This is a genomic window from Mammaliicoccus sp. P-M58 (genome assembly GCF_022386165.1).
GTDB classification, from domain to species: Bacteria; Bacillota; Bacilli; order Staphylococcales; family Staphylococcaceae; genus Mammaliicoccus; species Mammaliicoccus sciuri.
Window position 1 is genome coordinate 288,358 of record NZ_JAJNJI010000001.1, and the last position, 115,343, is coordinate 403,700.

General features: G+C 31.9%; 114 protein-coding genes, 9 tRNA genes, 2 riboswitches and 1 other annotated feature (2 of these 126 only partly in view). Of the genes, 41 read left to right on the forward strand and 82 right to left on the reverse strand.

The window, feature by feature from the left end; genetic code table 11:
- Positions 1–474, reverse strand: the 5' portion of a protein-coding gene (gene sppA / locus LQ694_RS01425) for a signal peptide peptidase SppA (protein ID WP_058612274.1). The gene continues 522 nt to the left of window position 1, outside the view; only the first 474 of its 996 coding nucleotides appear in the window; it begins with the start codon at positions 472–474; the stop codon falls past the left edge of the window.
- Positions 475–559: 85 nt separating this feature from the next.
- On the opposite strand from sppA, the gene LQ694_RS01430 reads away from it, so the two are divergent.
- Positions 560–1,363, forward strand: a complete 804-nt coding sequence (locus tag LQ694_RS01430) for an NAD kinase (protein WP_058612273.1) — start codon at positions 560–562, stop codon at positions 1,361–1,363.
- 58 nt (positions 1,364–1,421) lie between these two features.
- Here LQ694_RS01430 and LQ694_RS01435 read toward each other — a convergent pair whose 3' ends face one another.
- The 4 genes from LQ694_RS01435 to ezrA form a co-directional block, all read right to left on the reverse strand.
- Positions 1,422–2,195 (reverse strand): sulfite exporter TauE/SafE family protein, encoded by a 774-nt coding sequence (locus tag LQ694_RS01435; protein ID WP_096791818.1) that lies wholly within the window; start codon positions 2,193–2,195, stop codon positions 1,422–1,424.
- Between the two features lie 47 nt (positions 2,196–2,242).
- Positions 2,243–3,460 (reverse strand): tRNA uracil 4-sulfurtransferase ThiI, encoded by a 1,218-nt coding sequence (gene thiI / locus LQ694_RS01440; protein WP_218697404.1) that lies wholly within the window; start codon positions 3,458–3,460, stop codon positions 2,243–2,245.
- Positions 3,450–4,595: a cysteine desulfurase family protein gene (locus LQ694_RS01445; protein WP_058612270.1), complete on the reverse strand. Its 1,146-nt coding sequence runs from the start codon at positions 4,593–4,595 to the stop codon at positions 3,450–3,452. Before LQ694_RS01445 ends, thiI begins: the two co-directional genes overlap by 11 nt.
- 142 nt (positions 4,596–4,737) lie before the next feature.
- A complete protein-coding gene (gene ezrA, locus LQ694_RS01450) occupies positions 4,738–6,432 on the reverse strand; it encodes a septation ring formation regulator EzrA (protein WP_049318648.1) in 1,695 nt (564 codons plus the stop codon).
- A gap of 136 nt (positions 6,433–6,568) precedes the next feature.
- Here ezrA and LQ694_RS01455 point away from each other — a divergent pair, with 136 nt between their 5' ends.
- Positions 6,569–7,033: a GAF domain-containing protein gene (locus tag LQ694_RS01455; RefSeq protein WP_096791817.1), complete on the forward strand. Its 465-nt coding sequence runs from the start codon at positions 6,569–6,571 to the stop codon at positions 7,031–7,033.
- A gap of 225 nt (positions 7,034–7,258) precedes the next feature.
- Entirely contained in the window at positions 7,259–7,861 is a 603-nt protein-coding gene (rpsD, locus tag LQ694_RS01460) for a 30S ribosomal protein S4 (RefSeq protein WP_025905513.1), read from the forward strand.
- Between the two features lie 55 nt (positions 7,862–7,916).
- Here the strand turns inward: rpsD and LQ694_RS01465 are convergent, their stop codons facing one another.
- Positions 7,917–8,669: a glycerophosphodiester phosphodiesterase gene (locus LQ694_RS01465; RefSeq protein ID WP_096791816.1), complete on the reverse strand. Its 753-nt coding sequence runs from the start codon at positions 8,667–8,669 to the stop codon at positions 7,917–7,919.
- A gap of 73 nt (positions 8,670–8,742) precedes the next feature.
- Here LQ694_RS01465 and LQ694_RS01470 point away from each other — a divergent pair, with 73 nt between their 5' ends.
- The 3 genes from LQ694_RS01470 to serA all read left to right on the forward strand — a co-directional run bounded on the left by LQ694_RS01470 (position 8,743) and on the right by serA (position 12,033).
- Positions 8,743–9,186, forward strand: a complete 444-nt coding sequence (locus LQ694_RS01470; protein WP_058612268.1) for an SACOL1771 family peroxiredoxin — start codon at positions 8,743–8,745, stop codon at positions 9,184–9,186.
- 101 nt (positions 9,187–9,287) lie between these two features.
- Complete coding sequence (locus LQ694_RS01475) at positions 9,288–10,445, forward strand: pyridoxal-phosphate-dependent aminotransferase family protein (RefSeq protein WP_218697401.1); 1,158 nt, start codon at positions 9,288–9,290, stop codon at positions 10,443–10,445.
- Positions 10,438–12,033, forward strand: a complete 1,596-nt coding sequence (gene serA, locus LQ694_RS01480) for a phosphoglycerate dehydrogenase (protein WP_025905517.1) — start codon at positions 10,438–10,440, stop codon at positions 12,031–12,033. Before LQ694_RS01475 ends, serA begins: the two co-directional genes overlap by 8 nt.
- Before the next feature lie 52 nt (positions 12,034–12,085).
- Here serA and LQ694_RS01485 read toward each other — a convergent pair whose 3' ends face one another.
- The 3 genes from LQ694_RS01485 to LQ694_RS01495 all read right to left on the reverse strand — a co-directional run bounded on the left by LQ694_RS01485 (position 12,086) and on the right by LQ694_RS01495 (position 14,663).
- On the reverse strand, positions 12,086–12,619 hold the full coding sequence (locus LQ694_RS01485) for a hypothetical protein (protein WP_096791814.1): 534 nt from the start codon (positions 12,617–12,619) through the stop codon (positions 12,086–12,088).
- A gap of 144 nt (positions 12,620–12,763) precedes the next feature.
- A complete protein-coding gene (locus LQ694_RS01490; RefSeq protein ID WP_096791813.1) occupies positions 12,764–13,879 on the reverse strand; it encodes an HAD family hydrolase in 1,116 nt (371 codons plus the stop codon).
- 154 nt (positions 13,880–14,033) lie between these two features.
- A complete protein-coding gene (locus LQ694_RS01495) occupies positions 14,034–14,663 on the reverse strand; it encodes a lysophospholipid acyltransferase family protein (protein ID WP_096791812.1) in 630 nt (209 codons plus the stop codon).
- 167 nt (positions 14,664–14,830) lie between these two features.
- Here LQ694_RS01495 and LQ694_RS01500 point away from each other — a divergent pair, with 167 nt between their 5' ends.
- Positions 14,831–16,087, forward strand: coding sequence for a S1C family serine protease (locus LQ694_RS01500; RefSeq protein WP_081047005.1), 1,257 nt, complete (start codon positions 14,831–14,833; stop codon positions 16,085–16,087).
- A 376-nt stretch (positions 16,088–16,463) separates the two neighbouring features.
- Here LQ694_RS01500 and LQ694_RS01505 read toward each other — a convergent pair whose 3' ends face one another.
- The 3 genes from LQ694_RS01505 to tyrS all read right to left on the reverse strand — a co-directional run bounded on the left by LQ694_RS01505 (position 16,464) and on the right by tyrS (position 19,264).
- The gene (locus LQ694_RS01505) at positions 16,464–17,303 is read right to left on the reverse strand and encodes a TPM domain-containing protein (protein ID WP_058612008.1); all 840 of its coding nucleotides are present in this window, start codon (positions 17,301–17,303) and stop codon (positions 16,464–16,466) included.
- A complete protein-coding gene (locus LQ694_RS01510; RefSeq protein WP_049318639.1) occupies positions 17,303–17,881 on the reverse strand; it encodes a LemA family protein in 579 nt (192 codons plus the stop codon). Before LQ694_RS01510 ends, LQ694_RS01505 begins: the two co-directional genes overlap by 1 nt.
- Positions 17,882–18,001: 120 nt before the next feature.
- The gene (tyrS, locus tag LQ694_RS01515) at positions 18,002–19,264 is read right to left on the reverse strand and encodes a tyrosine--tRNA ligase (protein ID WP_058612007.1); all 1,263 of its coding nucleotides are present in this window, start codon (positions 19,262–19,264) and stop codon (positions 18,002–18,004) included.
- A gap of 50 nt (positions 19,265–19,314) precedes the next feature.
- Positions 19,315–19,508 (reverse strand) — a binding site (T-box leader).
- Between the two features lie 100 nt (positions 19,509–19,608).
- Here tyrS and LQ694_RS01520 point away from each other — a divergent pair.
- Complete coding sequence (locus LQ694_RS01520; RefSeq protein WP_096791811.1) at positions 19,609–22,068, forward strand: transglycosylase domain-containing protein; 2,460 nt, start codon at positions 19,609–19,611, stop codon at positions 22,066–22,068.
- A gap of 223 nt (positions 22,069–22,291) precedes the next feature.
- Here LQ694_RS01520 and LQ694_RS01525 read toward each other — a convergent pair whose 3' ends face one another.
- Both LQ694_RS01525 and acsA read right to left on the reverse strand, forming a co-directional pair.
- Positions 22,292–23,959, reverse strand: coding sequence for a formate--tetrahydrofolate ligase (locus LQ694_RS01525; protein WP_231493089.1), 1,668 nt, complete (start codon positions 23,957–23,959; stop codon positions 22,292–22,294).
- Positions 23,960–24,124: 165 nt separating this feature from the next.
- On the reverse strand, positions 24,125–25,837 hold the full coding sequence (gene acsA, locus LQ694_RS01530; RefSeq protein WP_065381254.1) for an acetate--CoA ligase: 1,713 nt from the start codon (positions 25,835–25,837) through the stop codon (positions 24,125–24,127).
- 149 nt (positions 25,838–25,986) lie between these two features.
- Between acsA and LQ694_RS01535 the strand changes: the two genes are divergently transcribed.
- The 3 genes from LQ694_RS01535 to LQ694_RS01545 are packed head-to-tail and all read left to right on the forward strand — an operon-like array spanning position 25,987 to position 28,420.
- Complete coding sequence (locus LQ694_RS01535; RefSeq protein WP_096791810.1) at positions 25,987–26,622, forward strand: GNAT family N-acetyltransferase; 636 nt, start codon at positions 25,987–25,989, stop codon at positions 26,620–26,622.
- Between the two features lie 15 nt (positions 26,623–26,637).
- A complete protein-coding gene (locus LQ694_RS01540; protein ID WP_049318635.1) occupies positions 26,638–27,282 on the forward strand; it encodes a CBS and ACT domain-containing protein in 645 nt (214 codons plus the stop codon).
- Complete coding sequence (locus tag LQ694_RS01545; protein WP_196968329.1) at positions 27,275–28,420, forward strand: acetoin utilization protein AcuC; 1,146 nt, start codon at positions 27,275–27,277, stop codon at positions 28,418–28,420. Before LQ694_RS01540 ends, LQ694_RS01545 begins: the two co-directional genes overlap by 8 nt.
- 52 nt (positions 28,421–28,472) lie before the next feature.
- Here the strand turns inward: LQ694_RS01545 and ccpA are convergent, their stop codons facing one another.
- The 14 genes from ccpA to LQ694_RS01615 form a co-directional block, all read right to left on the reverse strand.
- On the reverse strand, positions 28,473–29,462 hold the full coding sequence (gene ccpA / locus LQ694_RS01550; protein WP_058612002.1) for a catabolite control protein A: 990 nt from the start codon (positions 29,460–29,462) through the stop codon (positions 28,473–28,475).
- A gap of 260 nt (positions 29,463–29,722) precedes the next feature.
- Entirely contained in the window at positions 29,723–30,802 is a 1,080-nt protein-coding gene (locus LQ694_RS01555) for a bifunctional 3-deoxy-7-phosphoheptulonate synthase/chorismate mutase (protein WP_239771792.1), read from the reverse strand.
- A 258-nt stretch (positions 30,803–31,060) separates the two neighbouring features.
- On the reverse strand, positions 31,061–31,723 hold the full coding sequence (locus tag LQ694_RS01560; protein ID WP_096791809.1) for a YtxH domain-containing protein: 663 nt from the start codon (positions 31,721–31,723) through the stop codon (positions 31,061–31,063).
- Positions 31,724–31,815: 92 nt separating this feature from the next.
- Positions 31,816–32,367 carry a DUF948 domain-containing protein gene (locus LQ694_RS01565; protein WP_048539566.1) on the reverse strand — a complete coding sequence of 184 codons (552 nt, stop codon included), beginning with the start codon at positions 32,365–32,367 and terminating at the stop codon, positions 31,816–31,818.
- A gap of 90 nt (positions 32,368–32,457) precedes the next feature.
- Entirely contained in the window at positions 32,458–33,765 is a 1,308-nt protein-coding gene (murC, locus tag LQ694_RS01570; RefSeq protein ID WP_070373266.1) for a UDP-N-acetylmuramate--L-alanine ligase, read from the reverse strand.
- Between the two features lie 22 nt (positions 33,766–33,787).
- A complete protein-coding gene (locus tag LQ694_RS01575) occupies positions 33,788–37,030 on the reverse strand; it encodes a DNA translocase FtsK (RefSeq protein WP_306427568.1) in 3,243 nt (1,080 codons plus the stop codon).
- Positions 37,014–37,619: a YtpR family tRNA-binding protein gene (gene ytpR / locus LQ694_RS01580; protein ID WP_065381256.1), complete on the reverse strand. Its 606-nt coding sequence runs from the start codon at positions 37,617–37,619 to the stop codon at positions 37,014–37,016. The genes LQ694_RS01575 and ytpR overlap by 17 nt, the downstream gene beginning before the upstream one ends.
- Before the next feature lie 12 nt (positions 37,620–37,631).
- Complete coding sequence (locus tag LQ694_RS01585) at positions 37,632–38,510, reverse strand: DUF1444 domain-containing protein (RefSeq protein ID WP_025905281.1); 879 nt, start codon at positions 38,508–38,510, stop codon at positions 37,632–37,634.
- A gap of 155 nt (positions 38,511–38,665) precedes the next feature.
- Positions 38,666–38,980, reverse strand: a complete 315-nt coding sequence (locus LQ694_RS01590) for a thioredoxin family protein (RefSeq protein ID WP_037588574.1) — start codon at positions 38,978–38,980, stop codon at positions 38,666–38,668.
- Positions 38,977–39,993, reverse strand: a complete 1,017-nt coding sequence (locus LQ694_RS01595) for a PTS sugar transporter subunit IIC (protein WP_058611996.1) — start codon at positions 39,991–39,993, stop codon at positions 38,977–38,979. The genes LQ694_RS01590 and LQ694_RS01595 overlap by 4 nt, the downstream gene beginning before the upstream one ends.
- A gap of 87 nt (positions 39,994–40,080) precedes the next feature.
- The gene (locus LQ694_RS01600; protein ID WP_048539561.1) at positions 40,081–40,809 is read right to left on the reverse strand and encodes an amino acid ABC transporter ATP-binding protein; all 729 of its coding nucleotides are present in this window, start codon (positions 40,807–40,809) and stop codon (positions 40,081–40,083) included.
- Positions 40,806–41,525 carry an amino acid ABC transporter permease gene (locus LQ694_RS01605; RefSeq protein ID WP_048539560.1) on the reverse strand — a complete coding sequence of 240 codons (720 nt, stop codon included), beginning with the start codon at positions 41,523–41,525 and terminating at the stop codon, positions 40,806–40,808. The genes LQ694_RS01600 and LQ694_RS01605 overlap by 4 nt, the downstream gene beginning before the upstream one ends.
- The gene (locus LQ694_RS01610) at positions 41,506–42,285 is read right to left on the reverse strand and encodes an amino acid ABC transporter substrate-binding protein (protein WP_058611995.1); all 780 of its coding nucleotides are present in this window, start codon (positions 42,283–42,285) and stop codon (positions 41,506–41,508) included. Before LQ694_RS01610 ends, LQ694_RS01605 begins: the two co-directional genes overlap by 20 nt.
- An 87-nt stretch (positions 42,286–42,372) precedes the next feature.
- The gene (locus LQ694_RS01615) at positions 42,373–43,449 is read right to left on the reverse strand and encodes a M42 family metallopeptidase (RefSeq protein ID WP_037588580.1); all 1,077 of its coding nucleotides are present in this window, start codon (positions 43,447–43,449) and stop codon (positions 42,373–42,375) included.
- Between the two features lie 79 nt (positions 43,450–43,528).
- Between LQ694_RS01615 and LQ694_RS01620 the strand changes: the two genes are divergently transcribed.
- Positions 43,529–43,843 carry a hypothetical protein gene (locus tag LQ694_RS01620; protein ID WP_058611994.1) on the forward strand — a complete coding sequence of 105 codons (315 nt, stop codon included), beginning with the start codon at positions 43,529–43,531 and terminating at the stop codon, positions 43,841–43,843.
- 63 nt (positions 43,844–43,906) lie between these two features.
- Here LQ694_RS01620 and LQ694_RS01625 read toward each other — a convergent pair whose 3' ends face one another.
- From LQ694_RS01625 to LQ694_RS01665, 9 genes are all read right to left on the reverse strand, one after another.
- A complete protein-coding gene (locus tag LQ694_RS01625; RefSeq protein ID WP_196968330.1) occupies positions 43,907–45,106 on the reverse strand; it encodes a MalY/PatB family protein in 1,200 nt (399 codons plus the stop codon).
- Entirely contained in the window at positions 45,096–45,938 is an 843-nt protein-coding gene (locus tag LQ694_RS01630; protein ID WP_228065235.1) for a YtnP family quorum-quenching lactonase, read from the reverse strand. Before LQ694_RS01630 ends, LQ694_RS01625 begins: the two co-directional genes overlap by 11 nt.
- Before the next feature lie 133 nt (positions 45,939–46,071).
- Positions 46,072–46,707: a tRNA (guanosine(46)-N7)-methyltransferase TrmB gene (gene trmB / locus LQ694_RS01635; RefSeq protein WP_096791804.1), complete on the reverse strand. Its 636-nt coding sequence runs from the start codon at positions 46,705–46,707 to the stop codon at positions 46,072–46,074.
- Positions 46,708–46,720: 13 nt separating this feature from the next.
- Entirely contained in the window at positions 46,721–47,512 is a 792-nt protein-coding gene (locus LQ694_RS01640; protein ID WP_025905270.1) for a phosphotransferase family protein, read from the reverse strand.
- Between the two features lie 263 nt (positions 47,513–47,775).
- A complete protein-coding gene (dat, locus tag LQ694_RS01645; RefSeq protein WP_196968331.1) occupies positions 47,776–48,624 on the reverse strand; it encodes a D-amino-acid transaminase in 849 nt (282 codons plus the stop codon).
- Positions 48,621–50,039, reverse strand: a complete 1,419-nt coding sequence (pepV, locus tag LQ694_RS01650) for a dipeptidase PepV (RefSeq protein WP_218697395.1) — start codon at positions 50,037–50,039, stop codon at positions 48,621–48,623. The genes dat and pepV overlap by 4 nt, the downstream gene beginning before the upstream one ends.
- A 253-nt stretch (positions 50,040–50,292) precedes the next feature.
- Positions 50,293–50,718 carry a YtxH domain-containing protein gene (locus LQ694_RS01655; RefSeq protein WP_048539552.1) on the reverse strand — a complete coding sequence of 142 codons (426 nt, stop codon included), beginning with the start codon at positions 50,716–50,718 and terminating at the stop codon, positions 50,293–50,295.
- A gap of 63 nt (positions 50,719–50,781) precedes the next feature.
- A complete protein-coding gene (locus LQ694_RS01660) occupies positions 50,782–51,489 on the reverse strand; it encodes a pseudouridine synthase (RefSeq protein ID WP_096791928.1) in 708 nt (235 codons plus the stop codon).
- Positions 51,490–51,492: 3 nt separating this feature from the next.
- Entirely contained in the window at positions 51,493–53,127 is a 1,635-nt protein-coding gene (locus LQ694_RS01665) for a putative polysaccharide biosynthesis protein (protein WP_196968332.1), read from the reverse strand.
- Positions 53,128–53,249: 122 nt separating this feature from the next.
- Here LQ694_RS01665 and LQ694_RS01670 point away from each other — a divergent pair, with 122 nt between their 5' ends.
- Positions 53,250–54,509 (forward strand): BaiN/RdsA family NAD(P)/FAD-dependent oxidoreductase, encoded by a 1,260-nt coding sequence (locus LQ694_RS01670; RefSeq protein ID WP_196968333.1) that lies wholly within the window; start codon positions 53,250–53,252, stop codon positions 54,507–54,509.
- Between the two features lie 152 nt (positions 54,510–54,661).
- On the opposite strand, the gene LQ694_RS01675 is transcribed toward LQ694_RS01670, so the two are convergent.
- The 3 genes from LQ694_RS01675 to LQ694_RS01685 all read right to left on the reverse strand — a co-directional run bounded on the left by LQ694_RS01675 (position 54,662) and on the right by LQ694_RS01685 (position 58,845).
- Positions 54,662–54,973 (reverse strand): rhodanese-like domain-containing protein, encoded by a 312-nt coding sequence (locus tag LQ694_RS01675; protein ID WP_048539549.1) that lies wholly within the window; start codon positions 54,971–54,973, stop codon positions 54,662–54,664.
- A gap of 21 nt (positions 54,974–54,994) precedes the next feature.
- Positions 54,995–57,379 carry a leucine--tRNA ligase gene (gene leuS, locus LQ694_RS01680; RefSeq protein ID WP_196968334.1) on the reverse strand — a complete coding sequence of 795 codons (2,385 nt, stop codon included), beginning with the start codon at positions 57,377–57,379 and terminating at the stop codon, positions 54,995–54,997.
- Between the two features lie 290 nt (positions 57,380–57,669).
- Positions 57,670–58,845, reverse strand: a complete 1,176-nt coding sequence (locus LQ694_RS01685; protein ID WP_058611987.1) for an MDR family MFS transporter — start codon at positions 58,843–58,845, stop codon at positions 57,670–57,672.
- Positions 58,846–58,964: 119 nt separating this feature from the next.
- Here LQ694_RS01685 and mnmL point away from each other — a divergent pair, with 119 nt between their 5' ends.
- Entirely contained in the window at positions 58,965–59,924 is a 960-nt protein-coding gene (mnmL, locus tag LQ694_RS01690) for a tRNA modification radical SAM protein MnmL/YtqA (protein ID WP_025905260.1), read from the forward strand.
- Positions 59,921–60,478 carry a tRNA 5-(aminomethyl)-2-thiouridylate-methyltransferase MnmM gene (gene mnmM / locus LQ694_RS01695; protein WP_058611986.1) on the forward strand — a complete coding sequence of 186 codons (558 nt, stop codon included), beginning with the start codon at positions 59,921–59,923 and terminating at the stop codon, positions 60,476–60,478. Before mnmL ends, mnmM begins: the two co-directional genes overlap by 4 nt.
- 304 nt (positions 60,479–60,782) lie before the next feature.
- Here mnmM and LQ694_RS01700 read toward each other — a convergent pair whose 3' ends face one another.
- Positions 60,783–61,190 carry a transcriptional regulator, SarA/Rot family gene (locus LQ694_RS01700; RefSeq protein ID WP_218697391.1) on the reverse strand — a complete coding sequence of 136 codons (408 nt, stop codon included), beginning with the start codon at positions 61,188–61,190 and terminating at the stop codon, positions 60,783–60,785.
- A gap of 81 nt (positions 61,191–61,271) precedes the next feature.
- On the reverse strand, positions 61,272–62,090 hold the full coding sequence (locus LQ694_RS01705; RefSeq protein WP_065381259.1) for an alpha/beta fold hydrolase: 819 nt from the start codon (positions 62,088–62,090) through the stop codon (positions 61,272–61,274).
- Positions 62,091–62,174: 84 nt separating this feature from the next.
- Here LQ694_RS01705 and LQ694_RS01710 point away from each other — a divergent pair, with 84 nt between their 5' ends.
- The gene (locus LQ694_RS01710) at positions 62,175–62,684 is read left to right on the forward strand and encodes a gamma carbonic anhydrase (RefSeq protein ID WP_058611984.1); all 510 of its coding nucleotides are present in this window, start codon (positions 62,175–62,177) and stop codon (positions 62,682–62,684) included.
- A gap of 42 nt (positions 62,685–62,726) precedes the next feature.
- On the opposite strand, the gene LQ694_RS01715 is transcribed toward LQ694_RS01710, so the two are convergent.
- Entirely contained in the window at positions 62,727–63,062 is a 336-nt protein-coding gene (locus LQ694_RS01715; RefSeq protein ID WP_058611983.1) for a hypothetical protein, read from the reverse strand.
- A 507-nt stretch (positions 63,063–63,569) separates the two neighbouring features.
- Here LQ694_RS01715 and LQ694_RS01720 point away from each other — a divergent pair.
- Together LQ694_RS01720 and LQ694_RS01725 are read left to right on the forward strand one after the other, a co-directional pair.
- Positions 63,570–64,025, forward strand: a complete 456-nt coding sequence (locus LQ694_RS01720; protein ID WP_049318609.1) for a DUF805 domain-containing protein — start codon at positions 63,570–63,572, stop codon at positions 64,023–64,025.
- A gap of 246 nt (positions 64,026–64,271) precedes the next feature.
- Complete coding sequence (locus tag LQ694_RS01725; RefSeq protein WP_058611982.1) at positions 64,272–65,276, forward strand: proline dehydrogenase family protein; 1,005 nt, start codon at positions 64,272–64,274, stop codon at positions 65,274–65,276.
- A 40-nt stretch (positions 65,277–65,316) separates the two neighbouring features.
- Here LQ694_RS01725 and ribH read toward each other — a convergent pair whose 3' ends face one another.
- The 5 genes from ribH to LQ694_RS01750 form a co-directional block, all read right to left on the reverse strand.
- Complete coding sequence (gene ribH / locus LQ694_RS01730; protein WP_058611981.1) at positions 65,317–65,787, reverse strand: 6,7-dimethyl-8-ribityllumazine synthase; 471 nt, start codon at positions 65,785–65,787, stop codon at positions 65,317–65,319.
- Positions 65,788–65,808: 21 nt separating this feature from the next.
- Positions 65,809–66,981: a 3,4-dihydroxy-2-butanone-4-phosphate synthase gene (gene ribB / locus LQ694_RS01735; protein ID WP_196968336.1), complete on the reverse strand. Its 1,173-nt coding sequence runs from the start codon at positions 66,979–66,981 to the stop codon at positions 65,809–65,811.
- An 11-nt stretch (positions 66,982–66,992) separates the two neighbouring features.
- Positions 66,993–67,625, reverse strand: coding sequence for a riboflavin synthase (locus tag LQ694_RS01740; RefSeq protein ID WP_058611979.1), 633 nt, complete (start codon positions 67,623–67,625; stop codon positions 66,993–66,995).
- 4 nt (positions 67,626–67,629) lie between these two features.
- Positions 67,630–68,676, reverse strand: a complete 1,047-nt coding sequence (gene ribD / locus LQ694_RS01745; protein WP_196968337.1) for a bifunctional diaminohydroxyphosphoribosylaminopyrimidine deaminase/5-amino-6-(5-phosphoribosylamino)uracil reductase RibD — start codon at positions 68,674–68,676, stop codon at positions 67,630–67,632.
- A gap of 143 nt (positions 68,677–68,819) precedes the next feature.
- Positions 68,820–68,952: riboswitch (FMN riboswitch) on the reverse strand.
- Positions 68,953–69,397: 445 nt separating this feature from the next.
- Entirely contained in the window at positions 69,398–70,912 is a 1,515-nt protein-coding gene (locus LQ694_RS01750) for an FAD/NAD(P)-binding protein (protein WP_096791797.1), read from the reverse strand.
- Between the two features lie 252 nt (positions 70,913–71,164).
- Here LQ694_RS01750 and LQ694_RS01755 point away from each other — a divergent pair, with 252 nt between their 5' ends.
- The 5 genes from LQ694_RS01755 (at position 71,165) to LQ694_RS01775 (ending at position 75,629) form a co-directional block, all read left to right on the forward strand.
- Positions 71,165–72,319, forward strand: a complete 1,155-nt coding sequence (locus tag LQ694_RS01755) for a betaine/proline/choline family ABC transporter ATP-binding protein (protein WP_164960876.1) — start codon at positions 71,165–71,167, stop codon at positions 72,317–72,319.
- Between the two features lie 13 nt (positions 72,320–72,332).
- Positions 72,333–72,968, forward strand: a complete 636-nt coding sequence (locus tag LQ694_RS01760; RefSeq protein WP_025905237.1) for an ABC transporter permease — start codon at positions 72,333–72,335, stop codon at positions 72,966–72,968.
- A gap of 15 nt (positions 72,969–72,983) precedes the next feature.
- Positions 72,984–73,934 (forward strand): osmoprotectant ABC transporter substrate-binding protein, encoded by a 951-nt coding sequence (locus tag LQ694_RS01765; protein ID WP_058611975.1) that lies wholly within the window; start codon positions 72,984–72,986, stop codon positions 73,932–73,934.
- Between the two features lie 2 nt (positions 73,935–73,936).
- Positions 73,937–74,626, forward strand: coding sequence for an ABC transporter permease (locus LQ694_RS01770; protein ID WP_025905235.1), 690 nt, complete (start codon positions 73,937–73,939; stop codon positions 74,624–74,626).
- Positions 74,627–74,795: 169 nt separating this feature from the next.
- On the forward strand, positions 74,796–75,629 hold the full coding sequence (locus LQ694_RS01775; protein WP_048539531.1) for a DUF6612 family protein: 834 nt from the start codon (positions 74,796–74,798) through the stop codon (positions 75,627–75,629).
- A gap of 364 nt (positions 75,630–75,993) precedes the next feature.
- On the opposite strand, the gene sagB is transcribed toward LQ694_RS01775, so the two are convergent.
- Positions 75,994–76,923: a peptidoglycan release complex glucosaminidase SagB gene (sagB, locus tag LQ694_RS01780; RefSeq protein WP_049318596.1), complete on the reverse strand. Its 930-nt coding sequence runs from the start codon at positions 76,921–76,923 to the stop codon at positions 75,994–75,996.
- Positions 76,924–77,109: 186 nt separating this feature from the next.
- Entirely contained in the window at positions 77,110–77,331 is a 222-nt protein-coding gene (locus tag LQ694_RS01785; RefSeq protein ID WP_025905232.1) for a hypothetical protein, read from the reverse strand.
- A gap of 278 nt (positions 77,332–77,609) precedes the next feature.
- On the opposite strand from LQ694_RS01785, the gene LQ694_RS01790 reads away from it, so the two are divergent.
- Both LQ694_RS01790 and LQ694_RS01795 read left to right on the forward strand, forming a co-directional pair.
- On the forward strand, positions 77,610–78,086 hold the full coding sequence (locus LQ694_RS01790) for a sigma-70 family RNA polymerase sigma factor (protein ID WP_058591999.1): 477 nt from the start codon (positions 77,610–77,612) through the stop codon (positions 78,084–78,086).
- Positions 78,087–78,161: 75 nt separating this feature from the next.
- The gene (locus LQ694_RS01795; RefSeq protein ID WP_227532082.1) at positions 78,162–78,650 is read left to right on the forward strand and encodes a competence protein ComK; all 489 of its coding nucleotides are present in this window, start codon (positions 78,162–78,164) and stop codon (positions 78,648–78,650) included.
- Positions 78,651–78,664: 14 nt separating this feature from the next.
- Here LQ694_RS01795 and LQ694_RS01800 read toward each other — a convergent pair whose 3' ends face one another.
- Entirely contained in the window at positions 78,665–79,498 is an 834-nt protein-coding gene (locus LQ694_RS01800; RefSeq protein ID WP_096791795.1) for a DUF5996 family protein, read from the reverse strand.
- A gap of 24 nt (positions 79,499–79,522) precedes the next feature.
- Positions 79,523–79,978 (reverse strand): hypothetical protein, encoded by a 456-nt coding sequence (locus LQ694_RS01805; RefSeq protein WP_058611972.1) that lies wholly within the window; start codon positions 79,976–79,978, stop codon positions 79,523–79,525.
- 97 nt (positions 79,979–80,075) lie between these two features.
- Here LQ694_RS01805 and LQ694_RS01810 point away from each other — a divergent pair, with 97 nt between their 5' ends.
- A complete protein-coding gene (locus LQ694_RS01810; RefSeq protein ID WP_196968338.1) occupies positions 80,076–80,747 on the forward strand; it encodes a helix-turn-helix domain-containing protein in 672 nt (223 codons plus the stop codon).
- Here LQ694_RS01810 and LQ694_RS01815 read toward each other — a convergent pair.
- Together LQ694_RS01815 and LQ694_RS01820 are read right to left on the reverse strand one after the other, a co-directional pair.
- Positions 80,738–81,370 (reverse strand): HAD family hydrolase, encoded by a 633-nt coding sequence (locus LQ694_RS01815; RefSeq protein WP_065381265.1) that lies wholly within the window; start codon positions 81,368–81,370, stop codon positions 80,738–80,740. The two genes, LQ694_RS01810 and LQ694_RS01815, sit on opposite strands and share 10 nt — an antisense overlap.
- A 66-nt stretch (positions 81,371–81,436) precedes the next feature.
- Positions 81,437–81,826 (reverse strand): hypothetical protein, encoded by a 390-nt coding sequence (locus LQ694_RS01820; protein ID WP_058591994.1) that lies wholly within the window; start codon positions 81,824–81,826, stop codon positions 81,437–81,439.
- Between the two features lie 211 nt (positions 81,827–82,037).
- Here LQ694_RS01820 and LQ694_RS01825 point away from each other — a divergent pair, with 211 nt between their 5' ends.
- On the forward strand, positions 82,038–83,387 hold the full coding sequence (locus tag LQ694_RS01825) for a PepSY-associated TM helix domain-containing protein (protein ID WP_065381266.1): 1,350 nt from the start codon (positions 82,038–82,040) through the stop codon (positions 83,385–83,387).
- 97 nt (positions 83,388–83,484) lie between these two features.
- Here the strand turns inward: LQ694_RS01825 and LQ694_RS01830 are convergent, their stop codons facing one another.
- The 3 genes from LQ694_RS01830 to LQ694_RS01840 all read right to left on the reverse strand — a co-directional run bounded on the left by LQ694_RS01830 (position 83,485) and on the right by LQ694_RS01840 (position 85,765).
- The gene (locus LQ694_RS01830) at positions 83,485–83,649 is read right to left on the reverse strand and encodes a hypothetical protein (protein WP_162841912.1); all 165 of its coding nucleotides are present in this window, start codon (positions 83,647–83,649) and stop codon (positions 83,485–83,487) included.
- Between the two features lie 96 nt (positions 83,650–83,745).
- Positions 83,746–84,609 (reverse strand): cation diffusion facilitator family transporter, encoded by an 864-nt coding sequence (locus LQ694_RS01835; protein ID WP_164960879.1) that lies wholly within the window; start codon positions 84,607–84,609, stop codon positions 83,746–83,748.
- Between the two features lie 445 nt (positions 84,610–85,054).
- A complete protein-coding gene (locus LQ694_RS01840; protein WP_239771794.1) occupies positions 85,055–85,765 on the reverse strand; it encodes a transaldolase in 711 nt (236 codons plus the stop codon).
- Between the two features lie 198 nt (positions 85,766–85,963).
- Here LQ694_RS01840 and LQ694_RS01845 point away from each other — a divergent pair, with 198 nt between their 5' ends.
- Genes LQ694_RS01845 through LQ694_RS01860 form a run of 4 tightly spaced genes read left to right on the forward strand, consistent with a single transcriptional unit; the run spans position 85,964 to position 87,914 of the window.
- Complete coding sequence (locus LQ694_RS01845; RefSeq protein ID WP_048539520.1) at positions 85,964–86,812, forward strand: MBL fold metallo-hydrolase; 849 nt, start codon at positions 85,964–85,966, stop codon at positions 86,810–86,812.
- A 46-nt stretch (positions 86,813–86,858) separates the two neighbouring features.
- Complete coding sequence (locus LQ694_RS01850; protein WP_058611967.1) at positions 86,859–87,161, forward strand: hypothetical protein; 303 nt, start codon at positions 86,859–86,861, stop codon at positions 87,159–87,161.
- 43 nt (positions 87,162–87,204) lie between these two features.
- Positions 87,205–87,570: a fluoride efflux transporter CrcB gene (crcB, locus tag LQ694_RS01855; protein WP_048539518.1), complete on the forward strand. Its 366-nt coding sequence runs from the start codon at positions 87,205–87,207 to the stop codon at positions 87,568–87,570.
- On the forward strand, positions 87,567–87,914 hold the full coding sequence (locus LQ694_RS01860) for a fluoride efflux transporter FluC (protein ID WP_058591988.1): 348 nt from the start codon (positions 87,567–87,569) through the stop codon (positions 87,912–87,914). Before crcB ends, LQ694_RS01860 begins: the two co-directional genes overlap by 4 nt.
- An 89-nt stretch (positions 87,915–88,003) precedes the next feature.
- Here LQ694_RS01860 and LQ694_RS01865 read toward each other — a convergent pair whose 3' ends face one another.
- The 4 genes from LQ694_RS01865 to metK all read right to left on the reverse strand — a co-directional run bounded on the left by LQ694_RS01865 (position 88,004) and on the right by metK (position 92,901).
- Positions 88,004–88,846 (reverse strand): aldo/keto reductase, encoded by an 843-nt coding sequence (locus tag LQ694_RS01865; protein WP_196968339.1) that lies wholly within the window; start codon positions 88,844–88,846, stop codon positions 88,004–88,006.
- A gap of 28 nt (positions 88,847–88,874) precedes the next feature.
- Positions 88,875–90,257: an NAD-dependent succinate-semialdehyde dehydrogenase gene (locus tag LQ694_RS01870; protein ID WP_196968340.1), complete on the reverse strand. Its 1,383-nt coding sequence runs from the start codon at positions 90,255–90,257 to the stop codon at positions 88,875–88,877.
- Between the two features lie 58 nt (positions 90,258–90,315).
- Positions 90,316–91,227, reverse strand: a complete 912-nt coding sequence (locus tag LQ694_RS01875; RefSeq protein ID WP_058611963.1) for a nuclease-related domain-containing protein — start codon at positions 91,225–91,227, stop codon at positions 90,316–90,318.
- A gap of 480 nt (positions 91,228–91,707) precedes the next feature.
- Positions 91,708–92,901: a methionine adenosyltransferase gene (metK, locus tag LQ694_RS01880; protein WP_049318581.1), complete on the reverse strand. Its 1,194-nt coding sequence runs from the start codon at positions 92,899–92,901 to the stop codon at positions 91,708–91,710.
- A 103-nt stretch (positions 92,902–93,004) separates the two neighbouring features.
- A riboswitch (SAM riboswitch) is annotated at positions 93,005–93,116 on the reverse strand.
- A 181-nt stretch (positions 93,117–93,297) separates the two neighbouring features.
- Between metK and pckA the strand changes: the two genes are divergently transcribed.
- A complete protein-coding gene (gene pckA / locus LQ694_RS01885) occupies positions 93,298–94,899 on the forward strand; it encodes a phosphoenolpyruvate carboxykinase (ATP) (protein WP_231493090.1) in 1,602 nt (533 codons plus the stop codon).
- Positions 94,900–94,920: 21 nt separating this feature from the next.
- On the opposite strand, the gene LQ694_RS01890 is transcribed toward pckA, so the two are convergent.
- Positions 94,921–95,697, reverse strand: a complete 777-nt coding sequence (locus LQ694_RS01890; RefSeq protein ID WP_176698806.1) for an alpha/beta hydrolase family protein — start codon at positions 95,695–95,697, stop codon at positions 94,921–94,923.
- Positions 95,681–96,145, reverse strand: a complete 465-nt coding sequence (gene ytkD, locus LQ694_RS01895; protein ID WP_058611961.1) for an RNA deprotection pyrophosphohydrolase — start codon at positions 96,143–96,145, stop codon at positions 95,681–95,683. Before ytkD ends, LQ694_RS01890 begins: the two co-directional genes overlap by 17 nt.
- Positions 96,146–96,211: 66 nt before the next feature.
- Between ytkD and LQ694_RS01900 the strand changes: the two genes are divergently transcribed.
- Both LQ694_RS01900 and yidD read left to right on the forward strand, forming a co-directional pair.
- Positions 96,212–96,997, forward strand: coding sequence for a hypothetical protein (locus tag LQ694_RS01900; RefSeq protein WP_058611960.1), 786 nt, complete (start codon positions 96,212–96,214; stop codon positions 96,995–96,997).
- Between the two features lie 10 nt (positions 96,998–97,007).
- Positions 97,008–97,232 carry a membrane protein insertion efficiency factor YidD gene (yidD, locus tag LQ694_RS01905; protein ID WP_025905546.1) on the forward strand — a complete coding sequence of 75 codons (225 nt, stop codon included), beginning with the start codon at positions 97,008–97,010 and terminating at the stop codon, positions 97,230–97,232.
- A gap of 46 nt (positions 97,233–97,278) precedes the next feature.
- On the opposite strand, the gene menC is transcribed toward yidD, so the two are convergent.
- The 4 genes from menC to LQ694_RS01925 form a co-directional block, all read right to left on the reverse strand.
- A complete protein-coding gene (gene menC, locus LQ694_RS01910; protein WP_065381272.1) occupies positions 97,279–98,277 on the reverse strand; it encodes an o-succinylbenzoate synthase in 999 nt (332 codons plus the stop codon).
- Positions 98,264–99,673 carry an o-succinylbenzoate--CoA ligase gene (gene menE / locus LQ694_RS01915; protein ID WP_065381273.1) on the reverse strand — a complete coding sequence of 470 codons (1,410 nt, stop codon included), beginning with the start codon at positions 99,671–99,673 and terminating at the stop codon, positions 98,264–98,266. The genes menC and menE overlap by 14 nt, the downstream gene beginning before the upstream one ends.
- A 116-nt stretch (positions 99,674–99,789) precedes the next feature.
- Positions 99,790–100,956 (reverse strand): MFS transporter, encoded by a 1,167-nt coding sequence (locus LQ694_RS01920; RefSeq protein WP_065381274.1) that lies wholly within the window; start codon positions 100,954–100,956, stop codon positions 99,790–99,792.
- 141 nt (positions 100,957–101,097) lie between these two features.
- Entirely contained in the window at positions 101,098–101,937 is an 840-nt protein-coding gene (locus LQ694_RS01925) for a DegV family protein (protein ID WP_049318574.1), read from the reverse strand.
- A 362-nt stretch (positions 101,938–102,299) separates the two neighbouring features.
- Between LQ694_RS01925 and LQ694_RS01930 the strand changes: the two genes are divergently transcribed.
- The 4 genes from LQ694_RS01930 to LQ694_RS01945 all read left to right on the forward strand — a co-directional run bounded on the left by LQ694_RS01930 (position 102,300) and on the right by LQ694_RS01945 (position 105,735).
- Complete coding sequence (locus LQ694_RS01930; RefSeq protein ID WP_058611955.1) at positions 102,300–102,731, forward strand: GNAT family N-acetyltransferase; 432 nt, start codon at positions 102,300–102,302, stop codon at positions 102,729–102,731.
- A gap of 20 nt (positions 102,732–102,751) precedes the next feature.
- Positions 102,752–103,621, forward strand: coding sequence for a DMT family transporter (locus LQ694_RS01935; RefSeq protein WP_196968342.1), 870 nt, complete (start codon positions 102,752–102,754; stop codon positions 103,619–103,621).
- Between the two features lie 300 nt (positions 103,622–103,921).
- On the forward strand, positions 103,922–104,362 hold the full coding sequence (locus LQ694_RS01940; protein WP_196968343.1) for an NUDIX domain-containing protein: 441 nt from the start codon (positions 103,922–103,924) through the stop codon (positions 104,360–104,362).
- Positions 104,363–104,655: 293 nt separating this feature from the next.
- Positions 104,656–105,735 (forward strand): 3'-5' exonuclease, encoded by a 1,080-nt coding sequence (locus LQ694_RS01945; RefSeq protein WP_065381277.1) that lies wholly within the window; start codon positions 104,656–104,658, stop codon positions 105,733–105,735.
- Positions 105,736–105,771: 36 nt separating this feature from the next.
- Here the strand turns inward: LQ694_RS01945 and LQ694_RS01950 are convergent, their stop codons facing one another.
- Positions 105,772–106,179 (reverse strand): hypothetical protein, encoded by a 408-nt coding sequence (locus tag LQ694_RS01950; RefSeq protein ID WP_065381278.1) that lies wholly within the window; start codon positions 106,177–106,179, stop codon positions 105,772–105,774.
- Positions 106,166–106,600 (reverse strand): Panacea domain-containing protein, encoded by a 435-nt coding sequence (locus tag LQ694_RS01955; protein ID WP_231493092.1) that lies wholly within the window; start codon positions 106,598–106,600, stop codon positions 106,166–106,168. Before LQ694_RS01955 ends, LQ694_RS01950 begins: the two co-directional genes overlap by 14 nt.
- 295 nt (positions 106,601–106,895) lie before the next feature.
- Between LQ694_RS01955 and LQ694_RS01960 the strand changes: the two genes are divergently transcribed.
- Entirely contained in the window at positions 106,896–107,489 is a 594-nt protein-coding gene (locus LQ694_RS01960; protein WP_049318568.1) for an NUDIX hydrolase, read from the forward strand.
- A gap of 148 nt (positions 107,490–107,637) precedes the next feature.
- Here LQ694_RS01960 and LQ694_RS01965 read toward each other — a convergent pair.
- The 9 genes from LQ694_RS01965 to LQ694_RS02005 form a co-directional block, all read right to left on the reverse strand.
- Positions 107,638–107,726, reverse strand: a tRNA-Ser gene (locus LQ694_RS01965).
- Between the two features lie 42 nt (positions 107,727–107,768).
- Positions 107,769–107,840: transfer RNA gene (locus tag LQ694_RS01970), tRNA-Glu, on the reverse strand.
- A gap of 3 nt (positions 107,841–107,843) precedes the next feature.
- A tRNA-Asn gene (locus tag LQ694_RS01975) sits at positions 107,844–107,918 on the reverse strand.
- Between the two features lie 7 nt (positions 107,919–107,925).
- Positions 107,926–107,999: transfer RNA gene (locus LQ694_RS01980), tRNA-Gly, on the reverse strand.
- A gap of 20 nt (positions 108,000–108,019) precedes the next feature.
- A tRNA-His gene (locus LQ694_RS01985) sits at positions 108,020–108,095 on the reverse strand.
- A gap of 21 nt (positions 108,096–108,116) precedes the next feature.
- Positions 108,117–108,189 (reverse strand) — tRNA-Phe (locus LQ694_RS01990).
- A 10-nt stretch (positions 108,190–108,199) separates the two neighbouring features.
- Positions 108,200–108,275: transfer RNA gene (locus LQ694_RS01995), tRNA-Asp, on the reverse strand.
- Positions 108,276–108,289: 14 nt separating this feature from the next.
- Positions 108,290–108,363, reverse strand: a tRNA-Met gene (locus LQ694_RS02000).
- 88 nt (positions 108,364–108,451) lie between these two features.
- Positions 108,452–108,526: transfer RNA gene (locus tag LQ694_RS02005), tRNA-Glu, on the reverse strand.
- A 543-nt stretch (positions 108,527–109,069) separates the two neighbouring features.
- Between LQ694_RS02005 and LQ694_RS02010 the strand changes: the two genes are divergently transcribed.
- Complete coding sequence (locus LQ694_RS02010) at positions 109,070–109,582, forward strand: GNAT family N-acetyltransferase (RefSeq protein ID WP_218697384.1); 513 nt, start codon at positions 109,070–109,072, stop codon at positions 109,580–109,582.
- An 818-nt stretch (positions 109,583–110,400) separates the two neighbouring features.
- On the opposite strand, the gene hemY is transcribed toward LQ694_RS02010, so the two are convergent.
- From hemY to hemE, 3 genes are read right to left on the reverse strand one after another with little or no spacing between them, the layout of a single operon-like run.
- Complete coding sequence (gene hemY / locus LQ694_RS02015) at positions 110,401–111,795, reverse strand: protoporphyrinogen oxidase (RefSeq protein WP_196968345.1); 1,395 nt, start codon at positions 111,793–111,795, stop codon at positions 110,401–110,403.
- Between the two features lie 32 nt (positions 111,796–111,827).
- Complete coding sequence (gene hemH / locus LQ694_RS02020) at positions 111,828–112,748, reverse strand: ferrochelatase (RefSeq protein WP_025904824.1); 921 nt, start codon at positions 112,746–112,748, stop codon at positions 111,828–111,830.
- 40 nt (positions 112,749–112,788) lie between these two features.
- Positions 112,789–113,841 (reverse strand): uroporphyrinogen decarboxylase, encoded by a 1,053-nt coding sequence (gene hemE / locus LQ694_RS02025; RefSeq protein ID WP_058612713.1) that lies wholly within the window; start codon positions 113,839–113,841, stop codon positions 112,789–112,791.
- Positions 113,842–114,007: 166 nt separating this feature from the next.
- On the opposite strand from hemE, the gene LQ694_RS02030 reads away from it, so the two are divergent.
- A complete protein-coding gene (locus LQ694_RS02030) occupies positions 114,008–114,535 on the forward strand; it encodes an antibiotic biosynthesis monooxygenase family protein (RefSeq protein WP_025904822.1) in 528 nt (175 codons plus the stop codon).
- Positions 114,536–114,595: 60 nt separating this feature from the next.
- On the opposite strand, the gene ecsB is transcribed toward LQ694_RS02030, so the two are convergent.
- Positions 114,596–115,343 carry the 3' portion of an ABC transporter permease EcsB gene (ecsB, locus tag LQ694_RS02035; protein ID WP_058612720.1) on the reverse strand. It continues 473 nt past the right edge of the window, so 748 of the gene's 1,221 nt are visible here — the last part of the coding sequence; the start codon falls outside the window, past its right edge; the stop codon is at positions 114,596–114,598.

The window sequence follows — 115,343 nt, forward strand, 5'->3', positions numbered from 1 at the left end:
TGATCCTGCATAAATTTTGTCTGCAGGTGTTGAAATATAATATCCACCTGATGCTGCCATATTTTTCATTTGTACATAAACTTTTTTATCTTTAGCTTTAATTTCTTCTAATTTTTTATGTATTTCATCACTTTCATATGTTCCACCACCTGGTGAATTCACAACTAGAAGTACACCTTTAACTTGGTTGTCTTTTTTAATTTTATCAAGTTGTTTTAAGAAGGATTGATGATTATACCCTCCTCCATTAAATAACGACTCTTGGACACCTGTATCTTGAATGGTACCATCTACTGATAATTTAACAATTTTACTACTACTATCACTACCAGATACTACAGACTCACTTACTCCATCTGAATCTGTTACTGATTTTTTCCACGAATCATCTAAAAATATCCCAACTGTGCTGACAACTATACCGCCTACAACTAGAACAGCTGCGATGATTATCGCTATAATTCGTTTAGACATAGTATCATCCTTTCTATTTTAAATATTTACATTTATAATAATAACAGACTTTAATAATAACTGTAACTTTTAGGAGGAACAAATTATGACTTCGTATAAACGTATTTATTTATTTAGTTCAAAAGACCGTGACGTATTGGAAACACGCGAAAAGATTCAGAATGAAATGGAACCACACGGATTTGAATTTGTTTCAAATTACGATGATGCAGATATTATTGCTTCAGTCGGAGGAGATGGGAGTTTCTTACAAGCTTGTAGAAAAACGAACTTTAATAAAGACAAAGTATATATTGGTATCAAAACACGACTAGACCAAAATTATTTATATGTTGATTTTAGTATTGATGACATTCCACATTTATTAGAATCTATTGACTCTCATGAAGTAAGTGTCAGAAAATATCCTGTCCTAGAAGTAAACTTGAATAATCAAATGTCTTATATGTGTTTAAATGATTTTTACATTAAATCAAGTGTTATCAAACCGATGAAGATGGAAATATACATTGATGACGAATACTTCGAGGCATTCAATGGAGATGGTTTGTTAATATCAACACCAACAGGATCAACAGGATATAATAAATCATTAGACGGCGCAATTATTGACCCTAAAATTAGAAGCATGCAACTAACTGAAATAGCATCACTGAATAACAATAATTTTAGAACAGTGAGTAGTTCAGTAGTATTAGGTGATACAAGAACCCTTAAAATCATACTCGATAAAGAAGGAAACTACTATCCAATTATGGGACTAGATAATGAAGCATTAAGCATTCAAGAAACAGACTTTATATCACTTAGAATACAAGATAAATATATTCGAACACTGAAATTACCTCAAAATTCATTCTGGAGTAAAGTACAAAGAAAATTCTTATAAAAATAAATAACAACCTCATAAATCAAAACACCTTAGCGCATAGATGCTAAGGTGTTTTTTACATAAAGTGACTACTAATATAGTCATATAGATTTTTGAGAATTAATGTTATCGTTACAATAATAAATAATACTTTAACGTAAGATACGCCTTTTTTGATAGCAAATGTAACCCCTAAATACGAACCAATTACCATAGATACTGCCATACTTAATCCATAGATATAGTTGACATGTCCTAAAACCATAAATAACAGTAATGCACCTATGTTAGAAGCAAAGTTTAAAAATTTAGCATTTCCGGCTGCGTGTAAATAATCAAGACCAATCATTAAGAAAGCAAAAAGGAAAAATGATCCTGTTCCGCCTCCAAGAAATCCATCATAATAGCCAATTACCGTTACACCAATAATAAACAAGATTGCTTTTTTAAGTGACAATTTCTTGTATCGATTAATGTCTCCCCAATCTTTTTTTACTATTGAATATATGGTTACTAGTGCCAATATAATAATTGCTAATGGCTTTAAATATTCTGGTGGTAAATATGTAGCTGTAATCGCACCGAATATCGATCCTACAAAGGATAATGGAAATAACTTACCTACGATATCGAAATCGACTTTCTTCGCTCTTATAAATTTCATCGTACTCGTAAATGAACCGAATGAACTCGCTAATTTATTTGTACCTAGAGCTGTAGCTGGATCCATTCCGACTGCTAGTAATGCAGGTAAAGAAATTAATCCTCCTCCACCTACAACTGAATCTATAAATGATGCAATTAAACCAAATAAAATAATGATTAATAATATATTTAAATCAAACTCCATATGGATATCTCCTCTACTTTAATGATAACGACATCCCAACGTTCGTATTAAAGTAGATCATCCATCCATTCGTCTTTTTGTTGATTCAAATCATCGTGCTTAGAAATTGTGAGTGTTTCTACATTTTTAACCGCTTCATCAATTAGTGGACCAAAATCAAATTTTGATTCAAAATATTCCACTTTTTCTAGTTTAGGATTTGTCTTTGGATTTTTTGGTGTAAAAATCGTACAACAATCCTCAAAAGGTTGAATTGATAAATCAAATGTATTAATGGCTTTCGCCTTTTTAACGATATCTTCTTTATCAAATGTAAGTAACGGACGTAAAATCGGCATTGATGTTACACTATTAATGGCATACATACTGCCTAAAGTTTGGCTCGCTACTTGTCCTAAGTTCTCACCATTCACAATTGCATGTGCCCCAATTTCATGTGCTACTTTCTCAGTAACTCTTAACATCATTCTTCTTGTACTTGTCATTGTAAAGCTTTCTTCAACGACCTTATGAATTTGTTTTTGAAGTTCTGTAAAGGGTACAATATGCAATTTGATATCGCCTGTTAAGTGTGCAAGTTGTTTTGTTAAATCGATTACTTTTTGTTTAGCTTGTTCACTTGTATACGGCGGACTATGAAAATGAATAGCTTCAATCGTCACGCCTCGTTTCATCACTTCCATACCTGCTACTGGTGAATCTATTCCACCTGAAAGCATAAGTAATGTTTTACCACCAGTTCCTACAGGTAGTCCTCCAGCGCCTTCAAGTACGCGATTGTACATATAAATAGCGTCTTTACGAACTTCTACTTTAATTTTATGATCTGGTTGTTTAACATTTACTGTAATGTGATCAGTATTTTGAAGTACATGACCACCTAACTCTTGTTGCAATTGAAAAGTATCAAGTTCAAACGTTTTATCTGCACGTTTGACATCTATTTTGAATGTATCTCCATCTTTAAAATCATACGCAAACTTTAAGGCAACTTCTTTTATTAAATCTAAATCTTTTTCAATTCGAACTACTGGACTTACTGAGTGTACACCAAACACAGTTTGAATTCTGCTCATCATTTCTTCAATGTCAGAACCTTCGTGTACATCTATATACATTCGGTCACGATTTGCACGTACTTTATAACCTTGAAGCGGCATTAATCGACTTTTGATATTTGCTTTTAATTTATTCACAAACATATTTCTATTACCTGTTTTTAAAGTCAGCTCTCCGTATCTCACTAATATGTGATCATAATTCATATTTTATTAACTCCTTTACCTCTTTATATACTTTATCAAAGGCATCTTTAAAACGTTCTATTTGTTCATTCGTTAAATCTGGTGCAATACTTATTCTAATACTTCCTTCAATAACAAGGTTACTTAAGCTCATAGCTTTTAACGTTTCATTATGAGAACTTTTCTTTGAAGAACATGCACTCGTTGTAGACAAATAAATTTCATATTTCGAAAATGCATTGACTAATACTTCACCTTTAACGCCTGGAAAAGAAATATTTAAGATATATGGTGCTGCATCGATTGGTGAATTAATCATGACACCTTTATATTGTTCTACAAATGCTCTAATCTCTTTACCTCTTTGACTTAATGCTTGAGCATTATTTTCCATATTATCGTTCATTATTCTCATCGCTTTTGCTAATGCAATATTGACTGGTGCATTAACTGTACCGCTTCTTAAACCTTGCTCTTGTCCGCCACCAAATATAATCTGTTTAATCGATTTAATTTGTTTAATCGCCAATATACCTGAACCTTTTAATCCGTGGAATTTATGCGCGCTTAAACTATAACTATCCGCTAAATTAATATCTAATGGTACTTTCCCATAACCTTGTACACCATCTACATGAAAATGTGCTTTAGGATATTCTTCTAAAATTCGGCTAATTTCTTCAATCGGTTGAATTTGCCCCATTACATTATTGACATGCATACATGTAACAAGTACAACATCATCGTTAAGTAATTCTTGTAAAGATGATATATCTAATTTCCCATCCTTCGTCGTTTTAATATATTTCAAATTAAAACCTTCGTCCTCTAATCCTCTCATCGTTTCAAGAACTGACGGATGTTCCATTTTAGTTGTTAGGATTGTATTACCAAATCTCTTTTTCGCTTTGGCCATCCCTTGAAGTGCTATATTATTCGATTCAGTAGCACCACTTGTAAATATAATATTGAATGGGTCTTTTAAATTTAAATATTGTTTAATATTTTCTCTTGCTTTATCAAGTAAATGAGCAATCTTTATACCTGCAGAATGAGGACTATTTGGATTGAAAAAGTATTGTTGATTCATTTGTGTATAAGTTTGAATAACATCCTCATTAGGCTTTGTCGTTGCAGCATTATCAAGATATATCATACTGTCACCTCTTTTTTTCATTATATAATGATACCACAAGTCATTTCGTATAGATATACTAATTGACTTAGAAAAAACATCCACTAACTCAGAAAAAAATAAAGGCAAAGACATTTGCCATGTCTTTGCCTTTATAACGTTCTTATCGTTTATTTACATCTTCTTCTATTTTTTCACTGATACCAGGCTCAACTTTTTCAAGCGCTGCTTCTGCGATTTCAATAGCACGTTTGTATCTATTGTTAGCAAAAAGTCTTTCTGCTTCATTAAGACTCTTATTCAGTTCATTATTTTCTTTTCTATATCTATTACCATACTGAATTAATGTTTCAGCATGAACTGCATTGATAAGCACATCTGTTGTTTCATCTTCAAATTTATTCATTTGAAGTACAATGTTACTTACTTTATCTTTCACATATTGTACATTAATTGGTCTTTGACTAAAGATTTTATTCACTTCGCGAATTTCGTGATCAATTTCATTTTTCATAATGATAAATCTTTCAGGTACACTTGGTAAATTAGATGCTAATAAATTTCTATATATTTCTTCTTTCTTAGATTGAACACGTAATGTATTTTGTTGAGCTGTAGCTTCGTCTTCTCTAAGAGAAACTAAATGATTTTGTATTTTTTGTTGGTTATCATTAATAACTTTAACATGTTCTTCTATATATAGAAGATTGTCTTCGACTTCACTATAGCGTACATTTGTTTTAGCCATTTCACCTAAAATTTCATCGTACACACTGATTAGGTTTTGAATTTCATTCTCATACTGTCTTACTTTATGTACATCTTCTTCTGAAATATAATAGTTTTCTTTAACATATTCGATTTCAGTTTGAAGTGTGTAGTTCATATCTTTAGCATGGAATAATTCATCTGTAATAATTTCTTTAGATTGTTCAACAGTATTTTTAGATTTCACTTCATGTTCGATTAAATCATACATATCATCTAAAGCATCATTAATTTCATTAATAATGCTTTCAGCTTTCGTTAATTCTAGTCTTCCAATTAATGGTTCAACTAAATTTAATTTACCACGTAAAGTTTGTAACGTACCTTCAACTTTAACATGTTCAAGGTTGTAACCTTCAACTTTCAAATCTCTACATCCAAATTTCAAGTCTTGGAATTGACCTGGTAATTCTTTTTGTACATCTTTGATTAATAATGGAATTTCCTCCATATCTTCTTGCATACGTTTCATATCTGTATTCAGTTGATCGATATGACCACTTGCTTTAATGTAGTGTCCATCTTCAACAAGTTCTTCATATTGTTCAATTCTAGGTAGAAAAGCTTCGATGTTTTTTTCGATTAGTTCAGCAGCATCCCCAAACTGGTGTCTATTCGCTAATACTTCTCTCTTCGTTTCTCTATAAATCTGTTTAGATTCATCGTATAGTTTGTCGCTTGTTTCCACTGTTGTCATTAATTCTGTAACACTCTGAGTTAAGCGCGTATATTTCTTTTCTATACCATCCATTATTTTGTTAGCATCTGCAATACTTTCTTCAGATTGTGAGAACTTAAATTTATCAAGTTCTGCATCAGCATCGTGAATTTTTGCATCTACAACTTTTAAATCTTCTTGTAAAACAGTTTGCCATTCTCTCTTAAATTGGTCATACTTATCTTTAGCTTCACCATGGATATTTAATTTTTTAAGCTTAGCTAATTCATCTTGAAAAGGTAATTGCTTAATTTTTTGCTTACGCTGCTCAGTCTCAGTAATCAAATTTCGCTTTGATGTACGCAACCATAACATTATACCAATACCAATTAATATAATGATTATAACTGCAAGTGTTATATAAATTGCCATTATGTATTCTCCTCCTAAATCGTTCTCTTTATTATAACGTAAAATATATATCCAACAAACCTTTTTCTATGCAAAACATATTCAAAATCATAAAATAGTAATATAATTCAAATAAATATTGAAATGAGGAATAAAAATGTCAGAACAACAACTAGATTATTCATTACTCAACCGCCAATTAGATGGTTTATTATCAGGAGAACAAGATTTAATTGCTAATTTAAGTAATGCATCTGCGTTCATCAACCAATTCTTACCAAACATCAACTGGGTTGGGTTTTATCTTATTAAAAATAATGCCTTAAAACTTGGTCCATTTCAAGGATTACCTGCTTGTGTAGACATTCAAATTGGTAAAGGTGTTTGTGGAACAGCTGTTGCCGAAAAGCAATCACAACTTGTTGAAGATGTTAATCAATTCCCTGGGCATATTGCATGTGATGCTAATAGCCAATCAGAAATCGTTATACCTATATACTATAACAAAGAAATCATCGGTGTGTTAGATATAGATGCACCTGTTAAATCAAGATTTAATCAAACTGATCTTGAAGGGTTAGAATTACTTGTCAAAACACTAGAAAAGCATATCCATCTTTAAAATATAAATTGACATGAACTAAACAAAAATGTATAATAGCTTTTGTGTGAATTAACGAAAGTAGCAGTTAAATATTGTAAGGCTCTATGTTATTCCCAAAGAAGGCGTGTTGTGTAACCGCGGCTGCAAGGTGAAGGCACACAAATATAACATATCCCTATGAGCATTTAGCATTCTTTCTTGTTTCTTCATAACAATCAAACAAGAAAAAGGAGGAACTTCAAAATGGCAAGATTTAGAGGTTCAAACTGGAAAAAATCACGTCGTTTAGGTATTTCATTAAGCGGCACAGGTAAAGAATTAGAAAAACGTCCTTACGTACCAGGACAACATGGTCCAACTCAACGTAAAAAATTATCTGAGTATGGTCTTCAATTACAAGAGAAACAAAAATTACGTTACATGTACGGAATCAACGAACGTCAATTTCGCACTATTTTCGATAAAGCTGGTAACATGAAAGGTATCCACGGTGATAACTTCATGGCACTATTAGCTTCACGTTTAGACGCAGTTGTTTACCAATTAGGTTTAGCTCGTACTCGTCGTCAAGCACGTCAATTAGTTAACCATGGTCACATTACTGTAGATGGCGCTCGTGTTGATATCCCATCTTACACTTTAAAACCTGGTCAAACTATCAGTGTTCGTGAAAAATCACAAAAATTAAACATCGTATTAGAATCAGTTGAATTAAGTCATCACGTTCCTGATTACTTATCATTCGATGCTGACAAATTAGAAGGTACTTTCGTACGCGTTCCAGAACGCAGCGAATTATCTGCTGAAATCAATGAACAATTAATCGTTGAGTACTACTCTCGTTAATCTTTGTTCAAACAAAACCACTTTCATTTCGAAAGTGGTTTTGTTATTTTATAATTTATGACTTCATCCATTCATCTAATAAATGTGCATAATCCGAAATTAAACCATCAACACCCATAGCTAACATTTTTTGAGCCGTATGTTTATCATTAACGGTATATGGTAGTATCTTAAGATGTGATGCATGTGCTACCTTTACAAATCTTATCGTGACAATTTTATAATTTGGATTGATATAGTTTGCATACTCCCCAATTTTCTTAATTGCCCTTTTACTTATAAAACGATCTTTCTTCTTAATTAAGACACCTAATTCTATTTCAGGCCATAAAATATTTATTTTTTGAATTGATTTTCTATTGAATGACTGAATCATAATTTGATTATGCGGAATATCATGTTGTTTGATCATAGTGATAATATCCACTTCAATATTTGGATAGTTTTCAGGTTGCTTTATTTCTATTAGAAGCTTAATATGAGTATCTTTTATTAATTTAAGAACATCTTGAAATAGCGGAATTTGCTCACCAATATATGCTTGCCCTTTCCATTTACCGACATCATATTTTTTTAATGCTTCGTAAGTTAATTTACTGATGACCCCTTTTTCCAATGAAGTTCGGTTCATCGTTGGATCATGAATAACAACGAGTTCGCCATCAATTGTTCTATGTATATCTATTTCAAGAACGTCTATATTGAATTCTATTGCACGTTTAAAAGAAATCATTGTATTTTCTGGTGCTAATGATGGAACACCTCTATGTGCAACTTTTAATTTGCAATTTTGATTATACACATTCATTGTCTACTCCTTTAAAATCAGTCATACTATAGATTATACCCAAATATTTTTATTTATAGAAAGGAACATGATTATGACAACACATATTTTTAATTTAAAAGGAACATGGACTAAAGGTAGAAATACTTCTGGCCATATCACTACTGATAACTTATCTACACGCGTATCAATTCCAAAAGTAATGGACGGACCTGAAATCGGTACAAATCCAGACGAAATGCTACTTGGTGCAGCATCAACTTGCTATATGATTACATTGGCGGCAATGATCGAACGTTCTGAAATCGATATTGAAAGAATTGAAGTAGATTCTAACGGTCATGTTGATTTCGAAAATGGCGTGATCACTTATAAAAAAATCGAACATTTCCCAATTATATATTTATCAGAAGAACCAGACGAAAATTTACAAAAAAGATTAAATAGACTTGTTCAAAAAGCAGAAGAATCTTGTATGATAACTCGTGCTTTAGCTGGTAATGTTCAAGTTGTAGCAACAGGTGAAATAAGATTTTAGTAATGAAAGCGTTTTAATCAGAATTTTCTATAAATTCTCTATTATTTTACTATTTTCTTTGCTACAATATAGAACATAAATTCAGTAAGGAGTGTATATATATGTATCATCATGATTCTTTATTACTCGCACCAGGTCCTACAACTGTTCCAAGGGAGATTTTAGAAAGTATGAATCAACCTATGACAGGACATAGAACAAAGGAATTTAGTCAAATTATTCATCAAGCATCAAGAGATTTACAAACAATTTTTGGGGCTAAACACCCTGTTGCTATTCTAACTTCATCAGGAACAAGTGCTCTTGAAGCAGCTATGATTAATGTAGCGAATCCTGAAGATGATATTGTCATTATTGTTTCAGGCGCTTTTGGGGATAGGTTTAGAAAAATCGCATCCTCATATCCATTTAAGGCACATATTTTTGAAGTTGAATGGGGAAAAGGTGTCGATTTAAAAGAATTTGAAACATATTTAAACTCACTTAATGTTGATGTTAAAGCCGTATTCACACAATTTTGTGAAACTTCTACTTCTGTTAAACACCCTATTAATGCTTTAGGTAAGTTAGTTAAACAATTTAATCCTGACATCTATTTTGTAGTGGATGGCGTTAGTATTATTGGGGCTGTTGAGGTAGATATGGAACAAGACAACATTGATGTTCTCGTTTCAGGTAGTCAAAAAGCAATCATGTTACCACCTGGCGCAGCATTTGTAGCATATAATGATAGAGCTATCGAAAGGTTTAAAGAAGTGACAACTTCAAGATTTTATTTAGATTTAAATAAATACATAACTTCTTTAAACGATGATTCAACACCTTTCACACCAGCTGTATCACTTATTAGAGGTGTACAAACTTATTGTGATTTAATTCAAGAAGAAAAATTTGAAAATACAATCAAAAGACACGAAGTATGTAAAACAGCCGTTCGAGAAAGTTTAAAAGCTTTAGGTATGGAACTATTAGTTGAAGATGAATTTGCTTCACCTACTGTAACAGCTTTTGTGCCAAAGAAAGATGAAGTTAAGACGATTAAAGATGAATTACTTAATAGATTCAACATTACAATTGCAGGTGGTCAACAGCATCTTAAAGGAACAATATTAAGAGTTGGTCACATGGGTAAAGTCTCTCCAAATGACATGTTGCAATTTATTAGCGCATTAGAAATTATACTTTCAGAAATACGTGAACAATCAGTACTTGGTAAAGGTGTTTCAAAATTCCAGGAGGTAGTTAATCAATATGTTTAAAGTAATTGTAGTCGATCCAATATCAGAAGAAGGTTTAAAAAGTTTAACAGATCATGAAAAATTCGAAATAGACATCAAAACTGGCTTGAGTGAATCAGAAATCGTTAACATTATCGGTGACTATGATGCTTTAATCGTAAGAAGCCAAACTCAAATCACACCCCCTATTCTAGATGCAGCGAAAAATCTTCGCGTTGTAGCTAGAGCTGGTGTTGGTGTTGATAATATTGATATCGATCACGCAACTAAACAAGGTATTCTTGTTATTAATGCGCCTGATGGTAACACTATTTCTGCAACTGAACATTCTATGGCAATGATTCTTTCTATGGCTCGAAATATTCCAGAAGCACATCGCTCATTACAAGAAGGTAATTGGGATAGAAAAAAATATCGTGGGACAGAATTATACAAGAAGACACTTGGCGTAATTGGTGCAGGTAGAATCGGATTAGGTGTTGCCAAACGCGCTCAAAGTTTCGGCATGAATATACTTGCATTTGATCCTTATTTATCTAGTGATGACGCGAAACGCTTAGAAATCACGAGAGCAACTGTAGACGAAATTGCTGAACAAGCAGATTTCATTACAGTGCATACCCCTCTTACACCAAAGACTAAAGGACTTGTTAATGAAGACTTCTTCAATAAAGCTAAACCTAACTTACAAATCATCAACGTTGCTAGAGGTGGTATTATCGATGAAGATGCCTTAATTAAAGCACTTGATGAAGGTAAAATCGAAAAAGCCGCTCTAGACGTATTTACTGAAGAACCGGCAAATAACACACCGCTTACGCAACATGAAAAAATTATCGTAACACCACATCTTGGTGCTTCAACTATCGAAGCTCAAGAAAAAGTTGCAGTATCTGTGGCAAATGAAATCATTGATATCTTTGAAAATAATAACGTCTTACATGCTGTAAACGCACCACAAATGTCTGGTGAAGTTGAAGCAGAACTTAGACCTTTTGTAGAATTAAGTAGAACAACTGGTGAAGTTGGTATCCAACTATTTGAAAAAGGTCCAAGAGAATTAAAAATTAAATATCATGGTGAAATTGCATTAGATGATACAAGTTTAATTACAAGACAACTTGTTATGGGTGTCTTACAACAAGACTTAGGCGATCATGTTAATTTAATCAATGCGCTCGTATTGTTAAATGAACAAGGCGTAACGTATCAAATCGAAAAAAATAGTAAAAAATATGGTTTCAGCAACTATATTGAATTAGAATTAGTGAACAAAGACCATTCTATTAAAATCGGTTCAACTGTATTAAATGGTTATGGTCCTCGTATCGTAAGAATCAATGACTATCCTGTAGATTTCAAACCAGAAAAGCATATGTTACTTATCCATCATAATGACAGACCAGGTATCGTAGGTAAAATGGGACAAATCTTAGGAGAACATGGCATTAATATTGCTTCAATGCACTTAGGTAGACATTCTATCGGTGGAGAAGCATTAATGATATTATCAATAGATGATGAAGCATCTGATGAAACAATAGATGACTTATTTGCTATTGATGGCTTCCAAAGCATTAAAAAAGTCGAACTAAATAAACAACTATAAACAATCAACCACGTGTTAGCATTCAGCTAGCACGTGGTTTTTATTTGCATAATTAACTAACAAATGCTTTCAGTACGAGCCTAGCTCGATTGTTGTACATTTCGTGAATATCATAGTACGTTAAGATATGTAACCTTAAATCATTAATCAATTTTTCTTCAGATGATTTAGCAATACTTCTCACTTTACCAACAATCCATAAAATAAATGACGTTAAAACAGTTTGAGAAACGTCTTTCATATATTGTTGGTCATGAGATATGTCAGATTGCTTAATATCATTAATCAGACTATAAACCTCTTTACTAACTAAGAATTCTTTAGGACTCGTATCAATCACAATCTTTAGTTCTTCGACAGTTTGTGCTTTATAAAGTGTCCCCTTTTCTTTAATTTGCAGTAATTCATTTCTAGTATTGTCATAGCTTAAATTAAGGAATTGTGCAATCTCTTTTATTAAATCATCACTATACGAATTAGGATCTTGCTTATTGAGTTTAGAAATTTTCTTATGAGAGAACCCAGTTTGCCTTATAAAGTGGTTTCTATCAGCATCATGATTTTTAAATAAAATATCAATATACATTATTCCAACCCCCATTTGATTTTCATAATTTTTTCTACACCTCTATTATACAATATTTGTAAGTAAGTATTGTAATGAAATCTTATAAATTTTTTATTCATCAAAAAATCCCACAAATCTTTGATGATTTGTGGGATTATCAATTTATAATAATACGTTTCTAATATCTAATACGTTATCTACAATATAATCAGCATGATAATCTTCTAGCTCTGCCCTTGCTGACTGACCTTTTAATCCAGTAAGTGTACCTATAAATGTTGCACCTGTTTTTTGTGCACTTAATAAATCAGCTAATGAATCACCTACTATATATATATCTTGCTCACTAAACACTTGTTCTTGTTCTTTTATATAAGTTAAATAGTTCTCTGGGTCATTACCACCATTCGCTATTAAATAACTAAACGGATTTGGTTTACCGAATGGTTTAAATTCTGGATATGTTGTTTCTGCTTTAAGCACTTCTGATGCTGTTCCTATATGGAATTCATCAAATTGCTTTAACCAACCGATTGTTTCAAACGGAACGATTGTTTCTGTTCTTGGTCTACCTGTAGCAATACCGATTTGATATCCTGCTTCTTTCAAATCTTCTAGCAATTGTGTAACTTCATCTACATCAGCTAACACTACTTCTTCTTTTATATAACCATTTTTAAAAGTTGTACGAGGTGTCTTATGTTCAACTTCTTGATATAACTCAGTACCTAAGTACCATTCTTGATAAACTTCTTGAGCGACATCCCAGAACTTACTTTTCAGTTCAAAAATTGAAGCATCTTCTACATTTAGTTCTTCTTGTGCAAAAGCAATCAGATCATGATAAATATTTTCTTTACCGGAAGTCGCTTTAGATAAAAATCGACGAGGTGTTTCTATATTTATCTCTTTACCTACTATTTGTTGAGCATAATTTTTCAAAGTATTGTCGTCAAAGTTAACGTTACTCAAGTCAAGATTTGTAGCTTTTGATTGCTTTAACAATTCAATTAAATGTGTACTAATCACAATAAAAAGCATATCCCAGTTAGAATTTAAACCTAAAGACTTAAGTTGATTCAGAATTTGATCATCAATAAATATGTCTTTTCTAATTTGTTTAATATCTTGTTCGCCTAATGTTTCTATGTCTACTATTCCATTTAAGTTTAAAAAAGCTTCACTATGTAAAATTTCATAAACTGTTAAAGCAGAAACATCAAAACATCTTTCTTCACTTAAAAAAACACCGTCTACATCAAATAATACTTGTTTCATATTATGCCTCCATTTTTTGAACATTCTGATTATAATTTTAGCATAGATTATTACCGAATACAGTAGTATTACAACATAAGATAAATGAAAACGTTTTACTTAAAAATACAAAAAAATCTTACAAGCAAATGGCCGCTTGTAAGATTTTTTAATATTATTTTTGTCTAGATTTATGAGCAATATACGTTACTTCTTTTTGTAAAGTATTTGTTCTTTCTTCTAATAAAGTCATAATTTTAGCTATTTTTTCACTTTTTTTCATATCACTTGGTAAGTCGTTTGGATCAATCGAATCTCCAAATTTAATAAAGGACTTTTGTCTAAATCCAAAAATTGATTTAACTTGTTTAGGCCCTTCAAAAGCAGCTGGTACAATTGGTTTATTACTTAATACAGCAATCGTTGCAGCCCCTCTTTTTAATGGTGCTTCTCCTGTTTCTGCTCTATGACCTGATGGGAAAATACCAACACTTTTACCTTCTTTTAATAATTTAACAGGTATTTTTAAAGTACTTGGACCTGGTTTTTCTCTATCAACTGGAAATGCATTCAATGAATGAAAGAACTTATCTGACCAGTCTTTCGAAAATAATTCCTTTTTAGCCATATAATTAATTTCTGTAGGATATAAACTTAAAGCTAACATGATAACTTCTACATATCCTGTATGTGTACATGTAACGATATAAGGTTCATCAGGAACTTTTTCTTTGTTGATAGCTACAATTTGTTTCCCGAATTTTTGAAAAATAGTATGTAAAACAGTACTCGCAAATTTATACATTTAATGACCACTCTCTTCTTAATGATATACATATTCTATCATTGTCGTACTTACGTAACAAGTTTTCATACAAAATATTGTAACAATTTAAAACAACCATATCATTAGCTTTTTAAAGGAATTTCTATAATAATTATTTTATGGACAGTGTTTAAGGAGGCAATACAATGGATCAAAATCAAAATGAGGATCAACAAAATATTAATAAGACAACTTCAAATGGTTACTATTACAAACAAAAGAATAAAATCCCTTGGTATCAAAGTTGTCTTATCCCATTTCTTTCTGGTATTTTAGGTGCGGTATTAATACTCGCATTATATATCGGTGGAACTAAAATAGTAGATGTATTTAGCAATTATAATGATGAAGCAAACATTACAAAAGCACCTGCTAATGAAAAAGGTGGCAATATTAAAGATAATAAATCAAGCAACAAATCCGTTTCTAAAATGATTGAAGATGTTTCACCTTCAATTGTAGGCGTTATTAACAAACAAAAAGCAAGCGGACTAGAATCATTTTTCGGTGGTAACAATTCCGAGGATTCAAACGGGTCAGGTGATTCTGAAGAAACGGGAACAGGTACAGGTGTGATTTATCAATCTAATGGTAATAGTACTTACATCGTAACGAACAACCATGTTATAGAAGGTGCAAATGAAATAGAGGTTCGCCTTCATAATGATAAATCAGTGAAAGCTAAACTTGTTGGTACAGATGTTATGACAGACTTAGCAGTATTAAAAATAGAAGGCAATTATAATATTAAACCAATTAAATTCGCAGATTCATCAAAAGTTAAAGCTGGTGAAACAGTATTTGCTTTAGGTAACCCATTAGGTGTTGAATTTGCAAACAGTGTGACACAAGGTATCATCTCATCACAAGAACGTACAATGAATGTACAAACTTCTCAAGGTGTTACAGAAGCAACAGTAATTCAAACAGATGCTGCCATAAACCCAGGTAACTCAGGTGGTGCATTAATCGACTTAAACGGTAACCTTATCGGTATTAACTCAATGAAAATTTCAAGATCAGATGTAGAAGGTATCGGCTTTGCAATACCAAGTAATGAAGTTAACAATATCATTAAAGATATTATGGATGACGGTAAAGTTACACGACCTTATATCGGTATCAGCATGATCTCAATAGATGATATACCAAACCAATACAAAAAAGAATTAAATCTCACAACAGATAAAGGTGTTTACATTTCTGAAGTAGATAAAAAAGCAGACAACGGACTTAAAAAAGATGATGTCATCACAAAAGTAGACGATAAAGATGTATCAGTCGTTTCTGATATTAAAAATTATATCTACAATGAGAAAAAACCTGGGGACAAAATCACAATCAAATACATTAGAGATGGTAAAACACATACAACAAAAATCACATTAAAAGAACAAAACTAATTTATAAACCGCATGGGACAATGATAGAGTCCCATGCGGTTTTTAGATAGTAGCCAAAGTATTATGCTTTAGGTGTATTTTTTATGTGCTTCCATAGTTACATTTCCCACAACTTTTGTTACTATGGGCATCTTTAGTTACATTTCGACCGACTTTTGTTACTATGGGCGGCTTTATTTACACTTTCGACTACTTTTGTTATTAACAGCCTCCTTATTTACAATTTAGACTACTTTTGTTATTAACAGCCTCCTTATTTACAATTTAGACTACTTTTATAATCATATCTACTATTATATATACATAAACTCCATATAATAAAAAAAGCATGCAACTCATGTCGAGTTGCATACTTTTTCTATATACATATTTCAAACTAAAATCCTCTACCTGCGCCGCCGCCAGAGAAGCCGCCTCCTCCGCCGAAACCACCTCCGGAGAATCCGCCACCAGAACTACCTGATGAACCTCCAAAGATAAATGGTCCAGTCATACCGCGTCTTGTACCTCTTCTATTTCCACCTCTTGGAGGTCTACCGCCTCCATTTTTGAAGTAAATAATGAAGAATACAATAATAAATATGATAAAGATAATAAATGGTATTTTTCCTAATCCACTACTTTGTGGTTCGTCTTCTGTGAACTTCTTACCATCGTATCCGTAACTTTTAGCTACTTCATCCCACACTGCATCATATAAATTTGTTAACCCTTGACTGTAATAGGCGTTTGCTTTTTTAGTATCTTTAGTTTGAGAAGCTTTCTTTTGATAAGGCATGAATTTAGAATCAATCAATTCCCCAACTTTAGAGTCATTGAGGACACCTTCAAGTCCATCTCCAACTGCTATATCAATACCTCTATTGTTGTTCTCATTACCGTTATCCATATTTAAAAGAATAACAATACCACGATTATGCTTTTGGTCGCCAACCTTATAGTGTCGCCCCGCTTCTAATGCATAATCTTGGCGAGGTGTTTGACCTATTGACTTCATCGTCATTAACAAGATATCTGCATCTGTTCCATCTTGTAATTTTTGACCCTTTTGATTAATTTTGTCTTTATCTTGATCAGTCATTAATTTAGCATGATCTTGTACAAATACAGGCTGTTCTAACTTAGGAAATTTATCATCAGCTGCATGTACGACATAACTTAGTGAAAAAAAGCTAACAATAAGCAAGACACAAAATCGTTTAAACATTGATTTCATTAAGACTCGTCTCCGCCAAAGTCAACTTTTGGTGCATCTTTAGCTTCACCTTTGGCTTGGAAATATTCTTTCTTATCAAAATTAAACAATCCTGCTACGATACTTGATGGGAATCTACGAGTAGCTTGATTATATTCATTAATAGATTCGTTATAATCTTTTCTAGCTACTGCAATTCTATTCTCAGTACCAGCTAATTCATCTCTTAATCCTGTAAATTGCTTATCTGCTTTTAAATCTGGATAATTTTCACTGATAGCAAGTAAACGACTTAACGCACTATTAACTTCTCCATTTGCTTCTGCTTTTTCTTCTGGCGTATTCGCACCTGCTAATTTACTACGTGCATCAGATACATCTTTGAATACTTTTTCTTCGTGTTTCGTGTAACCTTTAACTGTATCAACTAAGTTAGGAATTAAGTCGACACGTCTTTGAAGCTGATTATCAATATTAGATAATGACTTATCCGCTTCTTCTTCAAGTCCAACTAATCTATTGTATGGACCGATCATAAATAAGCCAATAATAACAATTACTGCTACAACAACAATAATTGGTCCTAAATATTTTTTCATTAAATGTCTCCCTTTCTATTTATAAATAAATTGTCTTCTTTATTATACAATAAATACCATATGTATGCGAAAAAAGACTGAGACAAACATCGTTGCCTCAGCCCTTATAACTCATAAATATTAAACGTATTTAACCATTGTGTATTTCTTCTTACCTCTTCTAACAATTGTAAATTCATCATCTATTTTATCTTCGCTTGAAATCTCGTGGTTAACATCTTGAATACGTTCACCGTTTAAGTAAATTGCACCATTCGTAATATCTTCTCGAGCTTGTCGTTTTGAAGGAGAAACACCTGCTTCAATAATAAAGTCAACAAGTTGTACAGTTTCAGAACTTACTTCAGCTGTTGGCACATCTTTAAAACCTTCTACTATTTCTGATTTAGTTAATGATTTAATATCGCCTTTAAATAGTGCATCTGTAATTCTTTTAGCTTCTTCTACAGCTTCTTCACCATGTATAAAGCCAACCATTTCTTCAGCTAATACTTTTTGAGCTTCTCTTAAATGAGGTGCTTCTTCAACTGTTTTTTCAAGTCTTTCTATTTCTTCTCTATCAAGAAAAGTAAAGTATTTTAAGTATTTCACAACATCAGCGTCTTGTGAGTTAATCCAGAATTGGTATAATTCGTAAGCTGATGTTTTACTTCTATCTAACCAAACAGTACCTGATTCAGATTTACCGAATTTTTTACCATCTGCTTTTGTAACAAGTGGAATTGTGAAACCGTAAGCTTCAGTGTCACCGTACATTCTTCTCATTAAATCTAATCCTGTCGTGATGTTACCCCATTGGTCAGAACCACCGATTTGCATTTTACAATCGTAATTACGGTTTAAGTATCCGAAATCAATGGCTTGTAAAATCATGTATGTGAACTCAGTGTATGAAATACCTGTTTCTAATCTCGTCTTAACAGAATCTTTCGCTAACATATAGTTTACACCTACGTGTTTAGCGTAATCTCTTAAGAATGAAATTAAGTCAATTTCTTTTAACCAATCTTTATTGTTAACAAGAATAGCTGAATCTTCACCTTCAAAATCAAATATTTTATGCATTTGATTCATGATGCCTCTTACATTAGCTTCAACTTGTTCATCAGTTTGTAATTGTCTTTCTTCTGAACGACCTGATGGATCCCCAATCATACCTGTACCACCACCGACTAAGACGATTGGTGTGTGACCATGATTTTGGAAACGACGTAGTGTTAAATATGGTAATAAATGTCCAATGTGCAAACTATCAGCTGTAGGATCTGCACCACAATATATTTTAACTGACTCTCTATTTAATAATTCTTCAATTTCTTGTTCATCAGTTTGTTGATAAATTAAACCTCTCCATTTTAAATCTTCTAAAAGTTCATTTGCCATTATATTTTCCTCCTCTAAAATAGAATATAAAAAAGCACCCTCACAATAATTGTAAGGGTGCTTGAATACACGGTACCACCATACTTATGATGTAAATATATACATCATCACTCTTTAATGTTACGTACATTAATAACGTTGAACTTGTTGTTATAAAGGTGTATTCATCATTATCACTTTATCAGTTCGCAGCACCACTGACTCTCTTAAAAAGAAAATAATCACTACTTCTCCTTTAGTTCATTACCTTATGCAATTAATTACAAAGTATAATGCTAACTTTTTTAAAAGTCAACACTAAACATATATGTTATAATATTGATGATTAGATTGGAGGTAAAAATTTGAGTTCAAATCAGTCTAAAAACAAACTTAAAGAACAATTTAATCGTTCAAGTAAGAAATATAAAGATACTTTTAAAGAAACAAAATGGTCCCCAAAACTCATATTTCATACTACATACAATGTAATAAGCAATTTATTTTTCGTTATTGTATTTATTAGTTGTTTATTATTAGCTTTAGGATTGGGTATTGGCGGAGGATACTTCGCAGGACTTGTCAAAGATGAAAAAGTAATGTCTAAAAAAGAAATGAAGCAACAACTTTATTCAATGACAGAAAGTACATCTGTTTATTTTGGTTCTGGAGAGTCACTTGGTCGATTAAAAAGTGATGTCCAAAGGGATGTTATTAAAGGGAAAGACATAAGTAAGAATGTTAAAAATGCACTTATATCAACAGAAGATGAAGACTTCTATAACCATAATGGTATTGTACCAAAAGCTTTTATAAGAGCTTCTGTACAAGAAGTGCTTGGCAGTGCTAATTCTTCTGGCGGGAGTACATTAACGCAACAACTTGTTAAGAACCAACTTTTAACAAATGAAACATCATTTGAACGTAAAGCAAAAGAAATGCTACTTTCAATGAATGTTGAGAAGAACTTATCAAAAGAAGAAATTATCGATAGTTACTTGAACGTTGTTTCATTCGGTAGAAATTCAAATGGTTCTAATATAGCGGGTATTGAAGCCGCTGCTCAAGGTGTATTTGGTAAATCAGCTAAGAATTTAAACGTTGCACAATCAGCATATCTTGCTGGATTACCACAGAATCCTTACACATACACACCTTTCTTGCCGAATGGTGATTTGAAAGATGATGAATCCTTGAAATACGGCATCAATCGTCAACACTATGTTCTGAAAAGAATGTATCAAGAAGAAAAAATTACGAAAAAAGAATACGATGAAGCATTAAAATTCGACATCAAGAAATCATTTGTTGATAAGGTTGAAGAACCTAATCAGAAATATCCATTCTTAACAGAAGAAGTAGAAAAACGTACTGTTGATATTCTTAAATATCATTTAGCTAAAGAAGATAATATTTCTAAGAAAGAACTTGATCAAACACCTGTTCTTATGACGAAATACACTGAAAAAGCTAATCAAGCTATGCGAACTGAAGGTTACCGTGTAGATACAACGATTGATAAAGATATGTATGACAAACTTCAAGAAGTTAAAGATAATTCTGGTAACTACTCATGGGATAGAGAAGCAAGTTATACAAACAGTGAAGGTAAAAAAGCTTCTAAAGATTTCCAACATGAAGTCGGCGCATTATTAAAAGAAAACCAATCTGGTAAAATTCTAGCATTCGTTGGTGGTAGAGATTACGAAAAATCACAAATCAATCACGCAACAAGTGCTAAACGTTCACCAGGTTCAACAATGAAACCATTACTCACATATGCGCCTGCATTTGAAAATGGATTAATCACACCAAACACTGCCCTACTGGATAAAAAATTCGACTTCCAAGGTTATTCTCCTGATAATTATGATAGAAGAGAATTTGGGCCGGTAACAGCAGATTATGCATTAAGAAACTCTTTAAACTTAAGTACTTTAAGATTGTATAGCAATGTTCAAGACTACAAACCATGGGAAAACTTAAATAAAATGGGTATGACCGTACCTAAAGATATCCAAGATGGTTTAGCTTTAACACTTGGTACAGCAGACTTCACGTTAGAACAAGATGTGAATGGTTATAGTACTTTAGCTAATAAAGGTGAATATAATGAAAGTTATATGATTGAATCTATTAAATCACGAGATGGCGAAGTGATTTATCAACACAAAAAAGATCCTAAGCGTATCTTTAGTGAATCAACAACATATTTAACAACAAGTATATTAGAAGGTGTTCTTGATGACGGTTCTGGTTACCAAATTAAGAATTCATTTGACGGTAACTGGGCTGGTAAAACAGGTACATCACAAGATGCTAAAGATAGCCTGTTTGTAGGATATACACCAAAAGTTACACTTGGTATATGGATGGGTTACGACCAACCAATAACATTTGATGAAGACAGTCATTATCAATTATTTATGTGGAGAGATATGGTTAATGCATTATCTTCTACAGATAGAGAAAAATTAGGATACGATAGTGAATTCTCTAGACCTAGCACAGTTAAAGAAGACACAATTTGCCAATACACAAATTCTACAGGAAGCTGTAGTAGTGGTGAATCTAAATCTTCTACATTAATATCTGATAAAGTCGATACTTCGAATAAAGATATTAATTCTGACTATGTATTAAAACGACTAGGACAAGCAATTGATACAAACACATCTTCAAAAGTTAAGCCAAAAGAACGCGTATCTAAAAATTCTAAAGAAGCTTGGTCATATAAATCAAGCAGTAATAAAGATAGTAATTCAAACAGCAATAGCAAGCCATCCAGTGGTACAAGCACCGCACCACCAAGTGGCAATAATTAGATAAATCGTTTCTAATTCAAAAAAATAACACCTCATTTTCAGTGAAAATGAGGTGTTATTTTTTGTTGAGTATGATGATGTGATGGCCATGCCTTAGTTACATTTCAGCCGACCTTTGTAAATAAAAACTCACTCTACATATACCAAATATATTTTATGCACCAAAAAAACTGTTGAGACAGCCATTATTGTCTCAACAGTTTTCTAATCAGTTATATTTTATTTAGAATAATCCTACTGCAGAACCGTCTTCGTTAACATCCATATTTAATGCTGCTGGTTTCTTTGGTAAACCTGGCATTGTCATGATGTCCCCTGTTAATGCTACGATAAATCCTGCACCGGTCCTTGGTGATAATTCTCTAATTGTTATATCGAAGTCTACTGGTGCACCAAGTTCTTTTGGATCGTCTGTAAATGAATATTGTGTTTTCGCCATACAAACTGGGTATTCATCCCAACCGTTTTCTTTAATTGTCTTCAATTGTTTTAAGGCTTTATCGCTGAATTTCACAGATCTTCCGCCGTATACTTTCTGAACAATTGTTTCTATTTTTTCTTCTATAGATAAGTCCAAGTCATAAAGTGGCTTAAATGATTGTGGCGTTTCTAATACTTTTAATACTTCTTTAGCAAGTTCGACGCCACCTTTTCCGCCTTTTTCCCAAACTTCTGTTAAAGCTACTTTTACGTTATTTTCTTTACACCAATCTAAGACAACTTGTACTTCATCATCTGTATCGTGAATAAACGCATTAATTGCTACAACAGGCTCAACGCCAAACTGTTTAATGTTATTGACGTGTCTTTCTAAGTTTACGATACCTTGTTGAACAGCTTGAACATTTTCTTCTTTTAGATCTGTTTTTGCTACGCCACCATGCATTTTTAACGCACGAATAGTTGCGACTATAACAACTGCACTTGGATCAAATCCAGCTTTACGTGTTTTGATATTTAAAAACTTCTCGGCACCTAAATCTGAACCAAATCCACTTTCTGTTACGACGATATCCGCTAACTTTCTAGCAGTATTCGTAGCAATAATTGAATTACATCCATGCGCAATATTCGCAAAAGGTCCACCATGTACTAATGCAGGCGTGCCTTCTATCGTTTGCACAATGTTAGGTTTTAGCGCGTCTTTTAAAATAAGTGTTAAAGCACCTTCTACCTTTAAATTACGAACCGTTACTGGTTGCTTATCGACATTATAGCCAATTGTAATGTTAGCTAGATTTTCTTTTAAATCTTTAATGCCGTTTGATAAACAGAATATAGCCATTATTTCAGATGCAACTGTGATATCAAAACCATCTTCTCTTGGTACACCTCTAGTCGGGCCACCTAAACCAACTACGACTTGACGTAACTCTCGATCATTCATATCAAGTACACGTTTCCACTCAACTCGTCTAGAATCAATATTGAGTTCGTTACCTTGATAGATATGATTATCGATAAAAGCTGACAACGCATTATTAGCAGTCGTTATCGCGTGTAAGTCACCATTAAAATGTAAATTGATTTCTTCCATTGGTAAAACTTGTGCATAACCACCACCTGTTGCGCCCCCTTTCATACCAAATACAGGTCCAAGTGAAGGTTCTCTTAATGCAACCATTACATTTTGATTAAGTTGATTAAAGGCATCTGCTAATCCAACTGTTACCGTTGATTTCCCTTCACCTGCAGGCGTTGGACTTAAAGCTGTTACAAGAACAACTTTTCCTTTTTCCTCTAGATCATTTAGCTTTGTAATATCAACTTTTCCTTTGTAGTGACCATAAGGCTCCAAAGCTTCATGAGAAATCCCCACCTTCTCAGCAATTTCACTAATTTGCCTTAAAGTACTTTGTTTTGCAATTTCTAAATCTGATAAATGACTCAACATCGTTCACTCCTTAAATTTATATTACAAATTAAATATTAAATGACATATCCTAACACTATTAGGATATACAATTCACACATAAAAGTCGATATGTAAGCTACTTTTATTTAATTTCCCCGTAAAAAAGAACACGCCAATTATATGACGTGAACTTTATTTAAATTAATCTTCAAGCGTAGATAAGTCACCTGCTGGTAAATCTAATTCCCAAGCTTTAAGTACACGTCTCATAATTTTACCTGAACGTGTCTTAGGTAATTTATCTTTAAATTCAATTTCACGAGGTGCTGCATGACCAGCTAATCCTTCTTTAACAAACTTTCTAATTTCTTCTTTAAGTTCGTCTGATTCTTCATAGCCATCTCTTAAAGCAATAAATGCTTTAATAATTTCACCTCTTACTGGGTCAGGTTTACCGATAACACCCGCTTCAGCAACAGCTGGATGTTCAACGAGTTTAGATTCAACCTCAAATGGACCTACACGTTCACCAGCAGTCATGATTACATCATCAACTCTACCTTGGAACCAGTAATAACCATCTTCATCTTTATATGCTGAATCTCCTGAAACATACCACTCATCATTGATAAAGTAAGAATCGTATTTAGGTTGATTATTCCAAATTGTTCTCATCATTGATGGCCAACCTTTTTTAAGGGCTAAGTTACCCATTCTATTCGGTGGTAATTCATTACCTTGATCATCTACAATTGCTGCTTCAATACCTGGTAATGGTTTACCCATTGAACCTGCACGTATATCCATGGAAGGATAGTTTACAATCATATGTCCACCTGTTTCAGTCATCCACCATGTATCATGTACTCTATGATTAAATACGTTATGTGCCCATTTAATAACTTCAGGGTTTAATGGTTCACCTACTGAAAGCACATGTCTTAATGATGAAAGATCATATTTACTAACAACATCATCACCAGCACCCATTAACATACGTAGTGCAGTTGGCGCCGTGTACCAAATTGTTACGCCATATGTTTGAATAAAGTCATACCAGCCTTCTGGTGAAAATCTTCCACCGACGATACAATTTGTAACACCATTTAACCATGGACTAAAGATACCGTATGATGTGCCTGTTACCCAACCTGGGTCAGCTGTACACCAATAAACGTCATCTTCTTTAAAGTCTAATACATATTTACCAGATATATAATGTACGATCATAGCCTCTTGAACATGTAATACACCTTTAGGTTGTCCTGTAGAACCTGATGTATAATGTAAGATCAAACCATCTTCTCTATCTAACCATTCAATATCAAATTCATCACTTGCATGTTCAAATGATTGATTGAAATCAATGTATTCATCACTTACTTCGTCATCTACAACGACAATATGTTCAAGGTTTGGTAATTCATCTTTCGGAATTCTACCAACTAAATCATTCGTCGTAATGATCACTTTAGCTTCACTATTTTCTAATCTGTCTTTAACTGCTTTTTCCATAAAAGCTTCGAATAATGGTCCTACGATAGCCCCAATCTTCAAAGTACCTAATAAAGAGAAATATAATTCAGGTGTTCTAGGCATAAATATAAATACTCTATCACCTTTTTGTACATTCGCTTCATTTTTCAAGACATTTGCAGCTTTATTACTCGCGATTTGTAATTCTTTAAATGTATAACTATCTTGTCTATTGCTATCTTTATAATGAAGTGCAATTTTATCCCCTTTACCATTGTCTACATGACGATCGATACATTCGTAAGCCATATTTATTTTTCCAGTTTCACTCCAACTGAAATTCTTTTCGATATCTTTCCAATTATGATTTTTTACTGTTTCATCATAATCAGCAAGGTTATAAGAATCATTTAATGCTTCGTAAACTTCGACTTTCATTTAAATCTCCCCTTTTATGAATGTAATCGTTTTCAATAAAGCCTATTTACATTATAATATAAATAGATGATACTTTTCAAAAAAATTTGATTATTCAAAATACATATTACAAATATAGAATATCATACTTAACGAAAGGAGGTACAACATTGGAATTCAAGAAGACTTTTATATCTGAAACTGTCCCCTATGATAAAGACACAGATATTATCGTTGAAGGACCTGTACATCCAGATGAATTACGAAACATGACTTTTGATGAAGGACTCAATAGTTTTAGAGTATCTAAAGAACAATTTGAGGCCATTATTGAAATTGCTGAATTGCCTGAAGGAAGAATAATTATCGCACGTATTGATCAACATATTATCGGTTATACGACATACTTATACCCTGACCCATTAGAGAGATGGTCTGATGGTAATTTACCGTATATTCTTGAGTTAGGTGCTATTGAATTGTCTTTAGGTTATCGTAAATATGGTCTAGGTAAAAAAATGCTTCAACTTGCTATGAAAGCACCTGAAATGGAAGATTTCATCGTCATTACAACTGAATATTATTGGCATTGGGACCTTAAAAACAGTGGTTTAGATGTTTATCAATATCAAAAAATCATGCACAAAATGATGGCTGAAGGTGGATTAGAAGTATTTGCAACAGATGACCCTGAAATAATTAGTCATCCAGCTAATAGCCTAATGGCAAGGATTGGACAAAATATTCAACAAGAACAAATGGAAGCATTTGATAAACTCAGATTTATGAATAGATTTTTCTTTTAGAGGGGGTTTGAATTTATGTTAGTTGAAAAAATTATGACATCACCTTGTACAACAATACAAAGTGATAAATCTATTGAAGATGCTTTAGTATTAATGACACAAAAAGAAATTAGACATTTACCGATTGTTGATGAAGACGATCATTTACTAGGTATTATTTCTGATAGAGATATAAAAATGGCTCTGCCTAGTATATTATCTGATGACGAGCCCAACAAAAGTTTGTCATTATCTGTTTCAAAAATAATGAGACGTAATGTGATACGTTGCCATCCACTTGATTTCGTAGAAGATATTGCACTAGATTTTTATGAAATGTCTATTGGTTCAATTCCAGTTATTCGAGATAATAAAGTAATTGGTATCGTTACCCAAAAAGACATGCTCAATACATTTTTAGAACTTACAGGTGTGACTATGCCTGGTTCTATTATTGAAGTACATATTGATGATAAAGTTGGCGCACTTCATGATATTACTAGAATATTTAAAGAACAAAATATTGATATCTTAAACGTTTTAGCATATGCAGATCAACAAGATATTAATAAGAGATACCTGATGTTACGAGTGAAATCAATGAATCCAGAGAAAATATACAAATTATTAGAAGAACAAGATTATCATGTCATCTATCCGTTTGGTATAAAAAATGACTAATGTTAAATATGTATATTCTGAAGATTTATTGAAATATCGTTTTTCAGATAGTCACCCTTTCAATCAAATGAGACTTAAATTAACAACTGATTTACTATTTGATTTAGGTGTATTAACCGAAGCACATATTATTCCACCTCGGGTAGCGACTGATGAAGAACTTCAACTCGTACATGAACCAAATTATATAGAAGCAATAAAGAAAGCTGGCAATGGTGATTTACCATTAGAAGAATATGATAAATACGGATTAAATTCTGAAGACACGCCACAATTTATAAATATGCATGAAAATAGTGCACGTGTTGTTGGTGGAACTTTAAGTGCAGTAGATGCCGTTATGACTGGAGAAGCAACAAGAGCATGCCATCTTGGCGGTGGCTTACATCATGGCTTTAAAGGTAAAGCGAGCGGATTTTGTATATATAATGACAGTGCTGTTGCCATTCAATACATGCAATCAAAGTATAATCAACGTGTCTTATATATTGATACAGACGCACATCACGGCGATGGCGTACAATGGTCATTTTATACAAACGAAGATGTCATGAACTATTCTATACACGAAACTGGTCGATACTTATTTCCAGGCACTGGTGCGTTAACAGAACGCGGTGATGGCAAAGGATTTGGAACGACTGTCAATGTACCATTAGATGCTTATACAGAAGACGATTCATACATAGACGTCTTTAAAGATACAGTAGAAGCAGTTTGTAAAGCATATAAACCAGATGTCATACTAAGTGTAAATGGTGTGGATATACATTATTTAGATCCACTCACACATTTAAGTTGCACACTTGATACATTGTATAAAATACCGTATATCGTTAAAGGTTTAGCTGATAAATATTGTGATGGCAAAATCATTATGATTGGAGGCGGTGGCTATAATATATGGCGCGTTGTACCTAGAGCGTGGTCACATGTATGGTTTGCACTAAATGACCTAACAACACCTGAAGGATCAATACCAGATTCATGGTTACAAAAATACCAACCTCACGCACCATTACCACTACCTTCAACTTGGATAGATGAAAAAGAAGACTATACTGAAATACCAAGAAGAACAGAAATAACTGAAAAAAATAATAATACTAAACTAAGAATATTAGACTGGTTTACTTAAATATTAAAAAAGACGACAGAAACAATTTATATGTTTCAGTCATCTTTTTCTATTATTTAGTTGTACCTCTATATTCTACTCTATAAGGTAGAATCACGTTAGGTTCATCAATTTGTTCGTCATTCATATATTTAGTTAATAATCTCATACCAACTGCACCAATATCATATAATGGTTGTGTCACACTTGATAATTGAGGTCTAACCATATGAACTAATCTTGTATTATTGAAACTTACAACTTGTAAATCATTTGGTACATTAACGCCTGCATCTTGTGCTGCGTGTACAATACCAATTGCTTGTTCATCACTAATACATAAAATAACATCCGGCTTATCTTGAGAAACAGCCTCATAAGCACGACTACCATCTTTATATGTTTCATTACCAACAAATTTAGCATTGTCTTCGATTTCAAGTCCAGCTTCTTGAAGTGCAAGTTCTAATCCTTTAAAAGCATCATCTTGTGCTTTTTCTGAATATCCTCCACCTACAAATGCAAATTTTTTAGCACCTTTCTTAATCAATGACTCAGCAATTTCTTTACTAGCTTGTGTATAGTTAATGTTAACTGAAGCAAGTTTAGAGTCTTTATCATTCGTACCTGATACGACTACTGGTACTGATGACTTATCAATAAGGTCTACTGTTTCATCTGTTAAAGTACCACCTAAGAAAATAATGCCGTCAACTTGTTTACTTAATAAATTATTAAATATCTCTTGTTCTTTTTCACTATCATTGTCAGAATTTGAAATGATTGTATGATATTTATACATAGTAGCAATATCTTCTAAACCACGAGCTAATTCAGAATAATAAACATTTGAAATGTCAGGAATAATTACCCCAACAGTTGTTGTTTTCTTACTTGCTAAACCTCTAGCTACAGCATTAGGTCTATAATTTAATCTTTTAATTACTTCATTTACTTTATCACGTGTTGAAGGCTTTACATTTTGGTTGCCATTCACTACACGTGAAACTGTTGCCATTGATACTTTTGCTTCTCTTGCAACATCATATATTGTTACGGTCATAATATCCTCCTATCTTGAAAACGTTTTCTACTTTATTCTAGCACGTTTTCATAATGTTTTCAAAATATATGAAAGCGAACTCACAATTAACAATTATAAAAGATTATAAAGGTGTTGTCGATACAATTGCTCTAATATTTTTGGATTTTGTGTAAATTGTAAATAGTTTTTCAGAAAACAAACGAACATATGTTAATTTACAACATAAAAAAACTGGCGAAAAGTTATGATAACTTTTCGCCAGTCGATGTATATGAAAATTATTTTTCGTATAATTTAGCAGCTTCAACGATTTCTTTGTAGAATGCGTCAAATTCATTTAAGTCCATTTGTTGTCCAGCGTCACTTAACGCTACTGATGGATCAGGATGTACTTCTGCCATTACACCGTCAGCTCCAACTGCTAATGCAGCTTTAGCACATGGTAGCATGATGTCTTTACGACCAGTACTATGCGTAACGTCTACCATAACTGGTAGATGTGTACCTTGTTTTAAAATTGGAACTGCTGAAATATCTAATGTGTTTCTTGTAGCTTTTTCATATGTTCTAATACCACGTTCACATAAGATAATATTATTGTTACCTTGTGAATGAATATATTCTGCAGCGTAAATGAATTCTTCGATAGTTGCAGAAAGACCACGTTTTAATAAGATAGGTTTGTTTGTTTTACCTGCTTCTTTTAATAACTCAAAGTTTTGCATGTTTCTTGCACCAATTTGGAATACATCTAAGTATTCATCAGCCATTTCAAAGTGTGCAGGACTTACAATTTCACTTACGATATTTAAACCGTATTTATCTTTAGTATTTTTAAGAATTTTTAATCCTTCTTCACCTAAACCTTGGAAGTCATAAGGAGAAGTACGTGGTTTAAATGCGCCACCTCTAATGAATTTTTCGCCTCTATCAGCTAATTCTTTCGCAACAGTATCAACTTGTTCTTGTGATTCTACAGAACACGGCCCGAATACGAATGATTTTTTATTATTACCAATAATTGCACCATTGTCGAATTGTACAATAGTATCTTCTGGTTTTAATTTACGAGAAACATATAAATGTTTTTCATTTTCAGATTTTTGTAAGTCAGTAGAAGCTTTAAAGATTTCTTTAAATAATTGCTTAATAGTATTGTCGTTATATGGTCCTTGGTTATTATCAATTAAATGATTTAACATTTCTTTTTCACGTTGTGGATCATATACTTGAGTACCTTGTTTACGTTTTTCTTCACCAATTTTTTTAGCTAAAGTACCACGCTCTTGTAATAAAGCTAAAATTTCATCATTAATACCTTCAATTCTTTTTCTTAAATTCTCTAATTCATTTGACATCCTTTTTCACCTCATGTAAACAATTTAACTCACATACTTTAAAGCGATAAAATATATAAGTAATTAGATGTTAGTATAACAATTAAAATGATCTGATTCAACCCCAACATCTCAAAAATATTAAAATTTATTACTAATCAGACTAATAAAGTATATTTTAATTTATAATGGTGTTCATTACAATATAAAAAACTACCGAAAAGTTATGTTATAACTTTTCGGTAGTACAAATAATATGCGTTATACATCACTTATTTATTATTTTTTATCGAAAGTTTTTTTCTCTACAACTGTTTTTGGACCTTTTAAGTCTTCATTTTCTACTTCAGATTTAATCGCACCTTTTTGTGCTTTTAATTCTTCATCGCCTACATCGTCAGCTGTTACAACGCCTTTGTTAGCTTTCTTTTCAGCTTGTTTAGATTTTACTTCTTCTGCTTTTTTCTTAGTTTCTGTTTTCTTTTCTGAAGCTTTTGTTTTAACTTCTTCTTTTTTATCTGTAGCTTTAGCTTTTACTTCTTCCGCTTTTTGACTAGCTTCTTCTTTTTTATCAGCAGCTTTAGCTTTCACTTCTTCTGCTTTTTCGCTCGCTTGTGCTTTTTTATCTTCAACTTTAGTTTTGACTTCTTCTTTCTTTTCTTCAGCTTGTATTTTGATTTCTTCAGCTTTAGATTGAGCTTGAACTTTTAAGTCGTCAGTTTTAGTTTTAACGTCATCGATAATTTTGTTTGATTTCTCACTTAAATCATCTTGTAGTTCTTTCCCTGATTTAGGTGCTAGTAATAAACCAACAATTCCGCCTACTACTGTACCTAATACTACACCAAATACAAAATCTCTACCGTTTGTATTTTTTTCATATTCAGCTTCATATGTTTCTAGACCATGTGTATATAAATCTCTATTGTATTTGTTTTCCATTTTATTTTCCCCCTAATTTTATTAAAGAAATCAGGCTGTGACATTTTTTATATGCCTCAGCCTGAAAAGATTGTTATTTGCTTCCATGCACTTTATTTTTTCAAGCCTGCACCAATTTTATCTTCATCTAAGTTGTCACCTGATGTTGTTTTTTCATTGTAGTCTTTCGGCACTTGCGCTTCAAAATCTTTAGAAGCATTTACATTATTTTTGTACGATACATTACTTCTACGATCTCTTCTTAATTGCCATTTATCTGCAACTTCCATTGCAACATTTGACCATTGAATAACTTGAGAAATCTTATCTTCATTTTGTGAGATATTGTGTGTAATAGAGTTTGTAACTCTATCTACTGAATTATTAAGTGTTTGTACAGAATCTCCAACACCTTTAACTGCATCTACTACTGAGTTTAAGCGTAATGATTTATCTTGAATATCTTCAGTTAAACGATTTGCTTTATGAAGTAAATCTGTAGATTCACGAGTGATACCTTGTATTTGGCCTTGAATGCCATCTAAAGTTTCATTAATTCCTTTAACTGTTTTTAATAATTGCATTAAAAATAGTGCTAAGACAACACAAATAATTAAAAATGCAACCGCAGCAATTATGCCTGCTATTGGTAAAATCCAATCCATACTGAACGCCTCCTAATAATTATAAAACTATTCTTTATTCGATTTACTAATATTTAATACCCTCACTATTAAAGTATAAACATATTATATTTAATGTGATAGTGAAGTAACATAGGCTTTTTGAACTTTTTGAATATCTCCAGCACCCATAAATAGTATAACACCATTATCATGCTTTTGTAGCTGAGAAACAGATTCTTCACTTATTAAATCCGCATTAGGAATTAATGCTTTTAAATCATGTATTGTCAGCTCACCTTGTTGTTCTCGAATAGAACCAAAGATGTCACATAAGTATACTTTATCAGCAAGGTTTAAACTTTCAGCAAATTCGTTTAAGAAAGTTTCTGTTCTTGAAAATGTATGTGGTTGAAATACTGCAACAACTTCATTTTCAGGATATTTTTTTCTAGCTGATTCAATTGTAGCATTTATTTCTCTCGGATGGTGTGCATAGTCATCGATTAAGATTTGATTATCGTAAAAACTTTCACTAAATCTTCTTTTTACACCACCAAAAGTTAATAATGCTTCTTTAATATTTTCAATATCAAGTTTTTCTAAATGGCAGATTGCAATAACAGCTAATGCATTTAGAACGTGGTGATCACCATACATAGGTGTTGTAAATGTACCTATGAGTTCGTTTTTAGATTTGAAGTATACATCAAATGTTGTACCTTTAGAAGACGTTTGAATATTTTCAGCATAGACATCATTGTCGTGTTCGAAACCATAAAAGTAAATTGGAACATCCGCTTTAATTTTTCTAAGTTCAGCATCATGTCCCCAAGCAACGATTGCTTTTTTTACATTACTAGCCATCTCTTGGAATGCATTTGTTACGTCTTGTAAATCTTTAAAATAGTCTGGATGATCAAAATCAATATTTGTCATAATCGCATAATCTGGATAATAACTTAAAAAGTGTCTTCTATATTCACAAGCTTCAAAAGCAAAGTATGAGCTATCAGGTAATCCCATACCTGTTCCATCACCTATTAAGAATGATGTCTTTTGATCACCATTCATGACATGTGATAATAATCCAGTTGTCGATGTTTTACCGTGTGCACCTGTAACAGCGACTGATGTATATTGAGACATAAATTCACCTAGGAATATATGATATCTTTTTACTTCAAGTCCCATGTCGTAAGCTTTTGCTATTTCAGGGTGTGTATCTGGAAAGGCATTACCTGCTATAACAGTCATGCCTTCTTGAATATTTTCTACATCAAAAGGTAATATTTTAATGCCTTTATTTTTTAATGCTATTTCAGTAAATACTGTATTCTCTATATCAGAACCTTGTACTTTATGTCCCATGTCGTGCATGATTTGTGCAAGTGAACTCATACCTGCACCTTTTATGCCGACAAAATGAAATAATGTCATTTCATGTCACTCCTTCTATTTCTTAAATGTTAGTTTCTCTTTCTTCTATCATATCTTTAGTAATAAGTACATCTCTTGGTTTAGAGCCGTTAGGTCCTGATATATAACCTCTCTCTTCAAGATTATCAATCATTCTCGCTGCTCTATTATATCCAATTTGGAAATGTCTTTGTATAAGTGAAGTTGAAATATGACCTTCGTTTAACATAAACTCACAAACTTCATCAAACAGTGCATCAGCAGGTTGTTCATTTACCTTTTTCAACAATGTTTCTTCTTTGAATAGATAATTAGGTTTCATTTGGCTACTAACATTTTCTACTGTTTCATCAATTTCATCATCTGATACAAATGCACCTTGAACTCTTATCGGTTTATTCATACCGTTACCAAGATATAACATATCACCATTACCAAGTAATTTCTCTGCTCCACCAACATCAAGAATTGTTCTAGAGTCAATAGAAGACGATACCATGAATGATATTCTTGTTGGTACGTTTGCTTTAATTAAACCTGTAATCACATTGACGGATGGTCGTTGTGTCGCAAGAATCATATGTATACCACATGCTCTAGCTTTTTGTGCAATTCTAGCAATAAATTGTTCAACTTCTTGAGGTGACATCATCATTAAATCAGCTAACTCATCTATAACTATAATGATTTTTGCCATTCTTTGCTCGTAATTTGCTTTCTTATTAAATGCAGTAATATTTCTAACATGTAATTCAGCAAAACGCTTATATCTACGTTCCATCTCTTCAACTGCCCATTTTAAACTAGCAGTTGCTGCTTTAACATCCGTAATAACTGGCGCAACTAAATGCGGCAAATTATTATATGGTGCAAGCTCTACCATTTTCGGATCAATCAGTAATAGTTTCAGCTCATCTGGATGATTTTTATAAAGTAAACTTGTTAAGATAGCATTAATACATACTGACTTACCAGAACCTGTTGCACCAGCAATGAGCGCATGAGGTGTCTTAGCAATATCCATTAATAGCGGTTCGTTATTAATTTTAAAGCCCATTGCTACAGTCAGTTTACTTTCGGCTTGTTGAAAAGGTTTAGACGTGATCATTTGGCCTAATGGAATCTTTTTAGGACTTTGATTAGGCACTTCGATACCTACTAAACTTGTACCTGGAATAGGCGCTTCAATACGAATATCTTTAGCAGCTAATGCCATCTTAATGTCATCTTGCAACGCAGTAATTCTAGATACTTTAACACCTTTTTCAACAGATAATTCAAACCTTGTAACAGTTGGCCCTTGTATCATATTGACAACATGTGCAGGCACATTAAAATGATAAAAAGCTTCATCTAGTTCTTTTTTCTTTTCCTCTAACCATTCACTATTATCTTCTTCCTCGACTACATCGTCTAATATAGATACTGGTGGAAGTACATAGGATGGTCCTTTACGTTTAACAGCTTGGTTAGACTCAATTTGTTCGTTTTGAGTTTCACTTTCTGTTTCTTGAATGTTAGATGTTTGTGTCTTGTTGATATTTGATGAATTCTTAAATGCTTGATGTTTGCGTTTATCTGAAGGCGTCATCATAACGTTAAATGGTGAAGACTTTCTAACAGACTTAGGTTTCAAGATAGGTTCGTGAGAAGTTGTTTCTTTAGGTTCTTCATGTTGTTCAGGTTCTTGAACCGTGTTTTCTGTTTCTTTAGGATCATTATTTAATTCTTCTTCTGCAATAACATTATCCGCTTCTTGTGTTTCTGTATCATTTTCCACATCAAAATGATCAGACTCGAATAAGCTTTCATTATTATCTTCTTCAGTTTCATCAAATGTTAATACATCTTCAGCATTATCGATTGTTTCTATTTCTTCAGCTTCAGAATCTTCTACTTCTTCAAAATGTATATCATCTTCGACAAATTGTTCAGATTGTGTAATCGATGCATCATCTTCTTCAAGAGAATCATGCGTATCAATTATTTCTGATGGTTCGATAACTTCTTCATTTGAAACTTCATTATCTTCTTCAAAATGTTGTATTGCTTCAGCTCCACTAATTTCTTCTACTTCATTACTTGATTCAACTTCTTCAAATTCTGAAGCATCCTCTTCATTTGAATCATGAGTTGAGTTGACAACTTCATTTTCAGTATCAACTTCTTCAATGACTTCATCAACATTGTCTTGTTTAATGTCATCTTCAATATCATCAAAATCCAAGTCTATCTCTTTAAATTCATATGTAGTTAAATCATTGACGTCTGGCTGTAATGCATTAGAATTAGCCGTCTCTTCTTGATGGTCACTTAATTCATCTTGATATATGTCACTTTGTAAATCATCGTGCAATGCTTCTTGTTCATCTTCCACGTCTTGATAATCTTTTGGATCATTTTTAATATATGAAGCTTGTTGTTTTAAGTAATAGTCTTGATTTTTAATTTGTGACTTTGTTTCTTCTGAATCAAGACTGTTAAGTTCTTGTTCTCTTTTTTCTCTTAAAGCTTTTTCAAATTGTTTTTTCTTTTGAAGTTTCTTCTCGCGTTCTTTTCTAATTTCAGAAACAATTTGTGAAGCATAAATATTTTCAATGTTTATCGTATTGTCCGTCTTTGAATAAGTAGGGACATCTCGTACGATTTCACTACTTTGTTTACGCTTATTTTCTTTTTCAGTATCATTATCTGATGGTTTAGTTGAATGATCTTTCAAACCACTATTTGGAACTTCTTTTTGTTTTCTCATACCGAATATTGCTGAAGGTACTTCAGAAGCTTTAAATTTTGGTTGATGTAATGCATTCAATCTTTCTTCAAATTGATAGTCATCATTATAACGTTTACTGTTGTCGTAGCGTTGAGAAGATTGTTTACTTTTCGTTTCGTAATGATGTGTTACATCTTGATCATAACTTCTTGACTTCTTAGCGGGTTCATATGCATCCACATTACGATTTCTTCTACGTCTTCTTCTATTTGTTGGAAAAGAAGCTGAGCTTTCATCATAAAATCTACTATCATGATATTTCTCTTCATGTTGACTTGTTTCATTATCATGTTGATGATGCTCTTGATTTATTTGTTCTTCATATTCCATTTGTATTGGAAATCTAAATTTGCCTTTAGGTCTTCTATAAATTTCTTCATTAGTTGAATCGTCATCTGGATGATGATCAAAAGACACTTGATCGCTTTTTTGCTTTTCATTTTTTTGTTCATTTTTCGATTGCCCGAATATATCATCAAACCAACTCATAGGTTCACTACCTTTCGTCTTCAAAGAATGGTGTTCCTACAGTATAACTATCATCTAGTACCATTATACCTTTTTCTTTTGGAGCACCTTCTAAATCAAGTTCTTTCATTGAACAAATCATACCGCTAGAAGGAACACCACGTAATTCTGCATCTTTAATAATCATTCCACTAGGCATTACCGCTCCTACTTTAGCAACAACAACATTTTGTCCTTGATCAATATTTGGAGCACCACATACAATTTGTAATGTTTCATTACCAACATCAACTTTACATACTGATAGTTTATCTGCATCAGGATGTTTTGATTTTTCAGATACGTATCCTACTACAAACTTAGGAGATAAATCCACGTCTAGTTTATAATTAATATTATTTTTCTCTAATAAGTCTTGAATACTATTAATGTGTTTCTCTTCAACTTTAATATTGCCATTGCCTTCTATTTGAACATATTTAGAAGCATTGAATATATTAAATCCAACAATTTTATCTTCACTTTTAATAATTGTTAAATCATTTTGATAATCATATTCTAATCCTTCAGTTAAAGGTTCTAAAGTAACCATTAATACGTCGCCAACACCATTTTTATTATAAAATAAATTCATTTCTCCTACTCCTTACAATCTTTTTTGATTATTTTTCATTTTTTTAAATATTTCTCTATTTTTTTCTAATCGCTCAATAACTTCTTGGTTTCTCTTACGAGAGTGATTTTTACCTAAAATAAATATTGGTTCTAAAGGTTTATCAGGTGTATAAGAGAATGATAATGATGTTATTGGCACTAAGCCATTTTGGAAGAATTGCATGGTCATTTGCGCTACAATATCATATCCAATTTCATTTTTAATATCACAAATCACCAATACATCTTGATGAGGTGTAGCTAATAACATTTCCCCTTCAATATTTTGATAAACATCTTTTAAGAATGTCTGATTGAGAATACGTGAAGCATCATATCCGTCATTCGTATTAATGAAATAGAACGTATTGCCTTGAACTTCATCAGACTTGTAAGTTGTTTTTCTCTTCTTTATATTAAATAACGCTTGCTCTTTAATTTGTTCTTTCGTTAAATTAAGTTCACTGAGCATAGACTCATCTATTAGTCTATAAGTATTACCTAAATCAAGCGCATAATATATATTTGTTTCAGCTGTATGTTCATCAATGACAAAAGGTGTACCCTCTTTCGTTTCTTTATGAAAACTAGTAGACCTTATGACAGGCAAGATTTCAATTTTATTAATTTCTTTATTGGATTCATCTTGCATTGCATTTATTGTTTCAGTGACGTAATAAACAATTTCGTCTATTGTTTTATTACCGTTATTTTTATATTTAGCAATAATCGGAGCTAATTTAACTGAAAGCCCTTTTTGATTATCAGTTCGTTCAATTCTTAAACTTTCATTTTCCCTATCAAACTTAAAATTTGCATCTAAAGTTTTCAATCGGTCTTTTAATAAATCTCTCATTTGAAAGACATTCATACTTAACACTCCTATTTTTATACCTCTATATAGTTTACAACAAATCGCAGTCATGTAACAGTGATAAACATATTTAAATGAAGTTAAATAAAATAAAAAAGCAGGTAATTCGAAAATAAAAGAAACTTTTTTCGACCTGCTTTTTTTATATAATTTTAATTATTTAATCCATCAATAAATGCACTAATTTGTGGGATTGTTTTTCTTTCTTTACCAACGTATCTACCAAGTTCTTGACCGTTGTTATAAGCAATAAAACTTGGAATACCCATAACATCAACTTCTTGACATAAATCAATAAATTCATCACGATCAACTGATACGAATTGATATTGATTGTATTTCTCTTCAAGTCCAGGTAAATCAGGATCTATAAAATGACAATCCGGACACCAAGATGCTGTGAACATAAATATTGTTGGTTCGTTAATCAATGATTTGTATTCTTCGATTGACGTTAATTGTTTCATTTCTTTGCACTTCCTATCATTAATGTTTGTTGACCATCTTTAATTATATGATACTTCTTCAACAAATGATAAACAAATAAACTGATTACAGCTGGTAATAAGAAATGGAAGAAAACAATTTGTAAGTATACTTCTGTTGTACTACCCATCGTTTTAATCGTCATAATTTGTCCTACTAGTCCACTTGAACCCATTCCAGCACCAGCTGCATTATTTTCCATTGGCCAAAAGACTGTCATGATTGGTGCTACTACGATACTTGCTACGACTGGTGGTATTAATATAAAAGGTTGCTTTAAATAATTTGGAATTTGAAGTTTACTTGTACCAATACCATGTGCAATAACGCCTGAAATACCATTATCCTTATAGCTTGTTACTGCAAATCCGATCATATGACAACAACCACCTATCGTAGCTGCTGCTGCCGCTGTTCCACTTAAACCAAGCATTAACGCTAAAGCTGCACTTGAAATCGGACTACTTAATGTAAGTCCAACAATAAGGCTAACGAATATCCCCATTAATAAAGGTTGTTGATCCGTGCTTAATTGTATCCAGTTTCCTAATGCTTTCATAAATGCATCGATAAATGGCGCTATAAACTTTGCAATAGCTGCACCTATAAATAACGTTAAAATCGGTGATAAAATAATATCTATTTTAGTTTTTCCTGAATATAATCTTCCGAGTTCACTCGCAAATACTGAAGATAAATAACTTCCTACAGCGCCACCTTGTTCATATCCATACATGCCTGTTACTGCAGTTGTAAATATAATGAGTGGTGATGCGCCTAAACCATAACTAACTGCTACCCCTACCCCAGCACCTGTTAAAGTTTGAGCTAATTTGCCTATTTCTATCATAATTGATGTATCAAAATATGTATTTAATGATTGGCCTAAAGTTTCAATAATAAGTCCAACAATTAATGTACTAAACAAACCTAAAGCCATATAACTTAAACCATCTATAATTGTTCGATTAAAAAAAGATTTTACGCGTTCCATTTATTCACACTCCTTAAATGGATTATACAATAAAAAATACACATGTCATTATTTAAATTAAAATAATAACATGTGTATTTTGAAACTTTATACTTCTATAACATTTAGAAATTTCTTCAATGCGTCTGTCTTCGGTTGAGTAAACATCTCTTCCGGTTTACCTTCTTCACCAATTAAACCATCATGAATAAAAATCATTCTATCAGAAACTTCTCTTGCAAATCTCATTTCATGTGTAACAATGACCATCGTCATACCTTCATTAGCTAAATCTTTAATAACTTTTAATACATCATTCACTAACTCTGGGTCTAATGCTGATGTCGGCTCGTCAAACAACATGACTTTAGGATTCATTGCCAATGCTCTAGCAATCGCCACACGTTGTTGTTGACCACCAGATAAAGCATGAGGTCTTTGATCTTTAACACTTTCTAATCCTACTTTTTCTAAAAGTTGAAGTGCTTCATCATATGCTTTTTGCTTATTTACTTTTTTAACAGTAATTAAACCTTCCATAACATTTTCAATTGCTGTTTTATGTGGAAACAAGTTGTAATTTTGAAACACCATACCTGATTGTTTACGTACTTTAATTTGTGACTTCTTATTATCTGCTGTGTACGTTTCGCCATTAACAACTACAGTACCTTCAGTCGGAATTTCCAATGCATTCATCATTCTCAATAAAGTTGTCTTACCCGAACCTGATCTTCCAATTAAAGTAATCACTTCACCTTTATCTACTGAAAGATTAATCCCTTTGATGACTTCTTTATCATTAAATGATTTTTTAATATTTTGAAGTTCAATCATGAACGATACCCTCTTTCAATATAAGATTCATAGTAAGATTGAACGATTGATATGATAAAACATACGATCCAATATAATATCGCTACTAGTAAATAAATCGTTAAGAATTCATATGTTGTAGATGCGACTTCTTGCGCTTTTCTAAACATTTCTGCTACTAAAATAAAACCAAGTAAAGACGTATCTTTAATTAAGCTTAAGAATGTATTACCTAATGCAGGTACTGAAACTCTGATTGCTTGAGGTAATATAATTCTTTGTACAGTTTGTTTATAATTCATACCAATCGAGTAGGCAGCTTCAGTTTGACCTTTCGGAATAGACATAATTCCACCTCTTAAAATCTCAGATGCGTATGCACCTACATTAAGAGAAAGACCAATTATCGCAGCTATGACAGGTGACAAAGTCAATTGATTGTCTGCATTTCCTGTTGCCAATCTACCAATCTCAGGGATTCCGTAAAAGATAATGAATAATTGAACAATCATAGGTGTACCACGAATGATTGAAACATAAAAACGTGCAATCCCTTTTAGAACTTTACTACTTGATATACGCATTAATGCTGTAACTAATGCCAAGATTAAACCAAGCACAAAAGTAACTAAAGTAATAGGAATAGAATATTTAACTAGACCCTCTAACATCGGTAGAAATGCTTGTTTGGCAGCATTTAATGCATGAAGTTGCTCATCATTTAGGCTCTGAAACATTAGCGCCAAACCATTTCTTACTTATTTTTTCTAATTCGCCATTATCTTTTAAAGTTTTTAGACCTTTATTAAAATCTTTAATCACTTTGTCATCTTCTTTTTTACTAAATGTAAATGCAGATTGACTTTGTTCTGCATCGCCTTGTATTGCTTTTATTTTAGCGTTAGGTTTTTGCTTTTTATAATCTAAATATGAAACATTATCATTGAAAGTACCTTCAACACGATTTGATTGTAATAAATCCATCGCTTGGTTGAAGCCGTCTACTTTTGTAATATCAGCACCTTTAGATTTTGCAAGTTTACCATAGTTAGATGTTAAAGTTTGAGCTAATTTTTTACCTTTAACGTCGTCGAATGATTTAATGTCTTTATTATTCTCATTTACTACTAATACACCATTTGAATAAGTGTATGGATCTGAGAATTTATATTTTGCTTTTCTTTCGTCATTGATACCAACTTGGTTAGCAATCATATCAAAACGTCCTGAATCTAACCCAGCAAACATTGAATCCCATTGTGTTTCTTTAAATTCAACTTTGTATCCCATTTCTTTAGCAACTGCTTTTGTTACTTCTACATCATATCCAGTTAACTTATCATTTTTGTCATGAAAGCTAAATGGAGAATACGTACCTTCTGTACCTACTACAATTGTTTTATCATCTTTCTTACTACTTTCTTTCTTGTCGTTGCTGTTTCCACATGCAGCTAACACAACAATTAATGCAATAATTAAAAATATACCCTTTTTCATATATACATCCCTCTATTCTTAGTATCCAAATCGGAATAAACATATTTTAGACCGAATTACAACTACTGTCAATTACTAAAATCTGGACTATTTAAATTTCAAATATTCAATCTTTTCTGAACTTAAATTTAACACGATTTCATTAAGTAATAATTTTGCACTTTCATAATCTCTTGCGTCGTAAATAGCTTTACTTGTATGGATATATCTAGCACAAACACCTATTACCGCAGTTGGGATACCTGTTAGAGCTTTATGAATTTCTCCACCATCAGTACCACCTGGTGATTGGAAGTATTGATGATTAATTTCTTTCTCTTCAACCATTTCAATTAAATAATCTCTCATTCTTTCAGATAAAATCATCGTACGATCTAATATTCTAATTAATACACCTTTACCTAAAGCACCAGATAAGCCGACATGTCCTTTCATATCATTTGCAGGTGAACAATCCACAACTAATGCTAAATCTGGTTTGATTAAATTCACACTTGCTGAAGCACCTCTTAAACCAACTTCTTCTTGAACATTTGCACCTACATATAAATCGACATCAAGCTCTTCATCTTTAACGGCTTCCAATAACTCTAATCCAACTAAACAACCATATCTATTGTCCCATGCTTTAGCGAGTATTCTATTCTCTGTAAGTTGTTCAAAATTCGTACTTGGAACAATTGTATCACCAATTTTAATGCCCATTTCTTTTAATTGATCAATGCTTTCTGCACCAACATCTAAAAGCATATCTTCAATAGATACACCTGACTCTTTACCAGTTCTAAAATGTTTAGGGATACTGCCAACTACGCCATTATAGTATTTACCGTCACGAGTTTTTAACTGTAGTGTTTGTGATAACCATACATCTGATGACACACCGCCAAGTGGTGTGAACTTTAACATACCCTCTTTTGTCATTTCAGTAACCATAAAGCCAATTTCATCCATATGAGCTGCTACTAATACTTTAGGAGCATTTTCTTTTTTAGATTTTTTCACACCATAAATACTGCCCATATTATCACCGATAATTTCATCAACAAATGGTGCCATTTTTTCTTTTAAATATTCACGTACTTCATTTTCAAATCCAGGTACAGCATGTAACTCTGTTAATTCTTTCATTCTATTAAGTGTTTCTTGTCTAATTTGTGTCATTGTAAATCTCCTTATTGAAATATTTATCTATCATTCAGTCTTTATGTTAAACTTAACTTAAATAGAAGGAGGCATGGTCATGCAGAACAATAAGTTACGCTTTTTCATTTTATTATTGTCCGTTTTTACTGGTTTAGGTATTGTTGCTTCTATCGTATATGCTAAGCAATATAAGCCATATAGTTGTGAAGAAATCCTTAAACAAGTCAAAGCACAATTTAATAATGTTGAAGCCTCTTATATATTACATATCCCAAAGACCTACCAAAAATTCGGCATTGAAACTAAAGTTGTACATGGTGGTATTACCGTTAATAATGATGGTAAACAAGTTCACTATGAATTTATCGCCGATGCCTTTAATGGCCAAGTTATTGATATATTTGAAATTTAATAAGCTTAAAAAGATGAGTCTGAGTGATTAATTAAAACCTCAGACTCTTTTTTTGACTGAAAATTATTCAACTTCACCGTGATCTAGTGCATCGAATGATTTTTTAATAGATTCTAAACCACTTCTTAATTTTTCTTCGCTACAAGCTAAATTCATTCTGAAATGATGACTTTCTCCGAGCTCGTAGGAATGACCGATCCCTGTTGCAAGTTTCCCTACAGATTGCAATGCTTTTTGAACATCACTTTCTATGTAACCACTTTTAGAAAAGTCTACCCAAGCTAAATATGTCGATTCAGGTTTGATAAACGATAACTGATCAGACATTTCACTTTTAATAAATTCATCTAAGATAGTCATATTCTTTTCAATATGATTATTTAATTGATCTACCCATTCACCTGCTTCATTATAGGCTACTTTAACTGCTTCAACAGCCAATGTATTTGCAGCTGACAATCCATAATATGTTGCCAATTTACGATTGAATTGTAATGTGAAATAACGATGTTTTGTAATCATATAACTACTTGCTAAACTTGCTAAATTAAATGTTTTACCTAAACCAGTGACAACAAGAATTGGAGAATCTAAAGTCATTTCATTTGTCATTGAATAGAATCCATTTTCACTTCTCACAAAATCCATATGAATTTCATCAGAAACAATAAAGACACCATGTCTTTCACACACATCTTTCATAAATGCACATTCTTCTTTCGTCCAAACTTTACCTGTTGGATTATGAGGGCTACACAGTACTAACACTTTAACGTCATCACGTACTGCCATTTCTTCAAATTGTTCTTTATCTAACTCATAACCGTTATCCGTTGCAACTAATGGAGATTCGACGGCCACTCTTTTATTACCTTCAATTAAATTTAAAAAGGCATTATATGAAGGTGTATGTATTAACACACCTTCACCTTCTTTCGTAAATTCACGTATAACTTCAGTTACAGTAAACAAAATACTCGGCACATAATATATATCATTCTTTTGGATATTTACAGAAAATCTCGTTTTGTACCAATTTTTAATCGAACTTAAGTATGCTTCTTGTTTCCACACTAAATACCCGAAATGTGCTTGATCTAATTTGTTTTTCAAATGGTTGATAATAAAATCAGGTGTCTTAATATCCATATCTGCAATCCAAAATGGTTCTAAGTTCTCATAATCATAAACTTTACGTTGTCCATCATATGCTACTGTTGCTGTTCCCCTTCTATCAATCACTTCATCAAAATTATATTTCAATTAAATCATCCCTTCTCATTTCTTTTTTAATTCCCTTCGTTTGTTCATCAAGTTTGAGCGCAAAATAATTGGCATCATGATAGAACACGAACCAATAATCTTCTTTAATATATCTTTGTAAAAGTCTCTCCTTAGCATTTATGGAATCCATTGGATAATCATCATAGGCTGTAACCCATAAAGGATTAAGATGAGCTAATGTAGGCAAGATATCAGCCATATGCACAGCTTTCATATCATTACTTTCAATTTCAATGACACTATGACCAGCACTATGACCACCAGTATGTATCATTTTAATACCTGGAACGATTTCCATCGAATCCACAAATGTTACAACTTGATGTTCAATACCTTTATAATTTTGTTCCCAATATGTAGCGCTACTTCTTATATTTGGGGCTCTCAATTCATTCCATTCAATTTGTGATGTATAAATTGTTGCATTTTTAAATACTGATTGACCATCTGTAGTTGTCAGGCCACAAGCATGATCAAAATGCATATGAGACATTAAAACTATATCAATATCATCAATGGTCAAATTAAATTGCTTTAATGAGTTACTTATATCACTTTCATAAGTTGTACCATAGTTTCTTTTTTGTTTGTCTGTTAATTTACCATTACCTATCCCAGCATCAATTATTATATTGTGTTCATCTGTTTGAACGAATATTGGATGTGTTACGAGAGGTATTTGATTAAGTTCATTAGGTGGGTATTTTTTACTCCACAACGCTTTTGGGACCACACCAAACATTGCACCACCATCCATTTGAGTAATACCACCTTGTAATGGATATAATTTAAATTCACCTATATTTAACAAGAAATTCCCCTCCAATCATTTATTATTATTTTATCACTAATTAGAGTAATGAACATCTTTCATGATTACTACAACACATTAGTTAAAAATGACGTAAAAAAAGAAGTTAGAATCAAAAACGATTCCAACTTCCTTATTTAAAGCTTGCTTCCATACGATAGATTCTAAAGCCTCTACTAGAGAATTTATCTTCATATTCAGTACGGATATTATCTTCAGGCTCATCTTCATGTAAATTCAAATTAATATAATCAAATGACATACCATATTGAGACATACTTTCTAAACTATACTCAAATAACCCTTGATTATCTGTTTTGAAATGTATTTGCCCATCTTTACTCAAAATGTGTTGATAAATTTCTAAAAAGCTAGAAAAAGTTAATCTTCTTTTAGCATGTCTTGTCTTAGGCCATGGATCAGAAAAATTCAAATAAATTCTAGAAACTTCATTCTCAACAAAATACTCTGTTAATAATTTAGCATCTTGATTAATCAATTTAATATTGTTTAATTCCATTTCTTTAACTTTTTCAAGAACACGGACCATAACATTTTTATCTTTTTCAATTGCTACGTAATTGATATTAGGATTCTGTTTAGCAGTCTCAGTAATAAATCTACCCATACCAGTTCCGACTTCAATATGAATGGGTTGATCTTTATCAAACCATTCTGCCATCTTATATTGATGATTAAGATCTACATCTACTATATTGGGATGATTCTTTAAGAAATCGTCAGCCCAAGGTTTATTTCTCATTCTCATTCAAAGTTACTCCTTATATAAATACATTTCTTGTCATCACTTCATTTAAGAAGTGTAACCAATCATTCATATCTTTATAACGTTTTTTCTCTTCATACCACTCTACCATTGCGATAGCTTGAATTAATGTATACCACTTCATACGTTTCTTTAAATCGTGCGTATCATTAATGCCATACATACTTAGCCAATCTGACCAATCTTTCTCATCAACATAAGTATATAATATCATTCCGATATCAATAGCAGGATCAGCAATCATTGCACCTTCCCAATCTACTAAGAAAAGTTCGTCTTGATCAGATAAAAGCCAATTATTGTGATTTACATCTCCATGTATGACTGTATAGAATCTACTGTCTAATGTTGGCATGTTATCTTCTAGATATAACAATGCCTTTCTCACAGTGCGATTAGACAATACATGTCGTGACAATGAGCTGTTAATTTTATTAAATAAAATCTCTGGATGCATAGGTTTCATTTCCATACGTTTAAGCATATTTAATAATTGTTTAGAAGAATGTATTTTTTTCAGAAGTTTGGCAACACGGTTAGAATTCATTTCATCTTGGACTAACTCTCTACCATTTTTCCAATGTTGTGCAGTCACAACTTCTCCTGTTTCGATTCTTTTAGTCCAAACTAATTTTGGCACGATACCTTCAGCAGATAACGCTGTTAAGAAAGGACTTGAATTACGTTTTAGGAAGAGCTTGCGGCCATCTTGTTCTGCCATATATGCTTCACCAGATGCACCACCTGCTGAGTCTAATGTCCATCCTAACTGATAAAAATGTTCCAACCTATCCACCTCACTTTCAATTAAAGAAAAAGAAAAAGACTCAAGAATATTGTTTTTCAAGAGTCATATTTTAATCTTAAAAATTTTTGTTTTATTTTTGTAATTTTAGTGCGCTTGATATAAATTTTATTATCTTTCGGTTAAGATTTCAACCTCATAAATGAAAACTTTGGAGTATTTTGAACCTATTCATATACAATAAGTCTTATAAATTCAGTATCCACTTGAATTACTTAAGATATTAAAATTACACTAAAAAATTTTTATGATTTTGACTCTATATAATTATTAAATGCATTTTGTAATTTCTTCGTAATTTGTCCGACTTTTCCGTCACCTATTTTTTGATCATTTACTTGCACAACTGGCATTACTTCAATAGATGTACTTGAAATAATCACTTCATCAGCATCATTTAAGAAATCTAATGTAAATGATTCTTCAATAAATGGAATATTTAAATCGTCAGCTAATTCTTTTATAACACGTCTAGTAATACCATTAAGAATTAAATTATTTGCAGGATGTGTATAAATTTTGCCACCTTTGATCGCATAAACATTGCTTGAACTACCTTCAGTAACTGTTTCACCTCTATGCATGATCGCTTCAGCTGCATCATTTTGTGTAGCTTTCTCTTTTGCTAACACGTTACCTAATAAGTTCAAACTCTTAATATCACATCTTAACCATCTGATATCTTCAACTGTTATAGTTTTAACGCCATTTTCTAATTCGTCGTATGGTCTGTCATAGCTTTTAGAAAAAGCTGAGAATACAGGCTTTGTACTAGCATCAGGAAACGGGTGATTTCGAGGTGCAACACCACGTGTCACTTGAATATACACGCCACCATTTACAACATTATTCTTTGCTGCTAATTCTTTCGTTACTTCTGTTAAACCTTCAACAGAATACGCGTCTAAATTAAGTCCAATTTCTTTCGCACTTCTAAATAGTCTTTCATAGTGCTCTTTAGATGTGAATACTTTGCCATCATATATACGTATGTATTCATATATGCCATCACCAAAGTTATAACCTCTATCAGAATAGCTAATCTTACCTTCAGATTCCTCAACAAACTCATCATTTAAATAAATATAACTCATTCATCATCACCCTTTACACAGACATTGTATATAGCTTCTAAATAAATTGCAGTTGCATTAAATAATTGTTTTTTCGTGATATATTCATTTTTTTGGTGCATTAAATCTTCAGACTCTTTAAACATTGCACCAAATGCTACACCTTTATCTAAGTTTCTAGCATATGTGCCCCCACCAATTGTAAATGGCTCGGACTGATCACCTGTTTGATTGCGATATGCAGATAATAGTTTTTCAATGAATGGATCGTTTTTATCTACATAATGCGGAACTTGGTGCTTATCCATTTCAATTTCGAAGCCTTTTTCTTTCACTTCTTCAGAAAAACGAGACATTGACTGATCAAAATTAAAGCCTTCTGGATATCTTAAATTAATACCAAATTGACCACCATCTACATCTGTATAACTCATAATACCTGTATTAGTCGCCACTTCACCCATTTCTTCAGTAGCAAATTTCATACCCATTTTTTCACCTTTTGGAGAATCAACTAAGTATTCATTTGCAAATTTCACGTATGAGCTCGCGTATTTATCTAAATTTAATTCATTTAAGAATTGAATAAGATATAAGCCAGCATTCACACCTAATGTAGGATCCATACCATGAGCTGATTTACCGTGAACAACGATATTTAAGAACCCTTCATCAATTGTTGTTTCGCCTTCAATCTCATGTTCATTTAAAAATGATTCGAATTTCTGAACAACATTCGTCATTTGTTCTTTGATAAGTAATTTAGCTTGAGCAGTATCTGGTACCATATTGAATCTTTCACCTGAGAAGAATGCTTTGAGCTCTACTTCAGGCTCATCATTATCTTCCACATATCCAGATTGAATGATGTTGAATGTTACAATCCCTTTTTCTCCATGAATTAGAGGGAATTCTGCATCTGGTGCAAAACCTACAGAAGGCATTTCTTCTGTTTCAAAATAACGATCTGTACATTTCCAATCAGATTCTTCATCAGTACCTACAATAATATGTATTCTTTTTTTCCATTCGACTTTCATATCTTCAAGTATCTTAACGGCATAGTATGCTGCAATTGTTGGTCCTTTGTCATCAAGTGTACCTCTTGCAATGATTGCATCTTCAGTTTCTACAGGTTCAAACGGATTAGAATCCCATCCAGCACCTGCTGGCACAACATCAACATGGCAAAGTATACCTAATAAATCATCACCTTTACCCGCTTCAATTCTACCTGCAATATTATCTATATCAACATGAGAAAATCCATCTCTTTCTCCTAACTTGTACATATAATTTAACGCTTCTTTTGGACCTGGTCCAACTGGCGCATCGTATGTACTTGCTGCATCATCTCTAACACTTTCGATGCTTAATAGCCCCTTTAAATCATTTATAATATCTTGTTCATATTCTTTAATTTTATTTCTCCACATCGAAAATCATCTCTTTCTTAACTTGAATAGTTATCTATATAATACATGATATTTTTGTAAATATGAAATAGAATTACCGATAAATTTTTATTTTTTTATACATAAAGTTATTTCCTTTTACGTACGACTAAAGTCTTATATAAAAATATTTTTTTGAATCTTATTATTTCCCGACAAGATGAAAGTTGTTAACAAAAAAACTAGGACAAATAAGTTGCCCTAGTTTTAGTCAATATTGAACATAAGGAGAAAATTATTTCTTCAAATCTTCTTCTGTAACAACTCTTAAATTGTTGTTTGCAGTTCCGCCTTCATCATCAAATTTAGCTTCTCTTTGTTCAGTTGGATCTTCATCTTCTTTTTTTAGACGAGATTTAGCATTTGATGCATAACCTTTTGGATCTTCTTTTGCTTTTTGGAATTCATTTTTCGCTTTTTCTTTAGCTGACTCTTTATAAGAAGTTGGATCTTCTTTATATTTAGAGTACTCGTCTTGTGCTTTACCTTTTAGTTCGTTTGCTTTTTGCTTAGCATTTTCTTTGTAATTCTCTGGATCTTCTTTATATTTCCCGTATTCATTTTTTAATTTATCTCTATTTTCTTTTTTAGATAAGACAACTGCTGCTGCAGTTCCACCTAATACTACTAACGTTCTAAATAATCCTGCTTTTTTAGCCATTTGTATCCACCTCTATTTAATTAATAGTTATTATAATACCCCGAGAAAATCTTTCTAAACATTTTAAACAGATAAATTTAAAAGTTTAAAATCTTCTTCTAACAAATGCCTATACTCACCAAATTCTAAACGTTCATCAAGTTCTAAATCAGCTATTTGAACACGTTTTAAATACGTTACTTCACAACCAATAGCATGAAACATTCTCTTAACTTGGTGGAATTTACCTTCATAAATCGTAACATAAGCTATAGACTCTTCTCCATTTTCTACAATTTCTAATTCACTTGGAGAAGATGTAAAGTCACCTAAATCTATTCCTGCTTTAAAAATATCTATTGCATCATCTGAAATGTGACCAGACACTTCAACATAATACTTTTTAGCGACTTTTTGTTTTGGACTCATAAGTTGATGCGAGAATTTACCATCGTTTGTTAGAAGTAATAAACCTTCTGTGTCTTTATCTAAACGACCAACCGGAAATAAATCTAAGTGCATATATTCTGGGACAATATCAATGACTGTTTCATGTTCATCATCTTCTGTCGCTGAAACAAATCCAGATGGCTTATTCATCATTAAATATACAACTGGTTCATATTCTATCGGGATATCATCAAATGTTATAACATCATCTTCTGGATTAATATGCATTTCAGGTTTCTTAACGATCTCATCATTAACGGAAACAAGATTTTTCTTTAGAAACTTTTTAACTTCTTTTCTTGTTCCGATACCTGAATTTGCTAAAAATTTATCTAATCTCATCATTTACACCCACTTAATTTTGCGTCTAACTTTAGCAGTCAAATCACCTAAAAATTCATCCGCTAGACGTGAACGCATTGTTAAATAACCATATACAATTACACCTACACATCCACCGACAATTAGCGTAATCAGCGCACCTAATTTTGATGTTGGATCAATGATTAGTGACACAATAAAGAAACTTAACTCAACGAATAATACCATGATTATAGTATAGAAAGTAATTCTTAACGTATGATAAATTGTGATATTAAATTTAAAGTCTGCATATTTATATAGGACGACACAATTTAATATAACAGCTACTAGTAATGCGATTGCCGTACCAATGACAGCACCTAATGTATGAAATACCATAATTAGTGGTAAGTTTATAACTGCTTTGATGACTAATGAAGCAATAACGATCCAAACTGTTAAAGCTTGTTTATCAATACCTTGTAACATTGAAGCTGTTACTGATAATAATGCAATTAAAATACTAACTGGTGCATACCAGAATAATATTTCTGTACCCATTGGATTATAACTATAGAACACATTATATAAAGGCTGTGCTAATACCATAATGCCAAGTGATGCTGGAACTGTTAAATATAGCAATACGCCTAATGATTTTCTAATTTGATGATGCATTGCATCAATTCTACCTGAATTATATGTGTTCGTAATAAATGGAACTAAACTCACTGCAAATCCTGCTGCAAGAGATGTTGGAATCATAACAATTTTATTAGTTGTCATACTCAGCATTGTGAAATAAATATCTTGTAATTCACTACCCACACCTGCCATCGCTAATCCAGTATTATGTGTAAATTGGTCGATTAAGTTTATAATCGGGAAACATAAACTTACAATTACAAATGGTATACTGTATTTAATGATTTCTTTATATATTTTGATATACGAAACATCAATATCACTTGTATCTTGTTCAACTTCTGCTTTTATTAAATGTCTTCTCTTCATCCAAAAATAAAGTAAAGTCAATAATGCAATAATTGCACCGATACCTGCAGCAAATGTTGCAACTTGGTTGGCCATTAACACAGAACCGTCCATTACATTTAATACAATATAACTTCCGCCAAGTATAAATGCGATACGCGCTACTTGTTCAGTTACTTCAGATACAGCTGTTGGACCCATTGAATTAAATCCTTGGAAGATACCTCTCCATGTTGCAAGTAATGGAATAAATAATACAACAAAACTAATTGTTCTAATAACAGTTGTAATATCTTCTATACTCCAACCGCCTTCTATGCCACCTTTATTCGCTAATGTTAATTGAGCAATAGTTGGTGATAAGAAATAAAGTAATAAAAATCCGATAAATCCTGATACTGTCATAACTAAAAAGCTTGACCGGTACAATTTTCTACTTACTTTATAAGCACCTAATGCGTTATATTTAGATACATATTTCGCAGCTGCTAAAGGAACGCCCGCAGTTGCTATTGTTATCATGATTGTGTATGGTTGATAAGCATATGTAAATGGGGCAAGATTTTTTTCATCGCCTATAATAGCGTAAAAAGGTATTAAATAAAGAATACCAATTACTTTTGTTATTAAAATACTTGCAGTAAGCAGGAAGGTTCCCCTTACTAGCGCTTTACTTTCTGACATAATTTCATCCCTATCTAATTTACTTTTAAATTTAATAATAACAGGTTTATTTCTATTCTACTACTTTTTTAAAGACACATTATTCGTTAAAATATTATTACATCGATTTATGGAGGTAACTTATGTATCATACAATAATTATCGGCGCTGGACCTAGTGGTTTAATGGCCGCATATAGTGCAAGTTCAAATGGTAAAAACGTCTTGCTACTCGAAAAGAAAAAAGGCTTAGGACGAAAGCTCCGCATATCTGGTGGCGGTAGATGTAATGTTACGAACCGCTTACCTTATGAAGAAATTATAAAAAACATTCCTGGTAATGGAAAATTCTTATATAGTCCATTTTCAACATTCGACAATGAATCTATTATACAATTTTTTGAATCTAGATCTGTACAATTAAAAGAAGAAGATCACGGTCGAATGTTCCCTGTTTCTAATCGCGCTCAAGATGTTGTTGATGCACTAGTTGATTCCATAAAACAAAATGGTGTAGAAATACGCCAAGAAACTACAGTATCATCTATTGAAAGTGAAAATCAACAAATAACAGGCGTCACACTACAAGATGGTACATTTATTCCTTCAAAGGCTGTTATCATCGCATCAGGTGGTTGCAGTGTACCACATACTGGATCGACAGGAGATGGGTATAAATTCGCTGAGAATTTAGGACATTCTATAACAGAACTATTTCCAACAGAAGTACCGATCAAATCAACTGAACCATTCATTAAAAACAAAACACTGCAAGGATTAAGTTTACAAAATGTTGGACTATCCGTACTCAAAAAAAATGGTAAACCTAGAATCACACATCAAATGGACATGTTATTTACACATTTTGGTATTTCAGGACCTGCAGCATTAAGATGTAGTCAATTTGTGTATAAAGAACAAAAATCTCAAAAGAAAACAGACATACAGATGTCTATAGATGCCTTTCCAGAAATCAAAACACATGACTTAGAACAACAAATTGTAAAAAAACTAAAAGACGAACCTAATAAAGCGATTAAAAATGCACTAAAAGGACTAGTCCAAGAAAGATATTTACATTTTATCTTACAACAGTCAAGTATTGATTTAGATGTGACATACCATCACCTATCCCAACAAGCCATCCGAACATTCGTGGAAAACCTTAAATCATTTACATTCACAGTAAATGGTACACTCCCACTTGATAAAGCTTTTGTAACTGGTGGCGGTGTTAATATTAAAGAAATCGAACCCAATACAATGGCATCCAAAATATGTGCTGGGCTTTACTTCTCAGGTGAAGTACTAGATATCCATGGGTATACAGGTGGCTATAATATTACGAGCGCTCTTGTCACTGGGTATGTTGCAGGCTATAATGCCGCACAATTTAATGATTAAAATTCTATAGAATGTATATAGTTTGGTGTTTGTTATGTGGTGTCCTTATTTACAAAACTACTTGGATTTGTTACTAACTTTAACCTATATTATATTCACACATTATTTAAGGCTGAGACATTTTAAATGTCTCAGCCTTATCTATTTCTTCATTAAACTCTTTTGTTTTCTAAACCATCGTCGCCCCACTCATTCATGCCGCCTTCTACGTTTACTGCATCAATGTCGTGGTCATTTAAATAATCAACTACTCGAGCACTTCTAACGCCACCTGCACAAACAATATAATATGTTTGGTCTTTAGAGAAATGATTTAATTCATTTGGAATTTCTCCCATTGGAATATGCTTAGCGCCAGGGATTACACCTAATGCTACTTCATGATCTTCTCTCACATCAACTATATTAATTGGATTATTAGATGTAATTTTGTTTGCTAATTCTGTTACTGTAATTTCTTTCATAACTAGAACACTCCTAATTGATTAATTTGCTACGATATTAACTAACTTTTGTGGAACTGCAATCACTTTACGGATTGTTTTACCTTCAATCGCTTCTTTGATTTTTTCATTATCCATTGCTACTGCTTCCATTTCATCTTTAGTTAAATCTTTAGAAATTTTGATTTTGTCTTTTAGTTTACCGTTAACTTGGATAACAATTTCTATTTCGTTATCTACTAGTAGTGACTCATCAAATGTTGGCCATTCTTCATAAGATAAAGAATCGTTATGACCAAGTTTTTGCCATAATTCTTCAGAAATGTGTGGCGCAATTGGTGCTAACATTTTTACAAAACCTTCAGCATATGTTTTGCTGATTTGATCTTGTTTATAACAATCATTGATGAATACCATCATTTGACTGATTGCAGTATTGAAGTTTAGTGTATCGAAGTCTTCAGTTACTTTTTTAACTGTTTGGTTATAGACTTTATCTAGGTCTGGTGTTTCGTTTTCAACGACCTTATCCGTAATGTTCTCTTCTTCTGTAACAAATAAACGCCATACTCTATCTAAGAAACGACGTGAACCGTCTAGTCCATTTTCACTCCATGCAATTGCAGCATCTAAAGGTCCCATGAACATTTCATATAGACGTAATGTGTCTGCACCATGAGAACGTACAATATCATCAGGGTTAACGACATTACCTTTTGATTTACTCATTTTTTCATTACCTTCACCAAGAATCATACCTTGGTTAAATAATTTTTGGAAAGGCTCTTTAGTTGGAACTACACCGATATCGTATAACACTTTATGCCAGAATCTTGAATATAATAGATGAAGCACTGCATGTTCTACACCACCTATATATAAGTCAACCGGTAACCAGTGTTTAAGTTTTTCTGGATCAGCTAATTGTTCATCGTTATGAGGGTCAATATATCTTAAGTAATACCAACAGCTTCCTGCCCATTGTGGCATCGTATTCGTTTCACGACGACCTTTCATACCTGTTTTAGGATCTACAACATTAATAAATTCATCAATATTAGCTAAAGGAGATTCCCCTGTACCTGATGGTTTAACTTGATCTGTTTCAGGTAAGATTAATGGAAGTTCTTCTTCAGGAACTGTTGTCATTGTACCGTCTTCCCAATGTATAACTGGAATTGGTTCACCCCAATAACGTTGTCTACTAAATAACCAATCTCTTAATTTATAGCTTACTTTTTTATGACCGATACCTTTTTCTTCAAGTAATTCAATCGCTTTAGGTACTGCTTCTTCTTTTGTTAAACCATTTAATGCATCTGAATCAATCATTTTACCATCATCATCATATACAGTGATGATATCTAAATTGAATTTCTCTGCAAACTCAGCATCTCTTTCATCATGTGCTGGAACTGCCATAACTGCACCTGTTCCATAACTAATTAACACATAATCGGCAACCCAAATCGGCATTTTTTTACCAGTGAATGGGTTTGTTGTAAATGCACCAGTGAATACACCACTTTTATCTTTTGCTAAATCTGTTCTTTCTAAGTCAGATTTACGAGAAGCTGCTAATTTATATGCTTCAACCGCTTCTTTTTCATCTTCAGTCGTAATTAAATCTACTAAAGGATGTTCTGGTGATAGTACAGCAAAAGTTGCACCGTAAATCGTGTCTGGACGAGTTGTGAATACTTCAAATGATAAATCTGTATTATCAATATTAAATTTTAATTCAGCACCTTCAGATCTACCAATCCAGTTTCTTTGCATATCTTTAATAGATTCTGGCCAATCTAATTCATCTAAATCTTCTAATAAACGATCCGCATATTCAGTAATTTTTAATACCCATTGTCTCATTGGTTTACGAACAACTGGATGTCCTCCACGTTCTGATACTCCATCAACAATTTCTTCATTAGATAATACTGTACCTAATGCTGGGCACCAGTTTACTGCTACTTCATCAACATATGCCAATCCTTTATTATATAATTGAATGAAAATCCATTGTGTCCATTTATAGTAATCTGGGTCAGTTGTATTCACTTCTCTATCCCAGTCATATGAGAAACCTAGCTCTTGAATTTGTCTTTTAAAAGTTGCAATATTTTTAGCTGTAAATTCTTTAGGATCATTCCCTGTATCGATAGCATATTGCTCAGCTGGTAAACCAAATGCATCCCATCCCATTGGGTGAAGTACATTGTAGCCTTGCATTCTTTTATATCTAGAGACGATATCTGTAGCTGTATAGCCTTCAGGATGTCCTACATGTAAACCAGCTCCAGATGGATACGGAAACATATCTAAAGCGTAGAATTTCTTTTGTCCAAGATTATCGTTAGCTTTAAATGTCTTGTTGGCTGCCCAAAAATCTTGCCATTTCTTTTCAATTTGTTGATGATTATAATTCATTTGTTCGTTCCTCCTATAAAATAAAAAAAGCCATCCCAACCATCATAACAGTTGGGACGACTTGAATAAATATGCCGCGGTACCACCCAGAATTCACAATTAAGTGCGCTTCATTTATATGGTTTAAGATTGCTTTTAATAAATAATAAATCGTTCATAAGTTCACTTAATGGATATCATCAGTTCTCAGCACCACTGACTCTCTTAAGATTCGCATTAAAGCTACTTTACTTATATACATCCTAATATTATGCAATTTCTATATAATTTGCAAGTCTTATTTATTAATATCATGTATCTTGCTTTGTAATACCTCTATCATAAATGTATAAGAAGTAATAACCTATTAAAATAAGTAATATCATACTGTAAAACATCATTTTCATATCAAACATATCAACTATTACGCCACCTACAACTGGTCCAAATGCTTTCCCTACTGTTGAAGATGCGTTTACAATACCTTGATATGCACCCATTCTGCCTTTAGGTGCTAATTTATTTGCGATTGCAGGTACTGCTGGCCATACAAACATTTCTCCAAATGTTAAAATAACCATCCCTACAACAAACATTGTAAATTGCTCAGCAAAGCTTGTAATCACATAACTTAATATAAAAATCGTTAGCCCTATAAACATTTGTAATTTCAATTTCTCTTTGAATCTATTGATAAACGGTGCAATTAAAGGTTGTCCTGCTAAAATCAATACACCATTTATTGTCCAAAGGAAACTATATTGTTTCAAGGATATACCAACTGATTGTGTATAAGTCGCAATTGTCGTTTGCCACTGAACATAACCAATCCAACATAAACTAAACATAACACATAGAAGTATAAGTGCAGTAAATTTACTTTTATCTTTAACTTGCATAGCACTCGTGATGCCTTCATCATTTTTCAAATGAATATCTAAATCTATGTTGTAATATTTTAACGCTATTATGATAAACACGACATATAGTAGTAAGTTCGCCATAAAAATATAATTAAAGCTAAAGTCCGCTACAAATCCACCTGCTGCAGCCCCAATAGAAACACCTAAGTTTTGAGCAAGATAAATTGCATTAAATGTTGTTCGTCCTCCGTTTGGCCAACTTGCAGCAGCCATTGCATAAATAGCTGGCACAATCACGCCTCCACCGAAACCAAGTAACACAAGCCAGAAAGGATACCATGGCCAATCATTTAAAAAGTTTAACCCTATTAAACTTAAAATATTTAAAATAGAGGCAAAAATAATAGAACGAAACCCACCAATTTTGTCGAATAAACTTCCGCCTAATAAATTCCCGATTACACTCCCGAATGCATTAATCATTAAAACGATACCAGCTGTACTTAAACTCTTTCCTAATTCTTCATTCATATATATTGTATTAAGTGGCCATAAGAAACTCGATCCTGTAATATTGATCGCCATTCCTATGATGAGCATTTTAACAATTTTCGGCATTCTCAAGGATTTCAACCTCCTCTCAAATTTTGTCAATTTTAATAGTCTAAACCTTTTTCTGCAAAAGTTCAATATTATATGTTAAAATGCTTTAGATAAGTTTGTAGAACAGGATGTGAAATATAATGACAGAACAATTCCGTTATGCATTTGATAACAAAAGATATCATACATGGAATTATCATTTAAGAAATAAATTTGGTGAGAAGATTTTTAAAATAGCATTAGATGGTGGATTTGATTGTCCAAACCGCGACGGCACAGTAGCACATGGGGGTTGTACATTTTGTTCAGCAGCCGGGAGTGGAGACTTTGCAGGTAACCGTGCAGAACCAATCCATGTACAATTTAAAGAAATTAAAGACAAGATGCATGAAAAATGGTCCGAAGGAAAATATATCGCTTATTTTCAAGCTTTTACAAATACGCATGCGCCCGTTGAAGTATTAAGAGAAAAATACGAAGCTGCTTTATCAGAAGAAAATGTAGTTGGACTATCAATTGCGACAAGACCAGACTGTCTACCAGATGATGTTGTAGAATACTTAGCAGAATTAAATGAAAGAACATATTTATGGGTAGAACTTGGATTACAAACTGTACACCAAGAAACATCTGATTTAATTAACCGTGCTCATGATATGAAATGTTATTATGAAGGTATCGCTAAATTAAGAAAGCACAATATCAATATATGTACACATATCATTAACGGTTTACCTGGTGAAGATTACGATATGATGATGGAAACAGCGAAAGAAGTCGCACAAATGGATGTTCAAGGGATTAAAATTCATTTGTTACACTTACTTAAAGGTACTCCAATGGTTAAACAATACGAAAAAGGTATGCTTGAATTCATGACTCAAGATAATTATACGCAACTCGTATGTGACCAGTTAGAAATTTTACCAGAAGAAATGATCATTCATCGTATTACAGGTGATGGCCCTATCGATTTAATGGTTGGACCTATGTGGAGTGTAAATAAATGGGAAGTACTTAATGCTATAGACAATGAACTTAAAGAACGTGGCACAATGCAAGGATCTAAATTCAAGAAAGCAGAACAAGTTCAAAAATGATTGTTCAAGGAATCTTACCATTCGCAAGAGATTTAATAACAACACATATAACAGACAAAAGTATCGTAGTTGATGCAACATGCGGTAACGGCAACGATACACTTTTCCTTGCAAATCAAGTTCCAAACGGAGAAGTTTATGCGTTCGACATACAAGAAGAAGCCATTAAAAATACTAAAATCAAAACAGAAGCATTTAGTAATATCCATTATTTTCAAACAGGTCATGAAAATGCAGCACCTATAATAAAAGAACGTCATGAGCAAATTGATGCTTCAATATTTAATTTAGGCTATTTACCAAAAGGCGATAAACATATTACAACGAATGCACCGACAACAATTAAAGCAATTGAAAGTCTATTCGAAATGACAAGTAAAAATGGCATCATCGTATTAGTCGTATATCCAGGACACCCAGAAGGACAGATAGAATCTAACGAAGTCATCAATCATGTTAGTTCAATAGATCAACAATCAGCACACGTGCTCCACTATCAATTTATAAACCAAAAAAACAATCCACCATATATAATAGCAATAGAAAAAAGATAAAAATGAGTAAGATGAGTAAACGCAAACCTTGGGAATAGGTTTGCGTTTTTTATGTGATATTTGAGGTTTTTGGATATATCTGGTGGTTAAGGTATGACATGGATCATCTCTTGGCTTTATTCGGTACTTAAGCCACGACTCGTGGGTTTACTCCGCCTTTAACTCACATTTTTCCCACCCTTAAACTGCTCACTCATTTTTTAACCTTCTTCTTTCTTAATCCCTGCAGCCAAAACCTATATACCTCCCCAAAATTCCTCAAAAATGACAAAACGCAAACCTACTCAACAGGTTTGCGTTTTTATTAAATATTACAAGTATTAACGATTGACTCAAATTGTTTTTCAAAATGTTCTTTTCTATTTTTGATTTCTTCACAAGCGAAATCGATAATTGCATCTTTCTTGTCTTCGAAGTCTTTATTCACTTCAACAATTACAGTTCTTTCATCATTATCTGGGCGCACTTTCTTAATCCATCCTTTTTTAACAAGGTTATTGTATAATCTTGTTCGTTTGTATGGCTTAATATCTATATAACCATCCAACTCTTTCAAACTCATCGATCCGTTATTCCATAACATAATTAATGTAAGAAACTCTTCTTTTTCTATATCAAACTTTTCTTCAATTTTATAAAAAATAATATTTATATTTTTTTGGATATCATCTAATAAAATTAAGTCACTTACGTTATTTACTTTTTCTGTCATAAACTCGCCTCCAACGCTCTCTATATGGGTTATATACCCGATATAGTATCGTTTAAGCTTGTTTGCATTATATTTTATAAATTATTCAGTTTCATCATCAATAAGTAATCCTACGTAGTGAATGCGATTATTCATAAATGATATGATATATTTCATTACATTTTCGCGTTCTGGTTCATTATGTACTTCATGATTAAGTCCGTGCCAAGCTTTAAAATATAATTCGTTAGTATTGATTGTTTTACCGATTTGACGAATTGATTCTATATCTACTATTTTATCTTCTGTACCTAGCATAAGTAATGTAGGAATTGGAGATATGTGGTGAATATTTTCCATTGTTGCTTTCATCGTTTCTAAAATAGTCTTGTACCAGTGGTAACTCACTTTATTTAACATTAAAGCATCTTTATTCGTATCATCTATTACTTCTTTGTTTCTTGTTAAGCTTTCTACTTTAATGCCCGTATCAAACTTAGCATCTTTTGCAACTGTACCGAAACTTGAAGCTAAGAAATTCCGTCTTGTTGAAATATTTTGTTGAAAAGCAACTAATGGTGAAATCAATAGTACGCCTTCTACTTTTAAATCTACTTTTTCTAATAAATTAAGAAGAATAAGGCCACCTAAACCAACACCTAACGTAAATACTGGTAAGTGATATTCTTCTGCAATAGATATCCATTCAAGCACTTGTTCATGGTATTCTTCAAATTTATCAACATGTCCTCTATGTACACGGGAAGTTTGTCCTTGTCCTTTTAAGTCACCCATAATAACATGGTAACCTTCTCGTCGTAGCTTTGTGATTACGTATGCGTATCTTCCTGTATGTTCTAGCATATTATGTACAATTACTACAATTCCTTTAGCTTCTTTCTCAGTTTCCCATTTCCACATAATATATTACTCCTTTTACCTATATAGCTACTTTTTTGTTAAACTTAGTATAACAAAATTTTTCAAAAGAATGGAGAATCTTGAATGATTAAATCTTTTAAAGGTCAAAAACCACAAATCGATCAAAGCTGTTATATTGCTGACAATGCAACTTTAATAGGTGATATTACAATCGGTCCTAAAAGCTCAATATGGTTCAACTCAGTTATTAGAGGTGATGTTGCCCCTACAATTATAGGTGAAGGTGTTAATATCCAAGATTTATGTTGTTTACACCAAAGCCCTAATCAACCACTTATAATAGAAGATTTTGTAACAGTTGGTCATAAAGTGACATTACATTCTAGTATTATTCGCAAGCACGCGTTAATCGGAATGGATTCAACTATTCTTGACGGTGCAGAAATTGGAGAATATGCATTTATCGGTGCTGGATCACTCGTTCCACCAGGAAAGAAAATCCCACCACATACGTTAGCATTTGGTCGTCCTGCAAAAGTCATTAGAGAACTGACAGAAGATGACTATAATGAATTAAAAAGAATCAATGCATCATATATTGAAAAAACTGAGATTTATAAAGCAGATCAATAAATAATAAAAAGGATTGAGACGCAATGTCACAATCCTTTTTTGTTACGCTATTTTAAATTTGCTATGCATAAATGGTAATTTTACAACGATATAAGCGATAATAATTTCATAAAACATTGAGAAGAACTTCTCAAAGAAGAATACAACATTCTGAACTAATATTGTGCCTATACCTGCCCCACTAAATTGGTAGTTAACGAGTAAGAAATTATCAACAATATTTAAAGCAATGATTGTAACAAAAACTGTCCATGACTTTTTAGTAATCATCGCCACTAAAATTGCTATAATACCAATCACAATTGGCTCAAAAATAAACAATTGCACGAAACTATCTAAAGGTTTCCCAAACATATAAAATGCCATATCCCTAAACATCCCGATTTCTCCTTTACAGTCATTTCTAATACATTAATTGTATCACGATAAACCAGCTATAATTATTAAGATATTTTAAAGATTCATTGCTTTCCTTAACATAAAATTAACATTAATAGCCATTAAATCTTTACATTGAATTAGCAATCAATTCATATTGTCGTGTTACTTTAAAGATGTAACATAAGACGCCTTTAAAGGAGCATGATAAAATGCATTTCTTTAAAAAAATAATTATTTCTTTGTTTATATTCACATTTCTACCACATGCAATTAGTATAGCAGCAGAACCCATTTCACCAAACTATGAGCAAGTCAATCAATCCACTTTTACATCCACCCCTACCCCATAATGAGATTACAATTCGAAATTTAATAACTAAAAAATAAAAAGAAACTGATTAAGACGGTCAGTTTCTTTTTTACAATATAAATTCCTTTTTTATCCATTTATGTATATAATAGTATCAATAATATCTTAGAAAAGAATTATTGGAGGGAATTAATATGCTGCATTACTACAAACTTTTTTGGTTAAATGCATTTAATATTCACGGTCGATCTAGACGTAAAGAATTTTGGTATCCAATACTTGCTACAATTATTATCACTATGCTAGGTAATCTATTAATTACAGTACTACCTATTCCTGAGCTTATTACAGTTATTGTTTCTAGCATATTTAATATTGCAACATTTATTGCTTCTATTTCAGTAACTAGTAGAAGATTCCATGATTTAAATATGACAATGATATTTCCTACTATTACATATGCACTTACTTTTATTTTAAATATTTTATATAGTTTATTTAAAGATTCAGTTACAAGTACTTCTATGACTGTACTATATGCCGTCTTATTGATTATTTGTTTATTTTTAAATCTTGCAATACTAATTATGGCATGTGGTGACGGACATAAAGCTCCAAACAAATATGGAAAAAGTCCTAAATACGTTTAAGATTTAATTGTTCAAAGGCATTATACAAATCCAATTAAACTACATTAATATATGTGTATATATTTTCTTATTTCGGACAAAATATTGTCAATATTATGGAACGCCTTACGGGGGGCGTTCTTTTTCGTGTCATAATTTATAATTAGTATAATTTTACATTATATTAAAAATGTAAACGCTTAACTAAATTTGTATTTCCATGATAAAATAAATTAAATGAATATATATAATTAAGGAGGACTTGCTATGCCTGTCGTAAAAGATTTTTTTATTGCATTATCTAACAACAAATTCATGAATGAATCAGCTAAGAAAATGGGTCCTGCACTAGGTGCAAAAAAGGTCGTAGCGGGCGTTGATATTGATTCAACAATCGATACAGTTGAAAGATTAAATATGAAGGGAATTTCATGTACGTTAGATAATTTAGGGGAATTCGTAACATCACGTCAAGAAGCTTTAGAAGCTCAACAAAATATTGTTGAAATTATGCGTAGAAATTACAATGCTAATATTGATGCTCATGTATCTATTAAGCTTACACAATTAGGTCTTAATATTGATAGAGAGTTTGCTTATCAAAATACGAGAGAAATTTTGTTAAAAGCTCATGAATACGGAAATACATTTGTAAACATAGATGCTGAAAAATATGAAGATTTAGTTGGTATTACGGAGATAGTTGATAAACTTAAAGGTGAATTCAAAAATGTAGGAACTGTTATTCAAGCATACCTATTTGATGCTATGAATATTATGGATAAATACGATGATGTGCGATTACGATTAGTTAAAGGTGCATATAAAGAAGCACCTCATATTGCTTATCAAACTAAAGAAGAAATTGACAAAAATTATATAGCATTGATTGAAAAAAGATTATTAACTGCTAAAGCATTCACTTCAATTGCAACACACGATCATAATGTTATTAATCATGTTAAACAATTTGTTAAAGATCATAACATCTCAAGAGATTCATTTGAATTCCAAATGTTATATGGTTTTAGAACAGATTATGCATATCAAATCGCTAATGAAGGCTATAATTTCTGTATGTACGTACCATTTGGGGAAGATTGGTTCGGTTACTTTATGAGAAGATTAGCAGAAAGACCACAAAATATTAATTTAATGTTATTAGATATCTTTAGTGAAAAGAATAAAGGAAAAATAGCTATCGGAGCTAGTGTAATAGCTGGCTTAACCTTATTAAGTATAGGCGGAATCGCTAAAGCGAAGAAAAAATAATACATAAGAAGCCAGAACACTTGTTCCGGCTTCTTTGTTTTTATATTTGTGTTTCAATATTTTTAAGTAAGTTTGCCATTTCAATTGCAGCTAAGGCAGCATCTCCACCTTTATTACCTGCTTTTGTTCCTGCTCTTTCAATCGCTTGTTCAATTGTTTCTGTTGTTACGATTCCAAATATTACAGGTACATCTGTTTCATCATTTACTTTAGAAATACCTTTAGCAACTTCATTACATACATAATCATAATGTGTAGTCGCCCCTCTAATTACACAGCCTAATGTTACAATCGCATCGTATTTCCCTGACTTCGCTAATTTTTTAGCTACTAAAGGAATTTCATACGCGCCTGGTACATATGCTACATGAACATTTTCTTCATCCACGTTATGTCTAATTAAAGTATCTTTAGCACCATCTAATAAACGACCTGTTATAAAATCGTTAAATCTACTTACGACGATTGCTACTTTTAATTGTGATCCATCCATTTTACCTTCAAATTTCATTTTAAAAAACTCCATTCTATTTTATATTAAATGACCCATTTCATGCTTTTTAGTATTGATATATGATTCATTTGTTTCATTCGGTTCAATGACAACTGGAACTCTATTAGAAACACGTATACCTAAAACTTGTAATTGATTAAATTTATCTGGATTATTACTGATGAGTTGAATTTCTTCTATATTAAAGTATTTCAAAATCTGACTCGCTTCAGTATAATCTCTTAAATCCGCTTCAAAGCCTAAAGCTTCATTAGCTGTAATCGTGTCATAACCTTGTTCAATAAGTTCATATGCTTTAAGTTTATTAATCAGACCTATTCCTCTACCTTCTTGAGGTAAGTATAAAATCATGCCACCATGTTCTTGAATGTATTTCATTGAATATTCAAGCTGATCTCCACAATCGCATCTAGCACTATGAAAAATATCACCTGTCACACATTCAGAATGAATACGTACATTCATACCATCTTTAATTTCTCCTGAACTAATGACAATATATTCTTTATCATCTAATTGCGATGTAAATCCGTACATATCAAATTCACCATATGAAGTTGGCAACTTAACTTTAGATTCAAGATGAATAATTTGATCATGACGTTTTCTATACTTTACAAGTTCATCAATCGTTATCATTAACAAACCATGTTTACGTTTAAATTGATATAAATCATCTCTACGTGCCATCGTGCCATCATCATTCATAATTTCACAAATAGCACCAGCTGGTTTCGCTCCAGAAAGTTTCGCTAAATCAACACAAGCTTCTGTATGACCTATTCTTTCAAGAACACCATTATCTTTAGCTATTAATGGAAATACATGACCTGGTTGAACGAATGCTGTTGGTGACGTTTCATTAATTAATGCTTTAATCGTATCAGCTCTTTCAAAAGCACTTATACCTGTCGTACTTGATGCATGATCAATACTTACAGTAAATGCAGTCTTATATTTATCACCCGTTTCAGTCATCAATTTCAAACCAAATTGTTGGGCAATTTCGCTGCTTATCGGTGCACAGATTAAACCTCTCGCATGTGTAGCCATAAAATTAATCGTTTCAGCTGTTAAATACTCAGAAATTGCGACGAGGTCACCTTCATTTTCTCTATCTTCATCATCTACTACAATAATCGGTTTACCACTTTTAAGTTCTTGTATGACATCTTCTACGTTATCAAACATGTTATAGCCTCCTAAAATCCTAGATTAAGTAATTTCTCTTCGGATAAATTTGAATGATTTTGTCCTGTTGCTTTCTGCACATATTTAAATAACAAATCCGTTTCAATATGTACGCTGTCACCTTGTTTCTTATTAACAAAGATTGTTCGATCTCTCGTTTCAGGGATTAAATGAATTTCAAATTTTTGAGGATATAATTTAAAAATTGTCAAACTAACACCATCAACTGTGATAGATCCTTTATCAATCATTTGATTTAATAAATGCGCTTCTGTAGATATTTCAATAATCCATTCATCTTGTCTCTTTGAAATATGTTTAACAATGCCTTGACCATCTACATGACCACTTACAAAATGACCACCAAATCTTCCATTTGCTAACATCGCTCTTTCAAGATTTACTTTGTCATTCATTTTCAAATGTTCTAAATAAGTTACTGAGATTGTTCCAGTAATCACTTCCACTTTAAAAGTAGAACTTGCTTTCTCAGTAACGGTCAGACAAACACCATTAACAGCAACGGAATCACCTAAAGATAAATCATCCATTATTTCAGTGGCTTCAATTGTTAATGTTTTAACGCCTTGGTTTGTGCTTGTATTCTTGATTACACCAACTGTTTCAATGAGTCCTGTGAACATCTTGTCACTTCTTTCTTAATGTTATTTTAAGATCTCCACCAATGATTTCTGTTGATATAATTTGAAATAATTTACTATTGGATAAAGGAACGACATCTTGCGTTTGATAATATTGATATTTTCCTTGACCACCAATCATCTTCGGGGCTTGATAAATAATTAATTGGTCTACTAAGTCTTGTTCAATAAACTGACTTACAAGTTTAGGACCTGCTTCAACCATCACTTGAGCATATCCATCTTCATATAAATCTTTCATAATCGTTTTTAAATTTGATAAATCACTGTTCTTAACTTTAATATGCTGGTTCTCATACGTGTGAAATGATTCCGAACTCGTTACAACAATAACAGGATTATCTTCATCTTTGAATATTTCATAATCACCACCAAAGTGTGATTGCTCTGTTAAAACAATTCTAGTTGGATTACTTAAATTGGGATTACGAGAAGTTAATAATGGATTATCTTCACGAACTGTCATCCCACCTGTAATAATTGCATCATGTTGTGAGCGCAATTTTAATACATCGTGTTTGACTTCTTTAGATGTAATCCATTTACTTTCTTTGTAATCTGTCGCAACTTTACCATCTAGACTCGTAGAAATTTTCAAAGTAATAAAAGGTAATTTCGTTTGTTGTTGATGAAAAAATGCCTCATATAAGTCTTCTGCTCTTTTAGAAGGCTCATGTTTTACATCTATTCCAGCTTCGTACAACATTTCATGACCACTATTTTTAAGAGAACCATCTTTGACTGCATATACAACTGATTGAATACCGTTATCGATAATCGCTTGCACGCAAGGTGGTGTTAAACCATAGTGTGAACAAGGTTCTAAAGAAACATATATTGTTGCACCTTGAGCTTCTTCACCTGCCATTTTTAAAGCTTGTATTTCAGCATGTGCTTCACCTTTTTTTAAATGTGCACCAAAACCTATGATTTTATGATTTTTAACTATAACTGCACCAACAGAAGGATTCGTACCCGTCTGTCCTTGTACACGTTCAGCTAAATCAATTGCAAAATCTAAATATTGATTCATTTCTTTACCTCCTAAAAATAAAAACCACCGAAAATCACTTTTCGGTGGTTGGGAGTAAAAATGTATCACGAAATAAGCCTTTTATGAAAAAAGACTTTAACATTTTAAGTATAACGAAATAAGCGTATAACATACGCTGTCGTCTATTCTTTCTCCCATCCAGACTATACTGTCGGCTTCAGAATGTTACTGAATCAGCCATAAATGAAAATTCACTTATGGGTCGCGGGCTATTATACCGCCGGTTGGGAATTTCACCCTGCCCCGAAAGAATATATTATTAAATTATATATCAGTAATCACTGATGACATCATTCTATACCATTTCACTAAGAATTACAAATGAAGAAGTTAAATTTATTTTGTTGGATTTTGTATGATGATCTCAAAACACTGATAACGGCGGGCGCTATGAACACTTTTGATGAAACTTGTTCATAAAGAGGCTTTTGTAAACACTTCTGCCTAAACTTGTTTATAACGGTGGTCTTGTGAACACTTTTGACTAAACTTGTTCATAACGAGGGCTCTTAGTTACAAAACTCGTCCGTATTGTTACTATGGACGGCCTTAATTACAAAACTACTCAGAAGTGTTAATACTGGTATTCTTATTTGCACTTTCAGCCAGAACTGCTTATAACGCCCCATCTCCCTCACACATAAAAATTAGCTTGAGACATCAAACACTGTCTCAAGCTTTCATTTCAACTTCCCTTATTCTATTTCTTTTTATATTTCGCCTTTTTAACTTTTTTTCTTTCTTCTAACTCAACGTATAAGTCATTTACGGCTCTTACGGATTGATCGACTAATAATGAAACGCCATTTACGTCAAAATTAACCCCGCTTGTTAATTGTCCAATGACTTTTAAGTTAGGCATTGTACCAAATTTAGGACTAATGACTTCATTTGAATATGGCATGACTAGAATACCTCCAAATGGATGGGCAGCTATAATTTGTTTGTTCTCTAAACCTTTAATAAAATGCTCTTCTTCTGTCAGTTCTGATAAATGTTTTTTAGGACCTGTCGCATTAATGACATAATGATAACTTGATTCTTCTTGTTCGCCTTCATACTTTATTCTAAATTTACCGTAATATTTTCTTACATTTTCTAATCCTTCTTTAACGACAATATCTCCATTTTCAATCCATTCGATTAATTGCTTAGCAGATGATTGAGGCATTGGATTCGCATTACGTTTAAAGTGATGCCCATACTTTTCTAAAAATGTCGTTTTATCATCGATTGTCATGGCATTCCATACAGGAATCATATGATGTTTTACTTCTTCAACAAATGATTGGAAATGCCCTACTTCATCTTCATGTCTTAAATCATATTTCATATTCGCTACATTATCTTTTTTAAATCGATAAAGCATTTTCTTCAAGTTAATATTTTGATATTCACATTCTTTCGCAAAGAGGTTTTCTATTTCTTTTAATGGTGCGATACCTTTATGCGTCTTTTTTAATTTTTCTATTGCATCTTTCGTAATATACTTCAAATTAATTTCATGTTTAATACCTCTTACTGTCGGAAATTGAGCATGTCTTGATGCTACAGTTATTGGCAGTTGTTTATGATTCTCCATTACAAATCTAATGACATCTATTGAACTAAGTCCCGTTCCAATTATCGCAATATCGTCATTTTCTTTTACATCACGCAATGCTTTAATTGTTGGATATGGTGATTCAATATAACCTTTTAATCCAGATAAATTGTACGGATCTTTATAAGGTAAAGTTCCTATTGTCAAAAATACATAGTCATACTTTTGACATACCGCTTCATCATCTTCTATATAACATACATCTATTTTATATTGTCCTCTTTCATCTTTAATTTCTTCTACATAGCAACTATCAACTTTATGCTTATGTACGAATATATTATCGTGTTTATTTAACAAGTCATTTAAAATAGATTTCATATAATGACCGAATACTAATCGTGGTAAATATTTAGCTTTACCATAGTCAAAATCATCATTTTTCTTATACCATTTCTTAAAATCTTTCGTATCATCTGGACTTAAAGACATTTGATTAGCTGGTAAGTTAATGAGTAAACGATCACTATCATTTTGAAATGGCTTGCCCATTCCCATATCTGCGGCACTATCAAATATATCTACCGTTATTTTTTTGAATTTTTTATGCTTTGCTAATTGGTTTAATGTACTAACACCAGCTGTTCCCATTCCTATTATAGCTACTTTCAAATTGTACCCCTCCAAATCTCTCAATGCATAATATGCAAAAAACATCGAATTTTATAAATCTATTATACATGTTGAAAACATATCATGTCTTTATATATAACATTAGTCTCATTCACACTTTTTGTATTTATTCCTTTTTTTAAATAACAATAAACATAAATTACACGATTTGGGCGATTTTCATAATTATGCAACTAATGTGTTATAATAATAAACGTCATTATTATAAATTTCAAAAAAAGGAGAAGTGTTATGTTATCAATCCAAGACTTAACTAAAGTTTATCGTGGCGGTAAAAAAGCCGTTAATAGCATCAATATGGAAATTGAATCTGGTGAATTCATAGCTTTTATCGGTACGAGTGGTAGCGGGAAGACAACTGCTTTAAGAATGATTAACCGCATGATTGAGCCAACTAGCGGGACAATTACGCTTGACGGGAAAGATTTAAGCAAGATGAATCCAGTTAATTTAAGAAGAAATATAGGTTATGTCATTCAACAAATTGGTTTAATGCCACATATGACAATACGTGAAAATATCGTATTAGTACCTAAATTACTTAAATGGACTAAAGAAGAAAAAGAGAAAAAAGCTAAAGAACTTATTAAATTAGTAGACTTACCAGAATCATATTTAGATTTATATCCATCTCAATTATCTGGTGGACAACAACAACGTATTGGTGTTGTAAGAGCACTTGCAGCAGACCAAGATATCATTTTAATGGATGAACCATTTGGTGCGCTAGACCCTATTACGAGAGATACATTGCAAGACCTTGTAAAAACGCTACAACAAAAACTTGGTAAAACCATTATATTTGTAACGCATGATATGGATGAAGCAATTAAATTGGCAGATAGAATTTGTATTATGTCTCAAGGTGAAATCATTCAATTTGATTCACCAAACAATATTTTAAAAAATCCAGCTAATGATTTCGTACGCGAGTTTATCGGTCAAAACAGACTTATTCAAGATAGACCTAACATACGTGTTGTTGATGATGCAATGAAAGATCCAATTGCCATCACTTCTGAAAAGACAATTGACGAAGCAGTTTCAATTATGAGAGAGCGACGTGTAGATACGCTATTTATTACAAATGTAAAAGGTAAACTTGTCGGATATATTGATATTGAAGATTTAAACGAAGGATATCGTAAAAAATCAGACATTATCGATATTATGCATCGAGATATTTATACAGTTAAGACAGGTACGATGCTTCAAGACTCTGTTCGTACAATTTTAAAACGAAATGTGAGATTAATTCCTGTTGTTGATGAACAATATTACATAAAAGGTGTTATAACAAGAGCAAGCTTAGTAGATATTGTTTACGATTCTATATGGGGACAAACAGAAGAAGCAGAAGCAACTGAAAAAAGTGATATCAAATAAGGAGTGAAAAATAGTGATTGAATTCTTACAAGTTAACGGAAACGAACTACTTCAGAAGACACTGGAACACTTCTATATTTCATTATTAGCTTTACTTTTAGCTATGATTGTAGCGATACCACTTGGCATTTTATTGACACGAACTAAAAAGTTAGCCAAAGTCGTATTATCTATTGCAAGTGTTCTACAAACCGTTCCGTCATTAGCAGTATTAGCACTTATGATTCCTTTCTTAGGTGTTGGTAAATTACCTGCCATTTTAGCATTATTTATTTATATCTTATTACCGATTTTAAACAACACATATATCGGCATCAATAATGTTGATAAAAATGTTAAAGCAGCCGGACTAAGTATGGGTATGACAAAATTCCAAGAAATGTTCATGATTGAATTACCACTTGCTATATCAGTCATTATGAGTGGCGTACGTTTATCAAGTGTATATGCAATCAGTTGGGCAACATTAGCAAGTTTCATTGGTGCTGGTGGTTTAGGTGACTTTATCTTTAATGGTTTGAACTTATACCAACCTGATTTAATTATTGGCGGTGCCATAAGTGTTACATTAATCGCGCTTATTATGGACTTTGTACTTTCTAAAGTTGAACTATGGGTTACACCTAAAGGGTTAAAAGTTTCAAGATAAGGAGGAAATATAAACATGAATAGATATTTTAAACTGTTATTGCCTATCATGGCTTTATCTGTCATTTTATCTGGATGTTCATTACCTTTTCTTGGCGCTTCAGGTGATGAAAACTCAATAAAAATAGGTATGCAAAATACAAGTGAATCACAAATTATGGGACATATAGATAAATTGATGATAGAACATGAAGCTAAAAAAGATAACATAAAAGAAAACAACATACAGCTTATCAATAATTTAGGATCATCAACTGTTACATTTAATGCTCAAAATAGTGGAGATGTTAACATTTCAAGTGCTAGATATACGGGAACTGATTTAACAGGTGCATTAGGTAAAGACCCTATCACCGATCCTAAAAAAGCTTTAAAAGTAGTGAGAGATGCATTCGATAAAGATTATGACCAAAAATGGTATGGATCATATGGTTTTGAAAACACTTATGCCATGATGGTTACGAAAGAAACAGCGAAGAAATACAATCTTAAAAAAGTTTCAGATATGAAAAAAGTAGCAAACAAATTAGAAGCTGGCGTTGACTCATCTTGGATGAAACGTCCTGGCGATGGATACCCAGCATTTAAAGAAAAATATGGTTTCGATTTTAAACGTACTCGTCCAATGCAAATTGGCCTTGTATATGATGCGCTAAACACAGGTAAAATGGACGTTGTTTTAGGTTATACAACAGACGGAAGAATTGCGAGCTATGATTTAGTTGTACTTGAAGATGACTTGAACTTCTTCCCTCCATATGATGCAAGTCCATTAGTTACAAAATCTTTAATTAAAGAAAAACCTTATGTTGATCGTGCAATGAATAAATTAAGAGGAAAAATTTCAACAGAACAAATGCAAAAATTAAACTACGAAGCAGATAACAACCTTAAAGAACCTGCTGTAGTAGCTGAAGAATTCCTTAAAAAGCACAATTATTTTGACGATGAAAAGGATGGTGAGTAATAGTGGTTGATAATCATGTATGGTCACAATTAGTCGATTATTATGCAACAAATGGTGGATATATATTTCAACTTTTTCTAACTCATTTACTTATTTCTGTTTATGGTGTGTTATTTGCGGTTATAATAGGTATACCAGTAGGAATTTTCATTGCTAGATATTCTAAATTATCCGGCTTTGTCATTTCACTAGCTAATATTATTCAAACGGTTCCAGCACTTGCCCTACTTGCTATATTAATGCTTGTGATGGGACTTGGTTCAAACACTGTTGTTATGACAGTATTCTTATACGCTTTATTACCGATTATCAAAAATACGTATACCGGAATTAATAACGTAAATTCTAGTATTAAAGATGCTGGTAAAGGTATGGGTATGACATCACGTCAAATCTTAACGATGGTTGAACTTCCCCTTTCGTTATCAGTAATGATTGGTGGTATAAGAATCGCATTCGTTATTGCAATTGGTGTTACTGCAATCGGATCATTTATTGGATCGTCTACACTTGGTGATATCATTATTAGAGGTACAAACGCTACTGATGGTACATCACTTATTTTAGCCGGTGCAATCCCTACCGCTTTATTGGCAGTATTAAGTGATTTATTTTTAGGATATATTGAAAAGAAATTAGACCCAACAAAGAGAAAGCAAAAAGGTCCACAACCTCAAACACTTTCGGAGTGATATTAAATGAAATTTATATTAAAAGTAATTGTATCAACTATTGTTATTTTAATACTTTCACCTAAGAAAAAACTTAAATAATTTATATTAATAACTTATGTAATTATATAATTTTTTGCTATTATGAATTGCATAGTGTTAGTATAGTTAAAACAAAGGAGGAAGTAATATGAAATATAGAATACTTGGAAGTTTATTTTTATCATCAACACTTATTTTAGCAGCATGTGGGAATGGATCAGACAGTTCAGATTCTGATACAAAATCAGAAAAGAAAGATGACACTAAAAGTTCTAGTCAAGTCGTTAAAGACTTACAAAGCAATGCTAAAGATGTTAAAAGCTATCACACTGATAACAAAATTGAAGTTTCTGCTAAAGGCGAAGATAGTCAAACTGTAGAAGTTGGCATGGATGTTGATGAAAAAGAAACAGCAAAATTAGATATGGACCAAGCTGGTCAGAAAATGTCAATTTATGTACAAGGCGATAAAATGATTGCTAAAGTAGATGACCAATGGGTAGACTTATCTTCTCAAGTAGAAAATATGAATATCGATAGTTCTCTAGATCAATTAAATTATGAAAAATACGCTAAAACTTTAAGTGCTTTTAAAGATGCGAAAGCTAAAAAAGTTGACGATGGATATGAACTTACATATGACATCAAAAACAAAGAAGATTTCACTAAATTAGCTAACGCCTCAGGTAACAAAGATCAACTAGAGCAATTTGAATCACAAGTTGATAAAGTTAAAGGTAACGCTATATTGAAAGTAAATAAAGATAATCAAATTGATTCATACAAATTAAATGCTAAATTAACTAAAGATGACGAAACTGCTGATATGAAGACAAACGTCACTTATAATAAGTTAAACGAAATTGATGAAATTAAGATTCCAGATGAAGCAAAAGACGCTAAGAAAATAGAAGACTTACAAGGCGGATCATCTAGCTCATCAAGCAGTAGTTCATCTAACAGTTCAGATAAAGCATCATAATTAGTAAAGACTCGAGGTAAATGCCTGGAGTCTTTTTTGATTTGGACAGGTGTGTTGTGAACATTTTTCGCTAACTTGTTTATAACGAGTGCCTTATGAACAGTTTTCGCTATACTTGTTCGTAACGGGTGCCTTGTGAACACTTCTCGCGAAACTTGATTATAACGGGGCTGTTAGTTACAAAACTTGGCCGAAATGTTACTATGGAGCGCCTTAGTTACAAAACTCGACTGAAATGTTACTAACACACTCAGTATTTGCGCTTCTTATCAAAACTGCTTATAACAGCAGTCTATTACGACAATTTCTATACTCCACTCACACAAAAAAGACTCGAAACATTTGTCTCGAGTCTTCTTAATTACTATTTTTCTTCTTGTTTATCTAATTTTTCATCTAATGCTTTGATTGAAAGTGACTTATCTGTATCTTGGTATTTATATACGATATAGTACTTTCCTTCTGTTTTGAGTTCGTTATAGAAATCTGCTATTATACGTGCATTACTTTGTGCCCATTTGATATCTGTTGCGTATTGATGTACGCCTGGTTTCTCTGGGTTCCATCTCATACTATATAATGTATTTTGCTCTGGGTTTGATAAATAATGATCATGTATAAATTTCGCACCACCTGATATGGCTTTTTGAGGTGTATCCCAGCCTCTTTTTTTAGCGTAATTTGCGCCTGTTCCGATAGGATCACTGTCTAAAGCACCGACACCATAAAAGTTATAATACTTTTTACCATCAGATTCTTCTTTAGATTTCGTTACTTTCCCTTTCTCAGTTAACATGACACCATTTGCTAATTCACTTTTGTTATTACCTGTTTCTAATATAGCGTGAGATATTAAATACACTTCATTTACATGTTCTTTCTTAGCAGCATTTAAAAATTCTGTTGTATAATCTTCAAGTACTTCTTGTTTTCTTAACATATGATGAATTCGTTTTTCTTCAATTCCTTGATACTCTGATAAGTTCAAGAATTGATATACTTGTTTTTTATCATTTAAGATTTTTTCTACATCCATCACTTCATATATTTCGCTTCGTGTTGCATTTTTCCAATTGCCTGACTCTGTTGCTACTTGCATTTTCGTATCATTTTTATATTGTTTATTTACCGCTTTACTTAAAGTTAATGGCACTTCTACATTATCTTCTTGTTTATCTACTTCATAAAATTTTAAATGATCTGAAATCAAATAATAAAACAGGCCAACAATAACTAACAAGACTATTGATAATATGACTAAATTTTTAATGGTTTCTAGCCTGGCATTTTTCATCGTTTCACCTCTATGTTTGTAAACCACCATCAATCATAATTTATTACCTAATTTTTACAATTGCATTAAAGTTTACTCTTTATATTCTATAGGATAAGGGCTTATTATTCAAAAATAAGAATGTTACGTTTTAATTACTATTATATTTCAACAAAAAAAGCAAACATGCTTTGAAAGTATGTTTGCTTATTTATAAGTTGAATAATTCATAAATATAAATGACATTGCCGCTGATCTATTCTTATAGTTATAGTGGCTTAAATTGATTGTACCCTCTTCTTCGCCATTTCTATAATTCATAAATCTGTTTACGTTGTTAATCATTACAAAATCTGCGTTATCTCTTATCGTATTCAAGTCATTATTTCTTGCAAAAAAGTGTTCTAAATTTAGATGTTCGTAATCCATATGATGAGCCTCCTAATCTTTGCCCCAATAAAACATATGTCCATATATATAACCAAATATACACGTTTGAAGTGAAAATGTAAATCATTTCAATCTATGTTTTTATAAGTTATTTTTAAAGATAAAGTCTTTATTTTTCAAAATAATCTCATGAATTATTATCTATTTTAAAGTTTGCTCTATTTTATGGTAAATAGTTAATTTTTAATGTACTTCTTAATTATTTACAATACGTTTATCCGGAAATAACCGTGTGCATGCTCACCAAAGAGGACAACATGAAACAACACAAATTTGAACATTATTATAAGCAATATAAAAATATGATTCATTATTTACTGCATCGATATCAAATCAAATATGGTTACGAAGATTATTATCAACTGTTATTAATTAAACTATGGACTGAAATTGAGCGATACGATTTTTCAAAGACCGCTTCACTAGATAAATATTTATATACGAAATTAAAATATTACCTCATTGACTGCATCAGAAAGCAAAGTAAAGATTCAAACCGTGTATCACCCACTTCAAATCATGAAATGTTAGACCAAAGCTTTATTGAATCTCATCAATTTGAAACATTTAGTATGTTAGAGATTTTATCTCAAGATGAACTCATGTGGTTAAAACTAACATTACAAGGTTTCTCAACCCAAGAAATTGCGATATATTTAAATAAAAGTGAATCCTCCATTAAGTATTATCGTAAAAATGCGCGACGTAAATTGAAATCACATTTTTTAATTTAATTACAAATATTTCTTCAAAAATTACAATATTTTTCCCAAAATTCAAGTAACATGTTATATAGGGAGGTGTATCAAATGACTTTGATCAACTCTAATATGACATTACTGAAATACGCTGATGATTCAGCTTATAGATTCCAAATCGAATATTTAGATCAATCAATCGTTTATACCAACCACTCTATCCCCTATCTTATTAATGACGCACTAAAAATTGAAGGTGCAAGTTTAAAATCAAGAGAACATTACGCTAAATATGTCTTAAACATTTCTAAACTTCTACCCATTCTCATATATGCCTCTGAAGATTTCGTATTATTTCCAACAAGCGCAAAATCTAACTATAATTATATGCTCATTAACAGCAAACACATTGTTCATATCGACGCATACAAACATTACACTAAATTGTTATTAATTAATCAGCAAACTAAAGTCATATATCATGAAAATCATATAATCAGTAGGAAACTCGGTGAATCATTAAGACTCATTCAGTTTCAAAAGCACCATCTTTACAGACAAAATCTATCCGCAAATATAAAAAAAGTCGTTACGCTTTAAATGCGTAACGGCTTTTATTTGTCATGTTGTGATAATTTACTGCTTACGCCTGATAACAATGCTTGGTATGCACTATTAAAGAATGTCAGCAGTACTTCATCTCTTCTAATGATACTTTCTAAATCTTCTTCATAGATTAAAAAGCTTCCATCTTTACCATTATATTCAGCATATGATGGCTCTACTTGTTTCAAGTTGATTTTATCTTGCTTAAACGGATTAATCTTAATAATATAATAAGGAGACTCTCTATATTTATCTCCAAAGTAATAACAAAGTGATACGGTATACTCATCATTACCTTCTACGTAAAAAATAGATGTTACATCAAATTTATCCCAAAACAAACCTGTTTTGACATCTTTAATATTCCTTGAATGTAAAAATTGATAATGATCATATTGAGCTTGCTGCATTAATCTAAGTGCATGATATGCAGTCTTTGGATTAAAGATTCGTTCTTTGTCATCTTCATCTAGCGTTTTTTCATATGGAATATTATATGGCTTCGTATTGATTGGGATATCAATGCCGTTCTCATGCAATGTATCAAATATAAATTGATAATATTCTTGAATCGTACGTCCTGATTTGACGATCATAGTTTCTTCTTTTTCATCTATTTTAACAACTATTAACTGATCAATTAAATCTAAGTTAATTTCAAATGTATGATTGTCCTTTTTTAATTCGCCTGTAGATAGCCCAACTTGATTAACTGTTAACATGACGTGCTTATATAACGGTTCAGGTGTATTCACAGCTAAACAACATTTCCCCATAATTTGAACAATATATCTTATTGTTGCACGTGTATCACGCCATTCATCAAAATATAACAAGCTCATCTACAACACCCCCTAGTCAGTAATCTATGAAAATTCTTTAAATCTTCTAGCGATTAGCAAACGCCTTGTAAAGAATGCATTTACCCATTTGATACCTTTATAACCTATAAAAAATAGCACAATACCTATGACAAGATATAAGGCTTGTAATGTTAATGCTTCACCAATTGGTTTTGTGAAATATAACGTAAATGTCCCCAAGATCAACAAAGAAGCTGTTATTAAAATGCCTGCCATTAAGACATTTCCAAATAATAAACCACCTAACGTGATCACTTTATATAAACTACTTGGTGGTGTAGCTTTATCTATAATTTCATTTTCTACAAATTCATTCACAAATTTACTTGGTTTACCATACTCATCGATTAAATTTTTATCGGCATGATGGTTTAATTTTTCATGCGCTATATTTTTTTCTTTTTTATTGATAAACCAAAGCTTTTTATAAACAATGGATTTATATTGTTCGTTATTCATTACACACCTCTAAAATTCATTAATATTTTAATTATAACATTAATCAATCTATACGTTGATTATTTTTCAAAATTGCTATTTTGAAGGAGTGAAAATGATGTTTAATTTTAATATCAACCATATTTCACACGAAAATAAATGGATTTATCATAATGAAGATGCATCAATCATATATGTCACAAATGGCTATATTAATATTTTTTATCATACATCGAATTACATGATGACATTGGATAAAGGATTTTTGTGCATTGTACCCTTTGATGAATATAGCTTTATTTATGCAATTAATGGTCAAATATGTATACTTAATATTAATAAATTAATGGTATATACATTAGCTTCAAATATTTATGAATATTTCTTACTCAAAAATTTCTTTCCCATTATTCAATCTTACAAATTTGATAAAGTAAGTAATCACTTAAATATTCTTAACCTACTTGCACCTTATCATAAGGAAAGATTAACGACGAATGTTTCAACGAGTATCATTACGCTATTAGATGATATTAAACAACCACCCTATTCTGAAATTCCAACTAACGAATCTTATGTAAGACATAACCACCACAATCATTATTGGCAACGTCATTTATTTGAAGCTACTGTTGCACTTATATTCAAAACAAATCAATCTATTTCAGACATAGCTATAGAATATGGTTTTTATGACCAAGCTCACTTTACAAAGGTCTTTAAAAATCACCGAAACATGACGCCGCTTCATTTTAGAAAAAGATACAATGTATATTCACATTATAAATAGCGATTGATAATTTCTTCTGCCTCTAAATTCTTCGCTAAAATATTTAATGAATCAAAATTCAAATCTTCTGTAATTTCATGCGTTATAACGATCACATCCATTCCAGCTTCTATTGCAGCTTGTGCACCATTCGTCGTATCTTCAATTGCTAAACACTTATCTGGTTCTACATTAAGATCATGTGCTACTTGAATATATAATTCTGGATTGGGTTTAACAAACGCAACATCTTCACGCCCTTTTATAACATCGACATATTGATCCAATTCTAATCTTTGTATGTTAGGCATAATATGCGCTTTATAACTACTAGTTGCTATACCCATTTTTTTCTGGTTTTCACGACCATAATCTATTAATTCTTTAACCACTGGTTTAATAGGCAAAGATTTCGTACCTTCATAATGATCTTCAAACATCTCTTCTAGAGCCTCTTTTGAACCTAATGCATTTAATATTTTATTATTTAATACTTCTGATACTGATCCAATAGAAGCTTTATATTCATCTAAACTTATCTTTTCGTTATTCTTTTGATCAATATGTTTATTTAGAGTATTAAATAAATTAATTTCTGTATCTATTATCGTACCATCAAAATCAAATATTATTGCATCGTACATGTTTAAACACTCCATTCTAAAAAATAAGAGACTAGGACTATTCTTAATCCCGGTCTCTTATTTTGATTATAAATCTTCTGATTTAAGTGTCAATTCTAAACGATCGATAATGTTCTCTAATTGAATTAAACTCAGTGATTTTTCCAGTGCAATGCGTTCTCTATTTGTCGCTAAATATTGCACGATTTCATGTAATGGAATAATGGATCCTTTTTGTGACCCGTTCTCTTCAATTATAAATAAACCATCTGACTCATTTAAGTTTAATTCATCTTGTTTAGCATTAGATAAATCATTCTTGAAATATACTGAACCATGTGGAAAATCATGATACTTTCTCTCTTCTAAAGAAATAACAGCATCGTGTATATTCTCTTGATTTAATCCTGTGTAAAATTGATTAATAATTTGTGTACGATTATCGTTATCGTTGAATAATTTTAGGTTTGTTAACATAGTCATTCACCTCATCCCGTTGCTTATATTTTAACATTTTAAACTGAATATTTAGAGTATTTTATTATTACATTTTCAAGTCATTTATTACATAATTTTTTCGGTTTTCACGAAAGCGTCAAAAATTATGTCGTTTCCATATTGTAATTTATTTCAAAAAATAATAACGTTAAATAGAACTTATATATTATTTGAAATAGAGGTTGAGTACATGAACAAAAGTTTTAATCCATTGAGAAGGTTACATTTTTATGCTGCTTTCTTTATTACACCTTTATTATTAACACTCTCACTTACTGGTATTGGTTATTTATTTTTTACAAATGTAGAAAATAACATTTACCATGATGAATTTTTCAATGATAGCGTAACGAAGGGTCATCAATCATTAGATGATGCTATTCAAGAAATTAGAGATGTATATAAAGGATACGACATTCAAAAAATCAGTATTATGGACGAGCCATACAATAACAGAGTTACCATCGGGAATGAAGATGGTGATTCACGCTATATTTTCTTGGACGAACATAACCAAAGAGTTGCAAATCAAAACGCTAAATATACATATTCCAACGTATTAAGAGAAACACATAGTTCTTTATTTGTTGGTGGTAGTTTTGTAAATTATTTAGTTGAGCTAGCAGCATGTTGGACAATTTTTATGATTATATCAGGTATTTATTTAACTTTTAAATCAAAAGCATTGAAACCAACTAAAAAGAAATCATCATTCTTATTTAATAGACGATTACACGCGATTATAGGACTTATTATAGCTATTCCAATATTTATAATCGTACTAACAGGCTTACCGTGGTCAGCGCTTATGGGTAAACAAATTAACCAATTTGCCGAAGATCATCCAACGATCGGTTATTCAGCGTTAAAAGCTAACCCACCAGAATCAGAAGATAATGAATTACCATGGGCAACGCGTACTAAGGAGAAACCTTCATCTAAAAAAGATCCACATGCAGAACATCACGGTTCTATGAGTAATGTAATTGGTGCAGATGGACAACAAAGTTTAGAAAATATTATCGTGAATGCTGAAGAAGAAGGCATAAAAAAGCCATTCTCTATTGTTTATCCTTCTGATGAAAAAGGTGTATTCACTGTTTCGAAAAGTAGTAATACAGGTGTTACAGGATTAGACGTTGCACCAAAAGAAGAAACGACAGCATATTTCGATCAATATTCAGGTAAACTTTTAGATAAAGTAGATTATGATGATTATGGTATTATCGGTAAATGGTTCAGTTTCGGTATACCTTTACATGAAGGTCACCTATTTGGAACTGCAAATAAAATCATTAACCTATTAGTTTGTTTAGCCTTTATTAGCGGCATTTCATTTGGTTTCTTATCATGGATGAAACGAAAGAAATCCAACTCATTTAGCGCACCAATAAGAACTAGTAATCAAGTTCCAATTGGACTCATTGTATTCTTAGTTATATTAGGAATCGCAATGCCATTATTCGGATTATCACTAATTCCAGTTGCTATTATTGAATTCTTCTTATGGAAACGACATAAAAAGTTAAATACAGTTTAAATAAAAAGCATATCACGCTTCTGAAATTAAAATCAGATAACACGTGATATGCTTATTTTTATACAAATATTTAAATGCATTCATATATTCATTAAACTTAGCTATTAGCCTCGTCATAATCGTTACAAACTGCTTCAAGTAAGTGTCTTAAATCATGATCATCCATATCATCAGGCACTCTAACTTTTATAAGATGATTTTTATCAGTAATAACATGAAAATAATGATGGTCATTTTCATATCCTTTTCCTAGTATTTGCATGAATAACATCCCCTTAGATATTTATCAAACACTCATATACTAATAGTATCATACTTATTTAATTAATTTTAATATTTGAATTTAATAATAAACTGCTTACAAGTTAGGCTCTGGATGTACATAAGACGAATATGCGCCTGCTTCTTTTAATTGTTGTTCAACTAAATCACAAATATCATGAGCTTCATCTAGTGTTAAATCTTTATCGACAATGATCGTCACATCAAGAAAGACACTATTACCATGATAACGCCCTTTTATAGACGGTACGTCTAATACACCCTCTATATTTTCAATTTCTTCTATATAATTATTTAAATCTTTTTCATGAAAACCATCACTCAACGTGAATATCGATTCTTTAAAAATCGTAAAACCAGTATAAACAATAATAAAGCCTAGAATGACAGCAAGTATAATATCAATTATAGGTAGACCAAACTGTGTAAATATAAGACCAATACCAGTACCGATGCTGACTAACGCATCAGACAGATTGTCTTTTGCTGCTGATTTTAATGATGTACTTTTAGTTTTAATCGCTAACTTCCAATTAAATAAATATACTAAAATCATTATAATACCACTTATAAAACTGACCCATATTGTCAGTGTGCTAGGTTCACTATAGTCACCTTGAAGTAATTTAGGAATGTTGCTAGAAATAACTTCTATCCCGACAAACATAATGATAAAAGATACAATCAAAGTTGTAATATTTTCAGTCTTCATATGTCCGTAAGGGTGATTTTTATCAGCAGGTTTGATTGAAATCTTCAAACCTATAAGTACTGCCACAGAAACAAATATATCTGTTAAGTTGTTTAAACTATCCGCCTTTAATGCAGATGAATTATAAGTTGTACCAACTACAAATTTCAAAATAGAAAGAATAATATAAGTAACCAAACTTATATATGCGCCACGTTGTGCAATTCTCAAATTATTTGCCATTTCCAACACTCCAATTTTTCACTGAAATATGATTATATAACAAAATTTGAGACAAGTTAATGAATTAGTTATCGTAAAATAATATAAATTAATTCGCATATTTATGTTTTAGGTATACCTATATTTCAAATACATATTCTCTTATAATATAGTATTTATACATCTAAAAATTTTCAATATATGTTCTTATGATATTTGTTACTATAGACCTCCTTACTTACACTTCGCCCGACTTTTCTAACGCCTAAAAATCATTTTTCTTAGCAAACTAAAAAGGAAGCGGGACAGAAATCTAATTGTAAAAAAAGATTTCGTAGTCCCGCCCCAGCAAGGATGACTAGAGTTGAAAAAGCTTGGTACAAGCGCATTTCAATTCAGTCATCTACTGCCAAGATACTAAAAGAGACTGAGACATTAGATTATGTCCCAGCCTGTTTGATGAACTTCATTCTTATAAAATGCTTAATCCGCTTGCTTTAATATCTTTAGCAAATCCTTGAACTGTATCAACAGATAATTCATTAATATCTCTTCCGATATTTGGTACTTTTGCTACCACATCTTTAGGACATGTAATGATATCTACGCCGATTTCGTCTGCTTGAATAACATTAAATAATTCACGGCAACTTGCCCATAATAATTTAACGCCCTCTTTACTATGACAAACTTTTTCTGCTTCTTTCATTAACGGTAGTGGATATACACCTGTATCAGCAATTCTACCTGCGAATACAGAAACATATGTTTCAACACCTGGTTTAATTGCTTCTACTATTTCTTTAACTTGTTCAATTGTATAAACAGCAGTGACATTAACTTTAACATCATTTTCTGATAATTTTTTTATTAAAGGAATCATTGATTCACCTTGTGTATTTACAACAGGAATTTTGACAAATACGTTTTCACCATATTGTTTTAAAATTTCTGCTTCTTTAGCCATTGTTTCTATATCATCTGCAAATACTTCAAATGAAATCGAAGCATCTGGTATTGCTTTAACCACATCTTCAGCAAATGTTTTATAATCCGTTACACCTGCTTTTTTCATTAAACTTGGATTTGTTGTAAAACCATCAACTTCTTTATTCTGATAGGCTTGTTTCATTTCTTCAATGTCCGCACCATCAGCAAAAACTTGTACTTTAAGATTACTCATGAATTTCATTCCTTTCTACTTGTTGTGCATTTATCGTACCATAATTTGCAATCGCTTACTAAACTATTTGATTAAAACAACAATATCCAAGTTATTTTAAATGTATTTTGAAGTGCTTTATGGCATAATAAGAATTAATAATAATCAAATAATATTTTTTAAGTAATATAAATATAATTGCTTAGGTGGTGTATTTTGATGGCTGATAATATAGAAACAATAAAGCATTTCAAACTTTATACGACTGGATCATTTTTAGGTGACGAAGCAGTCATCAATAATAGCCCTACGAGCCGAGTTGAGCGGTACTATATTTTTTCCTATTATTTAGAAATTAACGATTTCAAAATACTCATTAACACAGGCTTTTCAGAACATGTTAAACCAAGTACTGATTTAAAAACTTTAAAATTATTTCGCAGACAAGACTATAAAGTGTATGAAACTTTACCAAGCCAATTATTAAAAGACCATATACATCCAGATGAAATTGATTATTGTATTATCACAAACTTTTCAAGCCATCATCTCGGTTATTTAAACGCATTTAAAAATGCAACTATCATAACCTCAAGTGAAGCTTATCATGATTTTATTACACAACAAGTTTCCAACAACAACCTTCAATTAAGCTTTCATGTTATGCCAAATAACTTTAAAGAACGCATTGAATTTGTAGAAGATTTTGTACAAACTGAACATCCTATTTTGGGTAAAGGATATAAAGTCTTTAATCAAGATGCATTAGTTAGTTTTGATTTGCCAGGAGCCATGCCAGGTCAATTCGGCTTAATGATGACATTCTCTAATTTAATGATTTTTATGTGTAGCGATGCCGCATGGTGCCGTTCAAATATTCAAAAGAATGACCTTCCTACTAAAAGATTGTTGCGCAAAGCATACAACGGCGAACTTTTCATTGAAACCCATTTAAAGCTTATTGATTTAAAAGAAAATGCGAATACCTCACTTTTCATCATTCCTAGTCATTGTAAAAAAATGGACGACTTTGAAGAAGTAATGGAATTATTAGATGCAATAAAATAATTTATGTGATAACATAAACGATTATACGGAATTTTTGGAGGGCATCATGGATAAAGCTAAACGCTATTTTTATATATCAACTATACTTATTATTATTAGTTTATTTTTAAGTGCACAAAATCCACTTTTAGAAACGATGTTTGGATCTTTAGTTTCACTCGTACTAATAAGTAGTATATTAAACGGTATTTTATTGTTAATTGCTGTCTTTACAACTGATAAGTCAATTAAATATCAAACTGATAAACACACAACGCTTTCAAAATTTAATAAACTACTACCAATCGTTTTATTCATCGTCATTTTATATCATATTGTCGTTATAATAAGATTTTTCGGAATAATTTAAGGGAAACATAATGTTTCCTTTTTTTAATGAGGAGGTTTATTGAATGGTATATTTAGCAATATTTTTAGGCGGTGCTATAGGTGGAGGGCTAAGATATTTAGTTTCGTTAACGATCACTAATGACGCCTTCCCATTCTCCACATTGACTGTTAACGTAATCGGAGCACTTTTAATGGGTATATTCTCTACATATTTTATTAGCTATTTCAATTTACACCCAAATATTAAAAAATTAATAACAACAGGCTTCTTAGGTGCTTTAACAACCTATTCATCTTTAAGCTTAGAAACAGTCGAGCTACTAGAACGTGGACATATATTAGTTGCAGGTACTTATTTACTCGTTAGTTTACTTCTAGGTTTCATATTTATTGCAATAGGTTATAGGAAAGGAACTGACCAAGCATGACGTTATTATATATTATGATAAGTTCAGGTATAGGTGCACTTTGCAGAAATTTAGTGAATGAATTCTTCACTAAACTGTATACAAACCACTTCCCAATCGCTACTTTAACAGTCAACGTAATTGGTAGCCTTATAATTGGATTTGCCGCTCAATATTTAAATGACGATTCTTATTCATATGCAATTATCGCAATAGGCTTTTGCGGTGGATTTACAACATTCTCTACTCACTTTTTAGAAATTTATGAACGATACTTATTAAAATCATATAAAATGATGACTATTTATATAATATCTACAGTCATACTATCAATTGGAGCATGTTATTTAGGATATCACTTATAAAATCACTTACGTAAAAGGTACATTTATAACTAAGACAAAAGAAAAAGGACTGATAAGAATAAATTTTCTTATCAGTCCTTTTGTGTTAATTATTGACCACTAAAGACTTCTGGGTCTGGTCCGATTCTTTCGTCTTTATTTAAAGCATTTAATCTTGAAAGTTGATCTTCTGATAACTCAAAATCAAATACGTTTAAGTTTTCTTCAATTCTTGATGGTGTTACTGATTTAGGAATAACAACAATTTTTTCATCAATATTCCATCTTATAATAACTTGAGCTGGTGTTTTACCTAACTCATTTGCAATTTCTTTTACAACTTCATCTTCCAGTATTTGTCCGTTCATTAAAGGAGACCATGATTGTGCAACAATTTTTTGTGCTTCTAAATATGCTCTTAATTCTTTTTGAGTTAAGTATGGATGACATTCTATTTGATTAATAACTGGTTTAATAGAAGCTTCTTGTAATAATTCTTCTAAATGATGTACATGGAAGTTACTTACACCAATGTTTTTAATTTTACCTTCATTGTATAAATTTTCCATAGATTTCCATGTTTCAATGATAAGATCTTTATCTTGACCTGGCCAATGGATTAAATATAAATCTACATAATCTAAACCTAATCTTTTTAAAGATGCTTCATAGGCTGATTGAACATTCTCTCTACCGTAATCTGTCATCCAAAGTTTAGTTGTAATAAATAAATCTTCTCTATTTAATCCAGTTGCTTCTAATCCTTCTTTGATACCTTGTCCGACTTTTTCTTCGTTGTGATAAGTTTGAGCAGTATCTATATGTCTATAACCACTTATAATAGCATGTTTAACCGCTTCTCTACATTCATCATTATTTTCTACTCTGAATGTTCCTAAGCCTAAAGCTGGTATAGAATTTCCGTTGTAAAACTCAATTATTTTCTGTGTCATTTTACTGCCTCCTAATTTTAGACGATACTTAAATTAAAATTGAAACGACTTTAGTTTCTAAATATGGCTCAATACCTTCTGAACCACCTTCTCTACCAAATCCACTTTCCTTCATACCACCGAATGGAATATGAGCAGCACTTGGTCCGCCATCGTTCCAACCAATTACTCCATAATCTAAGTTCTCATACAACTTTATACCATTACTATAGTTTTCAGTAAAGAAATATGCTGCCAAACCAAATGGTGTATCGTTTGCTTTTATTATAACTTCATCTAAATCTTTATAAGTTTGAATTGGTGCTACTGGTCCGAATGTTTCTTCTACCATTATTTTCATATCGTCTGAAACGTCAGATAGAACAGTTGGTGTAATAAAATAACCACCATCTTTATAGCTATCCCCTCCAGTAATCACACGTGCGCCTTTACTAGTTGCATCTTCAATATGAGATTTAATTTTTTCAAAACCATCTACGTTAATAACAGGACCTATATCTGTTGATTCATCTTGTCCATTGCCTACTTTTAATTTGCTAACTTCTGCTCTAAGCGCATCTTCAAATACGTCTTTAATAGATTCATGTACGTAAATTCTATTTGCACATACACATGTTTGTCCTGCATTTCTGAATTTAGAAGCAATTGTTCCTTGAACTGCTTTATCTATATCTGCATCATCGTGAACAATTAATGGTGCATGACCGCCTAATTCAAGTGTTACTTTCTTCAATGTCGAACTAGATTGTTCCATTAATTGCTTACCTACAGGCGTTGAACCTGTATAAGTAATTTTTGAAATTAAAGGATGTTTTGTGAAAATGGCACCGACGTCTTTACCTGAACCATTTACATATTGAATAACACTTTGATCAAATCCTGCTTCATGTGCAAGATCAACTAATTTCATAGTTGTTAGTGGTGTATCTTGTGCTGGCTTACATATAAACGTACATCCTGCTGCTAATGCTGGTGCTGCTTTTCTAGTCATCATTGCTGCTGGGAAGTTCCAAGGTGTTATACTTGCTACAACGCCTACAGGTGCACGTGTAACGATAAGTCGTTTGTTATCAACATGTTCTGGAATTGTTCTTCCATAAGTACGTTTCGCTTCTTCAGCAAACCATAATATATAATCTGTCGCATATTTAACTTCGCCTAAAGCTTCTTTTAATGGTTTCCCACTTTCTTTTGTCATAATTAAGGCAATTTCTTCTTTATTTTCGAGAATCAATTCATACCATTTATATAACAATGCACTACGTTCATGAGCTGGTTTCTTCTTGTATGTTTGAAAAGCATCATGTGCTTGTTCAATCTTGCTGTTAATATCTTCTTCCGTATTATTTTTAATCGTTTCGATTACTTCTCCAGTTGCAGGATTTTTAACTTCAAAATTTTCTTTTACCATACTTATAACCACCTTTTTAGTATAAAAATAGCGCTACATAATATGCAGCGCTTAGTTATTACGGGTTAAACTTTTCAATTTCATCCATAATTCTCTCAAGGTCTTCCACACTATATTGGAATCTACCATGAAATACAAATTTATTAAAGAAGTGTTGAAGTTGTTTTTCACCAACTAACACTTTAATGTTAGGGTCTTGTGAATAATTACTGATAGTTGCTTCACTTACTTCATTTGGATGGAAGTATATAATTGGTGTCGGTGTATATTTAAGTTCTAACTGTCTTTGTAATTCTTCAGTTGTATTATCAACTTCTTTAACTTCATTAGTATATGAATGAAAAGCTGCAGTTTTATTATTTGGTTGTTTTTCAAGTAATAACGTTTGTTCTTTGTTTGGGTTTAAATCCAATGTTTCAAAGACTTGTCCTAATACTGGAAAATCACTAAACTGCTGATCAGTAATACCGTGATAGATATGACCACTTACTAAATTAGAGTCAATTACGTATATACCCGTTCTTGTTAAGACTAAATGATCAATTTGTCGAACTTTACCTAATGGATCTTTAGGTAAGAAGATGTTAGCCATAATATGCATGTCTTCAGGTCTGATACGACGTTCATTTACAAGTTGGTCTCTTAACTCTAACAAGTGTCTATCTGTTATATATTCCCCTTCATTCTTAGAAAATAACTTTAATGAGTCAATTTCTCTTTCTTTTTGTGAAATTGCTTCTTGATGTGTTTCTTCTTGTTTCGTTAGAACCTTTTTATTTTCAACTCTTTCATGATCTAACTTTTCTTTATGTTCAGATTTAAGCGTCTCATTTTCTTTTTTATGAGCTTCTTGAATCTTATTCAAAGATTTTTGTTTCTGTTTTAATGAAACAAAGAATAATATAATAAATAGTATCGCAATGACGACCGCTGCGATTAATCCATAATGAATCGGTTCTAATTGACTCATAATTGTAGATCGCTCCCTTTCATATGTATTAATTCCATTATAGTAAAAATTACAAATAAATTCAGTATATATCATGAAATATATTGATAATATAACGTAATTTCTTATACTTCATACATTTGAGTAGTTAAACCACACTTTAATAGTAAATATTTTATGAATATACAGCGGATTGCTGTTACAAAACTTGCATGAATTGTAATTATGAGCGTTGTTGTAAACACTTCAGGCCAAACTTGGCCATAACGGGGGCGTTAATTACAAAAGTCAGCTGAAATGTTACTATGGACCGCCTTAATTACAAAACTACTTAGAAGTATTAATACCGGTATCCTTATATGCACTTCTAGCCAAATCTGCTCATAACGACCTCAGTATTTGCACTTCTAACTAAAACTGCTAATAACACCCCAACTTCCTTCTAAAACAAAATAAAAACTCTGCATAAATCCCGTAAGATTCTATACAGAGCTTAATTGTTTATTTTAATAAGTCTTTTAATAAATCTACTTTATCTAATTGTTCCCATGGTAATTGAACATCTGTTCTACCGAAGTGACCGTATGCTGCTGTCTTTTTGTAGATTGGTTGTCTTAAGTTCAACATTTGAATAATACCTGCTGGTCTTAAATCAAATACTTCTCTTATTTTTTCTACTAGTACATTTTCTTCTACTTTACCTGTACCAAAAGTATCAATTGAAATAGATACTGGTTGTGCTACACCAATTGCATATGCTAATTGGACTTCACATTTATCTGCTAATCCACTTGCTACTATATTCTTAGCGACATATCTTGCAGCATATGCTCCTGATCTATCTACTTTAGTAGGATCTTTACCACTGAAACATCCTCCGCCGTGTCTTGCATAACCACCGTATGTATCTACAATGATTTTTCTACCTGTTAATCCAGCATCTCCTTGTGGTCCGCCAATTACAAATCTACCTGTTGGATTAATAAAGAATTTAGTTTCTTCATCTAATAATTCTTTAGGTACGATTGGATAGATAACATGATCTTTGATATCTTGTTGAATTTTTTCTAATTCAATTTTTTCATGATGTTGTGAAGAAATAACGATTGTATCTACTCTTACTGGTTTATCATTTTCGTCATATTCAACTGTTACTTGTGTCTTACCATCTGGACGTAAATATTCTAAAGTACCGTCTTTACGTACATCTGTTAATTTCTTCGCAAGTTGATGAGCTAAATAACCTGGTAAAGGCATGTATGTTTCAGTTTCATTTGTAGCAAAACCAAACATAAGACCTTGGTCACCTGCACCAATTGATTCTATTTCTCTATCTGATAAATCATCTCTATCTTCTAATGCGCAATCTACACCTTGTGCGATATCTGGTGATTGCTCATCAATAGCAGTTAAAATCGCCATCGTTTGGAAATCATAACCGTACTTCGCTCTTGTGTATCCTATATCTTTTACTGTTTGTCTAACTACTTTAGGGATATCTACATATGTTGACGTAGAAATTTCACCTGCAATTAAAGCCATACCAGTTGTTACTGTTGTTTCACAAGCGACTCTTGCTTTAGGATCGCCTTTTAATAATTCATCCAGGATAGCATCGGAAATTTGGTCCGCAATTTTATCTGGATGCCCTTCTGTTACTGATTCTGATGTGAAGAGTCTTCTATTCTTTGACATAAAAAATCTCCTTTAAATAAAGTTGTACGGTCTCTTCCTCAGCGCAAATAAAAAGTGCCTTCTCTCAATAAAGATATAGAGAGAAGGCACACTCGTCCATTCGCTCTTATCGTTCAGACAATATTGGTCTGCAAACGGTTTGGCACCTTTCTTTCATTAGAAAGAGGTTGCTGGGTTTCATTGGGTCCATGTCCCTCCACCACTCAGGATAAGAGAATCCGTCAGAAATGATAATACTAAAGTTTTCATAATATGTCAATGGAACGAAACACATTCAAATTTCTAAAAATTTTTATAACAAATTTACTCATTAGTATAGACTATATATTTTAATGTGTTATACTAATTCCATGAAAATGCTTACAACACTAATATTAGACATGGGGGTCGTCATTTATGGCAATACAGTCAATTACCGAATCAATCGAACTTTCAAACCTTTTAAAGAAGGACACTACACTACAGCAACTTTCTAGAACTGAATTATATAATCACATTCTAAAAGCAGGAGAAGGCGTATTAACAGAATCTGGCGCAATCAGAATGGAAACTGGTAAATACACAGGTCGCTCTCCAAAAGACAAATTTATCGTTAAAGAGGAAGATACTGAACAAGATATTGATTGGGGTACAATCAACCAACCTATCTCAGAAAGTAACTTTTTAAATTTATATGATCAAGTTATTGACTACTTAAACCAAAAATCACAACTTTATGTCTTTAATGGATATGCAGGTGCAGATGAATCATCACGATTAAATTTACGCGTGATTAACGAAATGCCTTGGCATAATTTATTTGCACAGAACATGTTTATCCGCCCAGAAACTAAAGAAGAAGCACTTAATATCAGCCCTAATTTCACTGTTATTAGTGCACCAGGATTTAAAGCTGATCCAGAAAAAGACGGTACAAATTCTGAGACATTCATTATAACTTCGTTCAAACACCGTGTCATACTAATTGGCGGTACTGAATACGCTGGTGAAATGAAAAAAGGTATATTCTCAGTAATGAACTATTTATTACCTAAAAAAGGTATTATGAGTATGCACTGTTCAGCAAACGTAGGTTATAACAAAGATGTAGCTTTATTCTTTGGTCTATCTGGTACAGGTAAAACAACGTTATCTGCAGATCCTAATAGAAAATTAATCGGAGACGATGAACATGGTTGGAACGAAAATGGTGTCTTCAATATTGAAGGTGGTTGCTACGCTAAAACTGTAAGTCTTAGTCGTGAAAAAGAACCACAAATTTACGATGCTATTCGTTATGGAACAGTTCTAGAAAATGTTACCGTAAATCCTAATGGATCAGTTGATTATGACGATACTTCATTAACTGAAAATACAAGAGCTGCATACCCAATTGATTTTATCGATAATATTATTACACCATCAATAGCTGGTCACCCAAATACAATTATCTTCTTAACTGCAGATGCATTTGGCGTATTACCACCTATTTCTAAATTAGATAAATCTCAAGCTATGTATCATTTCTTAAGTGGTTTCACTTCTAAGTTAGCAGGTACAGAAAGAGGCGTAACAAGTCCTCAACCAGTATTTTCAACATGTTTCGGTTCACCTTTCTTACCATTACATGCGACTGAATACGCTGAATTACTTGGTAAATTAATCGATGAACATAATGTAGACGTTTATCTTGTAAACACTGGTTGGACTGGTGGCGAGTACGGCGTTGGTTCAAGAATGGACTTGAAACATACACGTTCAATGATTCGTCGTGCAATTAGTGGAGAAATTAAGAATTCAGAATTTGTTCAAGATGATATCTTTGGTCTTAATATCCCGAAACATGTACCAGGTGTACCTTCGGAAATATTATATCCTCGTAATACATGGGTATCTTCTGACGCATATGACGAAAAAGCAAAATTACTTGCTAAGAACTTCAAAGAAAACTTCAGTAAATTCGGAGAGTCTTCTGAACATATTCAAGAAGAAGGCGGATTTACGTATAATCGCTTATAAAATACTAAAAGAGCTTGGGCCTTATTGGTCCAAGCTCTTTTCACATTTATACATCCATTCTTTAATTTGTAACAATGTTTGTTTTTCTATTTCTGGTCTTAAAACATGCCCTTCTCCATTTAAATAGATCGTTTGATGATCAACCGCTTCTTGCTTTAAATGTTCTTCTAAATGATATGCCATATTAATATTGACTTGCTTATCTTCATCACCATGAACGATTAATATCGGTGGACTGTCTTTATGAATAGATTGCAATGCATTTCTACGTGCATAAGCTTCAAATTGTTTCTTAGGATGTCCGACCATTCTTTTTAACATCCCTCTTAGATCAATTCGTTCTTCGTACATAATTAGTAGATCTGAAACGCCACCCCATATAATATAACTCGTTGCTTTCACTTTTTGATACGTAAGTAAGCCTTGAATACCTCCTCTAGAGAATCCAATCATATGAACAGGAACATTTGGATAATGTGATTTTAATATTTCTATACCTACTATAACATCATGTAGGTCATCACCACAAAATTCATCTCTACCTTCACTACCGTTACTACCTCTGTAATAAGGTGCAAAGACAAGTGTATGTTTATCTTTAAACTGTGCCATACGCCCAGGTCTCACTCTTCCGACTTGACCTTTGCCACCACGTAAATATACAACTATGCGATTAACATGTTCATTAGGTGTCATTAACATGCCTCTGACTTTCAATTCATCCACTTCATATATCACTTCTTCAGTTAGATGATGATTAAAGAAAACTGGCATTTTTTTCTTACTGTAGAAATCCAAGTTTATACACCCTTTCAACGCACTTTAATATTGCTGTATCTTTTAAAAGAAAACTTTTCTCTTCTTCAGGTATATTATTGATTTCTTTAGCGATAACAGGTCCATAAGTTTCGAAATATGCTTTATTGCTATCCATAGATTCAACTTCAATAAAATACACATCTTTATTAAATGGTATTGTATCATGTACAGTATATGAAGCAATAAACGTTATATTTTTAGCGATCGCACCCGTTTCTTCATATAATTCACGCTGAACAGCTTCTTTATTCGTTTCATTTGGTTCAACTTTCCCACCAGGAAATTCAATACCTCTTATCTTATGATGCGTTAACACATATTCATTATTAAAAATCGGAATACCTAGAACATGTTTCGCATTTTGTTGATCTGTTGGACATTTATATGCTAAATCAACATCCAATCCATTTGGATCTTTGTAGCGCATGATACACGACCTCTTTCTTCAATTATGATAAACTGTATATACATATTATTAGGAAGGTAGAAGATATTGAAAAAGTTAACCTTAACGACCTTAGTATTAACAATTACTCTTATTCTAGCAAGTTGTAGTCCAGAAGGTCAAAATAAATTTGATGATAGTAGTGATGCTATCGAAGCTTTTCAAAAAAACATTAAAAAAGTAGATTCACATTCGATTAAATCTAGTAACGAAACAACAGTTGATTTTCAAGATAAAAAAACAACGCTTAAACAACTGTCACATGGCCGAACAAACCACCATGACAAACTATCATTTAATGTCGAGCAAGAAAGTAATACAAAACAATTTCCAGTGCATAATAAAAGTGTTTGGATTGATTCAAACGAAATCAAATCCTCCCCTAAATCTAAGTATTTAAATTATCATGCTAAAAATGCCGAGATCGATTATTATCAAAAAATTGGGCAAGATTGGTTCGATTTAACGACTTTTAATCAAAGTTTACTAAAACCTATTGAAGATGATGTCACTTTAGAAAACAATACTCTTTCATATGAAGGTACAGGAAAAGTTATGGAGTATCTCTATCAACTAGGATTTAGTCAATCACCACTGGCAGATCAAGCGTCATTAAGCAATATTAATGACTTAAAAATTCAAAGTGGTAAGTTTAAACTTACATTCCAAAAAGACAAAACATTACCAAAAACGTTAACCTTTAACATTAAAGCAACTGGAAAAATTAAAAATGAAACGATTAACATCCATATGAAACAGACAACAGATTTCTATAAATTCAATTCCACTGATGTTAAACCATACCAGAACTTAACGAAAAACAATTATAAATAGGAGCATTGATATGAAAAAAGTATTTATTAAATTAATACGCCTTTATCAACGATATATATCCCCATTGACACCACCTACATGCAGGTTCCAACCTACATGTTCTAACTATGCTGTTGAAGCTATTTCAGAATATGGGGTCATAAAAGGAACTTGGTTAGGTACGAAACGTATCTTAAAATGCCACCCATTTCATCCAGGTGGATACGATCCTGTTCCACCTAAAAAAGATTCATAATATTTATTTAAAGGCATATGCGCTAAAAATTTAGCACATATGCCTTTTATTTTGTTAATTTATCTTTATCAACGATTGGTGGGAAATATTTAATTTGATGACCTTGAGTCTTTGCACTATTAACAACGAAATCTTCTGTAAAGTAATAATCACTTGGCGTTACATCACTCGGATATGAACTTTGTTGAGCTAAGTATGCAGTATAGTAACTACTGAGTCCAAATTCATACATCCCACCTATGACATATTTAAGTTGATGTTCGCGACAATATTCTATAATTTCAAGCGCTTTATCTATACCTCCAACACGTGAAGGTTTAATCACAACACCATCGATCAGATTATGCTGATTAAATTGAATAATTTGCTCTAAATTTAGAGCGCTTTCATCAATAAATACTGGTAACTTAAGCGCACTAATATGCTCAAAATAGTCCTCATATTTAGAAAATGGCTGCTCAATATATATAAATTGTTCATCTTTAAATGTATTTAATAAAGACACATGTTCATGATTTAACACACCATTTGCATCAATCGCTCTTTGTATTTGTGGATAATGTTCTGTTAAAAAATCTATATCTCGATTAACTTCTTCATGCCATTTTAATTTAATTCTCGTTGGTAATTCACCATTATATTGCTTAAAATAGTGTTCAATATTTTGATTAATTGTTGCACCATATGCTACTTCAATGGGCTTTAACTCATGGAATTTCTGAAAGAATATCATAGACATAACGCTACGTGCATTCGGATATTCGATGAGTTCGTCTATTAATTCACAACATAATGGATAACTATTAAAATCAACAAATTCATGTTTTTCAAACCATTTTATTAAAGTTTCTTCAACTTTATCTATTGTCTCGAAATGATACCAGTCACTATTAAACGCATTACATTCACCATAATACGTAGACCCATTCATATCTTGCCATTCTACAATTAATGCTTCTCGCTCATTTAATGCTATTAAAGGTGTTCGTATCGGTACTCTGAAAGGTGCTTTGAATCTATAGAAATGCAAACTATTTTTTCTCATTCATGACCCACGCCTTTACTTTATATCTTGAAAGTTTACCAGTTGAAGTTCTTGGAATTTCGTTTATTTTATAAAAGTATTTTGGGTGTTTATACTTTGCTAATTTATTATTGAGTATATTTTTAAATGTATCATCTTGGATAGTCTGTTCCGCTTCATACACTAATGCAGGTACTTGACCCCACTTTTCATCATCAACTGGTACAACAACACAATTTTGAACATCCGGATGAATTAATATAACATGTTCAATTTCAAATGGATAAATATTTTCTCCACCACTAATGATTAAATCTTTTCTTCTATCATAAATATATACATAACCGGAATCATCTATTGATCCAACATCACCTGTTTTAAAATAACCATCTTCAAATGTATCTGAATTCTGACTACCTGTTAAATAGCCATTCATCACATTGCCACCGGATATAGCGACTTCCCCATGTCCTTCTTCATTTTGATTTAAAATTTTGAGTCTTACATTTGAAGGTACTTTCCCTACTGTGCTTGATGCTTCACGTAACATCTCTGGACTTGCTGTAACAAACTGAGAGCATGTTTCAGTCATACCAAACGAATTATATATCGGTAATTGATAGTCTAACGCTTTATTAATCATCGTTTCAGATAACTTTGCACCGCCTAATAATATTTTTTCTAATTGATATGGTTGTGTTAACTCATCTTGCATCAACCATTGTAACGTTTGAGGCACTAATGAAATATGTGTGATGTTATCATTTTTAATTAATTGTATCACGCGATCAACATCAAATTTCGGTTCTAAAATAAGAGTAAAACCTTCAATTAAACTACGTATTAACACACTTAAACCTGAAATATGGTATATCGGTAAGACGGACAACCATCTCGTTGATTCATCATAGCCGAGACTTTCTTTGCACCCCATTGCACTAAAGTAATGATTTGAAAAAGTTTGTGGTACAGCTTTTGCAGGACCAGTTGTACCAGAAGTAAACATAATCGTCGCAATATCATCCATATCAATCGTAAAATCATATTCCTCATGTTTACTGTCGTCTATATGAATATCCTCGATATCGATACAATTTTGTTTGATATGTAAAGGTTTAAATGTAAAGACCGTTTGAACGCCAATACTGTTCAATTGTTGTTCAATTTCGACTGGTGTTAGCTTCGTATTAATCATTACCACTTCTACATTTGCTAACCATGCTGCAATGATAAGCGATGCATGTTTAATATCATTCTTTATATATAGTCCAACTCTTTTCAATTGTAGTTGCTTAATGTAATGTGCTTTATTTTTAGAATCGTTAAATAGCTCTTCATAAGTTAATTCAACATCACCTTGTTGAATTGCAATTTTATGTGGTGCATGAGAAACCTGTTGTTCAATCCAATGTTTCATCGTTTGGACCTCCTTATACCATTATTCATTATAACGATATTTTTGAATTTAAACATAAAAAATGCTTTAAAACCTCAAAAAACCTAGGCGATCCATTCACCTAGGTTTCTAAAATATTAGACAGCTTCTTTATTTCTTCTTTGCGTAACGAATCGTTCAAGTAATAAGAAGGCAAGGCCTATAATTGTTAAGAATGGCGCGATTAACGCTAGGTCCTTAACTTCTAATTGACTTACTACGATACCGCCGATGAACGCACCAAGCGCATTACCGATGTTAAATGCAGATTGATTCATCGTACTAGCAAGCATTGGTGCATCTTGTGAAATGACCATACTTTTAAATTGTAATGATGGACTCATACTAAATCCAATCAAACCAAATACAAAAATACCAACAACCATTAGCAAGCTATAATTTTGAATAAAGTACATCATAAAGATATATATTGGAAAGACGATAAATATCGTATTCAATGCTTTATTTAAATTCCAGTCTGCTAATTTGCCGCCAATAATATTACCAAATGTTACACCAACACCGAATATAATAAGCACAAATGAAATCCAACGTTCTTCTATATGCGAAACGTTAATTAATATTTGAGAAATATACGTGAAATAAGCAAATACACTACTGAATCCGAACAGTGTTACACCTAGTGTCAACCAAAGTTTAACATCTTTTAATACACTCAATTCATTCTTAATTGAAATCGGCTGTGTATCTTTTTGATTAGGTACAAATCGAATAATACCTATTAATGTTAATAATCCTAGAACACTAATAATAATAAATGTCATTTTCCAGCCAAATATTTGCCCTACAAATGTTCCGAATGGTACGCCAATGATGTTGCTCATTGTTAATCCCATAAACATTAAAGCCATTGCACTTGCTCTTTTATGAGGGGGTACCATACTTGCAGCAAGTATTGAACCTATACCAAAGAATGAACCGTGTGCTAAAGCGGCAATAATTCTACTTAACATAAGCGAACCATAATTAGGCGCAATACCACCTATCCCGTTACCTACTATAAAAATAGCCATTAATAAGACGAGTAAATTTTTTCGAGGTAATTTATAAGTCGCTAACACTATAATCGGTCCGCCAATTGCAACACTCAATGCATAACCTGTAATCAATTGACCCGCATCGGATACCGTTACATCGAGATCTCTTGCTATATTAGGTATCAAACCCATGATTACAAATTCAGTCATACCTATCGCAAAAGCACCAAGGCTAAGTATCCAAATCGCTAAAGGATATTTTTTCATATCTCAACGCTCCTTTAATCTTATTATTTTAATCAGATTTATCCATATTAGTACTTTTGCTAAGCAATTACAAGAGTTTTTTTGAATTTTGTATAGAAAAAAACCTGAGAAAATATTAACTCAGGTTTTTAAACGTTTTCATTATTGAGTTTGTATCCAACCTATTCCAATCGTGCCATATCCAGTATGAACAGATGCTACTGGAACTAATGGTTCGATATATACACTTACATCTTTATTTAAAGTTAATATGCGCTCTTTCCACACATGTGCTTCTTGCTCATTCCCAGCATGTAAGACACCAATATGTGTAACACCTTTATCAATAATTTCTTTAATATGTGTGATTAAATAAGCTTCTATTTTCTTGTTGCCTCTAGACTTAAGTTCTAAGTCGATTGTACTGTTCTCTAATTTCAATAATAACTTAATATGAAGCAAACTACTTAATAAATATTTGCTGTTCGATACCCTTCCACTATTCTTTAATTGTTGTAAGTTTCTTGGCAACAAATATAATTCACTTGTGTGTTTAACTTCTTCTAGCTTATTTACGATTTCTTCAAATGAATAGTCTTCGTCATAAAGTTTTCTACCATACTCAACTAATTCTTTTTGAGGAAAGCTTCCTGTTCCACTATCAATTACATGAATTTCCATTGGGAAAGATTGTGCAGTTGATAACGATGATGCATATGTGCCAGATAAACTACTAGAAGGATGAACCGCAATAACATGTGTATAGCCTTCTTCTTGAATTTGCTCATACGTTTCAATAAAATCTTGAGGTGTAGGTTGAGCCGTTTTAGCACCATTACCATTTTCTTTTAACATATCAAAAAATAACTTTGAACTTTCAAATTCTGAATCTTTATAAGGTTTGTCATTAATAATTGTAGATAAAGAAACGACAAATAAATCTTTCTCATCCATATTTTGATCAATATAAGTTGTTGTATCAATTAACCACGCTAATTTCATTACTTCCTCCATTGTATATACAATAAATGCATTCACTATATAAATAAGTATTTTTAACCTAACTTAATTAATAACATATAATCAATATTGAAACAATTAAAAACAGAACAGATAAGTTAAAGCAATCATATAATAATTATCACAAATATCATTCTAGTATAATAAATAGATAGATACACTGAATTACTAATACTTTCACAACAATGAATCGAATGATATTTCTAGAAAAATCCATGAAATTTACTATTAAAATATATCATTTATAAGATTAATAAGTTTATAAAAAATTGATCATAACCTATACTCATTTAACCTTCATATGCTATCATTTTAATATTCATAACTATAAAGGAGTCATAACAATGAGCTTATTAAAAACAGAACTACAAGAAAAAGATTATCTACTCGCACTACAAATATGGGAAAGTTCCGTACTAGCAACTCATCACTTTTTAAAAGAAGAAGATAGAATTGCATTAAAAAAAGAAATACCAACCTATTTTAAATACGTAGATGCATACTTATGGCTATACGATGGAGAAGCTGTTGGTTTTTCAGGTATCAATGAAGATAACTTAGAAATGTTATTTATAGATCCTGAACACTTCAGAAAAGGATTTGGAACTGAGATACTTCAACACTTGTTAGCAGAAGATCATATCCAAAAAGTTGACGTAAACAAAGATAACGAGCAAGCCTTGAACTTTTATATCAAAAATGGATTCAAACCATATAAAGAATCTTCACATGATGAACAAGGAAGAGATTATCCAATCATACATCTAAAATTATAATTTAAATTGAGGTTTTGCTTATGAATAAACAGACAAATATATTATTACTTATTTCAATTATTGCGATTTCACTAGCTGCCATATTAGTAAAGCTATCAAACGCCCCTTCTAGCGTGATAAGCATGAACAGAATGTTTATAGCAGTCATATTGCTAGTACCCTTTGCATATCGATATAAAAAAGAAATCTTTAAATTAAGTCTTAAAGATTTTCTATATCTTGTATTAGCTGGTCTATTTTTAGCACTTCATTTCGGATTATGGTTTGGTTCATTAAAATTAACAACCGTTGCTAGTTCAACAGTCATATTATCTTTACAACCTATTATTGCGATTATCGCGAGTTTCTTTTTCTATAAAGAAAAAATAACGCTAAAAGTTTTGAGTACAATTTTAATATCATTTATCGGTGTTGTTATCGTAAGTTGGGGCGACTTTAATATAACTGACTTAACTGCAATGATTGGTAATATATTATCCTTATTAAGTGTTATATCTATAGTGTGTTACCTAATGATTGGAAAGAATGCAATGCTCAAACTCACACATTGGGTTTATAGCATCATCGTATTCTTCTTCGCAGGCGTCTTTTTACTCATTTATAACATCATTACGCATGCTACATTAGTAAACTATTCAATGAAAGAATGGTTATTATTTATATCATTGGCCATTTTCCCAACAATAGCGCACGTCATATTTAATTATCTCTTAAATATTATAAATCCAACAACCATATCAATGAGCATGCTATTAGAACCCGTAAGCGCCTCAATATTAGCAATATTTATCTTGAAAGAATATCTAGGATACGTACAAATACTAGGTATCATCATCGTACTCGTAGGCGTGTATTTCTTCTTAAAAGCACAGAAAACTGAAGTGACATGAATATTTAAGATATTTAAAGGCTAGGACTTAAATAAAAAAGTCCTAGCCTTTGTTTTGCCCATATATCGTAACAAGGTTACAATAAAAATAGTAAATAAAACGTTAAACCAAGTAATGCTATACCAGTGATATAGTTCAAAACCGTTCTGATCCTTATTTTTGTAATATTTGACAATGTGATCAACTCCAAATCTTATATTTCGTATGATTTTAGCGATTTTATCTGTTATCTATCACATTGAATTATCATACTTTAACAACTCTATTATAATATACTTAAACAATAAAGGAGTGATAATTTTGACAAATTTCTATAGAGTCATAAATGCTATTTTAATTAAAGAAAATACTATTTTATTAGTTAAAAATGAATATAATAATGAATATTTATGGAGTTTACCTGGAGGCGTAGTTGAGCAAAGTGAGTTTTTATATGAATCTTTAATTAGAGAAGTATTTGAAGAAACAGGATTACCTATAAATCAATATGAACTAGCATATATAGCTGAAAATAACATACCTAGTGAGAATGCTCATTGTTTAGTAACTTATTTTAAGTGTTTAAATTTTAATGGTGAAATCTCTATTAACGATCCTGATAATGAAATTGTAGAATTAAAATGGATCAGCTTCAACGAACTTCATAATTATATAATCAGTGAAGACATTTTACTCCCTTTACAAAATTATTTGTTTAAAAACAAAAAAGATTATTATTTTATTGATGATTTGAGATTTTAAATCATTAATTCTTCATATATAAGTCATACATAATCAATTTTACAAAAAAATTTTTATCCAGAAAATAAAAGAGTTTAATTTCAAAGGAATGATACACATGTCCAAATACACATTAGACAGCACTTTTTTATACATGGCTCTTATGACATTGCCACTGGTTTTTATAATGCCTGTAATGTTTAGTGTTCCACTTGTTTTATTAATTTTTAGTATTAAAAAGAAAGAAAACTGACATGCTTTTTATAAATACGCCTGTTCAATAGCGTTCTATAAATAGAAAGGATGATATAAAATTGGAAGCTAAAAAAACGGATAAAATGTTGTTTCAATCAAAATTTCCCGAAGTTGAGGTCTTACTTGAATCTGAAGCATCAACAAAGATTGATAAAGAGTATATAATAGGTTCAATATTTGTGACTATACAAGAAATTATATTAGTGCAGCATAAAGAGAATTTAACTTTTCAAATCCCATGGTCGGAGGTTGTGTCTTTAGATACAAAATTAAATTTTATTTCTAGTAAATTAATTTTAGATTATGGTGAAAATCGAATGTTAATCTTTTCTTTTTCATCGAGTGATCCAGTTCATGCAATTCAAGTATTTTACAAAACTTTAAAGCTAGAAAGAGAGATTAATCATTTTAACAATGATGATATAAAAGCACTTCAACATCAAAATGAACAACTGATTAAAGAAAATTTTAAATTAAGAAATGAAATCATTAAATTAAATGAAGAGAATCGCGCGCTTCTAGATAATATGCATAATCAAAAATCTTATACACCACCCTATCGTGTGCAAAGAAGAACTTATGATCGTTCAAATAATTCAATGGATTTAAGTTATACAAAAGTACGAAAATTAACAGATTCCTTTATCGTTCTAGATTTCGAAACGACAGGTTTAAAATATAACGAAAACGAAATTATTCAGTGTGGGATTATTGAATATGAAGATGGAAAAATCATTAGTGAATATAATGAATACTTCAAACCAAGTAAACCAATAAGTAAAAGAATAGAAAAAATCACAGGTATATCAAATGAGTTTTTAGAAGATAAACCTAGTTTAGGAAAGGATAAATTAGAGGAATTATATAATATCATTAGAAGAAGAACGATAGTCGCACATAATGCACCATTTGATATGAAGTTCTTACTCTACCAACTTCAAATCAATAATATAGAATATGAGAAATTGAGAGTTATTGACACACTCACTTTTTCAAGAAAACTGATCAGAGAAACACCTAATCACAAACTTCAAACTTTAAAAGAACATTTCAATTTAGACGATGCCGAATCACATAACGCAATTAATGATTGTAGAGCTACTGGGAACTTACTATTACTATTGATGAGTAGACAGTGAATATAACAGTAATAGTATATAAGAAGCGTTTTGGAGTTAAAATAAAGTCTTATTGAATTCCGATACTTTAAATTTAATTTCTTTAAGTTTCGCCTTATAAGTTATTGAAAAGTCGTCAAATTTTTTTGAAGTAACAATATCTTTAGAATAAACAGTGGATTGTCTGTGTGTTCTAACATAGCAAACTTCTTTATCGATGCTATGCATACCTGGACATTCAAGCAATCCAATATTTACATCATAAACAGGATGTAAATTCATTTTATTAGATACAGTAGATATTGGTAACATCGTTAAATCACATTCAAAGTAATCTTTTTCAGCACCAATGATTAATACTGGCCGTAACTTATAGCCTTTTTTATTTGCTTTTAAATCAAAATATGGAAAACTTGCATATACTATTTTATTAATTAAATCACGAGGAGTATTAACTAAATCCAAGATGAACTTTCTCCTCATTTAAATCTTCAAATTCATCTATGTACATATCATAAACATGATCGTATAGCCTAATGCTCTTAGCATCTTCGATTATATCCTCTGGCGTTATTTCTCTATTACCTATCTCATTATTGTTCAAGTTAATTCTACTTTTTTTCCAACATTTTTCATGATGGGATAGTTCTCTTGGATACCAACCAGAATACATGCCATATTGAGAGATAACATTATTAATTACATATTTTTCAGTATCATTTAATTTATCAGTATCGCTTGGTTCATACATTCCATCTAAATAATACCTTAATTTAGGTATAACCGGACCAAATTTCCATCCTTCAATTCTGTCATTAAAAAGAACCTCGCCCGTTAAAGCTAATGATTCTCTTTGTGCAAAATAAATTAACTTTTGTAATTTCAATTCGTTATTTTCAAACTTGTACCAGTTTTAAGTTCATATGAGTATATAAGGTAATTAGCAACATCTTTAACATCTGCCATTAAAATCACTCCTATCTCATTTATAATATAATATTTTAGACTATAAGTTAATATCAAAATATACAAATTTAAAAAACGATTAAGAGCTTATCCTAATCCTTATTTCGCGTAAATATTTATCCACTATTTCATTTAAGAAATGCAACCTTTTTTATTAGTTTCCTAATCATTAATCTAGTATCATATAGGTAAACCCATTTAAAGAGGTGAAAAAAATGAAAGAAACAGAGTTATTTCAAAGATTATTGGCTATATCAAATTCTGGGATCAATTATTCTAAAGATCCTTATGATATAGAACGTTTTAATGATATTTATAACATTACTCAAGAATTTATAAATTCAAACCTAACTAATAATAATATTCACTTTGAAAAAGAAAAAGGATATCCCACACCTAAAGTAGATGTAAGAGCGGTAATACTAGATGACAATGACAATATATTGCTTGTCGAAGACGCAACGAGTAAAACTTGGTCACTTCCAGGTGGATTTGCAGATATCGGAATTTCACCAGTAGAAAACGTTATCAAGGAAGTCAAAGAAGAAACTGGATTAAAGATTTCTGTTAGTAATCTTATTGCGGTTTATGATACAAATAAATCTAATCCAGACAATTCATTAAATCATTATTATAAGCTAATTTATTTCTGTAATAGAGTTAGTGGAGAATTAACAACAAGTGTTGAAACCAGTTCAGTTAAATACTTTGGAATCAATAATTTACCTGAACTATCGACTAAAAGAAATACAACAAAACAAATTAAAGAATGCTTTGAAAATAGAACAAATCATACGATTATTGAATAATTAAGTAATAAAAAAGAGCAAGTGTCAAAAAGTAAGAGAAATTTTCTCTAGACACTTTTTTGACACTTGCTCAAACGGATCAACTTACCAAATGCAAGAAAATCCAGCAATATCAACGTCTTGGATTAGTTGATTATTAAGGTACAAACGGAGAGTGAGGGATTCGAACCCTCGAGACGCTTATGGCGCCTACACACTTTCCAGGCGTGCTCCTTCGGCCAACTCGGACAACTCTCCACAAACAAAAAAATCAGAAGCGATATTTCACCTCTGATTATATGACCCCTACGGGATTCGAACCCGTGTTACCGCCGTGAAAGGGCGGTGTCTTAACCGCTTGACCAAGGGGCCTTATGGCTCCACAGGTAGGACTCGAACCTACGACCGATCGGTTAACAGCCGATAGCTCTACCACTGAGCTACTGTGGAATAATAATGGAGCGGGTGATCGGAATCGAACCGACAACATCAGCTTGGAAGGCTGAGGTTTTACCACTAAACTACACCCGCTTAAGTAAATAATATATATATGGGGCGACTGATGGGAATCGAACCCACGAATGTCGGAACCACAATCCGATGCGTTAACCACTTCGCCACAATCGCCATACTTGTTTAAAAAAAGTATGGCTCAGGACGGAATCGAACCGCCGACACAAGGATTTTCAGTCCTTTGCTCTACCGACTGAGCTACTGAGCCAAAATAAAAATGGCGGTCCCGACGGGAATCGAACCCGCGATCTCCTGCGTGACAGGCAGGCATGTTAACCGCTACACCACGGGACCATCATTAAAAAGTATTGCGGGAGGCGGATTTGAACCACCGACCTTCGGGTTATGAGCCCGACGAGCTACCGAACTGCTCCATCCCGCGCTAATAATAAGTAATTTGGCTACCTTATTAATATAACATATTCAATAATATTATGTCAATAAAATTTTAATAAATTTTTATTAAAAAATGGTGACCCCTACGGGATTCGAACCCGTGTTACCGCCGTGAAAGGGCGGTGTCTTAACCGCTTGACCAAGGGGCCTCTAATTGAGAACTACTTAAGTATATATAGAAATATAAAGAACGTCAATGCTATTTCTTTACTTTTCTTAATAAAAAATTTGAACTTTTAACATCTATGTGACAATTGTCACTAAAGGGAGAAATAATCATTCAAAACACCCTCTTTTTTATCTTCTAAAGTGTCATTTATTCATGATTTTCACTGAAAAAAATGATCATAATATAACTTTTCCATACCTGAATATTAATTGTAAGTTAATATAATTGCCCCTATTACATTATTCAGTGCTCAATTATTGTTAAATGACATTTTTAATTGTTCAGAGCTTTTATTTAATATTTAGTTTTAGCTTGTTAAATATATAATTTCTAGATACCTTGCTACATTTAACGATTTGATCTTTGATAAAATATAATTCTTGTTATTAGCTAAAGCAATTCTTATTTGGATGAATATTATTGTTATTATTACAACTTAAATATACTATGAAAATAACTCGTTAAAACACTCTTCATTATTTTAGTGAATTAATTATCAGCCAATTTTTAAAGGATAAATTTTATGTTAATTAAAAACAAGGATATGACTATACGAAACATGGAACAAAGTGACTTATCTAATTTAATAAAATGGTTTAACAATAAAGATTTAACAAAGTTTTATGATGAAAGATTTGAAAATAATGATGCAATTATAAAAAAATACTTACCACGTATAAATGATCCAGGTAAAGTAACACCTTGTATTTTAGAGATTAATAATGTTGCAGTTGGGTATATGCAATTTTATAAAATTGATTCTTCTCTACATAAAAAGTTAAATTTTGATTTAGAACTTAATGTGTATGGTATTGACCAATTTTTAGCAGATCGCTCTATATGGGGTAAAGGAATAGGTACAGAATTCATAAAAATGATATTAAATTACTTAGTATTAGAACTTAATGTGGATTCAATTGTATTAGATGTGAAAATTAATAATATTAGGGCTATTAAATCATATAAAAAATGTGGATTTAAAATTTTTAAGCAAGAAGAATCATATTTTTATATGGTATGGAATCAAGCAAATTGATAACCAAATTTATATTCTTACAATTAATTAATTTCTTAATTGCTTCTGATATGTTGCTTGTTTGGCCAGTCTTGCAACATTCAGACCTCCAATATTGCTTGTCACGCTCCACTAGCAATATTCAGTCCTCCAACATTGCTTGTCACGCCCCACTTGCAACATTCAGTCCTCCAACAATGCTTGTCACTCCCCACTTGCAATATTCCGCCCTTCAATATTGCTTGTCATCCTCCACTTGCAATATTCAGCCTCCCAATATTGCTAGTCGCACTCCACTTGCAATATTCAGCCTCCCAACATTGCTTGTCACTCCCCACTTGCAACATTCAGATCTCCTATTTATCTTGTTTCGCCTGTCTTGATAAATACAACGTTCCTATTTATCTTGTTTCGCCTATCTTGATAAATACAACGCTCCTATTTATCTTGTTTGCACTGTCTTGATAAATACAGCGCTCCTATTTATCTTGTTTGCACTGTCTTGATAAATACAACGCTCCTATTTATCTTGTTTGCACTGTCTTGATAAATACAACGCTCCTATTTATCTTGTTTGCACTGTCTTGATAAATACAACGCTCCAATCTATCTTGTTTTACCTATCTTGATAGATACAAGCTGCTCTATCTACCACATACCCTATTTCCTCACTCACATCCCTCACCTACAATTCCATCTACCACTCCCACACCATCATCTTCTCCACTAAATAATCCTCCCCACACTTCCCCAACAAAAAAACAGAAATTCTAATGCTAAATTAGAATTTCTGTCCCGCTTCTATCCTTTTCCATGCACTTCCGCGCACTTACTACTATCTACTTCAAATACTCTATCATCTTATCGCTTGCGTTCTTAGCCATTTGTACGCAGTCTGGTAATCCGACTGCATCAAATGAAGCGCCTGTTATGATAAGGTTATGGTAATTCTGATCGATATGTTCTTGTATATCTCTAATTCGATCGATATGACCTACTTCATATTGAGGCATGCTGTGAGGTAATTTCGTTACGATAAAGAATTCTGGTTCTCCTTTGATCGTCATGATTTTATTCAAATCATTTAGAGCAACTTGTTTCAATTGTTCTTCATCTTTGTGATGAATAATATTTGAGCCTGGTTTACCTACATACGCTCTTAATAAGACTTTTCCTTTTGGTGTTGTATGTGGCCATTTTTTGTTTGTCCAAGTACAAGCTGTGATGGCTGTATCACTTGTTCTTGCGATTACAAATCCAGTTCCATCTTTATCATTCACGACTTGGTCTTTATCAAATGCCATAACGACTGTTGCCACACTTGTTGAAGGCATATAGTTAAAGTAATCTAATTTAAGGTCATCTTCAAACCATTTAACGAAATGTTGGTGTGGTATTGTAACGATGACACCATCATATTCATGCTCTTCATTGTTTATCGCCAAAATTGTTTTGTTATCTTTTTCTACTAAATTTTGAACTGGAGCGTTTAAATTTATTTGAACACCTTTATCTTCAAGACTATCACGTAAAGTTTGAATGAATGATTCAAGGCCATGTCTAAATTGCTTAAATTGACCTTTTGGTTTGACTGTTACTTTTTTATCGGCATTATTTTTAGCTTTTTGAGCTATCATACCTTTTATTAAGCCGCCCTCTTTTTCTTCTTGTTCTTTAAAATGAGGAAATGTTGTTTTTAAGCTTAATTTATCGATATTTGCACCATAAATACCTGCCATTAAAGGTTCGATTAAGTTTTCTAATACTTCATCACCTAATCTTTGTCTAAAGAAATGTCCGATTGATATATCTGTATGCATCGGTTTAACAGGTAAGAAGTAATCTAATCCTGCTCTTAATTTAGCTGCTGGCGAAATCAATTGTGTCTTAAGAAATGGTTTGATTTCTGTAGGTATACCCATTATTGAACCACCTGGTATTGGATATAACTTATTATGGCTGTATATATATGATTGCCCTGTTTTATTTGTTACTAAATCATCAGCAATCCCAATTTCTTCAGCCAATTCTGTCATAATTGTCTTTCTTCCTAAGTAAGATTCTGGCCCTAGTTCAATTGTATAACCATCTTTACGATAAGTTTTGATTTTGCCGCCTACTCTGTCTGATTGTTCATATACATCAATTTCTGCATCTGGATAATCTCTTCTTAAATAATGGGCAGCAGATAACCCAGTTATCCCTGCCCCTATTATTGCAATTCGTTTTGACATACTTAACACTTCTTTCTTATTCGAATATCGAATTAGAATTTTTTCTTAATTGCTGATACCATTGCTTCTATAAATTTAGGATCAATATTTGGCATTGGTGGTCTGTGATATTTCACGCCTAATTCATCACAAACAACTTTACATTCATAGTCGTTATCATATAATACTTCTAAATGTTCACATACAAATCCTACTGGTGTATATATAAAGTGTTTATAGCCATGTTCATTATATAAGTCTCTCGTTAAATCTTGAACATCTGGTCCTAACCAAGGTTCTCCAGTTTGACCTTCTGATTGCCAACCTACTGATACATGTTTAATGTTAGATTCTTCACTTAAAATTTTAGCAGTTTCTTCTAATTGATCTGGATATGGGTCGTTTGCTTTTTTTATTTTTTCAGGCAAACTATGCGCAGAAACGATTAATACTGTTTCATCATGACTTTCTTCTGGAATCGTTTGTAATGTTTCATCAATCATGTTTGTCCAGTATGAAATAAATGCTGGTTCATTATAAAATTGCTCAACGTGATGCATAGAAATACCGTATTTATCTGCTTCTTCTTGAGCACGTTTATTATAACTTCCCACTGAGAAATTAGAATAATGAGGTGCTAATACAATCGTAACCGCTTCTTCAATACCATCATTATGCATTTGTTCTACTGCATCTTCAATAAATGGATGAATATGTTTTAAACCAATGTACAATTTAAATTCAACATCTTCATATGCTTCATTTAATGCGCCAAGTAAACTTTCTGCTTGTTTCTCTGTTGTACCTGCTAATGGTGAAATACCACCAATCGCTTTATAACGTCCTTTTAAGTCTTCAATTTGCTCATCAGATGGCTTACGACCATGTCTAATGTGTGTGTAATAAGGCACAATGTCACTTTCTTTATAAGGTGTACCATATGCCATAACTAAAAGTCCCACTTTTTTATTCATCTTCTATACTCCCTTTAATAAAATTAAGCTGTTTAATAACCTATCTTTGTTGTGATTTATATTTTGCTGAATAATCATGCACAAACTGAGCAACTCTTCTTAATGTATCAGGTTGTACTTCTGGAAAGACACCATGTCCAAGATTAAAGATATAATTATGGTCTACTAAACCTTGATCCAATATTTGAACGAGTCTTTGTTCAATAACTTCCCATGGTGCTAGTAAAATAGCTGGATCTAAGTTTCCTTGTAACGTCTTAGTAATACCTTTTTCCCTAGCTTCTTTGATTTGTAAGCGCCAATCTAGCCCGATGACATCAACTGGTAATTGATTCCATTCTTCTATTAAATGGCTTGCTCCAACACCAAATGTTGTAACAGGTACGTTCTTTTCTTTAATTGCTGCAAAAATTTTATTCATAGATGGTCTAATGAAATAATGATAATCTTCAGCATTTAACGCACCTACCCATGAATCGAATACTTGAATCATCTTACATCCAGCATCAATTTGAGCATGTGTATAGCGAATTGCCATATCAGCTAATGTATCCATTAATTTAAACCAAGCTTCTGGCTGTTTATACATAAACGCTTTAGTCTTATTATAATTTTTAGATGGTCCACCTTCAATCATATAGCTCGCTAATGTGAACGGTGCGCCAGTAAATCCTATTAATGGCACGTTTAGTTGTTCTTCTGTTAAAAGTTTAATCGTATCTAAGACATATTTTACATCTTCTTCAGGATTTATTTGACCTAGTCGATTAATATCAGAAATGTCTTTAATAGGGTTATGTATAACAGGTCCTATTCCAGATTTAATTTCTACATCTACACCAATTCCAGTTAAAGGTGTCATAATATCTTTATATAAAATTGCAGCATCAGTATTATATTGATCTACTGGTAATTTTGTAACATATGCACAAAGTTCTGGTTGATGTGTTATTTCAAATAATGAATATTTTTCTTTAATTTTTCTATATTCCGGCTGTGATCTACCTGCTTGCCTCATAAACCAAACTGGTGTATGAGTTGTTTCTTCTCCCTTTGCTGCTTTTAAAATTGTATCGTTAAACGGTACACTCATTTATTTCACCTCATTATAATCATTACAATCTATTTTAACATATTCTATTATAAAGACATCTATGTGTACAAAAATTCATAAATTATACAAAAGATTTCATGAATTGGTTGATTTTAGCGCTTACATGTTTATAATCTAATTAAAGAGATATAGGAGGTATATCATTATGAAATGTTATATAACAACAGGTACGTATCATTTTTTGCATAGTATAATGAAGAAACATCCAGATGAAGATATTCATCATTATACGAGACAAGATACAACAGTACTTATTCATGAAACAAATGGTGATACAGTATTTGCACAACCAAGAGAATATCGAATATTAGAATCAAAAGGTGTTTTTATCAATCATGAATTTATAGCAGCAAGCTACATTCCTGTATCTGATGAAATGCAACATCGATTCGAAAATCATTATGTAGATATCGACAGTCAATTCGATAATTTCGAAGGGTTCGAATCATTTAGATTACTCAAACCTCGAAAAGGCGATACTTATATGATATTAGTAGGTTTCGATTCAAATGAATTATATGAAGATTTCACAAAATCATCTTTCTATGCGGAATATTTCTCAAGAGAGGCTACTCGTAAATTCTCTGGCGCTGAACAATATTCAACAGCAAATTATACAAAGTATTGGTATAGACCTGAAGAAGATGAAGAAACAGAAAATGAAGAAGCATAATTATAAAATAAAAAAGAAGAAATGATTCTCACTGAGTCATTTCTTCTTTTTTATTTGTTATTAATCTCTAAGTAGCTCTTGATGTTTTTTAATTTTCTTAATGGACGAATCTATTGTTAACCAACCAACAATGAAGAATAATATGACGAAATAAATCGCTGTAACAAATTTCAAGATATATATGATTGATAAAATAATACCTAAGACAATCATAATATTAATTAAAAATTGATGATAGCCTTTAACAACTTGTCCTTCACTAACCGGCCATACTTGTGGCCACAATCCGTATGCTTGTTGTTTATAAAATTGAGATAATTGTAATATCAACAAGTACATGATTAAAGCACCTAATATGGCTGATATAACTGGTTGATCAATCCACCAAATTAATACAAGTCCGATAATCAATAATCTTAATACGATAAAGAATGCATCTTTCCCTCTTGCAAAACTTCTTACAAATAAGAATTTATACATATAATTTTGATTAAATTTCTTAGGACTCGGGACTTTTAAGAAGACATCTAAATATCTTCTGCGAACCGTTCGTTCATTTAATACTTTTACATCTGTAAACATATTAACGAATTTATAATAATTCATCTTATGATTATGTTCGATGGCGATTAATGTTTCCCACTGATAAAAAGTACCTCTATTGATATTTTCTAATAAAATAATTAAAGCAATCAATACGACAATAGATAACAGACCTGATAATGCCCCTACTTTTAATGTTGTGTAATAACCACTCGCATATACGATAAAGAGTAATACATTAATTCCCCATATTTCTAAACCATAT

Bases quoted from the DNA above. Each gene is read 5' to 3' on its own strand.
- LQ694_RS01430 (WP_058612273.1), top strand. From the start codon at position 560: ATGACTTCGTATAAACGTATTTATTTATTTAGTTCAAAAGACCGTGAC.
- LQ694_RS01435 (WP_096791818.1), bottom strand. From the start codon at position 2,195: ATGGAGTTTGATTTAAATATATTATTAATCATTATTTTATTTGGTTTA.
- thiI (WP_218697404.1), bottom strand. From the start codon at position 3,460: ATGAATTATGATCACATATTAGTGAGATACGGAGAGCTGACTTTAAAA.
- LQ694_RS01445 (WP_058612270.1), bottom strand. From the start codon at position 4,595: ATGATATATCTTGATAATGCTGCAACGACAAAGCCTAATGAGGATGTT.
- ezrA (WP_049318648.1), bottom strand. From the start codon at position 6,432: ATGGCAATTTATATAACACTTGCAGTTATAATCATTATATTAATTGGT.
- LQ694_RS01455 (WP_096791817.1), top strand. From the start codon at position 6,569: ATGTCAGAACAACAACTAGATTATTCATTACTCAACCGCCAATTAGAT.
- rpsD (WP_025905513.1), top strand. From the start codon at position 7,259: ATGGCAAGATTTAGAGGTTCAAACTGGAAAAAATCACGTCGTTTAGGT.
- LQ694_RS01465 (WP_096791816.1), bottom strand. From the start codon at position 8,669: ATGAATGTGTATAATCAAAATTGCAAATTAAAAGTTGCACATAGAGGT.
- LQ694_RS01470 (WP_058612268.1), top strand. From the start codon at position 8,743: ATGACAACACATATTTTTAATTTAAAAGGAACATGGACTAAAGGTAGA.
- LQ694_RS01475 (WP_218697401.1), top strand. From the start codon at position 9,288: ATGTATCATCATGATTCTTTATTACTCGCACCAGGTCCTACAACTGTT.
- serA (WP_025905517.1), top strand. From the start codon at position 10,438: ATGTTTAAAGTAATTGTAGTCGATCCAATATCAGAAGAAGGTTTAAAA.
- LQ694_RS01485 (WP_096791814.1), bottom strand. From the start codon at position 12,619: ATGTATATTGATATTTTATTTAAAAATCATGATGCTGATAGAAACCAC.
- LQ694_RS01490 (WP_096791813.1), bottom strand. From the start codon at position 13,879: ATGAAACAAGTATTATTTGATGTAGACGGTGTTTTTTTAAGTGAAGAA.
- LQ694_RS01495 (WP_096791812.1), bottom strand. From the start codon at position 14,663: ATGTATAAATTTGCGAGTACTGTTTTACATACTATTTTTCAAAAATTC.
- LQ694_RS01500 (WP_081047005.1), top strand. From the start codon at position 14,831: ATGGATCAAAATCAAAATGAGGATCAACAAAATATTAATAAGACAACT.
- LQ694_RS01505 (WP_058612008.1), bottom strand. From the start codon at position 17,303: ATGAAATCAATGTTTAAACGATTTTGTGTCTTGCTTATTGTTAGCTTT.
- LQ694_RS01510 (WP_049318639.1), bottom strand. From the start codon at position 17,881: ATGAAAAAATATTTAGGACCAATTATTGTTGTTGTAGCAGTAATTGTT.
- tyrS (WP_058612007.1), bottom strand. From the start codon at position 19,264: ATGGCAAATGAACTTTTAGAAGATTTAAAATGGAGAGGTTTAATTTAT.
- acsA (WP_065381254.1), bottom strand. From the start codon at position 25,837: ATGAAAGTCGAAGTTTACGAAGCATTAAATGATTCTTATAACCTTGCT.
- LQ694_RS01540 (WP_049318635.1), top strand. From the start codon at position 26,638: ATGTTAGTTGAAAAAATTATGACATCACCTTGTACAACAATACAAAGT.
- LQ694_RS01545 (WP_196968329.1), top strand. From the start codon at position 27,275: ATGACTAATGTTAAATATGTATATTCTGAAGATTTATTGAAATATCGT.
- ccpA (WP_058612002.1), bottom strand. From the start codon at position 29,462: ATGACCGTAACAATATATGATGTTGCAAGAGAAGCAAAAGTATCAATG.
- LQ694_RS01555 (WP_239771792.1), bottom strand. From the start codon at position 30,802: ATGTCAAATGAATTAGAGAATTTAAGAAAAAGAATTGAAGGTATTAAT.
- LQ694_RS01560 (WP_096791809.1), bottom strand. From the start codon at position 31,723: ATGGAAAACAAATACAATAGAGATTTATATACACATGGTCTAGAAACA.
- LQ694_RS01565 (WP_048539566.1), bottom strand. From the start codon at position 32,367: ATGGATTGGATTTTACCAATAGCAGGCATAATTGCTGCGGTTGCATTT.
- murC (WP_070373266.1), bottom strand. From the start codon at position 33,765: ATGACATTATTTCATTTTGTCGGCATAAAAGGTGCAGGTATGAGTTCA.
- ytpR (WP_065381256.1), bottom strand. From the start codon at position 37,619: ATGAATTTATTTTATAATAAAAATGGTGTTGGCGACGTATTAATGGTT.
- LQ694_RS01585 (WP_025905281.1), bottom strand. From the start codon at position 38,510: ATGAATGTCTTTCAAATGAGAGATTTATTAAAAGACCGATTGAAAACT.
- LQ694_RS01590 (WP_037588574.1), bottom strand. From the start codon at position 38,980: ATGAAACAATTAACGTCAATCGAAGAATACAAATCATTGATTAACGAA.
- LQ694_RS01595 (WP_058611996.1), bottom strand. From the start codon at position 39,993: ATGGAACGCGTAAAATCTTTTTTTAATCGAACAATTATAGATGGTTTA.
- LQ694_RS01600 (WP_048539561.1), bottom strand. From the start codon at position 40,809: ATGATTGAACTTCAAAATATTAAAAAATCATTTAATGATAAAGAAGTC.
- LQ694_RS01605 (WP_048539560.1), bottom strand. From the start codon at position 41,525: ATGTTTCAGAGCCTAAATGATGAGCAACTTCATGCATTAAATGCTGCC.
- LQ694_RS01610 (WP_058611995.1), bottom strand. From the start codon at position 42,285: ATGAAAAAGGGTATATTTTTAATTATTGCATTAATTGTTGTGTTAGCT.
- LQ694_RS01615 (WP_037588580.1), bottom strand. From the start codon at position 43,449: ATGACACAAATTAGACAAGAAACACTTAATAGAATGAAAGAATTAACA.
- LQ694_RS01620 (WP_058611994.1), top strand. From the start codon at position 43,529: ATGCAGAACAATAAGTTACGCTTTTTCATTTTATTATTGTCCGTTTTT.
- trmB (WP_096791804.1), bottom strand. From the start codon at position 46,707: ATGAGAATGAGAAATAAACCTTGGGCTGACGATTTCTTAAAGAATCAT.
- dat (WP_196968331.1), bottom strand. From the start codon at position 48,624: ATGAGTTATATTTATTTAAATGATGAGTTTGTTGAGGAATCTGAAGGT.
- pepV (WP_218697395.1), bottom strand. From the start codon at position 50,039: ATGTGGAGAAATAAAATTAAAGAATATGAACAAGATATTATAAATGAT.
- LQ694_RS01655 (WP_048539552.1), bottom strand. From the start codon at position 50,718: ATGGCTAAAAAAGCAGGATTATTTAGAACGTTAGTAGTATTAGGTGGA.
- LQ694_RS01660 (WP_096791928.1), bottom strand. From the start codon at position 51,489: ATGAGATTAGATAAATTTTTAGCAAATTCAGGTATCGGAACAAGAAAA.
- LQ694_RS01665 (WP_196968332.1), bottom strand. From the start codon at position 53,127: ATGTCAGAAAGTAAAGCGCTAGTAAGGGGAACCTTCCTGCTTACTGCA.
- LQ694_RS01670 (WP_196968333.1), top strand. From the start codon at position 53,250: ATGTATCATACAATAATTATCGGCGCTGGACCTAGTGGTTTAATGGCC.
- LQ694_RS01675 (WP_048539549.1), bottom strand. From the start codon at position 54,973: ATGAAAGAAATTACAGTAACAGAATTAGCAAACAAAATTACATCTAAT.
- leuS (WP_196968334.1), bottom strand. From the start codon at position 57,379: ATGAATTATAATCATCAACAAATTGAAAAGAAATGGCAAGATTTTTGG.
- mnmL (WP_025905260.1), top strand. From the start codon at position 58,965: ATGACAGAACAATTCCGTTATGCATTTGATAACAAAAGATATCATACA.
- mnmM (WP_058611986.1), top strand. From the start codon at position 59,921: ATGATTGTTCAAGGAATCTTACCATTCGCAAGAGATTTAATAACAACA.
- LQ694_RS01700 (WP_218697391.1), bottom strand. From the start codon at position 61,190: ATGACAGAAAAAGTAAATAACGTAAGTGACTTAATTTTATTAGATGAT.
- LQ694_RS01705 (WP_065381259.1), bottom strand. From the start codon at position 62,090: ATGTGGAAATGGGAAACTGAGAAAGAAGCTAAAGGAATTGTAGTAATT.
- LQ694_RS01710 (WP_058611984.1), top strand. From the start codon at position 62,175: ATGATTAAATCTTTTAAAGGTCAAAAACCACAAATCGATCAAAGCTGT.
- LQ694_RS01715 (WP_058611983.1), bottom strand. From the start codon at position 63,062: ATGTTTAGGGATATGGCATTTTATATGTTTGGGAAACCTTTAGATAGT.
- LQ694_RS01720 (WP_049318609.1), top strand. From the start codon at position 63,570: ATGCTGCATTACTACAAACTTTTTTGGTTAAATGCATTTAATATTCAC.
- LQ694_RS01725 (WP_058611982.1), top strand. From the start codon at position 64,272: ATGCCTGTCGTAAAAGATTTTTTTATTGCATTATCTAACAACAAATTC.
- ribH (WP_058611981.1), bottom strand. From the start codon at position 65,787: ATGAAATTTGAAGGTAAAATGGATGGATCACAATTAAAAGTAGCAATC.
- ribB (WP_196968336.1), bottom strand. From the start codon at position 66,981: ATGTTTGATAACGTAGAAGATGTCATACAAGAACTTAAAAGTGGTAAA.
- LQ694_RS01740 (WP_058611979.1), bottom strand. From the start codon at position 67,625: ATGTTCACAGGACTCATTGAAACAGTTGGTGTAATCAAGAATACAAGC.
- ribD (WP_196968337.1), bottom strand. From the start codon at position 68,676: ATGAATCAATATTTAGATTTTGCAATTGATTTAGCTGAACGTGTACAA.
- LQ694_RS01755 (WP_164960876.1), top strand. From the start codon at position 71,165: ATGTTATCAATCCAAGACTTAACTAAAGTTTATCGTGGCGGTAAAAAA.
- LQ694_RS01765 (WP_058611975.1), top strand. From the start codon at position 72,984: ATGAATAGATATTTTAAACTGTTATTGCCTATCATGGCTTTATCTGTC.
- LQ694_RS01775 (WP_048539531.1), top strand. From the start codon at position 74,796: ATGAAATATAGAATACTTGGAAGTTTATTTTTATCATCAACACTTATT.
- sagB (WP_049318596.1), bottom strand. From the start codon at position 76,923: ATGAAAAATGCCAGGCTAGAAACCATTAAAAATTTAGTCATATTATCA.
- LQ694_RS01785 (WP_025905232.1), bottom strand. From the start codon at position 77,331: ATGGATTACGAACATCTAAATTTAGAACACTTTTTTGCAAGAAATAAT.
- LQ694_RS01790 (WP_058591999.1), top strand. From the start codon at position 77,610: ATGAAACAACACAAATTTGAACATTATTATAAGCAATATAAAAATATG.
- LQ694_RS01795 (WP_227532082.1), top strand. From the start codon at position 78,162: ATGACTTTGATCAACTCTAATATGACATTACTGAAATACGCTGATGAT.
- LQ694_RS01800 (WP_096791795.1), bottom strand. From the start codon at position 79,498: ATGAGCTTGTTATATTTTGATGAATGGCGTGATACACGTGCAACAATA.
- LQ694_RS01805 (WP_058611972.1), bottom strand. From the start codon at position 79,978: ATGAATAACGAACAATATAAATCCATTGTTTATAAAAAGCTTTGGTTT.
- LQ694_RS01810 (WP_196968338.1), top strand. From the start codon at position 80,076: ATGTTTAATTTTAATATCAACCATATTTCACACGAAAATAAATGGATT.
- LQ694_RS01815 (WP_065381265.1), bottom strand. From the start codon at position 81,370: ATGTACGATGCAATAATATTTGATTTTGATGGTACGATAATAGATACA.
- LQ694_RS01820 (WP_058591994.1), bottom strand. From the start codon at position 81,826: ATGTTAACAAACCTAAAATTATTCAACGATAACGATAATCGTACACAA.
- LQ694_RS01825 (WP_065381266.1), top strand. From the start codon at position 82,038: ATGAACAAAAGTTTTAATCCATTGAGAAGGTTACATTTTTATGCTGCT.
- LQ694_RS01830 (WP_162841912.1), bottom strand. From the start codon at position 83,649: ATGCAAATACTAGGAAAAGGATATGAAAATGACCATCATTATTTTCAT.
- LQ694_RS01840 (WP_239771794.1), bottom strand. From the start codon at position 85,765: ATGAGTAATCTTAAAGTACAAGTTTTTGCTGATGGTGCGGACATTGAA.
- LQ694_RS01845 (WP_048539520.1), top strand. From the start codon at position 85,964: ATGGCTGATAATATAGAAACAATAAAGCATTTCAAACTTTATACGACT.
- LQ694_RS01850 (WP_058611967.1), top strand. From the start codon at position 86,859: ATGGATAAAGCTAAACGCTATTTTTATATATCAACTATACTTATTATT.
- crcB (WP_048539518.1), top strand. From the start codon at position 87,205: ATGGTATATTTAGCAATATTTTTAGGCGGTGCTATAGGTGGAGGGCTA.
- LQ694_RS01860 (WP_058591988.1), top strand. From the start codon at position 87,567: ATGACGTTATTATATATTATGATAAGTTCAGGTATAGGTGCACTTTGC.
- LQ694_RS01865 (WP_196968339.1), bottom strand. From the start codon at position 88,846: ATGACACAGAAAATAATTGAGTTTTACAACGGAAATTCTATACCAGCT.
- LQ694_RS01870 (WP_196968340.1), bottom strand. From the start codon at position 90,257: ATGGTAAAAGAAAATTTTGAAGTTAAAAATCCTGCAACTGGAGAAGTA.
- LQ694_RS01875 (WP_058611963.1), bottom strand. From the start codon at position 91,227: ATGAGTCAATTAGAACCGATTCATTATGGATTAATCGCAGCGGTCGTC.
- metK (WP_049318581.1), bottom strand. From the start codon at position 92,901: ATGTCAAAGAATAGAAGACTCTTCACATCAGAATCAGTAACAGAAGGG.
- pckA (WP_231493090.1), top strand. From the start codon at position 93,298: ATGGCAATACAGTCAATTACCGAATCAATCGAACTTTCAAACCTTTTA.
- ytkD (WP_058611961.1), bottom strand. From the start codon at position 96,145: ATGCGCTACAAAGATCCAAATGGATTGGATGTTGATTTAGCATATAAA.
- yidD (WP_025905546.1), top strand. From the start codon at position 97,008: ATGAAAAAAGTATTTATTAAATTAATACGCCTTTATCAACGATATATA.
- menC (WP_065381272.1), bottom strand. From the start codon at position 98,277: ATGAGAAAAAATAGTTTGCATTTCTATAGATTCAAAGCACCTTTCAGA.
- menE (WP_065381273.1), bottom strand. From the start codon at position 99,673: ATGAAACATTGGATTGAACAACAGGTTTCTCATGCACCACATAAAATT.
- LQ694_RS01920 (WP_065381274.1), bottom strand. From the start codon at position 100,956: ATGAAAAAATATCCTTTAGCGATTTGGATACTTAGCCTTGGTGCTTTT.
- LQ694_RS01925 (WP_049318574.1), bottom strand. From the start codon at position 101,937: ATGAAATTAGCGTGGTTAATTGATACAACAACTTATATTGATCAAAAT.
- LQ694_RS01930 (WP_058611955.1), top strand. From the start codon at position 102,300: ATGAGCTTATTAAAAACAGAACTACAAGAAAAAGATTATCTACTCGCA.
- LQ694_RS01935 (WP_196968342.1), top strand. From the start codon at position 102,752: ATGAATAAACAGACAAATATATTATTACTTATTTCAATTATTGCGATT.
- LQ694_RS01960 (WP_049318568.1), top strand. From the start codon at position 106,896: ATGAAAGAAACAGAGTTATTTCAAAGATTATTGGCTATATCAAATTCT.
- LQ694_RS02010 (WP_218697384.1), top strand. From the start codon at position 109,070: ATGTTAATTAAAAACAAGGATATGACTATACGAAACATGGAACAAAGT.
- hemY (WP_196968345.1), bottom strand. From the start codon at position 111,795: ATGTCAAAACGAATTGCAATAATAGGGGCAGGGATAACTGGGTTATCT.
- hemH (WP_025904824.1), bottom strand. From the start codon at position 112,748: ATGAATAAAAAAGTGGGACTTTTAGTTATGGCATATGGTACACCTTAT.
- hemE (WP_058612713.1), bottom strand. From the start codon at position 113,841: ATGAGTGTACCGTTTAACGATACAATTTTAAAAGCAGCAAAGGGAGAA.
- LQ694_RS02030 (WP_025904822.1), top strand. From the start codon at position 114,008: ATGAAATGTTATATAACAACAGGTACGTATCATTTTTTGCATAGTATA.